The sequence below is a fragment of the Maribacter sp. ACAM166 genome (genome assembly GCF_005771495.1).
GTDB lineage: Bacteria > Bacteroidota > Bacteroidia > Flavobacteriales > Flavobacteriaceae > Maribacter.
On record NZ_VAUW01000009.1, the window covers coordinates 1 to 115,343 of the forward strand.

Genomic DNA, 115,343 nt, shown 5'->3' on the forward strand with positions numbered 1-115,343 from the left:
GAGTTCTGCTTTAGGATCAACAGGTCTCAAAACAAAGCTACCATCTTCAACAATCTAATAGTCAAAATGGTGCAAGGAGATAAAATTAGTCAAGCAAAATTAATAAGTAACTAACTACTGACCTCTATTATATTTTATTAATAATTGAGAACATATTAATCAACCTGTTTAACATCTATTTTTATCCTTAAAAAACAATCAGGTTCTTTTTAGACTTCAGAATCTGGTCATAATTAAGGCTAAGGTTTAGCTGTTTGTAGTGCAGTGGTAAGTAAACATTTCGTTTCCGTCTGAGAACGTAGCAAAATGTTTTTATTTTGTTTTATTTATTTCCCGTCTTAATCGAAATCCAAAAGATTTTACGACCTCATAAAAACACATAAACCTTTCGATTAGGCCCGAAGACTGCATTAAGCATGGGTTTTGTTAGCTACAATATGTATCAATTTGTCAATTCGTCTTTTATTCGCCTGTTGCAATAAAGATGGATATAAATTCATTAATGTATTCATTATCATGATAATAAATCCAAATAAGTAGTTGACATTAATAAATTTTGCTAAAGCAAAAATAGCCACGAAACCAAATCCAATTAAGTGACTTATTTCGGAAATTGTCATTTCTTTCCGCAATTCATTTAATTCGGTTATTTCAATTTTATTTTTCAGTTTAAGTTTTTGATTGAAATATTTAAAGGGTGTATTTTTCACAATCCATTTAAAATTCGCAAGGCCAATTTTTTTATTCAGAGTTTTACTCTTAATTATATTCAGACTTGATAAGTTTTTATAGTATTCTGTTTTCATTAAAATACTATTGAAAATCATTCCTATTACCCAAGATATAAATGATATTGAAATACTGAATGTTAAATATTTAATAATCATTATTTTCAAATTGTAGTTAACTACTGGGCAATTAACAGTGCGAAAGGTTAAGTTTTTTATTATTTTAAAAGCGAAATCCTAAAGATTTTTCGACCTCATAAAAATACATAAACTTTTAGATTTAACCCTTAGCCCGCATTACTAAATGGTTTCCTAAGTTAGAGCCATGTGGTAATGTTCTCTTCTATTTTACTCTAATCTATTTTGACTGTTTTGTGAATTAATGCAACTAGTTTTTCTTTTATTATCGGTTTTGTACTATATTCATTACACCCCGCTGCAATCGATTTTTCTCTATCGCCAGCAAGTCCAAAAGCTGTTTGAGCAATAATTATCACTTTTTTGTTGAATTGACGGATTTTCCTTGTTGCTTCGTATCCATTCATATCTGGCATTTGAATATCCATTAAAATTAAATCTATGTCTGAATTATTACGACATATCTCAACTGCTTCTCTACCTGTTCTCGCTTTTAATATTTCTTTGCCAAATTTTGCAACTATTATAGAAATCAAGGTTTCTGATATTTCATCATCATCTACAACGAGTATTTTCAGGTTTCTGATTTGTTTTTCTTCTTTATCAACCGAAACAAAGTTTTTAGCCATAAATTTTCCTTCAGATTGAATTTGGTAGGGTAATGTGAAATAAAATGTTGAGCCAACACCTTCTTCACTTTCAACCCAAATTCTTCCACCAAGCATTTCAACATATGCTTTTGAAATTGACAAACCCAACCCAGCTCCCTGAAGTGCCATTTTATCGAAAATATCAGCTTGTATAAAACGCTTAAATATTGCTTTCTGACGGTCTTTTGGAATACCAGAGCCCGTGTCTTTCACGTAAAACTCTACTTCGGCATTTTGTGCATTATTTTTTAATGTATAGCCAATTTCTATAGACCCTTTTTCTATATATTTAAGGGCGTTTTTAACAAGGTTTGTTAGTATAGCATAGACTTTCTCGCGGTCAGTTTTAATAATGGCCTCTTTTGAAGGTAGAGAATTTTTAAATGTAAAATGCAAGCCTTTTGCTTCAATCTCAGGGGTAAAGAAATCATATATGTATTCGATTTGATCGTTAATATTCGATTCCTTCAGATTTACTTCTAACAGCCCAGATTCTATTTTTGAAATACTAATTATATCATTGATAATATTTAGTAAACGTTTCCCGGCTTTTTCAATAATCTGGATAAACTCTTGCTGACTTTCACCGGAAAGTTCAGGGTTTTTCAATAAATCGGCAAAACCAAGAATACCATTCATGGGGGTTCTAATTTCGTGACTCATATTTGCTAAGAAAGCAGATTTTAGTCGGTCGCTTTCTTCTGCTTTCTCTTTGGCAAATTTTAAATCTGTATTCTGATTTAACAATAAAATCTCTTTTTTCTGAAGTAAGATTTCGGTGTTTTTAAGTTTCCATAATGAAAAGGTGATTCCTAGTATTAATAAACTTAATAACACTATCATGACAATGATTAATGGTGTAAACGGAGAGCTTATTTCACTTTTGACCTGTAATTTAAGTCCATTGTTTAAGGAGACTAGCGGTTTTTTTGTAGAAATGACATTTGCCTCAGAATTACTATTTGGTAATTCTGTTATAACCACATTATCCCCGTCGACTAAGTTAAAATAGGTATTTGAATATTTATCTATTTCAATCCATGTATTAATTACTTCATTGCTTGAGTAAACCGCAGTAAACAAACCCATGAATTTATTATTGTTAAAAGCTGGATTCCATGCCTCAAATGATGATTCACCTTGAATTGCTTCAAAAGGAACGGTATAGATGGTCTGTTTTTGTTCTTTTGCCAAACGAGATGCTCTTTTAGGCATCGGCAGCTCAATATTTAAGCCTATAATATGTGAGTTTCCCTTAAGCGGACAAACAGATTTAATTGTAAAACTTGAATCGACCCACGTAATATTAATCAACTCAGGATGATTTATTAAATAATTATTTACTACATCTTGAAAAGTTGACTCAGGAAGGTTACCTTCCATTAATTCAAATTCGAGTAGATTTAGGAAGTCAATATTCCCTTTTAAATTCGACTCAATTATTTTTGAATATCTATCAGCCAATACATCATTTGCTCGTTTTTGATTGTTGATAGAGTTGCTATGCATTATTCCTAATAATGTGCTTAAAATCAAGATAAAAGTTATTATAGTTATAACAGGAACCGTATAATTTGAGTTAGAAAAACTATTTAATTTAAACTTCATCTTGTATGTCTAATTAAAAATTATTGTATGCCATTGGCTCAAATATCTCTTTAAATAAGCTGTGGGGTGTATCGGCACGAACCACGCTAAAGAAAAACTAGCTTTTGAAAATCGGCAGGATTTTCCAAATAGGCACAAACCAAGCTATAGCTTATACACCGCTTAAGTTTGATTCTTAATAACTTGATAGTACAATCATTAAAAACAAAAACGAGCATTAAGGTTACTTTATACGGTGAAACTTATGACTTCGCAAGCATTGATAATTCGTTCTATTTTACTACGTAAACCACGTTCAGTTCTGTAAGACTATAAATCTCGTTTTCAAGCGATGCACTCAGCATCCCGAACTGTTGTTGTAAGTCAAGTAGCTGGCTCTTTCATAAATTAATACTAATGAATAAATATAATGAAACTTTCGGAGTCGATATCAGTAAAGATGTCTTTGGTCGTTTTGGTAGCTTGAAGGGCCATTTACATTTAAGAATACGGAAGTAGGATTTAAAGGGGTCTTAAAAGGGCTGCCTAGATGTTCTTGTAGTAATTGAAGCTACGGGATATTATCATTATAATCTTGAGCAGTTTCTTAACAAAAATGGAGTTCTAGTCTTAGTTGTAATTCCCTTTTCGGTAAATTTTTTTAGATAAATGAATTTGGCCAAGGTGAAGATGGACAAGAGCGTTGCCAAGGGCATTTGTGAATATGCTAAAATTAACGAAGTACCACTTTATACTACTATTACATAGGCTCAGAGTAAATGGTTGTAGCTATTTAGATTGTTGGATAGTTACTTTTAGAAACGAACCACTACCAAGAACAGGAAACATGGCCGACCAATATCCTGCTTTTTAAATTGATACCAGTGGCTTTTTAGACCAGTGGGTAATTGCTTACTTATGTAGGCTATCTATAACTCACTTCGATTTTAAAATACGGGTCTTTCCAAATCTATTCGTACTTGATTGGATGCGCGTATACGGAAAAGACAATATTTTAAAAATTAGTTAAAATAATATGGTCTTATTAATTCGTTAACGTGTATTTCGGAATGTCCTACACCCATTAATTCGGCATAATTATCCTCATAAAGTGTTGCAATTTATTCTTTAAAGGATTCATTATTAAATAATTGTATTCCGAATGTTTTTAAATCTTCGTAAAATGCTTTATTAAATTTTATATTCTTAATTCCATAGACTGGTCTAAATAACGAGTCAAGTTCTGGACTATATAAATAATTTATGTTTCCTAAAAGTTATTCTAACCCTTTGATAGAATGCTGGATTTCAAACAAACCATTAAGTTCTTTTTTCATCTTATCTCTGTCATCAGTTAAGCCTTCTTTTAGCTGTATAATATTATGGTTTCTCTATAGCCGTATTTTTGACTATCATTCCAATTATTTATTTGAATAGCAATTAAAATTCTAATAACCATAAGAATTATTTCAACTAGTGCATAAATAAAATATTTACCGAACTTATTTTAGGTTGGCAGTTTTTGACGAAATTTTCGAAAGAATTTTATAATTGGTTTATTAGTTGGTTTATTAGTTGGTTTATTAGTTGGTTTATTAGTTGGTCAAAATGAAGGTAAGTAGCCTAGAACTAGCAATAAATTGATAGGTTATTAGCCTTTCGTTCTTATATTTCTATCTTTATTAAATTCTGTATTTTTTCAATTGTAGCTATTCCACGAATAATTTGATTAATTCCGCCACCATAATTATCACGATTTAATTTCAAAATATTTTGCGCTTTAGAGGGTTTCAGTAGAATACTGTAATCTTTTAGTACTACAGATTTCTTAAATTCAAACTCCACCATTTCTTCCATTAAAACAGGTGCCCAATGGTTATTAAAAGCAAGTTCAATATCCCTAATTGACTTTATCATATGTGAAGCTTCATCATCGTAATATCTACCTAGTAAAAACCGTAGTTCTTTGTTTGAAACTTTATCTAACCCATTTGATTTTAAAACCTCGTAGGCATTGGTTAGAGGTTGAAATCTGTCAAATTGTATTATTGCTGCGAGCCATATTTTAATACTATCCTTGGTCTTTTCCGATACTTCTGACTTTAATATTTTGTCCGAGGATTTAATAGCGTTAGTATAATTCGTGAAAATTTTTTCTAGAGTTAGTTTGTCATTTTTAAGATTTGCTTGAATTTGAGTAAGTATTTCATCTTCAAAAACCTTATTTTTTCTATTCTCGTTCAGATTGTTAATCTGCACCGCAATTAAAATTCCAATAACTACAAGAACAATTTCTCCAATCGCATATTTTAAATACTTTCCTATTTTGTTTTTATCCATAAGGTCGTATCTTATTTTTCTAAATAATTTCATCATTGGCTATTAATTGGTCATATTGAACGCTAACGGTTTTCTATGCGAGGATTTTCCTTCGGAAAATCCGATGTAACAAAAATGCACTAATCTTTGTTTAAGCACTAACTCTGCAGTGTTTTTATACTGTGTTGCACTAAACACCTACCGGTGTAGCTTTTTTTTCAAATTACGTTTTTATAATAAACAAACAATTTATTATGAAGACAAAAACGGAGAATTGCCAAAGCACAAGCACGCCCCAGGTAGTCAAAACGGAATTAGAAGTACTGATTTCATCTATTGAAAAGCGAATGTCGATTGCTAACCGATCACCATCAAGTAGCAAGAGTTATGTTCGTGCCGTAGTTAGATTATATGATTTCCATACCACCCATCCTAAGGATTTAGAACTAGATCAAATATTAGATTTTTTACTTTTCATAAAGAATGAGAAGGGTTTACACTGGCGTACCATTAAGCTATATGTTGCCGGGCTGCGTTATTATTATAGTGAAATTGTTGGCGCTATTGAATTGGCCCAGCAAATACCTTATCCGAAAGAGAAACCGAGTTTGCCAGAGGTGATCAGCCGGGAAGAACTGCAGCAACTTTTTGAAGGCTGCCTTAATTACAAGCATAAAGTAATGTTCCGCCTGATGTACTCGGCTGGTTTAAGAAGGTCAGAACTGGCAAAATTAAAGCTTACCGATATTGAGACTCAAGATGGTAAAATGCGTATTAGAATCAATACTAGTAAAGGCGGAAAAGACAGGTATACGGTACTATCGTTCACCATTTTAGAAGAGTTACGAATTTACTATACCATGTGCAGACCAAAAACCTATTTGTTCAATGGTCGGGTAAAAGGAGAACCTATGAGTTTAGGAGGTATACGGCATGCCTTGCTGATGGCCATAAAAAAAAGCAAGTTAAAACGCCATGTGAATCTACATATTCTACGTCATTGTTTTGCCTCTCATGCGCTAGAAGACGGCCTTAATATCAAAACGCTACAACATCTTTTGGGGCATCAATCGGTACTCACTACCATGATTTATCTTCATGTGAGCGATGTACCACTATCTAAAGCCTTTAGTCCGCTAGATAACTGGCACTAGTTGTCTCCCCAAATAGGACTTACCGCTGTTATCGAAAAGTTTGGGCCAGCAGTAAGAGAACAATACAAGTTAAGTGCAGCGCAATTAAAAGTACTACAACTTGTTTCTAAATGTAGAACAGGCCAACTGGGAAGCCATAAAGAAAGATGCACTTCTTGCGGACATAAAAGGGTGCACTATAATTCTTGTGGAAACCGGCATTGCCCAAATTGTCAGGGCGTGAATAAGGAGCGTTGGCTGATAGATAGGTCATATGATCTGCTACCTGTAAGGTATTTTCATGGTGTATTTACTGTGCCCAGTGAACTACGGGTACTTTTTAGGTACAACAAAAAGTTACTTTATAGTTTACTGTTTCAATGTGTTTGGGAAACCATTTCAGCATTTGCTATGGATAAGCGCCAGCAGATGGAGGCTAAACCAGGTGTAATAGCAATTCTGCATACCTGGAACCAGAGAATGCAATACCACCCCCATATTCATTGCATAATTCCTTCAGGTGGCATTACTAAAAAAGGCGAATGGAAGACCACAAAAGGAAAAGATAATTTTTTGTTTCATGTAACTCCATTATCCACGAAGTTCAAAAAGAAATTCTTACATCATTTAGTGCTCCTTTACAAAGCAGGTCAACTCAGCATTCCCCAAAATGATAATTTATGGAAGAACGCTTCTTGTTTTTACAAAACCAAAAGCAAGCTTTATGATAAAGATTGGGTGGTGTATTCAAAAGAGGCTTTTGGAGGCCCTAGTCAAGTGATGGAGTATGTAGGCAGGTATACCCATAAGATAGCGATAAGCAATCACCGTATTTTAAAGATGACCGACACCCATGTGACCTTTAAATATTTAGATAGAAAAGCTGCCAAAACAAGAACAGAAACTCTTAAAGGGGAGCTGTTTATACTGCGTTTTTTACAACATATAATACCGAAAAGGTTTATAAAAATACGGCATTATGGTTTTTTGTCTACACGAAGTAAGAAGGCGGATCTCTCTAAAATAAGGCGCACCTTAAATGTAGCAGAAAAACCACCAAAACAGGTTTTGACCACACGAGAAGTGATGATTCAATCACAGGGTAAAGATCCGTATTTGTGTCCCAAATGTAGACAAGATAGCATGGTTGTTTTTGAAATAACGGCAGGTATCAGAGGGTCGCCACGACCATTTTTCTCCAAGGATAAAGTAATAAGAACTGCAATATATGAAAACTAGCTACATACGTGGACAGCCACAACTATGCCTTATACGTAAGAAATACGAAAAAGAAATGAAAAATACAGACAAACAAATTATATCAGCCTTAGAAAAGCCATTAAAACCACTAAATCATTATCTATTTCTCCCATCTAGCTACAGCAGCAGCAGCCCAAATTCCCATCTTCAAATTATTGGAATTACACATGAGGTAAGTGCTTGCTATGTAATGCGTTAAGCTCAACCGGTCTTTAGTGCAACAAAGCGATAAAATTAGTGGGGTCTCTTAGACCCACGTAATTTTGATCGCTAAGTGCTATGCGTAGTTATTTATCTTTTCAGTAACTTTCTTAAGTAGTTCAAGCCTTTTGTCAGAGAATGAATGGTCGGTTTTCATTAAAAGATATTCAACATTATCTAGTTGTTCTATCCATTCTTTATTCCTCTCATTTTCGTCAAAACCAATACGTTCTTTTTAGATAATTCTTTCTTATAGTTTAGAGCATTAAATGAAACTTTTTTGTCAATGAGTTTTTTGTAAAGTTTCTCTAGATTCACATTGAGCCTAAATAATCTTTTAGTGTAACCATATATCCTATCCAATAAATCTTGTGACGCAGTCCTGATGTGCGCATTGTTTATAACATCCATAAAAAAACAGTAAGTCGAGTATCTTTAAAATGAACTAAAAATTTCTGTATTATAGAAGTTATGTAGTGGTCTCGACATTCATAAGCGAAGCTGGGAAGTTCATTGTGCCACCGACCTCTTGTATGTAATTCTTTTAGTATGTTGTCCAATCCGGAGCAATTACGAAACTATGCTTCAAAACATTCTCCGTACTATGAAATTCCAACGACATATGAGGCAGGTTGTTGCGGTTATGATGGCTCCATTTTAGTTAATGCAATTATTTTTATAAAAATCAACTACTTGCGAAACTTTACTCAATTGTTTTTGTTTAATTTGTTCTTTGAGGTCTAGACAATTTGAAAAATATTTTACCAAAACCTTTCTTTTTAATCCTAGTATTCCCTGCGTTGCTCTTATAAAAAATTGGTCTTCCTCTTTTTTAAATAAATCCATCCGCCATACGGATGAATCTCCTTGTTGCCACCATTCTAATGCATAATGACTTAGCTTTCCTTTACTTAGAACCTTTAAAAAATATTTTTCTCCAGATTGAGGATTAATATCATATTTGGGGTTAAGAAATACAATTTTTTGTGACGATTGACTTAACCAAAAGCCTTCATAACTAGTATTATTCACTCGGAAGGCTGAAACATCTTTCCTTTTGTATTTTTTCTGCTTATTGTCACTATTCGTTAATCTAATTTTTTTATATAATTTAGGGTTTACACCCCTTTGATCAATATGTGTAACATTGCCGTATAAAGTGTCACCAAAATTTAGCACGATATAATCTGATGATTTACTAGTTTGTGCAACCAAGAATGTTTGTGCTGAGAGCAATAATATAGTAGTTATGGTGAATAACGTTTTAATAATTTTCATAATTACACTTAACTGTTAATGTAGGTTTTGGATTTTATTCTAGGCATTTCAACCTATTTATCTAGTAATATTTTATCCATTATATATTCTTAGAATCTGATTTTTAATATCCTTATTAATTTCAATATAAAAAAAGCATCATAAGTTCATACCGATAAGTGTATGAATTGTTTGCCTTATTCATAACCCTTCATTGAGCAATTGGATATAAAGTGTGTTGAACAACATTTTTTATTTGTTTTGTTTTGCTTTCTCAAGTCATAACACATTAAAAATTATTAATCCTCCAAATAAAAATGCCAACGGTGATATCAGTTGAAAACAAATTGGTTTTAGTATTTCAGCACTTTTCAAGGAAAAATTGTGGTGCTTTTTTCTCGGAAGAATATAGAGTATCAACGAGGTGCTAAGCATAATCCAACCAAAAATTTTAAACACCTCTGGGAATTTGCAAAAATCCGCGTATAAAATCAGTGCTACTGCTGGAATCAATCGGATTGTAATTTCCATATAGTTTATAAAATCTGTACTACCTGCTTTTCTTAAAGTCGCTCTTGCTTTTTTTGGCACAAAAAGCATTATAAATCCTACAAAAATTATAAATGCTCCAAACAATACTACTGTCCATTTCGATATTATTGTTATCATAATTTTGTCAATGTTGCTCAACAGTCTTATGTCTCTTAACTTTGATTTCCTTAAATGTGATTAATTTCAAGGAATAATGAGAAAGAACAATAGAGAGAATTAAGTTTGCTATATACGGTGATGCTTAAGACTTTGTCAATCCCGAACCTACGGGACTAACCCGCTCTCATTTACTACGTAAACCAGTTGCAGTTCTGTGAGACTTTAAATATCGATTTTAAGCGATGCACAGAGCATGCAGTAATTTTATTCTAAGTCAATTAGCAGGTTCTTTCATAAAATAGCACTTATGAATAAATGTACAAAAAAAATTGAATTGCAGTAAATATGCTGTGCAATGGTTTTTAGTCCATGTTGGCATGTGTTGTGCTGTCCAAGTCAAGGTAAAGTCCAACTGAGTTCTAATTATCCTTTTGGCTTTGTTTAATATTTTTTAAGGTCGATCTAGGGGTGTCATTACGTTCTGCTTTCAAACAGATTGAAAAGGTGATTTTAAAAAGGAGGTGAAGAACTTAAAATGGGAGCGGATAATGGCTATATAACAGCAATATTCTGTGTGTTAGGAGCCAACGTATTTAGTATACAACGACAGTTAGAACTATTTTAAAAAAAAGTAATGGTTGCCGATGGTTTTAAAAGCATCGCTTAAGATGCACCTATTTATAGTACTAATGAAACGGCAGTTGCACCTTTTGTTTTCAAACCCTCATTAAGTAATCTACCTTGGAGAACTTCTTATTATTTCTGTTGATGATGAAGTGTGAGATATGAACTTGTATCATAGAAACGATATAAAAAGCATTAGTTTGGGGAGTTTCGTTTTGTACCTTTATTAGAGGATAAAAATTAATTAGATTTTTATAGATTATACAAACCAATTATTATGACACGAAAAGCAATTGTATTAATTTTTATACTGCTCCCATTTACTTATTTATGCTCTCAAAATCTTGATGAGTTATCCCTTAAATATGCTAAAGCTTCCTTTACTGAATTACATGAATTTTTTAGCTTACCAAACGATGCTTACAATCCTGAAGAAATAGAACCTAATGTTAAATGGTGTGAAGTAGCTTTTGCAAAACGAGGTTTTAAAACACAACGTTTAGAAACTGAAACAGTTCCTTTATTATTAGCTACTCGAAATTTCCCGAATGCTAAAAAAACAGTTTTGGTATATCTCCAAGTCGATGGGCAACCCGTAGACACACTAAAATGGAATCAGCCAGATCCTTATATTCCAGCTTTAAAAAAGAAAAATGAAACTGGAAATTGGGAAATTATTGATTGGAATAATCTAGACGGTGATATAGATCCAGATTGGCGTATTTTTTCCCGTTCAGCATCTGATGCTCGAGGACCAAATATGATGTTTCTAAAAGCGATGGACATTATAAATGACCTTAACATTAAGCCAAATGTTAATTTAAAGGTAATCATGGATTTTGAAGAAGAATTAGGCTCACCAAGATTACCAAAAGCAGTTGTAGATTATAAAAATGACTTGGGTGCAGATATGTTAGTGATTTTTGATGGCCCAAGACACTTATCAAATGAGCCAACACTTTCTTATGGTGCACGGGGAATTGCTACCATTTCTCTTGAAGTTTTTGGACCAAGGACACCACTGCATAGCGGTAATTATGGAAATTATGCGCCAAATCCTGCAGTAAAATTATCTCAGTTATTAGCAACCATGTGGCACGAAGATGGACGTGTTGCTATTCCTGGGTGGTATGATGGTATTACGATAACAGATGAGGTAAAAGCAATTTTAAGACAAGTACCAGATGATGAAGATCAAATACAAAAAGACTTTGGTATTGCTTCAACCGATAATATTGGCACTAATTTTCAGGAAGCAATTCAATATCCTGCATTAGGCATTTTGGGTTTAGAGTCAGCTTGGGTTGGTAACAAAACAAGAACAATTATACCTGCAACTGCTATTGCCGAAATGAATATACGTTTGGTTAGAGAAACTAAGGGAGAGCGCATGGTTAAATTGTTGAAAGACCACATTATTAACCAAGATTATTATTTGGTAGATGAAAAACCAACAGAAGAAGAACGTATGACACACGAAAAGATTGCTCGATTTAATTCTGAAATATCGTATGGCGCTTTTCGTACCGATTTTGATACCGAAATAGGAGCATGGTTACGCAAAGGAATGAAAAGCGCTTTTAACAAAGACCCTATACAAATAAGAACCATGGGTGGCTCAATTCCTATTTCACCTTTTGTGATTACTTTAGGGCTACCAGCTGTAGCAGTACCAACAGTGAATCCAGATAACAATCAACACAGTCCAAACGAAAATATTCGTTTAGGGAATTATATTGAGGGCATTAAAACCATTACAGCAATTTTTATGCAGAAGATTTAGGGTGCTGCTTACAATTTTATATAGTTACAAGTTACTATATTTCAATTTTTAACTTACGTTCAAAATCTTGACAACATCAAGGGCATCCCAAATTACTCAACCTCCTTAATCAGCACTTCTATCGACTTTTCCAATTGTTCATCGGTACCTTTGGCAATCACCTCAGGCTGATTTTTAATAATGATTTCTGGATTGGTTTCGTTGTTTTCCATCCATTCCCCTGCTTTATTTTTAGCACTTACCGGTACTACACCCCAAACGCCACCGTTTGGCAAGCGCTCCCAACCGGCAAAACTACAGGTTCCGGGTACCGGCATTCCTACTGTTTTACCAATTTTTAAATCGACGTATCCACTGGCGAAACAAGATCCATCGCTGTACATCGATTCATTGAACATCGCTAAAGTTGGTTTTGTCCATCGCGATGTTGGTTCTCCCCCTACTACCCTAGCCTCCGTTTCATATGATAAAAATGATACACCAGTAAAGAACATCGCCAAATCTGCAACTAGGTCACCGCCGCCATTAAAACGGGTATCTACGATAACCCCTTTTTTATCATTGAACTTGCCAAGCATTTCTTCATAAATGGTTCGATACGGACCGTCACTCATTCCTGGGATATGCACATAGCCTAAGGTGCCATTACTCTTCGCTAAGACTTCTTTTTCATTGTTTTTCACCCAACGATTATACAACAACGTGCCTTCATCTTTTAACGAAATAGGTTTTACGGTGATTTCTTTTCGCTTACCTGTTTCATCTATTATTTCTAATAAGGTAAAATCGCCTTCAATGCGGTTTAGATAGAATGCAGCATCCATAGAACTACTAATGGTTTTTCCATTGATTTTTTCAATAATCATTTCCGGTTTCAAATTAAAATCCGCCTTATCCAATGGTCCGCCTTTAATAACCTCGGTGATTTTCAACCCGTCCCCTTTATGTCCATAATCAAAAAACACCCCTAAAGAGGCTGTCTTATCGCCATTATTAATATCATCGGAAAAACGCCCACCTGCATGGCTAACATTCAATTCGCCTAGCATTTCTGATATCAATTCGGCAAACTCATAATCATTTCCGATATGCGGTAAATACTTCTCATATTCGGCACGCATGACCTTCCAGTCTATACCATGAAATGTAGAGGTGTAGAAAATTGCGTTGGTACGTAACCATATATGATTGAACATATATTTACGCTCCGCATCAGCATCCAACACCATTTCAGAACTTAGCTTAACTGGTTCTGTTTTGCCAGCTGTTACGTCTACTTTTGCTATTTTACCATCGGCCAACAGAAAAAGATTTTCTTTTTTAGCATCCCATTGCAAGCTTCCAGATTTTGCATCTAGTGAAATGAGCATCTTGGTATTCTTTGTTCTAATTTCGGTTTCCCATAGGTTTAGGTCTTTCTCAAAACGGGTCAGGTAATATAATTTCTCACCATCTTTAGATAGAACAGCATCAGAAAGTAATGAAGAATGAATAGTCAACCGTGCTTTTCTTCGTTCTACATCTTCCAAATCAAATTTCAGTGTTTTTACCTCCTCAGCTTCATTTTTAGCCTCCTTCTTCTTTTTGTCCTCTGATTTTTTTTCATCCTTTTTCTCCTTCGCAGCTTCCTCAATCATCTTCATTAAATCATATTCTTCTTTTGAGGCATTGAATTTATCCCATGCTTTTTGATTTAAGAACATGGTATATACATCTATTTCTGACTGACCGCTAGTTGCATAGCTCTTTAAGCCATCGCGGTTCGTGACATATAGAATTTGATTGCCTTCATTCACCCATTTAGGAGAACCGTCATAATACCCACTTTGGGTTAAGTTTTTACGTTGCTTTCCATCCTTAGAAATCAATAGTACTTCTGAATTACTTAAAGAAACACCCCAATCTACCAATAGCCAATTACTATCTGGACTCCATTGAAAATACTGGTCACCATCACTCATATGAAAAAGCTCTTTTGGTGTCAACAACGTATTTATTTCATTGGTTTTAAGGTTCTTGACCTTTAATGTTCTTCTACCTTCAATATAAGCGACATAGGTACTATCTGGTGAAAACTCAGGTAGGTAAATATCGGTTTTTCCGGTTACTAACGTATCTTCTTTAAATAGCGTTGCTGCAAAGAAATAAGGTTCTTGGATACGTACTTTTGAAGATTTGAATAGTGTCCATTTTCCATTACGTTCACTTGCATAGGCTACTGACTTACCATCAGGCATGAATTTCACAAAACGTTCTTGTTCAGGGGTATTGGTAATGCGTTTGGTCAACGAACCATCTACCGAGGTAACAAAAACTTCTCCTCTGCTTATAAATACAATCTCTTTTCCATTAGGCGCAACATCCATTTCACGAACACCACCGTCTACAGAGATATATTCTATTGGGTTACTATCTTCCTGTGTTCTGATGATGATAGCTACTTTCTTTGCTGTTTCACCAGGCTTCAATGTGTAAATTTCTCCATCATAACCAAATGCCAAAGTACCGTTGCCAATACTCAACGAACGTACCGGATGGGTTTTAAAATCAGTAAGAGTCTGTATTTTTGACTCACCATTCAAAGCCATCGAAAAGACATTAAAAGATCCTTCGCGCTCACTTAGATAGTAGATTGTATTACCTTCTTTTGAGAAAACAGGGTTACGGTCTTCACCTTTAAAATCTGTTAGTTTAGTATGCTTTCCCGTTGCATAATCATACGTCCAAATATCTCTCGTAATAGCTGAAATGTGGTGCTTTCTAAACGTATCTTCATATCCTTTTTTATCATGATAAACTAATTTTGTCCCATCGCTATTTACCTGTACATTCTCTGCAGGAACGGTCAAATCTTGGTCAACCCTACCACCATGTACGGCCACGCTATACAACTCTGGTTGTGAGCTAGTCGGGTATTGTCTATGGGCAACAGCATCTATTCGCGTTGCTCCAAAAAGTACAGTAGCACCATCTGCTGAAAAACTATAGGGCGTCTCATCAGTACTATGATAGGTCAATCTCTTGGCTGGGCCACCTTGAGCATCCATCACATAAACATCGAAATTTCCATATCTATTTGATGCAAATGCCAATTGTTTACCATTCTTACTCCATATAGCTGAATAATCGTGGGCTGAATGAAACGTTAATTGTTTTGCAGCGCCACCATCTGCTAAAACAGAAAATAAGTTTCCTTTATAAGTAAATGCTATGGTTTCCCCGTCTGGAGATATGGATGGGTACCGTGCCCATTTCGGATTTGTTTGAGCGGTACAGATATAAGTTAGGAATACCGTTAAAGCGGTCAAAAACGAATATTTCATATGTTTATTTAGTTGGTGCTTAGCTGTTTCGAAAGATAAGGATTTGGTTTGTCTACCACAATTATGTTTAGATTTTACTCATTCTACCGAAGTCCTTAATTACAACTCACTAAATCTGGTTAAATTTGCTACAGGAAGAAAATCTAATTTATTTCAAGATTGAAAGAAAATCAACAGTACTGGACGAACCGTTATAAGGAGAACAAAACAGGTTGGGATATTGGCTATGTGGCTAGGCCAATAAAAGAATATGCCGACCAATTGACCAATAACGCTTTAAAAATCTTGATACCTGGTGCCGGAAATGGATATGAAGCGGAGTACTTATGGAAACAGGGATTTGATAATGTGCATATTCTTGATATTTCTGAAGTCCCTTTAAAACAATTCAAAGAACGAAACCCAGATTTCCCGAACACACATATACATCAGGCTAATTTTTTTGAATTTAAAGACCAGTTTGACCTCATTTTAGAACAGACTTTTTTCTGCTCTTTCGTTCCTACAGATGAAAATAGAAATAGGTATGCAAAACACATGTCCGAACTTTTAAAACCAACAGGAAAATTGGTTGGTGTATGGTTTGATTTTCCATTAACAGATAATATGGAAAAACGCCCTTTCGGTGGAGATAAAGAATTGTACGTATCCTACTTAAGTCCATATTTTAAAGCCATCACATTTGAACGGTGCCATAACTCCATTCCACCGAGACAGAATAATGAATTGTTTGGGATTTTTGAGAAGCAATGAGTATTGAGTATTGAGTATTGAGTATTGAGTATTGAAAAATGAGAAATGAGAAATGAGAAATGAGAAATCAATAATGCAATTTACACTTGGAAACAGGCGTTTTTAAATTAAATTTGAGTGTGCATGCTGGTTACTGAAAATTGTTTATTGGTAATTGCTAATTGAAAACTGGTATTTGTTAACATCCTTTTAAGAACCCCTCCTCTACATTTCTAGTATATTTAGTCACCTAACAAACGAACTAAAAAATGTTAAAAAAATTACTCTCCCTATCGATGCTATTGGCATCCTTTTTAATTTCAGCACAAGACTTTAAAATGGACCTGGTACAGGACCTAAAACCACGTAATATCGGTCCTGGCGGAATGAGCGGTCGAGTAACCGCTATTGATGTAGTGAACGACAATCCTGACGTTATGTTTGTCGGAACCGCTTCTGGCGGACTCTGGAAATCTACTTCTGGAGGCATTAAATGGGATCCCATTTTTGACAAGGAGGTTACCGCTTCTATAGGTGCAGTTGCTATTCAACAAAGCAACCCATCCGTTATTTGGGTTGGTACAGGAGAAGGTAATCCTAGAAATAGTTTAAATGGTGGCTACGGTGTTTTCAAATCGCTAGATGGTGGTAAAACCTGGAAATCAATGGGTCTAGAAAAGACTAGACACATTCATCGCATAAAAATTGACCCAATGAATCCTAACACAGTATATGTTGGTGCTATTGGTTCCCCTTGGGGCGAACATCCTGAACGTGGGGTTTTTAAAACTACCAATGGTGGTGAAACTTGGGAGAACGTACTTTTTGTAAATAACAAAACGGGGGTAGCCGATTTAATTATGGATCCTACAAACCCGAATAAATTAATTGCAGCCATGTGGGAGCATAAACGCGATCCTTGGTTCTTTAATTCTGGTGGATCTGGTAGTGGGTTATATATGACACATGACGGTGGAAAGAATTGGAAAATACTAACGGAAGAAGATGGTTTACCAAAAGGTGATTTAGGTAGGATTGGTGTTGCCATCGCCCCTGGAAAACCCAATATTGTCTATGCTTTAATTGAAGCGAAGAAAAATGCGCTTTACAAATCTGAAGACGGTGGTTTTAAATGGAAAAAAATTAATGAGAAAAGTGATATAGGAGATCGCCCTTTTTACTACTCAGAAATCTATGTAGATCCAGAAAATGAAAATAGGGTCTTCTCGGTTTTTACGTATGTAAACGTTTCACAAGATGGTGGCAAAAATTTTGATGAGCTAATGCCTGCTTACAATGTAGATAATGGGGTTCACCCAGATCATCATGCTTTTTGGATACACCCAGACAACGGCCAATTTATGATGGACGGTAATGATGGCGGACTCAATATTTCAAAAGATGGTGGAAAAACATGGCGATTTATTGGCAACCTCCCTGTAGCTCAATTTTATCATATCGCGACAGATAACGAATATCCTTATAATGTATATGGAGGTATGCAAGATAACGGGTCTTGGAGAGGTCCGGCTTATGTTTGGAAAGCACAAGGAATACGTAATAGCTACTGGCAAGAAATTAGTTTCGGTGACGGTTTTGATGTTGTTCCTGACCCAGTAGACTCGAGGTATGGTTACACCATGAGTCAGCAAGGGTACGTGCAACGTTTTGATTATGTTACAGGTGATAATTATATCGTGCGCCCTACCCCACCAGATGCAAAAACTGAACTCCGATTTAACTGGAATTCAGCCATTAGTCAAGATCCATTCGACAACAATACTATTTATTTTGGTAGTCAATTTGTTCATAAAAGTGCTGATAAAGGCTTGACATGGCGTGTTATCTCTCCTGATTTGACCACCAACGACCCAGAAAAGCAAAAACAAAGTGAGAGTGGCGGTTTATCCATGGATGCTACTGGTGCTGAAAATCATACTACTATCTTGGTCATAGAACCATCAGTTGTTGAAAAAGATATGCTTTGGACAGGTTCTGATGATGGTAGAGTACATTACACCCAAAACGCTGGACAAAATTGGACAGAAGTCACCGGTAATATTAAAGGTCTGCCAAAAGGAAGCTGGATTCCGCAGATAAAAGCCTCTACCCGTAATAAAGGGGAAGCGCTTTTAATAGCCAATGATTACAGAAGATTCAATTATACACCATATGCCTACCGCACGAAAGATTACGGCAAAACGTGGACTCGTATAGTAGATACTGAAGACGTAGAAAGTTATGCTTTATCGATTATTGAAGACCCAGAAAATCCCAATTTGATGTTTCTGGGAACGGATGACGGACTATACGTGTCCTTCAATGCCGGAGAGAAATGGCAGAAATGGACAGAAGGATTCCCAACCGTTTCTACAAAAGATTTGGTGATTCACCCAAGGGAGCATGATTTGGTTATCGGAACCTTTGGTAGAGCAGCATGGGTATTAGATGATATTCGACCATTACGTGCATTGGCTTCAGATAGGAGCATTTTGAATAAGGAAATAGATTTATTCACCCCTCCAACAGCCTATCAAGCCTCATACCAACAACCTACGGGAAGCAGGTTTGGTGGCGATGGCTTATACCAAGGAGAGAATAAAAAATCGGGTGCGATGATTACCTATTATTTAAAAGAAGGTAAAAAGGATGAGGAAAATGAAAATTCAGAGGATGACACGAAAGAGTCTGATGAAAAAACTACCGATAAAAAAGAGTTAACAGGGGTTCAAAAGAAAGATTCCGTTCAATTCGATTTTTATGATGGAGACCGTTTGATTCGTACCCTAAAATATAAGACGCCAGAAAAAGCTGGATTTCATAGAATATACTGGGCTATGAATGAAAAAGGTGTCGATAGGCCTACTAGAAAAGTTGAAACCAAAAAGAACGAATCTGGTGGCATTGATGTAAAACCAGGCACCTATACTATAAAAATGCGCTATGGTAATTTGATGGAGGAAAGTCAAATAACGGTTAAATCAGACCCCCGTTTAGAAGTCTCAACAACTGCAATCAATGAAGTATACAGCAACGGAAAGGTACTGGAATCGTACATGCAAAAAGCGGCCGATGCAGTAAAACAATTGTCTCAAAGTAAAGCAGTGGCAGCGCAATTTCAAAAAGATTTGAAAAAACTGGATGATAAAAAATATAAAGACCAAATTGATGCTTCAAAAGCTATTGTAAAAAAGATAGATACGGTTATTGCGCTTTATATTGGCAAAGTTGACAAAAGACAAGGTATTACCCGTAATAAAGAAATGACGGTAATGCAACGCATACAAACGGCTAGAGGTTATGTTGGTTCTCGAAAAGCAGGTATGACCGTTACCGAGAAACAATTATTGAAATTTGCAAAAGAGGAATTGGAATCATCATTGGGTAAAACCAATGCGTTTTTCTCAACAGAATGGAACGGATACAAAGCTAAAATGGAAAAACTAAAACTATCTCCATTTAAAAAAGTAGAATCAATTAGTTTAGACTAAACCAAATATGCACATTAATTAAAACATCAATGATGAAAAAACTGATCGCTTGTTTTGCCATTGCACTGATATGGAGTTGTGCAGAAAAAAAGGACGATAAAAGAGAAATCGATGTTGCTAAAATTCCTGACAGCTACACCATCAAACAAATGATGGATAACGAATCTATTGCAGGCGGCAGTTTTTATCATGATAATTCTAAATTATTAGTATCTAGTAATCGGTCTGGTATATATAATATGTATACCCTAGCATTAAATGGCGGAGAGCTGCAACCAGTAACACAGTCAGATAGTGCATCTGTATTTGCAATCTCCTATTTCCCTAAAGATGAGCGAATGCTTTTCAGAATGGATGATAATGGCGACGAAATATACCATATCTACCTTCGTAACTTAGATGGTAGCCATACAGACCTTACTCCTGCTGCAGGTGCTAGGGCTAGTTTTCATAGTTGGGCAGAAGATGACAAAAGTTTCTTCTTTACCTCCAATAAGCGAGATTCTAAATACATGGACCTCTATCAAATGGATTTTCTTAACTATTCCCCAAAATTGATTTACAAGAATAATGATGGGTATACTATTGGAAACCTTAGCAAAGACAAAAGGTACCTTTCCTTAGGTAAGTCATTAAATACGAACGATTCAGATTTATACCTGTATGACCTTTCTACAAAAAAGAAGGTGAAAATTAATACCGAACAAAGTGCAAATAGTAGTCAAGATTTTTCTCCGTCTGGTGATGAACTTTACTTTACCACCGATGTCGGAAATGAATTTTCCTATCTTATGAAATATACGATTGCTACAGGAACTAGTGATAAAGTGATGGAACGTGATTGGGATATTTTGAGAAGTTACTTTACCGAAAATGGTAGCTACCTAGTTACCTATATCAATGAAGATGCAAAAAACACCATTGAAGTGATGGACGTGGCTACAATGGAAAATATCGATTTACCTTCATTTGAAGCTATGGCGATCACCAATGTAGATTTCTCGAATGACGAAAAAGTAATGCGTTTTTATGCAGGAGGTTCTCAAACTCCAGGTAATTTATACGTCTATAATCTAGAAACAAAAGAACAAAAGCAATTGACAGATGTTTTGAATCCTGAAATTAAAGCTGATGATCTTGTTTCTGCAGAAGTGATTCGCTACACATCTTTTGAAGGAGTTGAAATTCCTGCTATTTATTACAAACCACATCAAGCGAGTGCTACTAATAAAGTCCCTGCATTGGTATGGGTTCACGGTGGACCAGGTGGGCAGAGCCGTCAGAATTTCAGTTCCCTTATTCAGTATTTAACCAACCATGGGTATGCTGTACTCGCAGTAAACAATAGAGGCAGTAGTGGTTATGGAAAAACATTCTATCAAATGGATGATTTAAACCATGGCGATAAGGATTTAAAAGATTGTGTAGAAGGAAAAAATTGGCTGGCCTCACAACCGGAAATCGCTGCGGATAAAATTGGAATTATTGGAGGATCCTATGGTGGCTATATGACCATGGCAGCGCTAACCTATACTCCCGAAGAATTTGCTGTAGGGGTCAATCTATTTGGTGTTACCAACTGGGTTCGAACTTTAAAGAGCATACCACCTTGGTGGGAATCGTTTAAAGATGCCTTATACCTAGAATTAGGTGACCCCTACAGCTCAGATTCTGTACGCTTAAAAGAAATTTCACCCTTATTCCACACCGATAAGGTGACCAAGCCTCTAATTGTTTTACAAGGGTCCCAAGACCCTAGAGTATTGCAAGTGGAATCTGATGAAATTGTAGCGGGTGTTAAAAAGAATGGGGTTCCTGTAGAATACGTTCTGTTTGAAGATGAAGGGCATGGATTTGTAAAAAAAGAAAATCAGATTGAAGCGTATAGCAGAGTACTAAAGTTTTTAGACGTATATCTAAAGAAAGATAAGGGTACCGTTATAGAAGATGGCAACTCGATTTAACCTAAATCATAATAATTAAATCAACTACTTCGAGGCATAGTCATCAAGTATGAATTCAGAAAATAATATTATATTTTCGAGGTAAGACTCGGAGAATTAAACCCTTAATAAGTAATTGAATTATAAATTAAAACGACGAATGAAGAAAATTAGTACCTTTTTAGTAGTAGTAACAGCTATTTTAAATTTAAATGCCCAAAATGGTGCAAATCAATTAAATGGAGAGAAGGAATTAGGCAGTTGGTTCATGTATTTCGGTACCAATAAAATAGCCGAAAAATGGAGTATACACACCGAAGCACAGTTTAGGTATTACGAAACAGCATCTAATTTTAATCAGATGCTGTTAAGAACCGGAGTTAATTATCATATTAATTCAGATGCCATTGCGACTTTAGGATATGGCTATATAGACACAGACCCAACCTTTGTAGGTAGCTTAAAGGAAGCAAATTTATCTGAGCATCGAATTTTTGAACAGTTCATTCTAAAAAATAAAGTTTGGGAATTTAATTTTGAGCACCGATATCGTTTGGAACAACGATTTATTTCCCAAACTAATATTCTAAGTGATCCAGAACAAGATTTGGGCAGAACCGAACATCGCGCACGGTATAGATTACAAGTTACTTTACCTTTAACAGATACCTTCTTTTTAAACTTTTACGATGAAATATTTTTAAACCTTCAAAATGAAGCGTTTGGACAAAACCGTTTATATGCAGCTGTTGGAGTTAATGTTACTAGTGAATTAAGTATGCAATTCGGATATTTGAAAAATCATTTTAGACAGGCTGATTTTGACCGTTTACAACTAGGCATAGTCTTCAATACAGATTTAAGGGGTGTTTTCAAAGAGAAAAGTGAATGATTTTAATTAGGCTTTATAGTGGCAATAAAATTCAGGATAATGAAAAAATAGCCTTCATCTTCCTAGTACTCTAGTAGTACTATTTTCTAGTTGTAAAGACACACAAAATCAGGGAATAAAGGACATTGAAGTAGCATCAAAATCATCTGAAATCTTCAGCTTAATTCCAGATTCCACTATGGTTAGTTTTACGGCCTTTAAAACAACTGAAAAACTTCCTGTTGGTAGAGAATTAAAATGATAAATATTACAAAGACCCATGGAGGCAATACTGTTTTAGAAGTTTTAAACGGCACAAAGTTCAGAATTCCGATTAGTAGTCTATTCACTAACGATTCTACCGGTACAAGAGATTAAAAAAATTTTGAATTTTTCTTTGGAGTTATGAATAACACAGAAATAATTTCTGGTATGTTTAATGTTGAAAATGAAAAATGTTCCATAAATGTAACTTTGAAAGGTGAAACCCAGAAAATTCCATTGAAATATATAACAATCGGTGATACTAAAATCAATTTTAATGGAGCAATGGGTTTAGAAAGTTGGGATGCAATGGAAGCTATAAAAGCCATAAATAAAGCCTATGAAGTTTTGTGCACTGGTAAGGATGGTATAAGTAAAACTTGGAGCAAAGTTGCCCTAAAGGCAGAGGTTATGCTTAAAAAACAAATTTAATACCTAAGTCGATGATATTGAAAAAAAGAATATTTTTGGCTTTAGGCCTTTTAATTAACGGGAATCAAATAAAGAATAACGTATATCATTAAAAGGTTTGACATTAGTCATTTAAATGATTAGTTTGGATTAAAATATAAAACATAATGAAAAATATTAAAATATTAGTCTTTGCCTTAACGGTTGTCAGTTTTTACAATTGTAAGGAGGTAAAAAAAGAATCTTCTGATGCTATGGATGAAGCCCAAGAAACAATGGAAGAAATGACCGTAGATAAAACGGTAGAAACCATAAAATTCATGATGGAGCCTAAAAGTGATAGTAATGTAAAAGGAGATGTTACGTTTACTGAAGAAGAGGGTGAAGTAAGTATGACAGCAATGTTATCAGGTCTCTCTGAAGGTGAGCATGCAATACATATTCACCAAACAGCAGATTGTTCAGCAGCGGATGGTTCTTCTACAGGCGGACATTGGAATCCTACCAATGAACCACACGGTAAATGGGATGCAACAGAAGGATACCACAAAGGCGATATCGGTAATTTTACTGCAGATGCAGAGGGTAATGCAACAGTAGAGTTCTCAACGGATGAGTGGTGTATTGGCTGTGACGATGAAAATAAAAATATTCTAGGTAAAGGGGTTATTGTACATCAAGGAGTTGATGATTATACTTCTCAACCTAGTGGTGCTGCCGGTGCACGTGTAAGTTGTGCAGGTATAATTGAATAAGATTAAAAATTTATTTGATAAAAGCTGTTCTACGAACAGCTTTTTCTATTTTTAGAAGATTCTAAAATTTAATTATGCAATTAGATCTATTGGTTGATCAATTTAAAAAGAAAGACCCTTCAGCTTTCGAGAAATTATATGGCATGTATGCCGATAATATCTGTGGCGTTATCAATACCATTGTAAAAAATGATGGTATTGCCCAAGAGATTTGTCAAGATGTATTTATAAAAATCTGGAATAACTCCGAAAGCTACAATTCATCCAAAGGCAGATTCTTTACATGGATACTAAATATTGCAAGAAATGCAGCTATCGATGAAATACGCAGTAGATCATATAAAAATGAAAAAAAGAACCTTTCCGCAGATTACTTCGTAGGTATTTTACAGCACAAGGAAGATGAAGTTTCAGCAGTAGACACTAACGGTTTAAGAAAACTTGTTAATAATTTAAAAGAGAAATGTGTTCAAATCATCGAGCTATTATACTTTAGAGGGTACACTCAAAAAGATGCCGCAGAAGAATTGGCTATTCCTATTGGAACAGTGAAAACACGAAATAGAAGTTGCATTTCCCAATTAAGGGAAAACATGGAAAGTAAATAGAATGGATGTACAAAAATACATAGCATCGGGAATATTGGAGCTTTATATAGCCGGTATACTTTCAGAAAAAGAGAATCTGGAAATAGCCAACTATGCAAAAGCATATCCAGAAATTCAGAATGAAATAGTAGCAATTGAGGCTTCTATATTGGAACTATCTAAAAAAGCATCACCAGGATTAAAGTATTCCTTTAAATCGATCATGGATAAAATCAATGATGAAATCAAAGTTATTTCACTTGATGATAAACGTAGTAGTTCACTGTTATCCTATGTTGGTTGGGCAGCGTCCCTATTGCTTGCCGTTGGTATGTTCTGGATGTATCAGCAAAATCAGGAGCTGAAATCTGATATACAGGTTGTTGAGCAACAGAATAATAGCCTAGAGCAACAAATAGCAGATACAGATTCTTCATTAGGAAAGACAAAGGAACTTTTAAATACCATACGGGATAAGAACATTCGTGTTATATCATTAGGTGGTCAAGAAATATCACCTACATCGTATGCCAAAGCATATTGGAATAAGGAAAATCAAAAGGTATATATAGATGCCAAGGGATTGCCAGAGCCTCCAGATGGTTTTGTATACCAAGTCTGGTCCTTAAAACTTTCTCCACTTACCCCAACAAGCATGGGTCTGCTTGAAGGTTTTATTTTGGATGAAAATAAGGTATTTGCACTTAACAACCCTAATGAATCTGAAGCATTTGGAATTACATTAGAGCCTGCAGGTGGTAGTGAATCACCAACTCTCGAGCAATTATACACACTTGGTGTAGTGTCAGCTTCATAGAGAAATAAAATGTATAGCTTAAATGGGCAGTTTTTAAATAGACTGTCCATTTTTTTTGTCCAGTATAGATTTAAAGAAACTTTTAGTCACCATTTTGACCCAACGTGATAAACTATCTGCCCTAATAGACATTAGATACCTCTTGAATAAGAACTAGACATTTAAATTCATGCTAAAAAATGTCTTAGTTAAAAGGTGTAGCTATAAAATTCATCAAATAATAAGTATCTTGATTATTTGAATTTAAAATGTGCATAAAATGGAAAGAAGTTTCAATTATTTGGTTGTTCTATATTTTTTATTCTCGAGTAGTGCTTTTTCACAAATTAATGAAGACACCTTAACACTTAAAAAATCCTTCAATTATGGGAAGTCTGTAGCCGTTTTTGGCGGCTCTGTTTCGGTTATACCTGCAAGTGAAAGTGCTAAAATGCTATGGGAAAAACACTTGGGAATGAACATTACCAATTATGGATTTTCAGGTGCAGGATTTTCTTCTTTACAAGGAAAATCAATGCAGCAACAAGTTGATGAAGCTGGTGTTTTTGATATTTATATTCTATGGGCATCAACAAATGACTATACCAATCAAAGAGCGGTTGGGTCTTATACCGATTATACTGAATTTGATGGTTATGATGAGAAAAAACTAATGACCCAAGCAGGAGGAATTAACTATTGTATTAAAAATATTTACGAGATGAACCCCTCTGCTGTCATATACTTCTTTACATCGAGCAAGGCATTTAATGATAGGGGCTCGTATGACCCATTCTATACACAAGGTATGGTTCAATATGTTGAAATGCAAAAAATGGTCTGTGAGCTCCATGGGATACCGGTTCTTGACCAGTTCCTTTTAGGTGGTTATAACATACACAATAAGGATTTGTATTATCATGACCCTATCCATATGAATATTTTAGGCTACAAAAAGTTAGGTGAGCTACAAGTTTCATTTCTGGCTTTTCCATAGTTAGAAACTACGTTTAATCGTGGATAAAAGCCAACACACAATAAAATAAAGAGCTAGATTAAAAATAAACAAACTCTTGCTTAATCTAAGAAACTATAATTTTAAGTTTAGAGGTTCAAGCATTTGATTCTTTGAGTTTTTTTATAGTAATTTTCAATACGTATTCAGGCAATGCAGAAATATTAGTTACACCACAAGTACTGCACGAGTTTACAATTGCAAAACACTGACTGAGCAGTTGTTATTAAACCGAAGTTTATACCTCCAAAAACACTTTAAAACAAACAAGCTGTTTAAATAGATTTTTTGTTCTAAACAACTAAATTTACACAGGTTTATTTTGGGAATTAAAAATAATGAATTTAACCATTGAAAACATACTGTTAGTTGGATCCCTACTGCTTTTTATAAGCATTATTGTTGGTAAGACATCCTATAAATTTGGCGTTCCTACCTTAATACTCTTTTTAGCTATCGGAATGCTGGCAGGTTCTGAAGGTATTGTTGGTATTCGGTTTAACGACCCTAAACTTGCACAGTTCATTGGTATCGTTTCACTTAACTTCATTTTGTTTTCTGGGGGACTTGATACAAATTGGAAAGCTGTAAAACCGATTCTTAGAGAGGGTATTGTTTTATCCACCTTAGGGGTTTTACTAACAACTGTTTCCCTAGGTACATTCGTTTGGTTCGTAACAGATTTTACTATTTATGAAAGTATGTTATTAGGCTCAATTGTATCTTCTACAGATGCAGCGGCGGTATTTTCTATATTGCGTTCAAAGAATCTTGCGTTGAGGAACAACCTAAGACAAACGTTAGAATTGGAAAGTGGTAGTAATGATCCTATGGCGTACGTACTAACTATTGCATTTTTGACTTTAGTAATTAACCAAGACCTTAGTATTCTTTCCATCATTCCATTATTTTTGAAACAAATGATTTTGGGTGGCATCGGAGGTTTCGCCTTCGGGAAATTGAGTGAAATTATTATCAACAGAATTAAACTTGGTTTTGAAGGACTATACCCTGTTTTGGTTATAGCGTTAATGTTTATTACGTTTTCGGCAACTGATGTGATAGGCGGTAACGGATTTCTTGCCATTTACATTTGTGCTGTTTATTTAGGCAATCAAGATTTAATACATAAATCGACAATTTTGAAAATGTTCGATGGTATTGCATGGTTAATGCAAATTGTTCTGTTCCTTACCCTGGGCTTACTCGTTTTTCCTTCTCAAATTATTCCTTACATGGGCATTGGCCTGCTCATTTCGATATTTCTCATCCTAGTAGCCCGACCAGTGAGTGTGTTTTTAAGTTTGATGTTTTTCAAAATGAAACTTAGAAGAAGATTTTATATTTCTTGGGTCGGGTTACGAGGTGCAGTCCCAATAGTATTTGCCACCTATCCGCTTTTAGCAGGAATTGATAAAGCAAATATGATTTTCAATATTGTATTTTTTATTTCAGTAACATCTGTTCTAATTCAAGGAACAACGTTGTCTATTTTCGCTAAATGGTTGAACGTTGCCTTACCTGAAGAAGTAAAACCCATTACAGAAAATGATAGGTACATTCTTAATTTACCAAAATCAGCAATGGAAGAAGTATCAATTCCTCCTGATAGTTATGCTGTTGACAAACGAATTATAGATTTACATTTTCCGCGATCAGCATTCATCGTAATGATCAAGCGAAATAGTAAATTTGTACGTCCAGGAGGATCTACGGTTATTGAAGCTAATGACACGTTAGTTCTTTTGTTAGATAATGAAGATAGCTTGAATGAAGTAAATGAAATACTTTATAAAAGTTAAATAGCTAAAGATGAAAAATTTGCATCAAGTACTGAAAGTATTACTACTCATTACAATTTATTGTATTGGTATTTCTAGTTCTGCAAAATCTTTATCGGATGCTAATGCTCAAACTATTGAACAAAACAATGAGCAGAAAAAATACTTTAGTTCAGCATACAAGATTCTTCAGCCCCATGCGCAAGAATCTCAAATTTGTAGCGTCAACCTAGCAGAATTTGTAGCACCTAATTATGAGTCCCATTCTAAAGGTTTTTGGGTAGTTCTAAAGTCAAGTGAATTACTGTTTAATGCAAGATTTAAACAATATATAATTTACTCTAAAACCTTATTGATTAGGCATCGAAAGTCTGACCTTATTTTTCCATTCCATAATTTTTGGTAAACCATTTTTCTGAAGACTATCCTTCAGGTGGTTATATAACGTATTGATATGGTGTGGATTTCCACATTATACAAAAATCAGTATATCAAAAAATATAAAAAATATAAAATGGAATTAGGAATAGCCGCTATCGGCATCACATGCGTTGCCCTATGTGCAATGCCTTTTGTATTAACGAACAGAAATACAAAGAATAAAGAAAAATTAGTATTGATGTCCCTCAAAGACGTGGCAAAACAGCATGATTGCGAAATAACTGAATACGAAATATTTGGACATTATGCCATTGGCATCGATAATGTAACCAAATCGGTATGTTTTATTTTAAACACTAGAAAAGTTATTAAACAGCAATTTGTTAACCTATCTACTGTCAATAATTGTGAAATAACCAATGTCAGCAGGTCATTGGCTCAAAAGGGGAAAATAATCGACCGGCTAAATTTAAACCTTAGTCCAATTGACAAAAATAAGCCTGACACGGTTCTTGAATTTTACGATGCAGATGTGAACTACCAACTTAGTGGAGAACTACAATCGATTGAGAAATGGAACAAGTTGATTAAGAATATGTTGAAAAGCAAAAAATAAGAATATTAGTAAACACTTTGTATAAATAATAGCGGATTGATTATTCGATAAAATAGGGTATGACATTTGCTATTGTTTATATACGTGTTCATTACAGTTTTCACTGGAAGCAACATGTTTAGAAATTAACATCTTAAAAAAGGTAGAGTATGAAAATATAGCATTGACCATAGCCCTTTACATGGCTACCAGATTTTGAATTAGTGAAAAGAAGAGCATACCAATTTTTCCTGAGAAAAAGCGATTTATGAAATATCTTATGTAACTAACGCATTTAAAAGATTGGCATCTTTGAATTTCAACTATTCAAAAGGCAACGTTAAATAGAATTTTAATCAAGTAAATAGTACCTTTTTTTTCAAAATAAAATCGTTAATGAAAATACACTGACACTCCATTGTGAAACCTACACATCAATATTAAATAATATTTCGAGACTCAAATCCTATTTGTAGCTATAGAATGGTTATCCTTGCCAAAAGCAGCCTTGCCTTCCCTACTCGCATTATCGAATACTTACAATGACTTTCAATTTTTTAAAGCTTGTGCTGATCTGGCCAAATCATGGCTTTTTAGATTGATTAGTTTAATATTCAAAATAAGCATTCGGCTCTATTTTAACCGGGCAGCAGGTAAACCTGAAAAAATTAGCGTCCCAATATAAGCTATGTTTCAAACACGAACGGTTATATGTAATTTGAACGATTGAATTAAATAAAAACAGCATGTTTAGACATCAAGGTAAAAGCAGAACATTAAAACATAATCTGCGTATTGCTACTATTCTTTCTTTTGTAGCTGGAATTGTTAATGTTACGGGTTTTTTGTCTTTCAAACAATTGACTACAAATGTAACAGGTCATTTTGCTCTTTTTATTAATGATGTTGCTAATTTTGAATTTTGGAAAGGCACAATATATTTCCTTTATATTTTCTCCTTTCTTTTTGGTTCCTTTTTGTCCAGTTTTCTAATTGAGAAGTTTAGAGAAAACAGACAACTTAATATCTTCATTTTACCAACCATAATTGAGGCTCTTATTTTAATATCAATCGGAATTATAAGTAATTTTATTGAAATAGAATCTTCTAATTTAGTTGTTTGTTCACTACTTTTTGCTATGGGATTACAAAACTCTTTTGTAACTAAAATATCAAATGCTGTAGTGCGTACGACGCACCTAACCGGCCTTTTTACAGATTTGGGCATTGACATTTCTCAATTGTTATTGCCGAGGCTATATCCACAAAAAGAAAAACTAAAAGCCAATATTAAGCTGCGGATTTATATTATTGCATTCTTCTTTGCAGGTGGATTATTCGGTGGATTTTTTTATTCCAAAGTTGATTTAAAATTAAACACATTAATTTTAGGTGCTGTGATTTTACTAATTAGCTTATTCTATGATGATTTTAGATATAAACTAATCAAGACTAAAAGAAAACATCACCAAAAAAATAAAACCTTCACACAACACCTGATAAAATAGAATACTTGCCAGGCTATGCTACAGCATTATTATGCAGTGTTAAGCAACCTTTGTATAATAATTTCATCTAACTGTATATGAAAACAAAAGTTTTAGTTTTGATAATCGGAGTCCTTTCGATATTAGGTTGTGATAATAATGATCTCAAGAGAAATATTGACGGACAGTATATTGGGACTTTTCAACGAGGCCTGAATAGCTCAAATGTAGAGTTGACATTGGATGAAAATATTTTTTTTTGGAGAAAGTGATAGCGTTAAGTTTCCAGCTATTTGTAAGGGTACTTACTCAATTTCAAATACGATAATTAAATTTAAAAATCAGTGTCCGTGGACTGCTGAATTCAATTGGAGCTTAATATTGAGTGACACGTTTGATTATAGTTTTGCAAACGATACACTGAGGTTAACAAATTTAATTGGAGATAGTTACATCTTGACAAAATCATAATGCATTACAACGCTTGCTGCTTTAAAAAACTCTACTCCATTTTCTTATTAGTCCCTTGTTTCCACTCCTTTAAATAACAAACTTTTTTTTTACAAAAAAAAGGAATACGAGGATTACCGAGGCAATCCCTTAATTTGATTTAATTTTGCAGCATGGTCAAAAATGTGCAGATACGGTTAACCTTAGAGGAAGAAGCTTTATCGGGAAGCTTAAAAAAACGAACTGCCAAGTATTTAGGTATCTCTGAAAATTCTTTTCAGTTAAAAGTGATTCGTAAATCTATTGATGCGCGTAAACCGCTAATCGTATTCAATTACAAACTGGCCGTTTATATTGATGAACCTGCTCCTAGCAACGCATTATCCTTTGAATACAAAAATGTATCTAACGCAAAATCGATTCATATAGTAGGATTTGGCCCTGCAGGAATGTGGGCTGCACTACGATGCCTAGAACTGGGCTACAAACCTATTGTACTAGAACGCGGAAAAGATGTAAAAGAACGAAGACGTGACCTAAAAGCGATCAATCAAGATCACTTGGTTAACGGTGAAAGTAATTACTGCTTTGGCGAAGGCGGTGCAGGCACCTATTCTGACGGTAAACTTTACACACGTAGCCTAAAACGTGGCGATGTACGTCGTATTTTTGAAAGTTTAGTATTTCATGGGGCTACAGACCAAATTTTGGTAGATGCACATCCACATATCGGCACCAACAAACTCCCAAAGATCGTTCAGAATATTCGAGAGACCATTCTTCAATGTGGCGGTGAAGTCCATTTTAACACCAAAGTGACCGATTTCAGTATTCAGAATAATACACTAAAAGCCATTATCCTGAATGAAAAGAATGAAATGGTAGTAGACCGACTCATATTAGCTACTGGACATTCAGCGCGTGATATTTTTGAGCTTCTTCATAAAAAGGATGTTGCTTTAACAGCGAAATCATTTGCAATGGGTGTTCGTGTAGAGCATCCACAGCATATCATAGACAGTATTCAATACCATTGCTCTGGAGAGCGTAACGAGTTGTTACCTGCCGCATCCTATAGTTTAGTTGAGCAGGTGAAAGAGAGAGGTGTATATTCTTTTTGTATGTGTCCCGGTGGATTTATTGTACCTGCTGCTACAGCACCAGGTGAAGTGGTGGTAAATGGAATGTCTCCATCCAAACGCAATAACCTGTATGCCAATTCTGGTATTGTAGTAGAGATTGATGTAAATAAAGACATTCCCAAATACGAAAAATTCGGAGCCCTTAAAGGGTTAGAATATCAAAAAGATTTAGAGCGCTTGGCCTTTACCTCAGGTGGACGCACACAAACAGCACCTGCACAACGATTAACAGATTTTGTAGACGGCAATTTATCGGCAGATTTAAATTCTACCTCCTATCAACCCGGATTAAACTCGGCACCTTTACATTCCCTTTTACCTAAATTATTAGGAAGCAGACTACGCCAAGGTTTTAAAGCCTTTGGGGATAAGATGCACGGTTATTATACTTCAGAGGCGAATATTGTAGGGGTAGAATCACGAACCTCATCACCTGTGACTATCCCAAGAGACGAACAATTGGAGCATCCGGTTATCAAAGGGTTATATCCTTGCGGTGAAGGTGGTGGTTACGCAGGCGGCATTGTTTCCGCAGCGATGGATGGAGAACGGTGTGCCGAAGCCGCTATGAACAGGTTATAAATTACTATCATCTAGCAACAAACAACTGTCAACCAATAAGCGTACCTTTGCCGCTTATTTAAAATACATGACATTTAAAGAACTCGGCATCGCCGAACCAATCCTAAAAGCCTTAGAAGCTGAAGGTTATACTCACCCTACTCCAATTCAAGAACAATCTATTCCTATTTTACTAAAAGGCAAAGACCTCTTAGGTGTTGCACAAACGGGTACAGGAAAAACAGCTGCCTTTGGTATTCCGATACTTCATCATTTATATGAAGGCATTAGTTTAAGCCAGTCAAAACGTAAGGTAAAAGCATTGGTGGTTACCCCTACTCGTGAGCTTGCCATACAAATCGGCGAAAGTTTTACCGCATATGGTAAACATACCGGACTTCGAAATACCGTAATTTTCGGTGGTGTTAAACAAGGGAAACAAGTTAGCGCCTTACGCAGTGGTGTTGATATTTTGATTGCTACGCCAGGGCGTTTGTTAGATTTAATGAATCAAGGTTTTATCTCGTTTAGGGATTTAGAACATGTGGTATTAGATGAAGCCGATCAAATGTTGGACATGGGCTTTATTCATGACATCAAAAAAATAATTGCTAAACTACCTTCAAAAAGACAGTCACTTTTCTTTTCGGCCACAATGCCAAAAGATATCGTAGTGCTTTCACGTAAGATGTTGGGTGATTTTGAACGCGTCACTATTAAGCCAGAGCAGGCTACTGCAGAGAAAGTGGAACAAGGTGTTTATTTTGTAAGCAAAGGAAATAAACCTAAGTTGTTGGTGCATTTATTAGAACAACAGCCAGAGGCTTCTGTATTGATATTTTCACGTACGAAACATGGTGCGAATAAGATTGTAAAGAAATTGGCACAAGCAGATATTAATTCTGCAGCTATTCACGGTAATAAATCACAAACTGCACGACAGAAAGCATTGGGTGATTTTAAAGACGGAAAATTAAAAGTATTGGTCGCTACCGATATTGCCGCTAGGGGTATCGATGTTGAGGAACTATCATTGGTGGTAAATTATGACCTACCAAATGTATCTGAAACTTATGTACACCGTATTGGAAGAACAGGTCGTGCCAGCGCAAGCGGAACTGCCTTATCGTTCTGTGATAAAGAAGAACGAGCATACCTACGTGATATTGAAAAACTCATTAAGCAAGAAGTGCCTCGTATGCCCGAACATCAGTTTATGGATGAGGATACTAAGGATGAAGATGATGATAGGCCAGCAAGAACTCCTAGAGGCCAGGGTAATTCGGCAAATAAAACTCGAAATAGACCAGGCGGCAACAACTTCCGAGGAAAAAATAATAGAAATACGAGTAGACCTAAAAAAAGAAACGACTCTAGTAGTAGAGACTAGTTTTAATTAAAAAAAACCAAATAAACAAAACCCTAATGACTATAATCATGGGGGTTTTTTAGTTATAAAAAGTATAAACACCTACTATCGATTCCCTCTAATTAACGTGCCATTGTAATCCGTTGGGCCATACAAACATAGTTCATATTCCTTGCCATAATACCTTCTCGCATCAGCTTGATCTTTGCAGATGCTGCAGCCTCGAAGTAATTCATATTTTGATTTAAGGCCTACTTATATTTCTTAAATAAACTGTCTAGAAACTTTTACCAGAGAACATAACCTATTAAATTGTACGTATCCGATTCAATAACAGTTCCTTATGCGATTTTCCTATAGGAATTACCTTTCTTCCGATTTCTAAATGACCATCGGCCAAAACATCCAATTTAGAGATATTGATTATAAAAGAGCGGTGCACACGAACAAAACTAGATTTCGGAAGCTTATCTTCCATAACCTTCAGCGTACATGTAAGTATGTGATTTATTTTTTTGGTAATCAAGCTACAATAATTGCGATTGGCCTCAATATAGAGTATGTCTTCTAATAGTAATTTCTCCATTCTTCCATTATGTCGTACGAAAATCCGGTCTTCGAGTACTTCTATTTCCTGAGTATTATGACTCAATTCTTTGCCTTCTTTCAGTTGCTCAACGACCAAAGCGATAGTACGTTGTAAACTTAATTTATTAAAAGGTTTTGTAATAAATGCCTTAGGTTGGGTTTCCTTTGCCTTCTCAAAGGTAGCATCGTCACTATTCGCAGTAAGGTATATTATGGGAATATCATTACTTTTCTGAATGGCTTTGGCGGTATCTATACCGCTAATTGTACCTTTTAGGTTGATATCCATAAGCACTATGTGCGGAGAATGCTCTCTAACGTGCATAATGGCTTCTTCTCCCCTAGGTAAAATGCCAGCAACTTCATAGCCAAGACTTGTTAACTGAATAGACAGGTTCGCTGCAATGATCATATCATCCTCAACTATCAATATATTGACCTTATCATTCTTCATTTAAGCTGCCTTTGTATTTAGAAATTTTATGTATACGGATGTACCTTGATCAGTTACCAAAATCATTTTTCCATCCAATTGCTTAACCAACAAGTTTACTAAATGGGTGCCAAAACCAGTACCGTCTGCACGATTTTCCGATAGCAATCCTATACCATTATCCCTCACCTCTAAGATAAGTAAATCTCCTTTCTCCTTTAAAGCTAAATGTATATTGCCCTTTCTATTAGCTGGAAAGGCATACTTTAGAGAATTTGTAATCAACTCATTAACAATAAGACCTATAGGTATCGCAATATCTACATCAAGTTCAAGTTCATCCATTTCTAAATCTACTATCACCTGTTCATTTTGTCCATAAGAATGGATAATGTAGTCAGATAGATTATTAAAATAATCTTTCATTTCTACGGTGGCTAGTTTTTCGCCCAAATATAATTTCTGATGAATCATGCCCATACTATGCACACGGTGCTGACACTGCTCCATAGCGTCCAAAACATTGGGATCTACAATTGATGCGGCCTGAAGGGATAATAAGCTGGAAACAATTTCCAAATTATTCTTTACCCGATGGTGTATTTCCTTCAGTAAGAATTCTTTTTCAGAATTTTTCTTTTGCAACAGTTTGTTCTTTTTGATATTGTTGGAAATGGCCTTATAAGCCAATAAGAGCAACAATAATAACAATACAGTTATGATGGTGATAAATTGTTGTAATGTCTGCTGCTTTTTGATCTGGGCCTGCTGCAATACTATGGTTCCCTCCTTTTGTGCAACATCAAATTCTGTTCTTAATTGTGAAATACGGTGATCGGCCTCGGCGGTAAAAACTTCGTTTTTTAGGGAATCATATTCGGAAAATGCATTATACGCATTTTTATAATCGTTGTTACTAGCGTATGCCCTTCCCAATTCTTTGTGCGCGTCGCTCAAATAATAGGCATCACCAAAATCTTCAGTGGCCGTTGTTATCGATTTTTTGAGCCCCTTAATTGCTTCTTCATAGTTTCCACACTTATTTTGCATTTTTCCAATGGCTAACCAAGAACGCATAAGCATAAAGTTATTTTCCAGAAGCTCGGCATATTTAACAGCGTTTCGACCGGCTTCTCTAGCATTCTCAAATTCGCCCAAATAGGAATAGAGATCTACCAAAGAAATATAGACATCGCTCAAATTATTGTAAAACCCATAGCGTTCACCAATGATGATGGAATGTTCATAGTATCTACGTGCTTCTTCATAGTCTTCTAGTGCTAGATAATTATTACCAGTGACATATAACGTAAAGCCATAGTCCAAATCGGTAATACCCCAATCTTCAAAGAGTTTTAAGGAACGAAGACCATATTCCAAACCAGTTTCAAATTTTGCCTGTTTCCAAAAAAGGTTGCTCAAATCACTATAGGCCATAGCCATGGCCTTATTATTGTTCAGCTTTTCACCTAAATCTAGCGCTTTTAGTGCATAATCAGCCGCTTTGTCTAATTGGCCCCTGCGTTCATATACATAGCCCAACTGGGTGTTCAAAAATGCTAAATCGGATTGCTCGACCTTAGCCTTGGCCAATTCTAGAACTATTTTGGCACTGTCTAATTTTTCCATTCGTAAAAGAATTGCCCCCTGAGTGATTTGGAACCTACCATTCCAGGTAAGTTCATTGTTCAAAGAGGTAAGCTGTAGACCCTTTTTCGTAAAGGCCATTGCCGTATTTAAGTTTCTGGTATGCCAATAATAAGCCAAATCATTGAGCATGGAGAATTGAACAGAATCGATTTTAACCTGATTATAACAATGCTCTAAAGTATCCAGATAGGAGGCTCCGAAATTATCAGTTTCAACAAACACCTTTTTATAAGGATGTACGCTGCTCAAATCAACTATTTGACCAAAGCTAAAGCTAAGTCCAAAAAAAGACAATAAAACAACGTATCTGAATTTTTGATAAAAGGCACCCATTTTGCAAGTTGATTCTCACCGAGGAAAATGAGCTTTCAATAAATGTACAACATTCTACCCAGTAATCTCCCGATCAATAATTTCTATGCTTCGGACAATATAAACATCATCCCATCCCAAATTCTAATGTGATTAGTTGAATTATACTTTCTTTTAATATGATACAGCTTACATAGGGCGGCGATTTTAACTCATCAAATTAGTAGAAAATAAATTAGCCGTTTATTATGATACACAGTGATTTTCGGAAGTGATAATCTAGATGCAATGCCTATTACAGCGTTTAGGGGTAAAACCTATGGGTTTTGGTAGCAGCTAACCAAAATATCGAAAAAAAATTCATCATGAGAAAACAATACTTTTACCTCTTCGTCATTTTGATACTACTTACGTTTGGATGCAAAGACGGAAAACCAATACAGCCTCAAACAGACTTAACGATTGCCAGCCCCACCGCATCAACCTTAAAAAAAGCCACAAAGAACTATTTAAGTGCCTGGAGTGACAATGATACAATTTTGCATCAATTAGTGACTATTAAGAACCTAGTACGTAACGTTAATGGCGAGATTATTTCGGTAAATCAGAACGAACTTTTCAAGACCATGCAGTTTTGGCATCGGGCTATGCCAGATTTTAAAATGGTAGAAAAAGAAATCAATGTGGTCGGAAATAGAACGTATGTTAATTGGACCGGCACAGGAACCAATACAGGAATGTTCGGAAAAGTTCCCCCTTCCGGAAAAAAAGGCCATACGGAGGGCATAAGTATACTAACCTTCGATGACACAGGCCACATTGTACATGAGGCTGTTTGTTTTGACCTTTTAGGCCTTATGGAGGAATGGGGATATACCATATCGCCACCTGTAATGAAATAAGAAAGAGGAAAATGACAAATGAAGTGCAACGCAATTTTTAATCATAAAAAGTAGATATCCAAATATACATCATACAACTAAGTTGCTCGCCGTTCTCTACATAAAAGAGGTATTAGAATCCAACTACCCGAACCCTATTAGAAAGGAAAAACAAGCTTATAAATTGATGGAAGATTAGAAACGAACGCCTGGTGTAACAGAGGTTACTATAGAAAAATCAAATCATATTCCCGCCGAGGTTATAGAACGATAAAAAAGCGTTTACCTGTGGGTATTTATAAAATAGTCTATTATACACAATGAACTTTAAAGGAAGACAAGTAAGGCTTAGAATGAATTTTTCGGTCTATTTTATTATTCATGAAAAATAGCTGATTATACGACCTATTATGAAAATAATGTAATTAGCAAGGCAGTCTAAATCCAAGTTTAAAATACGGCAACCTGAGGGGAGATGAAATAATTTAATTCGAAAACATCAAAAAATATGAGCTTTAAAGTGCCCGTATATTTTTAGAATGGATTAATTTGTCTTCATGAATAAACAACTTTTGATTTATGGTAGTGGAAGACATACCGTGCCCTTTTTAAAATATATGGCAGAAGCTACAGGTAAAATGAAGCCTAACCTTTGCTTTATACCTACTGCAAGTGGAGAAGACCAAAATTACATAGATTCGTTTTATGAGGTATGCTCGCAAATTAATGTGGTTCCACACGTAATGAGCGTTTGGATCAATTCATACGACCAAAAAGAATCGTTCGAAGAGATCATCAAAAGAATGGATGCTATTGTCATAGGTGGTGGAAACACCCTGAACATGTTAGCTATTTGGAGAGCACAAGGCATTGACGTTGCCCTTAAAAAAGCCTACGAGAATGGTGTAGTTATGGGTGGCGGAAGTGCTGGTTCATTATGCTGGTTCAATGGTGGCACTACAGATTCTAGACCTAAAGAGCTAAGCATCGTCGAAGGAATGAGTTTTATTGATAAGAGTCATTGTCCACATTACAACTCCGAGAAATCTAGAAGACCCTTGTACCATAAAAATATTCTTTCAAAAAAGCTTACTGATGGTTATGCCTGCGATGACCGTTCCGCCATCCATTTTATGAATGGAGAAGTTCATACCTCAATCTCGCTAGACCGTGAGAATCATTCTTACGAAGTGTATTTAAACAGCGATGGTACAATCCAAGAAGTACAACTGCCAACCACTACCCTATCCTAAAATCATAAATCCCCAACTAAGCCCCGAGACATTTTCAGGATTAATTATTTGATATCAAACGTGTCACCATAGTTAAATTAATTTAACGTATTTGAAATACCCTCTAATTTCAGCGCTGATGAAATTATCGTAGAATTGTTTCAAAAGAAAAAGAATAGCTTTTGGTGATGACCCTAAAAGACATGAACGAAAAGCTGCCAAACCAATAATTTTCACGTATCCATAGTTCACTTTTAGAAAGAGTGGTGAAAAAGTAATTCTTAATAGTAAAGAATTGTGAGAATTGATTAATCGCTTACCAACGAATTTACCCCTCTAATTATCCTATAAATTTTGGGTAATTCCATTCCACCTAAAAGCTTCGATAAATAAATGTAGGTATTCGGACAGTTTAAAATCTCATCCGTCCAAAACAGATTGTATTTCATTTAGATTATCAATTTCTTTAAAACAAAACTCAAAGTTGCCTATCAATAATTACTGCTAATCAATAAAACCGAGAAGTTTTGAAAAGATTAAAAATGACCATTCTTTTTGTCGTATTGGTATTTGCTGTTACAGTTAGTAAGGCTCAAGAAAACCCCGTGACTTTAGATTTCAACAATGCTAAGAACGCTTCCGAAACCCTTAAAAAATATGTAAAGGTGCTACAAAATGCCGGCAAGGCTCAAGTAACCACCGCGACTTTAGTTTTCAACAATGCTAAGACTGCTTCCGAAACCCTTAAAAAATATGTAAAAGCACTACAAAATGGCAATGCCGATGGTGTAGCCGCCCTGATGTCCAAAGACGCAATGGTTTATGGGCTTGGTGGTGGTTTAGATTCGTTAAATGCAACGCAACACAAAGCATATTGGACGAATAGCTTTGCCAACTACAATCATAATATTTCGAATGATCTGTATTTGCCTATAAAAGTTGAAAATAATTGGAACGAAGGGGAATGGTTGCTTACTTGGGGCGTAAACACCCTAACAAATATCAAAACTGGAAAAGTAACACCTGTACCTTACCATATTGCATCATTAGTAGTTGACGATAAAATTACGGCCATGCATTATTATTTAGACTATATCAGCTTATTAACGAAACAAGGGTATAAACTAACACCACCAGCTGAGTAATTTAAACCTACTATACCAGATATGAATAAATAATTTATACCATACAAAAATTAAATTTTATGCTAGCAGCATTGTATTTGTTACACGTTAGTCTTCTGCTACTATAAAATGATGAATGACAGCCCAATACTAGATAAAATATGATGTATAGCATTCTATGATAAGGCCAATCTTTATGGGCTATTTAAACGCCCTAACAAAATAGTATTTATTTGATTTTGAATATATAAACAACAGGCAGGCAGGTTTCGGATGAAGCCATTTTAACACTATATAAGTTTCAATTTTAGTGTTGTTGAAAAAAACCACTTATGTAATGTAAAATTTAAGTCTGCTTGTTTTTTTATCCAATGTAATAACCAATTTAATTAACTAAACAGAATACCATGAAAAAAACAATTTTAATGCTCGTTATGATGACATCGCTCATCACATTTGCTCAAAAGAAAAACGGAACAGTTTATATGGAACATCCGGCCATTGACGTAGCAGCAAATTTCACAACTGCTCTTGTAAGTGGAGATACCACCAAATTAGCCAGTTTATTATCTGATGATTTTAAAGCATATAATGGGGTTTCTACAAATCCTGATGTCAAAGGCACAGAAAAAGGACGGTTTATTAAAAACTCCTACCGTTGGTTTGATGAGCTGGATTATTTCTCCATATCTGATTCTCCGGGAGCATACCCCGATGCTATTGAGTACAAAAAAGATAATGAAAACGAGGAAGTATGGGTACAAACGTGGGAAATGCTAAAAGGAGTTCATAAAACTACGGGAGTAAAGCTTTCATCTCCTATACATCGTCTTATTGTAGTAACCAAAGACAATAAAATTAAGATGATTATTAACTATTTTAACGATAGTATATTTGATGAATTAGGTCAAAGTTTTTCTAACCGTACCAACGGAACCCTCTACAACCATCATGATAATATTAATACTGTACGAAAGGCTATGTATGCATTTGAAAACTCAGATTTAGACAAAGCTATAAGTTACTATAGTGAAGATGCAAGGTTTTATAATATAAATGACGATTTAAAGGTATCCGATTCTAAAGCTAATGTAAAAGCAATACGGCAAAAATTCTTAGACGCTTTTCAAATTAAATCTATAGAAATGATTGGCTATCCTGACTATTTAGAATATGAGATGGGTAATGGCAGATCAGTATTGTCTTGGTGGGATTTACATTTAATCAGAAAGGCTGACAAAAAAGAAATAGTACTATCAATGCACATGAATGACGATTTTGATGAAGATGGAAAAATTATTTCAGAGATGATTTATTTCAACAGAGCATTATTAGAAAAATAATACCAATGCCGTGAAGTATGTTATACTTCACGGCATTTTTCATAATATGTAGTCAACGGTAGAATTTAGTCTGACTATTTTTTAAACTAATTGAAAAGCCAAAGAAATTTTAAAAAAAAATGAAAACACTTAGTAATGTGACTACTGTAAACAATGTATACAACGCATTTGAAAAAGGTGATATCCCTACCGTTCTTGGATTATTAAATAAAAAGGTGATTTGGAATGAAGCAGAGGGTAATGCTCTAGCGGATGGCAATCCATACATAGGACCAGAAGCTGTATTAAATGGCGTCTTTGCACGGCTTGGGGAAGAACACGAATTCTTTAATCTCAAGGACATTGAACTTCATAATATGCACAACGACAAAGTGCTAGCAACCTTACGGTATGATGGCAAAAGAAAGAACAATGGTGCTCTATTCAATGCACAGGCAGCACACCTTTGGACATTGCAAGATGGAAAAGTAGTCGCCTTTCAGCAATATGTAGATACCAAGCAATTAGCAGATGCAGCGAATAAATAATCATGACCCTTTTCAATAGTAAAATAAATGAAAATAACAACTTTTTTAAAACTTGGAATTATTTTAGTTCTAATATCAATCATTGCCTTTGGATGTAACCAACAACAAAAAGCAAAAGAGACCGAAGCAATAGAAGTTAAATCCGAAATTCCCGAATATTTTCACCTGCGACCAGAAGTAGAGAAAGCTTATGGCTATTCACATGCCGTTAAAATAGGGAATGACATAAAAATATCAGGTGCAGTAAGTATGGACGATGAAGGGAATCCAACAGCGGTAGGTGATTTTGAACAACAGATGAAAAACTGCTATGCCGATTTGGAGAAAATCTTAAAACATTACGGATGCACCTTTGATGACGTTATTGTAGAAAATGTGTTTACCACCACTATGCCCAAGTTTTTGGAATTTGCTTCTTATAGAAATGAAATTTATACGAAACAATTTCCGACAGGGTCTTGGCTTGGTGTAAAAGAATTGGCATTGCCAGAATTTATGATTGAAATAGAATTGGATGTGTATAAAGCAGAATAAAAACAGGAACAAGTAATAGTTTTTAGTTGGGGCCATGATGCACAACCTTTTTTGAATTTGCACGCAACAATTACAAATGAAGAATAGCTGCATTGAAAGCCTGCCAATAATGGCGACTGGAACCACGAGGTAACACAAACGAAAATTAAAGATATTTCCAGATATTCATGAAATTTTCAATAATGATTATCCGCTTTTAACAGTAATTGCATTAAAAACTAAAAAATTATAAATCATGGAAGCAATTGTTAAAACACAAATTAATCCATCAAAAATTATGCAGATTGGTACGGGATTTATGGCTACGAAAACCTTACTGACCGCAGTCAACATGGAACTTTTTACCATCCTTTCAAAAAGAGAACTATCCGGAAAGGAAGTTCAAAACAGACTCGGACTCCATAATCGTAATCTCTATGACTTTTTAGATGCATTGGTCGCTTTGGGGTTTCTAAAAAGAAAGGGGCTGAAGGAATCGAGTAGCTATAGGAATGCAGAGGATACCGATTTGTTTCTTGATAAAAACAAACCAAGTTATATGGGCGGAATGTTAGAAATGTGTAATAACCGATTGTATTCCTTTTGGAACGATTTGGAAGTGGGCCTAAAAACCGGTCTACCACAAAATGAAGCTAAAAATGGAGGCAAACCTGTTTTTGAAGCAATATATGCTGATTCAAAAAAACTAAGGGAATTTGTCAGTGCAATGGGTGGAATTCAATTGGGGAATTTTATGGCATTTGCCAATCAATTCGACTTTTCAAATTACAAAACATTATGTGACATTGGTGGTGCTGGAGGTTTTCTTGCAGCACATGTGAGCCTTACTAACCAGCATATGAAATGCACTTCTTTTGATTTGCCCCCAGTTGAACCCATAGCAAAGGAAAACATTCGAAATATGGGTTTAACGGAAAAAGTGAACATCAGATCAGGTGATTTTTTTACCGATGATTTTCCGAAAGCAGATGTAATCACCATGGGCAATATATTACACGATTGGGGTAAAGAGGATAAAACAATGCTCATCAAAAAAGCATATGATGCTCTACCTAAAGGAGGGGCATTGGTCATCATTGAAAATATAATCGATGATGATAGAAGTGAAAATACTTTCGGACTGCTCATGTCTTTAAATATGCTTATTGAAACATCGGAAGGGTACGACTTCACCGCTTCAGATTTTAACGAATTGGCCAAAGAAGCTGGTTTTCAAGAAGTCTCTATCATCCCACTTTCGGGGCCAACAAGTGCTGCAATTGCCATTAAATAATGACAACACATAAATTATAAAATAGTACCAAGTCGATTTCAGTATTTTTTTTGTATTAGCTATTTACCAAACTGACCAACACTTGTAAGACCCGAAAGCTACTTTCGGGTCTTCTTTAATAAGAAATTCATAATCAGAAAGTGCAAGAAAAGAACGAACAGTTAAAAAGGAAAATTGGGGTTTTAGGCCTAAGCAGTAACCTAATTAATATTATGATTGGGGCCGGTATATTTGCGTTGCCCGCCATCGTTGCAGCCGGACTTGGAGCCGCCAGTATTTTTGCCTATTTATTTTGTGGACTTCTTATCGGCTTGGTAATGCTATGTTTTGCTGAGGTCGGAAGTAAGATAACTACTTCAGGTGGCGCATACACCTACATAACATCTTCCTTTGGACCGTATTTTGGCTTTCTAACAGCAGTCCTTTTTATTCTTTCTACATCTACTGGGGATGCGGCGATAGCAAATATCATGATAGATATCATTGGATCTATATTCCCATTTTTTAAATCTCAAACTGTAAAAATTTTAATTTTCTTTATCCTATTTGGAGTGTTGGGTTATATCAATGTCAAAGGGGTTAAAGAAGGAATGGCTTTGGTGAAAATCATAACCATTACCAAATTGGTTCCGCTCTTATTACTTGTGTTCTTTAGTTGGGGTGAAGTATCTTTTGACAATCTTGAAATACACGCCACCCCCTCCCTAACAGAATTTGGGAAAACATCACTTCTACTTTTCTTTGCGTTTGTGGGCGCAGAATCAGGTTTATCAATAAGCGGCGAAGTCAAAAATCCTAAAAAGAATATTCCAAAGGCGATATTCATAAGTATTGTAGGTGTTTTGATGCTTTACATGCTCCTACAAACAGTGTCTCAAGGGGTTCTTGGAGGTTTATTACCCACTTTAAAAGAAAACCCTTTGAGTGAAGTCGCAAAACAAGTTTTCGGCCCTATCGGGTTTACAATAATCGTTGTTGGGGCAGCTATTTCAATTTTCGGCACGTTGACCAGTGCGGTATTGAGTATGCCGAGAGTATTATTTCAAGCCTCAAAAGACAACGTGCTTCCGTTCAAATCCTTAGGTAAAATCCACAACAAATTTTCCACACCGTATATTGCAGTTATGGTCTATGCGGTAATGGGATTTCTTTTCGCATCATTTGGCGGGTTTCAACAATTGGCCGTTATTTCTAGTGCTACCATTTTACTAGTTTATTTAGGTGTCTCTCTTGCTGTAATTAAGCTCAGAAGAAACACCGGTGACCTAAACATTAAAACGGATGGATTCAAACTACCAGGGGGTTATTTAATTCCGATTTTATCGACCCTGACCATTCTTTGGTTATTATCACACCTTACCCAAAATGAAGTTTTCGGCTTCGGTATTTTTATTTTAGTATTAACAGTACTCTATTTCTTAAAAGATAAGTTTCGTGAAAAAATCAAACACAAGTGACGATGATAAACTCCAGAGACAGTCCCAAAAATAAACATCAATCTACAAAAAGTAGTTGGGTGTATTTTGAAAAATTTGTAGTACACCGTTTTATAAAACACCTAGACTACCCTAAAACTATTTCGTATAATTTAATTGTAAATCAGATGAGGTATTAAAGGTGAAATCTAGTAGTGATTTAGACCAAAGTTTCCCCAGCGGCCTTAAAGAATTATCGTATATTTTAAAATATTCATTATCAGCATAAAACTTCCCCTAAGATGCATCCTTACCATTTAAAAATTGCGTGTACGCTTAGTTCATATTGGACATTATTTCAATTTAGTAAAAGAATATAACCATCAAATTAAACCCATCTTCATGAGTAACTCAAGTAAAAATTGGTCCAAGCATGAACTGAAAATTTATCTATTATTACTTTGTGCACAAGCAGATTCTGTGCAGACAGAAGATGAGCTAGAAATAATAAAACACAAAACCAACAGCGACACCTTTGCCTCTATTTATCAAGAATTTAAAATGGATGATGAGGATACCAGCATAGAAAAAATAGAGACATCTATTGGTAGACTCGAATTTAGCCAGATGGAATTGGCCGATTTAAAGAAAGAATTCAATGAATTGTTCCATTCGGATAAGAAATTCTCTGCTGCCGAACACTATTTGGTTAAGATACTTGACAACATCTTGTACTAACCAAACCCTATGAACCTTGATTAAACTAACTATGTTATCAAGTATTTTTCACTTTAAACGAGTTTACCACTCAAATAATGAAACCATCAAAAAAAACTAAAAGACAGGTAATAGAGGTTTATAACAAATGGCTGCACAGCTACTTAAACGCTGATGTCACCACCTATGATTCCTATTTTGATGATGCGTATCACTTTATAGGCTCTACCCTAAACGAAGAGTTTTTAAATAGAGCTTCAACCACACAATTCTTTGCCGAAACGGCTGATCAACTTGCAGGTAAGTGTGATTTAAGGAATGAAACATTGACTATAGAGCAGTTTGGTGAACTCATATTCATCACCCACGTTTTTGATGCCTGGTTCAAAATTGAAAAGGACTGGAATTTTTATGGTAGGTTTAGGTTCTCTAGCACCCTTCAAGAAAAAACAGCAGGTTGGCGTTTTATCTACCAACATTTCTCGACACCCGATACAAGAGCTGAAGAAGGTGAAACCATAGCTTTCGAAAAAATTAATACCGAAAATCAAGAATTAAGGCATGCCGTTAAACGCCGTACTTTAGAACTCGAAGATAAAAACCGTGAGCTGGAAGTTGAAGGTGCCTTAGGACGTATACGTACGCAAGCTATTGCAATGAAACAGTCCAGCGACTTGCTAAATATTGTAGTGACCATGCGTAATGAATTCATAAAACTCGGTCACGAAGCTCATTATTTCTGGCACATGATGTGGTTGCCAAAAACCTATGAAAAGGCCATGACATCTGGCGATGGTTCCAAAATAGGTTTTGTAATGGAGTTACCAAGACATATTCATGGGGATATTCCACTATTGGCAAAATGGGAAAAAAGTAAGGAATCTACAGTGGTTTATGCGATGGATGCCGAAGAAGCCATTGACTATGTAGATAAAATGGTGAGTCTTGGAGATTTTAAAAACATAGACCCACAAGCCCCTACTAATGATGATATTAAACATATTGGCGGACTCACATTCATTATGGCACGTACTAGTCATGGCGAAATAGGCTATAGCTTACCCGGTGTTGTCAATAATTCACCAAAAGAGGATATTGAAATACTAATACAGTTTGCAAAAGCTTTTGACCTTGCACATCAACGTTTCTTAGATCTTCAAAAATCTGAAAAGCAAGCCAGAGAAGTTCAAATTGAACTATCTCTAGAAAAAGTAAGAAGCCGCACTATGGCTATGCAACATAGCGATGAACTTGCACAAACTTCATTTTTATTAGATAGTCAAGTACGAGGTTTAGGAATTAAAACTAGAGGATGTGCCTTTAATATTTATAATGTAAATGATTCTACAGAATGGTTTAGTTCAGAACAGGGTACTATGCCAACGTACCAAACACCTAGAGAAAATATTTTCCTAGACTATTATGAAATAGGCCAAAGTGGGCAAGTAATGCACATTCAGAATTTTGAAGGTGAAGACTGCGCCAAACATTATGAATATATGTGTAAACTCCCTGTAATGGGAGAGGCACTTAGAAAACTTGAAGATAGTAGCAGTTCTTTTCCTGCTAATCAAATAGATCATGTTATTTATTTTAAATACGGGTATTTACTTTTTATCACCTTAGAACCCGTCCCAGAAGCCCATGATATTTTTAAACGCTTTGCCAAAGTTTTCGAGCAAACTTACACACGTTTCTTAGATCTTCAAAAAGCAGAATCGCAAGCTAGAGAAGCTCAGATTGAAACTGCCTTAGAAAAAGTAAGAAGCCGAACAATGGCTATGCAAAAAGGGGAAGAACTCCAAGATGTTGTGGTTCTTCTGTATAAAGAACTTATTGCTCTTGGTGTTACCAACTTTGCTAGTTGTGGTTATGTAGAAATAAATGAAAAAACCAAAAGACAAGCAACTTGGGTTACCAATCCTGGTGGAGATTCTTTAGGTTTATTTCATCTACCGTTAACTGGAGATGTCCATTTTGATGCACGTTACGACGCATGGAAAAAACAACAACCGGTTTTCCACCAAACAGTAGCGGGAAAAGAGAGAAGAAAACATTTAGAATATGCCATTACCACATTTAATTCTAAGGAGGCTGAAGAAATGGTTAGAAACCAGTTTCCTGACCCTACTGTATTTTATTGTTTTAATTTTTCTCATGGCTATTTGCATCTAGTTTCTAGTTCTCAACTTACTCAAGACGAAGAGAACTTACTAGCTAGATTTACAAGAGTTTTTGAACAGACTTATGCCCGTTTCCTTGACCTACAAAAAGCAGAAGCACAAGCACGAGAAGCTCAAATAGAAAATGCTCTGGAAAAAGTACGCTCCCGTACCATGGCTATGCAACACAGTAATGAATTGCCAGAAGCTGCAAACGATCTCTTTTTACAAGTTCAAGCTTTAGGTATACCTGCATGGAGCGCTGGTTATTGTATTTGGGATAAAGACAAAAAGAATGCAACTGCCAACATGAGTAGCGAAGGTGTTGTTCAAAAGCCATTTGTTTTACCTATTGTTGGTGTGGGTTACGATTTTCAAAAACCGTTGCAAAATGGAGAGTCTTTTCATATTGATGAACTAGGCGGAGATGCTATCGTAAAGCATTACGAGTTTATGCGTACCCTTCCCATTTTTGGTGAAGTAATTGATGGTATTCTTGAAGCCGGTTTTCCTTTGCCTACATTCCAAATATTCCATATTGTATATTTTGATTACGGATATGTCATGTTTATAACCTATGAAACTGTACCAAAAGCGCATGATATTTTTAAGCGTTTCGGAAAAGTATTCGAACAAACCTACACGCGTTTTCTAGACCTGCAAAAAGCAGAAGCTCAAACAAAAGAAGCCCAAATTGAAGCAGCATTAGAAACTGTACGGTCGCGTTCCCTTTCCATGCAAAAACCAGATGAATTACAAGAAGTAGTTGCAGTAGTTTCTGAAAAGTTAAAGGACCTAGGTATTGTAATGGATGCTGGCGGAGTAATTATCTGTACTTATTTCAAAGATTCTAAAGATGTAATACACTGGATTGCATCACCAGATTATTCTCATTCAGGGAAATACCTTGTACCTTATTTTGATCATCAAATTTTTAGGGATACTTGGGAGTCAAAAAACAATGGGGACGAATGGTTTTCAAAATCCTATTCGGTTGAGGAAAAAAACAGCTTTTTTACACATTGTTTTGAGCATAGTGATTACAAACATTTTCCTGAGGAAATAAAAGAACTCGTTCTTAAAAAGAACCACCATACCCTTTCTTTTGCTTGGAACGAACATTCTGCAATTTTGGTGCCTTCTCATACCAAAGATTTGGTTCCTTCTCAAATGGAAAAGGAAATTCTTATTCGTTTCGCCAAAGTTTTTGAACAGGCATACATCCGCTTTATGGATTTGCAGGTGAAAGAAGAGCAATCAACAGCACTTCTTGAAGAAAAGCAACGACTAGAAAAAACTTTAAAAAATCTCCAAGAAACGCAAAAACAATTGATACAAGCCGAGAAAATGGCAAGCCTAGGAGAACTTACAGCTGGCATCGCCCATGAGATTCAAAACCCATTAAACTTTGTCAATAATTTCTCTGAAGTAAGTAATGAACTTATTGATGAAATGAATGAGGAACTAGATAAAGGGGATCTTGAAGAAGTGAAGGCTATTTCATTGGATATCAAACAAAACCTAGAAAAAATTAATCATCACGGTAAACGTGCTGAGGGTATTGTAAAAGGTATGTTGCAACATAGTAGAACAAGCACAGCAGAAAAAGAACCTACGGATATTAATAAGTTGGCAGATGAATATTTACGACTAGCATACCATGGATTACGGGCAAAAGATAAAAGTTTCAATGCCGAATTAATAACCGATTTTGATGAAAACATTGGGAAAGTAAACGTAATACCCCAGGATATGGGTCGGGTAATTCTCAATTTAATTACCAATGCTTTTTATGCGGTAAATGAGAAATCTAAATCTGGAATGGTAGGTTACCAGCCAACTGTGACGGTTTCTACCAAACGAACTCCCTTCCTAGGAGAGGTTGAGGGTGGTTCTCAACTTGTACAAATTTCTATTTCCGATAACGGTAACGGTATTCCTAAAGCAATCGTCGATAAAATATTCCAACCCTTTTTTACCACCAAACCAACAGGGCAAGGAACCGGATTAGGACTAAGCATGAGTTATGATATTGTGACCAAGGGGCATGGTGGGGAGCTTAAAGTAGAGACTAACCAGGGAGCAGGTACTACCTTTATAATAGACCTACCCATACAGAACAAAGTTCACGCTGACGCTATAAAAAAATCTCAAATATGAAATCATTAAATGTAGTAACAACCAAAGAAGTAAAAATGGCTTTGAATACTAGTTCCCAAGTGAACTTAAACGTATTAGGGATGTTTATTTCCGTACTTTCAATGCTATATTATAGTACGCCCGCGTACGCCCAAATCAACGCTAGTAAAGGCGTTCCTAGCTTTACGAACTATGTAATAGGTGATGACACCCCAGCAGGCCAGCAGGTTTGGAATGTAGGCCAGGACAAGGAGGGATTTATTTACACAGGAACTTCGACCGGTTTACAAAAATTTGACGGGGTAAACTGGAAAATACTAAGTTCTCCTTTACAAGACTATAATACTAATGTAAGAACAACCTACCTATCTTATGATGGTACGTATTATTATGGATCAATTAGCGATTTTGGAATCGTTTCCACAGATTCCTTCGGTACTTCTTTGCTTACATCCTTGATTGACTTGTTGCCCGAGGAAATTCCATTTAATGATATCTGGACGATTAGGGAGGTTAAGGGAAAAATCTACTTCCAATCCCGCGAAGCCATCTTTATTTATTCCCCGGACGCGGAAGACCAAGACCAATCAATTCGTATTTGGAAACCAGATACCGATTTTATGTATGCCTTCTCCCTAGATGATACCTACTATACCCATCAAATGGAACTTGGTTTATTTAGGGAGAATAATGGAAAATTAGACTTGATTCCAGGTAGTGAATTTTTTGGTCAAGATCGGGTACAAGTACTTCTTCCGTATAAAACTCCAGGGGAGTTTCTAGTGGGGGCCTTTGCAGGTGGTCTTTATCATTTTGACGGAGAAAATTTTAATCCATTTAAAACCGAAATTGACTCACTTCTACAAGCAAGAAGTTTATACAAAGCGTTGGCCTTACCAAATAAAACGTATGCAATCAGTGTTTTAGGAAGTGGTTTTTTTATCATTGATCAAGAGGGTAATGCGCTATCCCAGTATACTACCAAAAACTCTATCACAGACCAAAGCGTTTATGCCTTTTTCCTGGATAATACTCAAAATCTGTGGGTAGGCACAAATGCCGGACTTTCTAAAATAGAGCTTTTTTCGCCGGTTACTAGATTTGATTCTGACCAATATGAAGTTGGGAACGTGCTTTCTTTAAATGCCTACGGAGATGATTTATACATCGGTGGATCAACTTCGATACTTTATATTGATCAAGCGGATGGTGTAATCAAAAAAGTTAAAAATATCACCAATACCCAGGTTTTTGATTTACAACAAGATGAAAATCAGCTCATATCTTCAGGGCCAGGACTCTATGAGATACAAAAAGATCAAGCTAGATTGATCCCAGGGACAGAATCGTTTCAAACGGTTGAACTTTTAATCTCTAAAAAGTATCCGGGCTATGTTTTTATTGGCGGAGCCTTTGGCGCACACATGTTTAAGCGAACTGCAAATTCGTCTGGGGTCTATGAGTACGAATCTATCGGCCCTATACCTGGAGTTACTAAGTCAATCTATACCATTGTTGAAAACAATTTGGGCGAAATCTGGATGGGTACACAGGCCGGCGCTATGTACAGAGTTCAAATTCCAAAAACGGCTTCAGGAAACCTAGATATTTCAAATACTTTAGTTAAAGAGTACAACGATAAAGATGGCATAAAAGGACTCTCTGGAACTGCGGTAGTAATTGGAGGAAAAGTGTATACCTCTGGCATCGAAGGCTTTTTTTACTTTGATATTTCGTCCGAATCCTTTAAAAAGGATACCATATTCAGTTTTTCCGACGAAATCGCTGATATCAATCTGGACACTTACGGGCTGGGTGGCAATCAATTTGGAGATGTTACGCTTGACTTTAAAGGAGAAAAAAGATTGGCCAAACTGCAACCTGATGGTAGCTATATCTTGCAAGAGTATCCCTTCAATTTAATTACCGCCAGCTTTTCAAATTCAGGTTATACAGAACCTAGCGGTGTTTTTTGGTTTGGCACAGATGAGGGATTATTGCGATTAGACCCGAACATGGCCTACAAAACCGACTACCCTACACCCTTGTATTTCAACGCCGTTAATTCCGGAGATGAGCTCATGACCTTACCAGAATTCCATGGAGATACTGTTCCTGAGCTATTGTATAAAAACAATAACATCAGCTTTACCTATGTATCCCCATTTTTCGTCAAGGAAAATAGGATGCAATACCAAACCTTTTTAGAAGGTCTTGATGAAGATTGGGGTGATTGGGAGAGTAAGACTTCTCGCGAATTCACTAGTCTCCCTTTTGGCACGTATACCTTTATAGTCAAGGCAAAAAACACTTTTGGTACCATCTCTGAAGAAATCGCTTACGCTTTTGAGGTACTACCTCCATGGTATGCCACATGGTGGGCCTATATTTTATATTTGTTAGGTTTAGGCCTCATAATTTATGGATTGGTTAAAATACAGACTAAAAGCATACTTGCCAGGGAGAAAGCGAAGAATCAAGATAAGGAACTGGCTCAGGCCAAAGAAATTGAAAAGGCTTATACCTCGCTTAAAGAAACCCAAAGCCAATTGATTCAATCTGAAAAGATGGCAAGTCTTGGGGAACTTACAGCTGGTATAGCGCACGAGATTCAAAACCCATTAAACTTCGTTAATAATTTTGCTGAAGTAAACTCTGAGCTTATTGAAGAAATGAAGGAAGAACTAAACAACGGGAATTTACAAGAAGTACAAAGTCTCGCTGATGATATTAATGAAAACGAGAAAAAAATAATATTTCATGGCAAGCGTGCCGATTCTATTGTAAAAGGGATGCTCCAACACAGCCAAAACAGCAATGGAAAAAAAGAACCAACCAACATCAATTTGCTAGCTGACGAATATTTAAGATTGGCTTATCATGGCTTACGTGCCAAGGACAAAGAATTTAATGCGGATATGGAAACTGATTTTGATGACAGCATTAAAACGATCACTATCATCCCTCAGGATATCGGTCGTGTAGTTTTAAACTTGGTAACCAATGCTTTTTATGCCGTCAATGAGAAAGCTATCGCTGCCAAAGCTTCAGGAGATACAACCTACAAACCCATAGTATCGTTAGCGACAAAAAAGAAAAAGAACAGCGTCGAAATTACGGTCTCAGATAATGGAAACGGAATTCCAAATAAAATTGCAGATAAAATATTCCAACCCTTTTTTACGACCAAACCTACCGGACAAGGAACCGGATTAGGACTAAGCATGAGTTATGATATTGTGAAAGCGCATGGCGGAGAATTGGAGGTAGAAAGTAAAAAAGGAATCGGTACAAAATTTTTGATCCTAATACCCGCATAGAAATTTGGAATTATAATAGTTAGCTTAACTTTTTATCTTTTTTTTTAAAAAAATAATACTATGTTGAATTCGATTTATTCCCTTTTGAAAAGTGGCCATCTCATTTTTTGTGTTTGCATTTGCTTTCTTTTTTTTAGCGAAAAATCTTATTCTCAAGCTAGTGAGGAAATTGGAATTCCACTAATTACGAATTATCCAACTTCTGAATATGGAGGGAACGGGCAGGTTTGGGCTATCATTCAAAGCAATGACCAATTGATGTACTTTGGAACTTCTACAGAGATTATGGAATTTGATGGCATCAATTGGAGGCAGATTCGTATTCCTGATTATCCCACTGGGGTATCAACAAGAGGGCTCGTGATGGATGATGAGGGTGTTATTTTTTATGCATCCGGCGGAAGTTTTGGGTATCTGAAAAGAAATGAATTTGGTAATCGAGAAGCAGAATCTTTGAAATACTTAATCCCAGAAGATAAGCGAGATTTTGAAGAAATTTGGTCAGCACATTATGACGGAGAGTTTTTGTATTTCCAATCTCGAGAATACCTTTTTAGGCTATCGTATGATTTGTCTGCGGGTGAATTTGAACTGAAAACTTATCCTGCCTACAGTACGTTTTCCCTTGGCTATATAATCCATGGGGAATATATCATACATGACATTAAAACCGGTCTGCACAAAATGGTCGATGGAGAACTTGAGCTAATAGAAGGAAGTGAAGTTCTTGCTGGAGATAGGATGTTCACTGTGGTTCCGCATTCGGATAACCCTGTAACGGGTAAAAAGCAATTTTTAGCGGGTAGGTTTTATCAAGATTTTTATAAGTACGACGGAGAGAAATTTGAAATTTTTGAAAGTGAGCTTAATCAGTATACGAAGACCAATCTTCTTTATAAAAGCGCCCTTCTTTCCAATGGGAATCTAGTGGCATCAATCATTGGAATGGGGCTCGTCGTGGCAAGCCCTGAGGGCAAATTGTTAAACATTTTATCCGCTGATCAAGGACTTCAAGACCCTTCGGTCTATTCTGTCTTTGTGGATCAAGACCAGACCGTTTGGGTTGGGTTGGACAATGGTATTTCAAAGCTACAGCTAAATTCTCCGATCAGTACTTTTACTAAGAATCAAGGGGTTAATTCAACCATTTACGCCATTACTCGAGCTGGCGGACAATTGTACATTAGCTCTTCCATTGGTCTTTATAATTATGACGCTGCCACGAAAAAATTTATTCCAATTCCAGAATTAGGTAACATTCAGATTTGGAACTTGGTGGTCGATGGCGATGATTTGCTTGTACCTGGAGAAGTCTTTTCGATGATCCGAGATGGAAGAATTCTTCCCATTGACCCCAATACTAGTGGAGGTCAAGACTTGATGATATCGCCTTCCAATCCAAACCTTTTATACATATCCATTCCTGGTGGACTGAGGATTTTCACTAGAAAAGGAGATTTTTGGGAAAAATTTGTTGACTTAGAAGGAATGCCTAATACGATTTGGACCATAGCTGAAAGCGTGGATGGAACAATTTGGGGAGGTACCCAAACGAATATGGCATACAGGATTACCCCCGCTTATGATGAAAACGGCCTTCCAAAAGTCATCGATTATAAAATCAAAATATTTGGTGTTGAGGAAGGTTTGGTCAATTCTCCTGGATATTTAGGTGCGATTGATGGTGAAATCTTTTTCCCTTCCTTTGGGGCTAGCTTGCGCTACGATCCTAAAACCGAAACAATCGTTCCTGATGACAGATTTGGAATGATACCAGACAATCTGGGGCTTACTGACGGTTTTTTTATGAAAGAGGACTCCCAAGGCCAAGTTTGGATTCCCATTGGCAATAAGCTAAGACTAGCGACCCCTGATCCAGACAAAACCTACATCATCGAGGAAAATCTCTTTAATGACTACCCTTATCAAAGTGTGAATGGACTATATTCCGAAGAGGATGGTATTGTTTGGATTGGAAGTGGGCAAGGTTTGCTTCGCTATGATCGTTCCGTTTCTTCTATACCTAAGACTAATTTTCCAGTGATGATGCGAGGTGTTTTTGCTGGATCTGATACACTCAATCATCTCACACAGGGAATTGATGATGATTTGGTAGATTTGCCCTATTCCCAAAACTCACTTCGCTTTACCTATGCTGCCCAGTTTTTTCAGCAGGAACAGCGAACTACCTATCAAACTTTTTTAGAAGGATTTGAATCTGATTGGACAGATTGGAACAGGAGCTCATATAAAGAATACACTAACCTTTCTTGGGGCACTTATACCTTCCGAGTACGAGCTAAAAACGTCTTCAATGAAATAGGAGAGGAAGTAATGTATACCTTCGTAATTTCTCCTCCTTGGTATGCAACTTGGTGGGCTTATCTATCCTATTTACTATTATTTGGGTTACTTGTAGCACTAATAAGTCGTACCCAACAAGCAAAAGTAATCAACAAAGAAAGACAGCATGCCGCCCTGCGCGAAGCGACGTTAAAGGCAGAAGCTGAAAATGATAGACGAAAAAATATTGAATTGATTAGTGAGATTGGCAAGGATATTACCAGTTCGCTTTCTATCGAAAACATAATTGATACTGTATATCTGCACGTTAATAAACTCATGGACGCCTCGGTATTTGGAATTGGAATTTACAACAGATCAGATAAAACGCTACTGTTTCCTGCTACAAAAGAAAAAGGAAGCGTTTTGCCTCCATATAGCTATAGTTTAGAGGATAAAAATAGACTGGCAAATTGGTGCTTTAAAAATCAAAAAGAGATACTGTCTAATGACTTCGAGAATGATTACCAGCTATATGTCGAGTATATTCAAGCTACAGCAGCAGGAGAAGATACCCAGTCCATCGTCTACCTACCGCTAATTAATAAAGGTAAAATAATAGGTGTTCTCACCGCTCAAAGTTTTTCTAAGAACGCATATACAGATTTCCATCAAGATATACTGAGGAGTATCGCTAATTATGCTGCTTTGGCGCTTGATAATGCTGAAGCTTATAGAAATCTAAAGATTACCCAATCCCAATTAATCCAATCCGAAAAAATGGCCAGCCTTGGAGAACTCACAGCAGGCATAGCCCATGAAATACAGAACCCATTGAACTTCGTTAATAACTTTAGTGAAGTGAGCAACGAACTCATTGACGAAATGAATGAAGAAATCACCAAAGGAGATTTTAAAGAAGTAAAGTTTATTGCTGCGGATATCAAGCAGAACCTTGAAAAAATAAACCACCATGGCAAACGTGCCGATGCTATTGTAAAAGGCATGCTGCAGCACAGCCGAAGCAGTGCAGGTAAAAAAGAACCTACCAATATCAATGCTTTAGCAGACGAATATTTACGATTGGCATATCACGGTTTAAGAGCAAAAGATAAAACATTCAACGCTACACTTGAAACTGATTTTGATAAAAATATCGAACCTGTAAATACTATACCGCAAGATTTGGGCCGAGTAATTCTGAATTTGATTACCAATGCGTTTTATGCTGTCAATGAGAAGAAACAAAACGATGCGAAGTTCAAACCTATCGTTTCGGTCAGTACTAAAAAGACTGGAGGCCATTTAGAAATTACAGTCTCAGATAATGGAAACGGAATTCCAAATAAAGTCATAGATAAAATATTCCAACCCTTTTTCACGACCAAACCTACCGGCCAAGGAACCGGATTAGGTCTAAGCTTGAGTTATGATATTGTGAAGGCGCATGGCGGAATATTAAATGTTGAATCTAAAGAAGGAAAAGGGTGCGTTTTTAAAATTTCATTACCCATTGAATCTAATTAAAATGAACACAACCAAAGAACAAGAATTACTGCGAACCTATCAACTATTTGTGGCATCTTTCATGGAAAATTCGTCAGTAGATGAATTGAATGATATCCTCTCCCCTGATATTATGGGTTTTGGTACTACAAGCGATGAAAAAGTTTTTGGAATAGAGGCCGTTAGAAACTTAAATGACATTGGAAAGCAACAAAAACAATCACTTGAAGATTACCACTATACTTCTAAAATTATAAAAAAGCAAATTTCTAAAAAAGGGGATGCTGCAATCATTATCACAGAAATAAATTTAGGCTATTCCATACATGAAATTAAAACGGTAATGCCGCTTAGAATTACGACCGTTCTATTTTTTGATGAAACATGGAAAGTGATTCATTGGCATGGATCATTGGGTGTTGAATCTGAAGGAGATACGTGGCATCAAAATGAATGGCAAAGAGATAATGACCGCCTACAGAAAAAGGTAGATGAACAAACTGCCGAATTAAAAAAATCATTAGTAGATTTAAAAGCCACCCAATCACAACTCATTCAATCAGAAAAAATGGCAAGCCTAGGAGAGCTTACTGCTGGCATTGCCCACGAGATTCAGAATCCCTTAAACTTCGTCAATAATTTCTCTGAAGTCAGCAATGAGCTTGTTGACGAAATGAACGAAGAACTGGATAAAGGGGATCTTGAAGAAGCCAAGGCTATCTCCTTGGATATCAAGCAAAACCTAGAAAAAATAAACCACCATGGCAAACGAGCCGATGCCATCGTAAAAGGAATGCTGCAGCACAGCCGAAGCAATACTGGGAAAAAAGAACCTACCGATATCAATGCCTTGGCAGACGAGTATTTACGATTAGCCTATCATGGTTTACGGGCAAAAGACAAATCTTTTAATGCCCAGTTGGTAACCGATTTTGATGATACCATCGGAAACATAAATATCATTTCTCAAGATATGGGGCGCGTCATCCTCAATCTAATTACCAATGCCTTTTATGCCGTTAATGAGAAAAAGAAAGAACAGGTAGCAGGGTATGAACCTACTGTTTCCATAAGTACCAAAAAAAATACAGATACCATAGAACTAAAAGTAACAGACAATGGTAAGGGGATACCAGAATCTGTTAAAGAAAAGGTATTCCAGCCTTTCTTTACGACCAAGCCTACGGGCGAAGGTACTGGTCTTGGTCTTTCTTTAAGTTATGATATTATAACCAAAGGTCATGGTGGGGAATTAAAAGTAAACACCAAGCAAAATATAGGAACCGAATTTAGTATTAACCTGCCATTATAGACAGGCAGTTTTAAGCAATAGTGTAATTTAAGACCCAACCAATTAGAACAACATGAGAATACATAACCCATTCATAATTACTTTTATCTGTTTCATTTCCTCATTTTGTTTTGCTCAAGTACAGGAGCAACAGATTAATCCCACCTATTTAACGATTGGCGATGGCCTTGCTTCCCCAACTGTGACAGATGTTATGCAAGATAGTTATGGGCTGCTTTGGCTTGCAACTAGCAATGGCCTGCAAAAATATGACGGATATCGGTTTGAGACCTATAAACATATTCCCACGAAACCCACTAGTTTGCTTAACAATAAAGTATGGAGCCTTGCGGAAGATAACAGCCATGATATTTGGGTAGCGACAGACGATGGCGTATCTAGGTTTGACCGTGGTAACAATGAATTTATCAATTATCCGCTCGCCGAAATACTTAATTTACCATTAGGTAGTATTGTCGCTTTGAAACTCTTTATCGATTCTCAGCAACGTATTTGGGCTGCAACTACAACAATGGAGTTGGTACGCTATAATCCTGAGACGGACCAATGGAGCCTTGCAGATTACGAAATACTTAATGAAACTAACCCAATTCATACGGGTTTTGGTATTGCAATAACCGAAGATGCCCAAGGTGGAATTTGGTTTGGGTCATCAGTACATGGCTTAATGCACATGGGCAAAGATGAAAAAACGTTTAAGCCGGTACATTCAGATACCTGGGGAGAATTTGACTTCTCAAATCCTGATAATATTATTACCTCATTATACTCAGACACCAATAATATACTTTGGTTAACAACCCACAAAGGAGTGTACAAATTTAATCCTAAAACTGGTTTTTTAAAAACACTTATTGAATATAAAGAAGATACGAATATCATTTGGAAGAGTATGAACAGTATTTCACCTGATCAAGACGGAAATATATGGGTTGCCAATAATTTTAGGGGAATATTAAAATTTAATGGAACCACAGATACATATACCAAGGTTACCCTTGACGGAAAAATGAAAATGCAAGAATTTATGTGGGATATTACCATGACACGTTTCATTATAGATCGCAGCGGTATTTTTTGGTTTGGGTCTATTGAAGGTGGCTTATTAAAATACGACCCCGTGAACAAGCCCTTTTCCTATTTTTCACATCGTGAAGGGGATGCACTGAGTATAAGCCCCAACGGGGTCTTTGGACTTCTTGCTTCAAAAGTAAGACCTGGAACAATGTATGTAGGATCAAGAGGTGGAGGATTGAATGTTTTTGACCCAAAAAAAAGAACGTTTGAAAAAATCACCTTTGATGTGGTAGATGATTTCTTTGGCGGATCTGTACGAAGTATTGCAGAAGATACTGATGGCACCCTTTGGTTAGGTACTTGGGGCGATGGGCTTATTGAACTGGATAAAAATTACCAAGAGCTCAACCGGTACAACTATGAAGCAAAAAATAGTAATTCCATTTCTAACAATCAAGTACGTCTCATTAAAAAAGACCACCAAGGTAAATTTTGGGTCGGCACCAATAATGGATTGAACATTTTTGACCCATCAACGGGCAACTTCCAACGGTTAGCGAGTAAAGGCAATATGCAATATCCGCAAAATTTAGTGGAAGAGTTGGAAAAATTGTCCTCCTCCAACCAAAGTATAGGGCTTATAGATAACGTTAGAGATTTAGAAGACCGGTCTCAGCCTATAACAATAGAAACAAAAGGCACCTATTGGGTACTATCAGTTGGTGAAGGTGATACGAGAAGTATGGTAGATTATGGTTGGATCGAGAATGCCCAAAAAGATACCATCTGGAGTTTTGGTAGGAATGAGGATACCTTTTATGCCGGAGGCGGTGCCAAGAATAGGATTGTAATAGCACCCTTAACCCTTATACCAGGCTCCTATGTTTTACGTTACAAGGCCGATGATAGCCATGCCTATGAAAAGTGGAATGAAAATCCACCGAATCAAACTTCCCTATATGGTATTACGCTTATAAAACCCAAAGATGATGCCCAGACCAGCTCTTTTGAAAAACAAATTGCCGTTAACCAAAATGGTATTATCATGGGTGGAAACAATATATCTGATATTGAAATTGGTGAAAAATATATTTGGGTCGGTGCAAGTGGTCAGGGGCTAACTAGAATTGATCCCGTAACTAATAAGGCAACCTATTATGATTATGACCCTGAAAATGAGAATTCAATAAGCAGCAATGTTATTTCAGACATCTTAGAAGATAGCAAAGGAATACTTTGGTTAACGACAACAGAGGGAATTAATCGGCTAGACCCCGATTCTGGAAAAATTACTGTATTTACAGAAGCTGATGGCCTTGCGACCAACCTTACAGAGGCAATTTTAGAAGGTGATAACGGCGAAATGTGGATTGCCTCACAAAACGGAATTTCACAAATGGTAACCAATGAAACCTTAGGTAAAGTAACCTTTATAAACTATAATTCTTCTGATGGTATAGGCGGAGATATTTTTATACCCTTGGGCGCAGCACGAAGTTCTGACGGCACCTTTTATTTTGGTGGCAATCACGGTCTTACCACCTTTAATAGCATTACCGCAAATAATATCTCCCCAACATTACTAATTTCGAATGTGTTAATTTCAAATAAATCGGTGCTCGATATGGGAGCGGAAAGTCCGTTGACTGAAAGTCTTCTTAACACCGATTTGCTTAATTTATCCCATCAACAGAACAACTTAAGTTTTGAATTTTCGGCCTTACACTTTGCAAATGCAGAAAAAAATCAATATGCCCACAAACTCATTGGCTACGATAAAGACTGGATCTATGACAACCGCAACTTTGCCTCGTATACCAATCTAGATCCAGGCAAGTATAAATTTGCCATAAGAGCCTCTAATGCCTATGGTATATGGAACGAAGATGGCAAAACCTTATCGATAACCATTTCAGCTGCTTGGTGGCAAACCTGGTGGGCCTATGTGTTATTTGGAGTAGTTACGGCAAGTATTTTGAGGGCTTATATCGCTTTTAGGGCTAAAAAATTGAAGAATGAAAATAAGGCCTTAGAAGAACGTGTTGAACAAAGAACAATCGAACTAAAAAATAATATAGACCAATTAAAAGCGACCCAATCACAACTAATCCAATCTGAAAAAATGGCAAGTCTCGGTGAGTTAACCGCTGGTATTGCTCACGAGATTCAAAATCCTTTAAATTTCGTCAATAATTTCTCAGAAGTCAGCAATGAGCTTATCGATGAAATGAACGAAGAACTAGATAAAGGAGATCTTGAAGAAGCCAAGGCTATATCATTGGATATCAAACAAAACCTAGAGAGAATTAACCACCATGGCAGACGCGCCGATTCTATTGTAAAAGGAATGCTACAACACAGCCGTGCCAGTGGTAACAAAAAAGAGCCTACGGATATCAATGCCCTGACAGATGAATACTTACGATTGGCATATCACGGTCTTCGGGCAAAGGATAAAAGCTTCAATGCTGATTTCAAGACAAATTTTGATGACAGTATTGTTTCAATACAAATAATTCCTCAGGATATAGGCCGCGTAATATTAAACTTAATTACCAACGCATTTTATGCCGTAAACGAAAAGAAGCAACAACTGGGTGCGAACTATAAACCTACAGTACTAGTAAGTACTAAAAACGTTGGGGACATTGTGGAAATAAGAATTACCGATAATGGAAACGGAATATCTAAAACAGTTATAGATAAAATTTTTCAACCTTTTTTCACCACTAAACCAACGGGTAAAGGTACTGGTTTAGGTCTAAGTATGAGTTATGACATCGCAAAGGCGCATCGTGGCGAATTAAAGGTAGAAACTAGGGAAGCTGAAGGAACAACTTTTATCATAGAATTGCCTAAATTCATAACCACCAACTAGGGTAAGAATGAAAAGAACACGATTATTGATACATCATATATTTTTTACAGGCTTCTTCTGTAGTTTAATGCTACTTTCTTGTAACAAAGCAAGTAAGTCTGAAACTGAAACGACCATTGGTGACTATAAAACACCAGAAACCATTCCCTTAGAATTTACGGAGCCAGAGCCTTTTGAATGGGAAACCATAACCTCAGATACGCTGACAACGCCCGTAACATTTTCTTTGAATGTTGATGCGTTACCTAGCAAACCGTTTGAATTGAATACATTCAAGCCACTGAAGACCCCCATGAAAGAATATGATTTGGATTGGGACAATTTCCCTACCGAGAAATTGAAATTTGATTCCATTCCTTTTACGGTTACAAAATCTACCATAAAAAAGCCCACGATTACCAAAATGAGACCTCCTGGGATTTTGAAGGGCACCCATGTAAATCTGATGCAACTTTCCATAAACGAAGGGCTAAAGTCAAATTTAATCACAGCATTTTTAGAGCGTGAAGATGGCACTACATGGATTTCTACTCCCCTTTCCTTAAATCTCTATGATGGGGAAAACACATATACCTATGAGTATAGCCTAGTAAACGATATGACCTTAGATAGTAAAGGTAGGCTTTGGTTAGCCACGAACGGCAATGGGATGTACGTATTGGATTTCAAAAATAACATAGAATACACCATCAGTACTCCTGCTATTGCGCTTAACCTGGTTGATATACTCTACGACCATACCGGTGCCATTTATCTGGCTGCATTTAACAATGGTATCTATACTATGGATGAAGCATTGGGTAGTTTGGAAAAACTCACCAATGAAGGTGCCAATTTACCTATCACACTTCTTGAGGATAGTGATAAAAATATTTGGGTGGCCTTTGAAGATGGTATAGCTATAATTAATAAAGAAAGGCTAGATATTAAAACCCTTCCAGAAGATACGAGTTTTACGTTAAACTTTAGTACGGATATTAAAGAAGATAAGTCTGGGATGATTTGGTTCTGTAGTTTTCAGACAGAAGAAGTGGTTAGCCTATCCTTAAAACAGAAAAAAGCTAAACTCCTTACCAAAGAAAATGGTTATACCATATCAGGGAGTACCAGAATAGAGGAAGATTCCAAGGGTAATATTTGGATTGTGGGTAATGATGAGGTCTATATATTAAGTGAAGATAACCAAAGGTCTAAAACCATAAGTATAAACAGTACCATGTTAAACAATCGAAGGGGCAGCATCCTAAAAAGAAACGATGGTACATTATGGTTTGGCACTTTGGATAAGGGAGTGGTTATGACCAATTACTTTACTATGAACACGGAATATTTTGATACCTCCAAAGGCTTAATAGATGACCAAGTTTGGGATATTGAGGAAGACTCTAGAGGAGAGTTATGGCTAGGAACTACAAAAGGTATTAATATTATTGATCCTAAGAAGAATACCATAAAAGCCCTAAGTCATGAAAAACTGCGTAGTACGGTTAATAATACAATTCTTTTTGTAAAAGAGATTTCAAAAGATATTTACTTTATCGACGCAACATCTGGCTTTTCTATTTTTGATCGTAAAAAAAATAGGGTTACCCAATACGCCAGTACTATCAAATCACCTTTTGTAATAAGAGGTATTGCAGCTATTAACGAATATACTTTTTTCTTATACACCCGAGATGGTTTGTTCCTGTATGATATTAAAAGTAATACCTTAAAAAAAGTGGTAGCGAAGAATGATCCTGATATTTTAAAAGCTGCTTCTCAATCATTACTGGTTTATGACAAGGAAATACTGTGGGTACCTTCACAAAATGGTTTGGCAAAAGTAAATTTAAAGACGAATACCGTTAGTTATCTTAGTGAAGAACAAGGCCTTTGTGAAAACAATGTACACGTAGCCGCCTTTTCAAAAGAAGAGGAACTATGGTTGGCTACCCTAAACGGTATTGCTATTCTAAACCTAGAGGAAAACACGCTTACCAATTTAAAGGAGGAAAACGGTCTGCTGCCTGCAGAGATGTATGATCTTATTGAACGAGGAGATACCATGTATGCCGCCAGTGTAAATGGCCTTATCCCGATAGACAAAGCATCTGCAAAAACCACAAACAAAGGGTTCTATAATTTTAATCAAGGTCTAGGTTTTAAGTCAACCGACTATCTCGAAGGTTCCGCTAAATTTCTTAAAAATGGACAACTTTGGGCGGGTGTTGGCGACCTAACGAATGAATTCAAACTTATGGTCATAGATGGAGCGCCTAAACTCGATACAATCGTTAGTAGTATTCGTATTACCGGCATGTTCGTTATGGATGAGAATCCTGGTTTTAAGGAAAATAGTAGCATTGACTCCCTAAATAATAAAGTATCCTCTTATGCGGTTAAAAACCAAATGACCTGGGATTCGGTTAATTTCCCCTATACTATTCCAGAAGGTCTTATACTGCCCTTTGACCAGAACAGTCTAAGTTTTAGCTATGGCAGTGAAGATATTTTTAATAGGGATAAATTATCCTATCGTTTTATCCTAGACGGCGCTGATGAAAATTGGACGTACGCAGCAACCGCTACCGCTACCGTAACCAAAAACTATTATAATTTAAAACCAGGTAATTATACATTTAAAGTATCTGCCAGAAATGGAAATAGCAGTTGGTCAATTCCTGATACACTTTCATTTAAAATAAATCCTCCATGGTGGCAAACGTGGTGGGCTTACTTACTGTTTGGCATTATCGCCGCAAGCATTCTAAGAGTCTACATCGTTTTTAGAGCACGGAAATTGACCAAGGAGAATAAGTTGTTGGAAGAGCGCGTCTCGCAAAGAACTTCTCAGCTTAAAAACAAAATTGAAGAATTAAAGGCAACCCAGTCTAAACTTATTCAATCTGAAAAAATGGCTAGTTTAGGTGAACTTACCGCCGGTATTGCCCATGAAATACAGAATCCTTTAAATTTTGTAAATAACTTCTCTGAAGTGAACAAAGAACTTCTAGAGGAATTAGAGGAAGAAATTGAAAAGGGGAATTTTGACGAAGTAAAAGCCCTTGCAAAAGATGTTTCGGCCAATGAAGACAAAATCATCTTTCATGGCAAGCGTGCCGATGGTATTGTAAAAGGAATGCTACAGCATAGCCGGAGCAGTAATGGTATAAAAGAACGTACTGACATCAACACCTTGGCAGATGAGTACTTACGACTCGCCTACCATGGGCTGCGAGCAAAGGATAAAACATTCAATGCTACCCTAAACACAGACTTTGGCGATAACATTGGTGAAATAACTATTGTTCCCCAAGATATTGGTAGGGTTATTTTAAATCTAATTACCAATGCCTTCTATGTTGTTAAAAAGAAGAAGGAGCAAAACCTTAAAGGCTTTGAGCCTACAGTATCGGTAAGTACAAAAAGACAAGGGAGTATGGTATTGGTTTCTGTTTCAGATAATGGCAATGGCGTACCCAAAGATGTGCTGGATAAAATATTTCAGCCCTTTTTCACCACAAAGCCTTCAGGCGAAGGTACAGGCCTAGGCTTATCGTTAAGCTATGATATTGTAAAAGTACATGGAGGAGAATTAAATGTGGAAACGGAACAAGGACAAGGAACCACCTTTATTATCTCATTACCAATGAAGTAAAATAATTAATTATTCCCTTAATATACTAATTAACAAAATATTAAATAGACCCATTATGAAAATATTAGTTGTAGATGATGAACAAGATGTAAAAGTGCTATTTCAGCAACGATTTAGAAAAGAAATTCGAAAAGAGGAATTGGAGTTCGTATTTGCCTTCTCTGGTGAGGATGCACTAAACGTAATGAAAGCTATGGAACATGAAGCTGTTTTGATATTATCTGATATTAATATGCCAGGAATGAGCGGACTTGAATTATTGGATACTATCAAAAAGAATTATGTAAAACCACCTCCAATGGTTATGATGATTACCGCTTATGGGGATGAGGAAAATAGAACTATGGCAAAAAATTTAGGAGCTGATGATTTTCTAACCAAGCCTTTAGACTTTTCGCTATTAAAAGATAAGCTTATAAAATTAACTTAAGATTATGGCAAAAATAATGGTGGTAGATGATGAGACGGATTTAGAAATTCTCATCAAACAAAAATTTCGCAAACAAATTAGGCAAAATGAATATGAGTTCGTTTTTGCCATAAATGGTAGGGATGCTTTGGATAAAATCATTTTGAATCCTGATGTGGATATTGTTTTAAGTGATATCAATATGCCCGAAATGGACGGTCTAACCTTGCTATCAGAACTTCATGAATCTAGTCCACTTATTAAATCAGTGATTGTATCGGCCTATGGCGATATGGAAAATATACGCGTAGCGATGAATAGAGGCGCTTTTGATTTTATTACCAAGCCCATCAATTTTGAGGACCTTACCTTGACCATGGAGAAAACCTTAAAACATGCTAGAGAAATTAAAAAAACTCTGCAGGCGATAAAGGAAAATAATATTCTTAGAATGTATGTGGACGAGAACGTTTTAAACTTTATGGGCGGACAGGAGTACGAGTCCAAAATTATGGTTAACGAAAGTATTGAAGGCACCGTAATATTCGTAGATGTTTGCGGTTTTACAAAGATTAGTGAAACTACTAGCCCAGATGTAGTTGTTACCATGTTGAACACCTATTTTGATACCATGGTGAAAGAAATTATGGAACAAGACGGGCATATCGATAAGTTTATAGGAGACGCTATTATGGCTGTATTTAGAGGAGAATTTCATTTAGATCGTGCTATCGATGCTGCCCTAGCCATTAGAAACCATGTGAACAACTTTCCTAATGTATCGGGTGAGGAAAATTTTAAACCTAAAGTTTCAATAGGCATAAAAAGTGGTGAAATGATTTCGGGGAATATTGGATCGGTAACCCTTAAGCGATTAGATTATACGGTTATAGGCGATACCGTAAATACGGCAGCGCGATTGCAGGATGCAGCAAAAGAAAATCAGATAATTATATGTGAAGGCTGCTACGAAAAGGTGAAAGAAGCTTTTAAATGTGAGAATTTAGGCAGTATCACTATGAAAAACAAAGCGCAACCCCTAACGGTATATAATGTTTTAGAGTAACTGTTTGGAGTCTTAAAATTTAAACTGTGACCAAATCATTAAAAACTGCAAACCCTTTGATATTCAATTTATTGTGTAGGTATTTTTATTTAAATTCTTACCATAAAATCGATTTTTTATATAATTCTATACAATTTTGCCATAACTTTATTCAAAGTTCCCCTACAAGCAAGTGAACAAAAAAACTCCAAAATGAAAAAATATGTACTTTACATTACCGTATCCTTTGCAAGTATATTATCAGCACAAACCGATGCCGAAAAAGCTGCCGAGACTGTAGATAAAAACAATATTGAAGGCCATATCTATTTTCTGGCAGATGATTTATTAAAAGGCCGAGGTACGGGTACTCCTGAGAATAAAATAGCGGCAAGTTATTTGGCGAATACTTTACGTAGTTATGGCGTAAAACCAGATCCGGTAACCAGTTCTTATTATCAAACATTCAACCTTATTAAATCAGCACCGCCGAGCCTCCTTAAGGTAATTATAAATGGAGAGAACTATCCACACATTGTTGCAGTGAAAGCGAAATCAACGATGCTTTCTGCAGATGCCATTTATCTTGATTATGGAAGCGAAGAGGATTACGAAGGAAAAGATGTAAAAGGGAAATTAATCGTAGTTAGAGGAGGGACTCCTGAGTCCTCTGAAGCCAAAGCGGTTTATGGAGCCTACAAAGACAAGCAGGCTTTAGCTATTAAAAATGGGGCTATAGGTCTGTTGGAAATGACATTACTGGAAGAAGATTGGTGGTCACGTATTTCACACTACATGGAAGAAGGTGTTCAGATTCCTGATGCTAACGACACAAAAAACTCAACTACTAACTTTATCCACCTTTGGGTGAATACAACGTCAGAGCTATTAAATACGTTGAATAATTCTAAGGTATCCTGTAAAATAGAAACTGATGGGAGAAAAGAAGAAACTCTTGTGACTCAAAACGTAGTTGGCGTTATGGAAGGTACAGACCCAAAACTAAAAGATGAATACATTATGTATTCCGCACACTATGACCACATTGGTATAGGCGTACCAAACGCACAAGGAGATAGTATTTATAACGGTGCTCGTGACAATGCTATAGGAACTACTGCTGTTTTAAGCATGGCCGAAAATATTGGAAAGTACCCTACAAAACGGTCCGCATTGTTCATCCTATTTACTGGAGAAGAAAAGGGTTTATTAGGTAGTCAATACTATGTGGAGCACCCTATACTTCCGTTAAAGCAAATCGTATATGGATTCAATACCGATGGTGCCGGATACAATAATACAAGCTTGGCAACCGTAATAGGATTAAGTAGAACCACGGCCCAAAAACATATTAAAACAGGAGCTGCTGCTTTTGGACTAAAAGCGATTGACGATCCAGTACCAGAGCAGGGACTTTTTGATCGTAGTGATAATGTTAGTTTTGCGAGTGTAGGTATTCCCGCTCCTACATACTCAACTGGATTTGATGCTTTTGATGATGAAATTACTAAATATTATCACCAAGCGGAGGATGAGGCAGATAGTCTTGATTATGACTATCTATTAAAATTTTATCAAGGTTATGTACTCTCTGGTAGGTTAATAGCCAACGATTATGAAAAACCCTTTTGGGTTAAAGGGGATAAGTATGAGGCTGCAGGTAATGTTCTGTACGGCAATACACCTGTTGTTCCTATAAAAAAATAATATCCTCGCCATTTTAGACAAAAAAAATACCCTTACCCCCCTCTCATACTTTGGCTGCGCTCAGTACAGGTGGGAGGGATAAGAGTAAATATGCTAAAACTCTGTAGAAAAATTCGTAGAAAATTACGCAATGAACATGGTTTAGTGACTAAATTCTCTTGTTAAAAAACACATCTAGCTTTAGATATTTTTAATATATTAAAATCAACTAAGAGATTTATAAGCCTTCAACACATTTTCAATTTTATCTTCCGTCTCAATATCAATATTCTGACGTTCCGGTTTTTCTTGCAGCCATTTTATTGTTCTTTTTATTCCTTCGGAAAAAGGTATAGTTGCCTTAAATCCCGGTACAAAGGTTTTTATTTTAGCATTATCGAATAAGACACTTTCTGCCTTGTCTGCTAATAATGTTCCCGTAAACGAAGGCTCAATTTTACAGATAAAGTCCGATGCAATATGAACGACCTTGGCCTCTTTACCTAGAGCATCAGCCAAAATCTTATAAATCATATTCCAGCTTAAAACCTCATCTGAAGTAATATGAAAAGCATGACCAATTGCTGTTGTCAATCCTAATAAGCCAACAAAGCCTTTTGCGAAATCATCGGAGTGGGTCACTGTCCAAAGTGAAGTGCCATCACCATGAACAATAATTTCTTTTCCTTTTAAAATTCGATCCGCCGTATTGTATTTATTAAACCCACCAATAGCAATCGGTATTACGGTATCATAAGTCAACGAAGGACGCACAATAGTGATAGGAAAACCTTCTTCGCTATAGGCCTTTTGCAAACGATCCTCACATGCTATTTTACCTTGAGAATAGTCCCAAAGATTATTACATAACGGCGTAGATTCAGTTATCACCGGATAACTCAATGGAGTCTGGTAACAGGACGCTGAACTAATGAAAATATATTGTTTGGTCTTCCCCTTAAATAATTGAATATCACGCTCAATATCTTCAGCAGTAAAAGCAATCCAGTTTACTACGACATCCCACTCGTGCTTTTTAAGTTCCGTAAGCTCTTCAGGTTTATTGATGTCTCCAATAATAGAGTGTGCACCTTCAATTTCGACCTTCGCTTTTCCTCTATTCAGCACGTATAAATCCATTCCCTTTTCTATGGCCAATCTACTACTTGGGGTGCTAATATTTCCGGTTCCACCTATAAACAATACCTTCATCCTATAACTTTTAATTACTGATTATCAACTAAATATATTATTCTTACTTAAACATCACTACAAAACGTCAATCCATTTAAAAAGGGGGCAAAAAAAACAAAATCCTCCGTACCCTGTGCCGTTTCCCCTAATTGGGGTATGCGGATTAAAAATATCCTTTTCCCATACTCTTAAAATATAGAATCTATATTCTTGCGAACAATACGCAACATAAATCGGTCGATTTCTATTTCCCATTCTTTGGCGTCGTGCCATTGCAAATGTATTTCAATAGCATCATTTATAACACCTACATAGTTCTGGTTTTTGAAATCATCAGCAAAAGCTATCTTGAAACCCAATCGGCTCACATAAAAACCTAGTGCTACCTCATCATTCCAAACCGGAAGTACCGGATAAATGTAATGTAGGTGACCATTCTGTGAAAATACAAAAACCTATAAAAATAGGCGTTAAGAATTGATTTATCCTTCCTAGATTACTTCGCCAATAAAATAGAAAATTTAGGTATTATCATTATCTTCATGCCATCATTTTAAACCAAAAATTACACTATGAAAATTTTTATCAAAACGCTCTTTTTCCTATTGTGTTCTGTGTCTGCTGTGGGACAAGTATCTTCCAATCTTGAGCTTACGGACATTTTTAATATGGAGTATATCTCTGAGCCACAAATATCACCAGATGGCACTAAAATTATTTATACACGAAATTTTAAGGATATCATGACAGATAAAAATTTATCAAACCTATGGATTGTTAATTATGACGGTTCTCAAAACCGTCCTTTAACTACGGGTAATCAAAATGATTATTATCCAAGATGGTCTCATGACGGAAAGAAAATCATCTTTAAATCGAATATGGCTGATGATAAAATGAAGTTGTATATGATGTGGTTAGACACTAAAGAAACAACGCCTTTAACCAATACGCCAAAAGCACCCGGCGCTGTTAGTTGGTCTAATGATGATCAGTATTTAGCATTTACTATGTTTGTTCCAGAGAAAGAGGAATCAATTATAAAACTACCTTCGAAACCAGAGGGCGCCAATTGGAACATGCCTCCTATCTATATTGATAAACTAAATTATAGAGGTGATGGCGAAGGCTATATTAAGGGAGGGCATGACCAACTATTCATACTCTCTGTGGATGGAGGTACACCGAAGCAGCTAACCAATACCAAATTTGACCATGGCGCTCCTATTTGGTCTAAAAATGACCAAACATTGTATTTCTCAGCGAATTTTAATCCAGATGAAGCTTTCGAACCGGCAAATAGCGAAGTTTATTCCTTAAAAATTTCTACAGCAGTGGTAACCCCTTTAACAACACGTTATGGACCTGATGCTTCTCCAACCCTTTCACCAGATGGTGAAATGTTAGCCTATTCCGGTAACGATGATAAGTTGTTAGGGTATCAAATAACAAATTTGTATGTAATGAATACAGATGGTTCCAATTCTAAAATACTATCTGAAAATTTTGATAGAGATATTGCCAATTCACAATGGGCAGCTGATGGTAAAGGGCTTTATTTTCAATATGATGAAGAAGGAGATACAAAAATCGGACATATTACTTTGGATGGAAAAGTGACTACCTTAAAAGAAGGTCTTGGTGGACTCTCTTTAGGAAGACCCTATAACGCTGCCGATTTTACGGTTTCTAACAACTCTAAATTTGCCTATACCCTTGGTGGCACAGAGCATCCATCTGATTTAGCCGTTGCGGATAAAAAAGGTTCTAAACGTTTGACCTTTGTAAATGATGATTTATTTTCTTTTAGAAACTTAGGGAAGGTTGAAGAAATTTGGTGGAATTCTTCGTTCGATCAAAGAAATATACAAGGCTGGATTGTAACCCCGCCTAATTTTGACCCTACTAAAAAATATCCGTTTATCCTCGAGATTCATGGAGGACCATTTACTAGTTATGGTTCTGTTTACAGTGCTGAAATTCAAGCGTATGCAGCAGCAGGTTATGTAGTTTTATATAGTAACCCTAGAGGAAGTACCAGTTACGGGGCGGAATTCGGTAACCTGATTCACCACGACTATCCGAATCATGATTATGATGATTTAATGAGCGGTGTAGATGCGGTAATAGAAAAAGGATATGTAGACTCCGATAATCTATTTGTTACCGGTGGTAGTGGCGGCGGTGTTCTTACAGCATGGATTGTTGGCAAAACCGACCGATTTAAAGCTGCTGTAGTAGCCAAACCAGTAATCAACTGGACAAGTTTTGTTTTGTACGCAGATGGCGCAGCCTTCTTCTCTAAATATTGGTTCGGCAAGAAACCTTGGGAAGATCCAGAAAACTATTTTAGGCGTTCGCCTCTATCTTACGTAGGTAATGTTACCACACCAACCATGTTATTGACCGGAGACGAGGACTATAGAACTCCAATTGCAGAATCTGAACAATTCTATACCGCTTTAAAATTAGAAGGCGTAGAGACTGCTATGGTGCGTATACCCGGAGCGGGTCATGGTATTGCCAATAGACCAAGTAATCTGGTTGCAAAAATTGCAAGTGTTTTGGCTTGGTTCGATAAATATAAAAATGCAAAGTAAATTTATGAAAGCACCCAAAATAGTATTTGTTTTAAGTTTATGTATTTCATTATCGAATAGTTATAGCCAAGAAACCACGGTCATGACCTATAATATAAAGTATGACAATGTTAATGACACGGTAAACAATTGGAACGATAGAAAAGATGCAATGGTCGAATTACTGCAGCACTATCAGCCTGGTATTATTGGTATGCAAGAAGTATTGCATGGTCAATTAAGGTATGTGGTAGAGCATCTTCCCCATTTTACGTTTACTGGGGTTGGACGTGAAGATGGAAAAGAGAAGGGTGAGTACTCCCCTATTCTATTTGATACCACCAACTACAAATTAGTAGAAAGCGAAACCTTCTGGCTTTCAGAAACACCTGATAAAATTTCTGTTGGTTGGGATGCCGCTTTAGAACGTATTTGCACCTATGCCCTATTTGAAGATACTTATACACAAAAACAATTTTGGGTTTTCAATACCCATTTTGACCACATGGGAAGGCGAGCACGTGAAAAATCAGCTGAACTTATTGTTTCAAAAATTAAAAAATTAAATACGGATAAACTCCCTGTTGTTCTAATGGGTGATTTGAATTTACGACCAGAAGAAACTCCGATTCAATTTTTAAAGAAAGCATTGAATGATGCGCAAATGGTAACCCAACAAGCTTTTTATGGCCCAACTGGAACATTTAATGGTTTTGAGCATGACCGGGTTTTATCTGATCGGATAGACTATATATTTGTCGAGAATTTTGAAGTACAAGCGTATATACATATTGATGACCGAATGGAAAACAATAAACATATCTCGGATCATCTACCTGTTTTAACTAAGCTCTACATTGAAAACTAGTATTCAAATAAGTTTTCAACAAAATAAGTGAAGCATAAAAAAATCCCGATACGCTCTGAACTATCGGGATTGTTAATTTTATAAAGGGTAAGTCTATTTCTTCAAAAAAGGAATCAAAATTTTGTTCAATTCATCTGCATGGGTAATATTGAGTCCGTGCGGTGCACCTTTAATAATTTCAAAGGTGTTATCCGTTATTCCTGCGGCAGCTTGTTTGGCTGAAGTTTCAATAGGAACAGTTCCGTCTGCGTCACCATGTACTATTAATGTAGGTACATCGACATTTTTCAACTCAGACCTAAAATCCGTATGCATCCATGCTAATGCGGTTTGAATGGTTGCTCTTGGCGATGCAAAAGAAGCAATAGTGAAATCATAATCTAATTGAGCCTCACTCACCCTGTCCCCTTTGTTCTCATCGTAATTATAAAATCCTTTACTGAATTCTTTTAAAAATCCTACTCTATCATTCTGCAAAGCATCTATAATGCCATTTAAAGCTTTCTCCGGCACACCATCAGGATTATCGGATTTATGCTTCACTAATGGAATAATCGAACTTATAAGTACAGCTTTTGCAATCTTATCAGAGCCGTAATCCGTTAAGTAACGCACCACTTCTCCACCTCCCATCGAAAATCCAACAATAATGGTATCTTCTAGTTTAAGTTCTTCAATTATGACATTTAAATCACTTGCTAGTGAAGAGTAATCATAGGCGTTCCATGGCGATGATGACGTTCCAAAACCTCTTCTATCATATGAAATACAACGAAAACCTTCTTCTACTATTTTCCACACCTGCTGTTCCCAAGATTTTCTACTTAAGGGCCAACCATGTATTAAAATCACGGGCTGTCCACTACCATAATCTTCATAAAAAATATCTACTTGTTCTTTTGCTATTTTATTTGTTATAAATGGCATTTTATTGATTTTTAAGTTCTTTTACAATGTATCATACCCTAGGCTATTTGCTTAGCGCAAAGCATTAAAAAGTTTGCTCATAAACAGGTTGTGAAAATCTATTATATTTACCTCTTAAATAGCATTACATGTTTATACCGGAGCACTACAAAAACAATGACCTGAACGAAATTCATAACTTCCTAAAAAACAATAGTTTTGGCATACTAATTAATACTATTGATGGAAAACCCTGGGGTACCCATATACCATTAGAAATTGGAAAGAATAGAAATGGTAAAGACGTATTAGTCGGCCATATTGCAAAGGCCAACCCTCAGAGCAAAAATTTGATTGACGGCGATGAAGTACTTTGCATCTTTAATGGTCCACATAGTTATGTTTCCTCTTCTTGGTATCAACAAGAAGAAGTTCCCACTTGGAACTATGTTGCCGTTCATGTTTATGGTAGCGTAAAAATTCAAACTCCGGAGGAATTAACAAATGCACTGTATGAATTAGTCGATAAACATGAAAAATCTTCAGAACATCCCATTTCAATAAATGATATGTCGAAAAAGACCATGCGTCAAGTTACCGGTATCATTGGTTTTGAGATAATCATTAACGATATACAAGCCGTAAACAAATTATCGCAAAGTAGAACTCAAGACCATCCTAAAATAATCGAAGAATTAGAAAAACAGGGTGCTGCAGAAAAAGCGGTCGCTAAGGAGATGAGAAGACTTAATAGTTAAGTTTAGACGAGCTTGTTTTTAAGCTCCTATATTTCATAGATAATCGGTGAAGACTATAGACTCAAGCATTTAGTTATTTCAGATTTAATTGGCCTGCCTATGTTAAAATAATAGTAAGCAAATGGTAAAACCGACACCTAATTCTATCGTAAATTAAAGTAATCTTAAAATATAACGAAGATGAATTCTCTACTATTCACTTTGTGCATGACCTTTATTACGTTACGATATCTTATCTCAATAGTGTAGATTTACAAGATGATTTGAAATGGAAAAACTCAAAATTATAGGCAAGCAATTACGGTTTCTCTTTTAAACATAGATTAATCTTACTTCCCTACCACGAATACAGATTGAAAAATTGTAATGAACCACCTCTGCACCGTCCTTTTAAAATTAAAACGATATCCTTAATTTTATTCTTCTCACCTATTACATAACAGTCAAAATTAATACTTAAAAGATATTTGCATTTCGTTAAGTTCGTCTAATTTTAACCCATCTAAAAGATTCAATTCGAACAAATTTATTATGAGCGAAGTTTTAACCATTTTTGATTTTTCTAAAAAGTGTAATCTTAAGCACTGGCACATTGTTAACGATGAAGTGATGGGTGGTATATCTATGGGCCTCATACAAATTAATCAGAATGGAAATGGAGTATTTAGCGGACACGTTTCACTTGAGAATAATGGTGGTTTTTCTTTGTTAAGGCACGATTTAGAGCGCATTGAAGTTGAGGAGTATTCCTCATTCGAAATTCGATTGAAGGGAGATGGTAAAAAATATCAGTTCCGTTGTAAATCAAGTGACCATCAAAGGCATTCTTATATCTATACTTTTAATTCAGGAAAAAATTGGAAAACAATTACAATTCCGTTTGAGAAGATGCAGCCTGTTTTTAGAGGGGGTTCTTTGGAACTACCGAATTTTAAAGGTGATTTTATTTCTCAAATAGCGCTATTGATTGGAAATAATATTGAGGAAGATTTTAGTCTTGATATAGACTATATTAAACTTAAATAAAAAGAGCCATTTAAAATGGCTCTTTTTCAAAACTAATTTTTAATTAGCTATCTTTTAAAGACTTCATATCAATAACAAATCTGTACTTAACATCAGATTTCTGCAACCTTTTATAAGCCTCATTAATATTCTGAATATCAATCATTTCTATATCGGAAACTATATTGTGATCTCCACAGAAATCCAACATTTCTTGTGTTTCTTTCATTCCACCAATTAATGATCCGGCGATACTTTTTCTTCCCATAATTAAACTCCCACCATGTAATGGATCTAAAGGTTCAACAGCACCAACTATGACCATCGTTGAATCTCTTTTTAATAGACTAGTATAAGGATTCATATCATGACCAACTGGAATCGTATTCAATAAAAAATCAAAAGAACCAGCATGCTTTTTCATCTGCTCTTCATCTTTTGAAATTAAAACCTCATCCGCACCCAATTTTTTTGCATCTTCACTTTTAGAAGGTGATGTTGTAATCATTACCGTATGGGCTCCCATAGCATGTGCAAATTTAATTCCCATATGCCCTAATCCACCTAAGCCGATTACACCTACTTTATCTCCTTTTTTAACGCCCCAATGGGCTAAAGGTGAATAAGTAGTAATACCTGCACATAATAATGGTGCGGCCGCTTTAGCATCTAAGTTTTCAGGAACCCTCAAGACAAATTTATGGTCAACAACTACACTTTCGGAGTAACCACCATAGGTATGTCCACCAGAATGTTTGTCCTTACTGTTATACGTAAACGTAGCACCTTTTTCACAAAACTGTTCCAAATCATCTTTACAAGCACTACAGGTTTGGCAAGAATCTACCATACACCCTACCCCTACCAAGTCTCCTTTTTTAAAGTTAGAAACACCTTTTCCAACCTCTACTACTTTTCCTATGATTTCGTGGCCAGGTACTACAGGATAAACAGAGTTTTTCCAATCATTATGTATTTGGTGCAAATCACTATGGCAGACACCACAATACAGTATATCGATTTTAACATCATCATCTAATGTATCTCTGCGCTCTAGTTCAAATGGTTTTAAATCCGCCTCCTTAGAATCTGAAGCGTATGCTTTAATCTTTGTCATATTATTTTTTTTAGCTCCCATAAGCTATTAAAAAAGTCCAAATATATACTACTATCAAACTGCTTTAACCCAATTTTAACTCTAGCATATTACTAGTCCAATAATGCATCAAAAACAATTAGCGTTGGTGTATGTATTAAAAGCCCTATGGTATAAAGATTTTGTATCACTAAATTATTGACCAATGAAAACCTAATTCTAGTTTTTTCTTAGACCAGTTTCTTTTTAAAATTTTATAATTTTGACATTATAAGGTTATAAGTAATAGTACGTTTAGCTAATTTGAATGAATTTTCAATTGCATCAATCAGAACAAACTAACCTGAACAATATTTCATTTAGTTTATTGTTTTACTTTTAAGACATTATGAATTACTATATTCCAATCTGTACATGACTCTGCATAACCGAAAAGCATATCCTGAATTATGCCTGCAGCTTTTAGACACGTTGGATCGATGTTTACCACCACATTTATCATATCATTGCGTATCACACACTATTGATGTGGCTAATGTCTGTAATAAATATATAACCTATTACGATATAGATAGTGCTCATTCAAAACTCATACGTATAGCGGCCATTGGTCATGATTTAGGGTATATCATATCTCCTGTTAATCATGAAGAAAGAGGTATAAAAACACTCTCTCAATTGCTTCCTTCAATTTTAGAACCTAAAGAAATAAGTATCATAAATGGTCTGATAAGAGCAACAAAAATAACTCAGCAACCCAAAACTTTTTACGAGAAAATTATTAAAGATGCTGATTTAGATTACTTAGGCAGGGATGATTACGACACCTTAAGTCAAAATCTTTTCAAAGAGTTTCAATATTATAATATCGAGAATAATCAAGAAAAATGGTTAGACCTACAGATAAATTTTCTTGAGAATCATAAATTCTATACTTCTTTTGCTCAAGAGTTTCGAGAACCTTTAAAACATCAAAAATTAGAATTTCTGAAGGAAAAGCGAAATATTTATTTATAAGAAAACAAAAAATATTTTCATAAAATTCCTTTATTGTTATTACCAAAAATCAGAAATTTGCTTAATGTTTTACCATTTCAGTATGACCTCCTTCCATATTTAGGTACCGGTCATAACTAGAGAATATGCGCTATTTTCATTCATTTTGATGTACTCGTTAGGGGACATGTCCCCCCAACGAGCTGTGTGGTCTAAAGCTGTTGTAATCGACCATCCCAAGCTTTCTCGACGGTCTTAGAACTTTATTTTCAGTACGTCCTGTAATATCTGTTTCTCAAGGCTAAGGTCCGCAACAAGTTTCATTAGCTTTGAACTCTCTTCTTCGGGGTTCTTTAGCCTGCGCAGTTCAGATACTCCCAGACCTCCGTACTTTTTCTTACAATTGATAAAATGTAGCCTCACTGACACCCCTATTGCGGCACACCTCTTGGATACGGGTGCCGGTCTCTACCTGTTTAATCGCAAATTTAATCTGCTATCCCCAATACTTTGATCGGTTCATAAGCCAATACTTGTTTAAAGTTAAACATTTATTCGCCCTGAATTCTTCAGTTTTAAACTGTCCAGTTTAACGGGAGGAGGTCAAGTAAAATGTTTAAATTGGTTCTATTCTTTATACTATCTTTTGATGCTTAGCTAAAACTTGTTACCTTGACCTACAGATTTATAATTTCTTTTTTAATAATCAATCCAATAACCTTTATTGATTTTCAGTATTCCTATAAAATATTTGATGTATGGCAAAAAAGGAAGTTGTAGATGAAGTGAAACAATATAAAGATACTTCTACAAAAAAAGATTACTCAACTTTTAAGTTGGTTAAGGGTAAGAGTACACATACTGAAGAACTTGTTGACCATTATTGGGGAAGTATCAATTACGTTTTTGGCCTTATAAAGGCTTCTGAGATAAAGGCGGGTCTTATACTTTCATTCTATGGTATTTTACTGAATATAATCTATAGTAATGTGGTATCGGTTTTGCAGAAAGACGATAACAATTGGTTGTTATATGCCCTACTTATTTCCTGGGTTATATGCACCATAATTTCTGTGTACTATAGTATCCGTTGTTTTATCCCCAAAATCGAGGAAAAATACGACCGAAATATTTTATTTTTTGGTGATATTATTTCAAAGTTTGGCACCATAAGGGAGTTTTCACAGACTTTTTATAATATAAGTTTAACCGAAGAAGAACTTTTTGACCATTTAGGCCAACAGATTTTCATCAACTCTAAAATATCCGCTTATAAATTTAAATGTGTCAACCACGCAATTCGCTTTTTGGCTATAGGGTTGGCAATACTTCTTTTAGCGATAATTTGTTATTTGATTACCGAGTTTATATTGAAATAAGTCAGAAGTTTACGTTATAAATTGAACAGTATTATAATTTATTACAGTGAGAAATAAATGTAGCTCATCAAGTAAACGATATCAATACTATAGGTTTTCAGAATCGGTTTTAGTAGCTTTATAGCTTTAAACTATACACATGACTATTACTCAATTACAGTATGTACTTGCCGTTGCAGAATATAAGAATTTTACCCTTGCGGCCGAGAAAAGTTTTGTAACTCAACCTACACTTAGTATGCAGGTTCAAAAGTTAGAAGATGAACTCGACATTCTACTATTTGACCGAAGTAAAAAGCCTATTACCATTACCGAAGTTGGTAAAAAAATAGTAGCTCAGGCTAAAAATATTGTAAATGAAGCCGCTCGCATAAAGGATATTGTAGAGCAAGAAAAAGGGTTCATAGGAGGTGATTATGTATTGGGAATTATACCCACAATCATGCCGACACTCTTACCCATGTTTCTTAAGACTTTTATACAGAAATACCCAAAAGTAAATCTTATCATAAAAGAGCAGAACACGGAAAGCCTTATTCAGAATATACATGACGGACATTTAGATGCCGCTATCGCTGCAACGCCACTAGAAGTCGATTTTATAAAGGAGAGACCTCTATATTATGAGCCATTTGTAGGCTATGTTCCAAAAGAACATCGATTGGGCGATAGTTCTCAACTCGTGCCTGAAGACTTGGATATTTCAGATATATTACTGTTACAAGATGGCCACTGTTTTAGAGAGGGTGTTTTAAATTTATGCAAAGCTCCTAAAATGAGTGGTGAGCATTTTAGTCTTCAAAGCGGAAGTTTCGAGACGCTGATTAATCTTTCGAATGAAGGATTAGGAATGACACTTCTGCCCTATTTGAATACAATCGAACTTGATACGGAGAAGAAAAAAAACCTTAAATATTTTAAGGATCCTTCACCGGCAAGAGAAGTGAGTCTTATCTACCACAAAAAAGAACTTAAAGTTCAGATTACCGATGCTTTAAAAGATGTTATAACAAGTGTCGTTCGAGGTGCAATAGCATTTCAAGATGTGAAAATTATAAGTCCGCTGAATAAATAAGATTCTATTCTTTCTCAAAACAATATAGTCATCCTTCAATACGTATACTAGGATAAGATGATGATAAGAGTAAATGTATCTTTATTGAGTTCAATTCTATAACACAAGGTAACTTGTAAACCTTCATTTTTGAAGTACAAAAAAATTCATTTTCCTTTACTTGAAATGTTACTTTTTGTGGCAGTGTATACTCTTAATCCCGTTTGTGAAACAATCCATTATTGTCAAAAATATATCGACATCCTTTATATTTTGCCATTCGGCAGCACCACCCGGACTAATGTAGCTTTCAGTCAACAACCATTCGCCAACTAATTTAGTGTTCCCAATTGGTACATCTTAATCTAAATTATCATCATTATAAGAAAAAAAGTGGCTAAAGAAAATCATTTTACATAAGATTCCCTTTTAAACACTTGGTTGCTTGGTATAAAAAAGAGCCACTTTGAGTGGCTCTTTTTTATACTTTTAAATAAAGTAAACTTTGTTGTAATTCTGGCTTGTCCGTTATAAAATTTTTCAACCAGATTTTTAATTCCTCCACCTCTTCAGGTAGTAACGTCACGAGGGCTTTTTTTAATTCCTTGCAGAAAAGCAATGTATCAAAACTCACCTTTTTAAGTACTGTTTTACTATACTCAAGCATTGAATTTGCCATGATTTAATAATTGTTATTGGTTTGCTGTTGTATAAAGATAACCAGAAATACACATTGAATATTGCTTACAAAAAGTTAAAGTAAAAGCGGTCATGTTAAATTTTTCGGTACTATAAAGACTATAGTTTTGTACTTTAGAAGTTATGAGAAATATTCTTTTTAAAGTAGTCATTTTCATCATTATTTCTGCCTGTAGTTCCAAGAAAGCCATTATTAGCAAACAGTTAGATAGTAACCTTTCATCAGCCTTCTATAAAAATCAATTTACCGGAGTTTTAATTATTGATGCTCAAACTAAGGATACCGTTTATAATCAAGACAGTGACAAGTATTTCATTCCTGCCAGTAACACTAAGATTTTTACGTTATTTGCTGCCATAAAAAGCTTGCCTAAGCAAATACCTACTTTACGGTATATAAAAGTAAAGGATACGCTTTATTTCGAAGGAACGGGAGACCCTTCGTTCTTGCACCCTTATCTAAAAGATTCAACTGCACTTAAATTTCTTAAAAGTCAAACCAATTTGGTATATGCTTTAGGGAATTTTAAAGATGAAAAGTACGGCCCAGGTTGGGCTTGGGACGATTACCAGTGGTATTATTCCCCAGAACGAAGTGGGTTACCTGTTTATGGCAATGTTGTAATGTCTTATAAAAATCCTGAATTGATAGTTTCTCCACCTTATTTTAAGGACAGTGTATTTCAACTTACCCACAAGAACAATAGAAATGAAGCAACGAATATTTTCTATTATCCTCCTCAGTCAACAGACACCTTAGAAATTCCGTTTATTACAAGCATTCAGGCAACTAAGTCAATTTTGGAAAAAGTGCTAAAAAAACCAGTAGGTATAAGGTTATTAATACCCGAAGGAGATAAAAAAACGCTTTATGGTATAGATGCAGATTCGCTCTACATAAGAATGATGCATGAGAGCGATAACTTCATTGCAGAACAACTCTTACTTTTAGCAGCTTCTGAATTAAAAGACACCTTGAATGGTAACATAGCAAGAACTCATATTTTAGAAAATGAGTTAATCGATTTGGCCCAGCAACCTAGATGGGTAGACGGGTCGGGCCTATCACGCTACAATCTTTTTACACCACAAAATATGGTGTCGGTATTAGATAAATTATATACGATGATACCCCAAGAACGTTTGTATGCTATATTTCCTGCTGGTGGAATTTCCGGAACTTTAAAGGAGCGTTTTATTGGAGAGGGTAAGCCGTACGTCTATGCCAAATCTGGGAGTCTAAGCAATAACTATTGTTTAAGTGGATATTTACTAACAAACTCTGGTAAAACCTTGATTTTTAGCTTTATGAACAATCACTTTAAACAATCTTTAGCGGAGGAACGTTTACAACTAGAAGGTATGCTCGAAACTCTTCGCAATACCTATTAAGTATTGTAATCTTATACCTTAGGAGCAACATGCGCTGCAAACTTCTCTTTAAGTAGTGTTATTTTGGGTGAAATGTGAGTCTTGCAAAAGGGCTTGTTTGTATCGCTGAAATAATAATTATGAAACTGCTCATCAGATAATTTAAACTTCCCAAATGGAAGCACCTTAGTTATTAATGGGATACAATATTCCTTTTGTACTTCATTCATTATCGTTTTTAAAGAACCTTTTTTATCTACTTCAAAATAATATATCGCAGACCTATATTTATGGCGCATAGAATGGTTTTGTGTGCTTTGGTGAGTTGATAGATGAATTTCTACCAAGTCCTTGAAACCAATCTGCTTTTCGTCAAAATAAACAATGACAGCCTCTGAAAAGTCATCTAAATTATCCTTTGATGCTATACATCCTTGCTCCACTTTCTTCACACCTTTCAATGCCATAAAAACTGCCTCGGTACACCAGTGGCAACCGCCACCAAATCCTATTTTAGGCAAATCTTTCATACCATTTGGTCGGACGAAATAACTTAAACTAACGCATTTATTTTAGCGTATTGAAGCAGCATAATAGTTTTAGCATCATTAATGTCTCCCGTATCAACCATGTCCATCGCTTTGTTAAAGTCCAGTTCCAATACCTCAATATTCTCAGTTTCGTTTTCGGCTCCGCCCCCTTCACTTACTTTCATGCTTTCATCATATTCTCCAACAAATAGATAAAGAATTTCGGTCACCGAGCCAGGTGACATATAAGGTTGCATCACTTTTTTAACATTACTGATTTTATAGCCCGTTTCTTCTTCAGTTTCCTTTCGCACACAATCCGCAGGATTGTCACCATCTAATAATCCGGCACAAACCTCTATCATCATACCATCATCGTTACCATTTACATATGTGGGCATTCTAAATTGTTTGGTAAGTACAACGCTACTCTTTTTTGAGTTATACAATAGAATTGCTGCGCCATTACCACGGTCATATGCCTCTCGCTTTTGGGTTTCCCAACTACCATCTGGCTTCTGGTATTTAAAAGTATATTTATTAAGTGTGTACCAGTTATCTGAAAGTATTTCCCTTTGAATATCTTTTATTCTGTCGTTCTTCAATTTGATACGTTTTTTTAGATTGATAATAAATATACCCTAGAAATTTAAGCATATAAAAAACCACATTAAAGATTATTCCCTAATGTGGTTTTTCGAAATGCCTTTATCTAGTAAAAAACCTTACTACATCTTACTCAGAAATAGGAATCAGAGTACTATAAACTCCAACGATTTCCTACTTCAGACAATGGTTTACATGGCTCATAGGCGCCTGGTATTGGATCATAATTAAGCACATTCTCACCCATTTCCTCAGAGGTGAAATAAGCCCAAATAGCCATTGATTTCATGGATCTATAAAAACCGATGGGTTCTTGAGGCCCAACCCCAGCTCCCCATACACCTTTACCGAATTTTCCAGAACTCTTTTCAGCTTCATTCAATATCGCAATTCTATCGTCTTCGTTTAAATTATAGAAAACAGCTCCGTATTTCGATTTACAATTTTCATTAAAAGCGGTAATATTCGCTCTCATATCATCCTGTCCTTCTTTATCATAGCTTTTGGCAATAACCGTGTCTATAAATATATCTGATTTTACATCTAATGCTCCTGGTGTATCTGTTCTTGGTAATATCATATCTACCAAAGCAGCAATAGTTTTAGCTTCCTCACCAGTGAAAAATAAAGGTTGCCAATCTAGTCTAGTTTCAGACTTACAAGATTCAAATAAAGAAAGCATGGAGGGCATTAAAATGGTCGCTCCTGCAAAAAGGCCTGTTTTTCGTAACGCTTTTCTTCTGTCCATAGCTTAGATATTTAATTTTTTTAATTCGGATACCGCATAGTCAGCCGCTCTAGCCGTTAGTGCCATATACGTCAATGAAGGGTTTACACATGATGAAGAAGTCATACATGCACCATCAGTTACAAATACATTTTTAGCGGCATGGACTTGATTGAATTCATTTAAAACAGATGTTTTTGGGTCTCGACCCATACGTGCTGTTCCCATTTCGTGAACACCATACCCTGGTGGGTGCTCATTATCAAAGCCCATTACATCTTTTACACCTGCTTTTGTTAGCATTTCTACAGCGTCTTCTTGAATCTGTTTGTTCAGTGCCTTTTCATTTGCTTTAAACTCCGCATCAATCGTTAATGTAGGTTGTCCCCATTTATCTAAAACATCCGTATTCAGTGAAATTTTATTATCATGATACGGTAAACACTCTGCAAATCCTGTAATGAACATTTCCCATGGACCAGGCTTTAAAATACGATCCTTGTAGTCAGCTCCAAAGGATTCAATATTTGCGGGATTACCACCTCGATAAGCGCCACCTTGATATCCAAAACCACGAACGAACTTATCAGATTTACTTTTCTCATCGATATTCACATATCTAGGAATATAAATACCATTGGGTCTTCTTCCTTTATAATACTTATCCTCAAATCCTTCAACTTTACCTAACGCTCCCACCCTATAGGTGTGATCCATAAGGTTATGACCTAGCTCACCACTATCATTTCCTAATCCATTTTCAAAACGATTAGAGGTAGAGTTCATTAATATTTGAGTGGTACTTAAGGTAGATGCATTTACAAAAATGATTTTGGCTGAGTACGCTATAGCTTCATTTGTTTCTGAGTCTATAATTCGAACCCCTGTAGCTTTTCCTTTTGCTTCATCATATATTAATGATTGTACAATAGAGTAAGGTCTAATGGTCAAATTACCCGTTGCATTTGCTGGTGGTAAGGTTACCGCATTACTACTAAAATAAGCACCATAAGGGCACCCTCTACTACATCTATTCCTATTTTGGCATTGTCCTCGTCCATTATGTGGTTGGGTAAGATGAGCTACCCTACCAATAATCATATTTCTACCAGCAAATTGCTTTTCAATTCTATCCCTTACATGTTTTTCGACACAATTCAACTCCATTGGCGGAAGAAAATGACTATCCGGTAATTGCGGTAATCCTAACGCTTCTCCACTAATACCAGCAAATTTCTCTACATAGGTATACCAAGGCTCAATATCCTTATAACGAATTGGCCAATCAACACCATGACCATCTTTCGCATTTGCTTTAAAATCTAAATCACTCCAACGGTAGGTTTGCTTACCCCATAGTAGCGATTTACCACCCATTTGATGACCACGTAGCCATAAGAACGGTTTTTCTTCTGTATACGGATTTGCAGCATCATCTGCCCAAAAATGTTCGGTATCCGTACCAATCCATCCAGAACGAATTGCTTTGTAGTGCTTTTCTTTTTGATCTGGGGTTAATCCACCTCTCAGTTCTGTATCCCAAGGGTCTAAATTCATGGTAGGATAATCTACAACATGCTCTACAATTGGTCCACGTTCTAACACCAATACTTTCAATCCCTTCTCACAAAGCTCCTTTGCTGCCCATCCTCCACTAATTCCGGATCCAATCACGATGGCATCGTAGGTCATCTCCTTTTTAGCATCAATATTAAAATTTGCCATTATAAATGTTGAGTTAATTCACTACCTAATGTAGTTCTTTATATAGACATGTCAACTATTACGTTTAATACTTATCGATTATATGACAAGTTAAATCATGTACTGATTTTATGACAAATCCATCAAATTTTTAGGGTATAGATACATAACCAATGCCCTACGAGATTTTTTTTAAAGAAAAAAAAGTATCCTTTTTATTTCGAAAACGTTTTCGTTAAAAGTAATATTCAAATTTAATTAACATACATTTGAAGATGTAACTATTATCATTTTTTTTAACTCAATTACGAACTTTAAACCAACTACCAATTTGAAATTACTATACGTTAAAGCCATTTTACTTTTAGTTCTATCAGCATCATGTAAACAAGGCACTACTTCTGCGGAAGAAAAGAAATTACCTAAAATTGCTATTGCTGGTTTAGGAATTGAAAGTAGTACTTTTTCGCCTGCTCTTTCTACAGAGGAAGCTTTTCATGCAAAAATAGGAGATTCGGTATATACTAGATATCCATTTTTACAAATCGATTCATTACAACGACAACGAGCCGAATGGATACCGACCTTAGTTGGAAAATCACTTCCCGGTGGTACGGTAACTAGAGAAGCCTATGAATCTTTGGTCACTAAAACCTTGAAATTATTAAAGAAAAATGGACCATATGACGGACTTTTCTTTGATATTCATGGCGCTATGAGTGTGGTTGGACTCGATGACCCAGAAGGTGATTTGATAGAACGTATACGGACTGTTATCGGAAATGATGTACTTATATCCACTTCAATGGATTTACATGGTAATGTTTCTGAAAAATTAGCTAAACATACCGATTTAATAACCTGTTATAGAATGGCGCCCCATGAAGATGCTATACAGTCTAAGAAAAGAGCGGTTACCAATCTTTTGGATCGCCTTGAAAATGGTAAAGGTAAACCTGCGTACAAAGCATGGGTGCCTGTACCAATTCTTTTACCTGGTGAAAAAACAAGTACCCGTATAGAACCTGGTAAAAGTCTTTATGCCAAAATACCGGACATAACAAAACAAGATGGTGTTATCGATGCTGCAATTTGGATAGGATATGCTTGGGCAGATGAACCACGTAATCATGCAGTTGTTATGGTCACGGGAGATGATAAGGAAAAGGTAGAAAAAGGTGCCGAGAAATTGGCACAAAGCTTTTGGGATGTTCGAAATGAGTTTGAATTCGTTGCCCCTACCACAACATTGGAAGAGAGTTTAAAATTGGCATTGGCCAGTGAAAAACATCCCTATATGATTAGTGATTTGGGTGATAACCCAACAGCGGGTGGTGCAGGCGATGTTACTTGGACCTTAAAGGAATTACTTGCAAGGCCAGAATTTAAATCAGCAACTGGACCTTCATTAATTTATGCCTCAATCCCAGGACCTGAATTTGTAAAAGAGGCTTTAGAAATTGGCGTAGGCGGAAAAATAAATGCAACGGCAGGTGCTGCAGTAGATAATCGTTTCGCCGGACCGTTAGCATTAGAAGGTACAATCACTGCAATCAAAGAAGGTGACAGGAATGCCGAAGTAGAAGTCGTTGTTAAAGTAGGAAGCATTCATATAATCGTAACTAAAAAACGAAAACCATATCATCGCCTGAGTGATTTTACTAACCTAGGTTTGAATCCTAAAGAAACGGATATCGTCGTAATAAAAATAGGGTATTTAGTCCCTGAGTTATATGAAATGCGTGGTGATTGGATTATGGCGTTGACACCAGGTGGCGTTGACCAAGACCTAAACCGCTTGGGCTACAAACGTATTAAAAGACCAATGTTTCCTTTAGATAGTACCATGGCTCAACCAGATTTGAAAGCTCGTTTGATACCTGCATCAGATACAACAGAATAACTATACGGTAATCGCCTTATTTAAATAACGCCTAAACGGCAACATTTCGGTATATACTTCAACTAATTTTTCGTTGAAATTTTCATTGAAAGTTAATTTCGTTGGGAATTCCTGTGCTACAGCAAAAGTTTTATTACGTAGTAGTTCTATGTATTTGTGATCACTAGAAAAACCCTTTGGCGAATTGGTTAATTTCACATCCTCATAAAGTCCTCCAAAATGTTTTTTGAAGGACTTTTTATTTAGAATATTATCGAGGTCTTCACCATCGTAGTCAATAGCCTCCCTGACACTTCTTAAGGTTTTTGAATCTGGTCTCCACAATCCTCCTGCAAAAACGCATCGTTCTATACCTAACTCAAAATAGAAGTCTGCTGTGTGGGGATTTTTATCAAATCCTGCTCCAAAATGATCCTTATAAACAGGTTTATTAGGATGAAACATGAGATTGTTATTGATACGGTTAATTCCCTTTTTACCGGGCGTATCATAATATTCATCATCAATAGCAGATAGTCTAGTATTCATACTATTTAACCAAACAATAAAATCATCACGGACTTCTTTGTACCATTTCCGGTTTACATCCATCCATTCTTTTGAATTGTTCTGCTGGAGTTCTTTTAAGAAGTTGATTTGGTTGTTGAAATCCATTATTTATTTGATGTTATGTAATTGATGCTCAATTTATGGCTATAATTTCTAATGATTGATTAATTCCAACTAAGGGTTCATGAGCCTAATTTAGCAAATACAAACCGAATGGAGCCCTAAATTGTCTATGTACTTTCTCGTAATTAGAAGCACCATTCATAGCATCTGTTTGCTCGGTATTTTCATTTCTTGAATTCACTAATCTGTGAATCGCTTGATCAATCACTACGTTATCAATTACTTAAATGGTTTTAATTGCAGCCTAGCAACCAACTTTTCGATACTTCTAATATTTATCTCCTAATACTTTTCGAAGGCCCTTTTCTTTCAATAATTTAACAGCAATTACCATATATACTGTTGAAATAGTAACAAAGAAAAGACGACCTGTAGCCATTGTAGTTGCAACACAACAAGTGATAATGAAGCTATACATTAGTGGATTTCTTACCAGTTTATAAATCCAATTGACCTGATAATTTGGGTAGGTCAAGATTTGATAAACCTGTCTAAGGCCAAAATGACTAATCATGAAAGAAGAATTAGGAAATGCTTTTGCCATACTTATAGTAGAAGATGCATGTCCGCAACCAACGTCAGCTACTTTAGCTAATTTCTCAATGAGAACTTACATAACTGGAAGTCAACTGGTAATTAAGTTTCCTTCGTAGGAGGGACTGAAGAATTTCTTCGTTCCACAAAATAAGCAGTTGTTATGGTCTCACCAAGAAACACCTTCACCCGTTTAAAAAGCCTTCTCTATTTTTGGCTCATCATAATATACTGATGCAATGGCATAAAAAGCTCCTTTCATAAAAATAGGACTCTTTCTGTTTCCAAAAACCATGGTTTGTTCTAGTGTCATTGAAAATTTATGTATGACGGCATGATATTGCACATAGCCGGATGCTACTTATGTCGATAACCATTCTCTCACATACCTTTCAGCGATATCGGTTTTGCGGCTAATTCGCTAAACGATAAAAGTTCTGATTCTGATTGGGTAGTGTAGAGGCTCAATTTATCTCCAATAGTAATTAATGGGCCGTTTGCAGCTACTCCCATTTCAGTTACGACTTAACCCAGTAAGTCGTGTAATTTTTCTTCATTTAATTCCGTAAGATACTTATTTAAATGGTTTATTAATGTTGACCTCATTGGTCGCCTTTTGTAATTCGAACTGGGGGAATCGGCTGCTAAACATGAGGAGAGAATAGAATGTTAGCCTTCTTCAGTACAATTTAAAATACGTTCAAAACAGTCAACTGTTACTATCCATTTACTAATAGTATTTGTGTATTGGTTTATTTAATCACAGCCTTCTCCCGGATCTGTGAGTAGGGTGAGTACGCCGCCATTAGATGTTTGCAAATCGCACACTTCTGTTGGGATACTTGTAATTGGGTTTGAGGTTAAACTTAAAAGCACCAAATTGGTAAGTTGCCCTAATTCTGAAGGAACCGTATTTAGATTATTGCTCGCCGCTGTGACGACAGTCAAGGAGTTTAAGTTGCCGAGTGTTGTTGGTAGGCTTGTTAAGTTATTACTATTTACAGCTAAGTTTCCTAATTCAACAAGTTGATCTATAGTATCGGGTATTCTAGAAAGGTTTTTATTGTTCGCAGTAATAGCAATGGGCTTGCCATTGGCATTGAAACTAACTCCTTGGTAATTATCTACACTCCACTCTAAAGTATTACCAGGGTTGGCACTATAGATACTTATAAGTACATCTTTTTGAGTAGGTATGGCACAGTTAACTTGGTTGTCTTTACTTAGATTCAAATCATTGAAATCTTCTAAGTAACAGATAGATCTTGGTATTGAAGTAAGGTTGTTATTTCTAATACTTAACTCATTCAATTTTATTAAAAAACCTATTTCAGGGGGTAGGCTAGTAATTTTATTATTTCTTAGACTTAATTTTTTCAAGTTTATTAATTTGCCAATTTCTCGGGGCACACTATTTAGTTCATTATCGCTGATAAAAAGGGATTCTAGATTGCTTAAATTGGAAATTGCTACGTCTATCGTAGTGATATTATTCGCACTAATGCTTAAAAATGTCAGATTTTCTAGTGTTGTTATTTCTATTGGAAATTCTTGAAATTGATTCTCAGCAATATTTAATAATGTCAAATTAGGTAGTTCGCCAATTTCTTTTGGTAAAACAGATAGTGAGTTACCATTTAGGTTTAGGCTTGTTAAGTTGTTCAAATCTCCAACTTCTGGAATAATTGATTCAAATTGGTTATTTGCGAGCGAAAGGATTTTTAAGCTAGTCAAACCTCTAATTTCTGCTGGTAGCATAGTTAAACTATTAGACCTTGCAACCAAATTGGTCAACTGGTTTAGATTGCCTATTTCAGCAGGCAATGAACCTATTTGATTATCAGTTAAAATCAAAATCTTCAAATTAGTTAATTCACCTATTTCAGAAGGTAAAACTTGTATAAGGTTGCTTGATAAGCTTAAAAACACTAAATTTTTTAATTCACCGATCTCATTGGGTACTTCTGTTATTTTATTATTAAAAATATTAAGTTTTTCTAACATCGTTAATTGACCAATTTCTGGTGGTAATACTGATAAATTGTCTACTGCCATTATTAATTCAACAATAGTACCTTCGGTATTTGTTGTAACCCCATCAAGAATATTTAAGTCAATTGTATTTTGTAGATCCCAGTCCAAGGTAGTACCAGGGTTGGCATCTAAAACAGCTTGTAAAATTTGACGTTGGTTTAATATTGTGGTTATAGTTACTGTATAAATTTCTTCACTACCATCTTCAGCAGTTACGGTATATTCTATGGGTTCCGTAAAATCTTGAACGGTATTAAGGTCAACCGTTGCCAGTTCAGATAGTTGTACTTCCGGTTGCAACTCTGTAACATTTGTACCTAGAGGCATTGTAGCGGTAATAGTTTTATCTTCTTCATTTATAGTAGCTACCACATTGCTGGTTATAGCATTGTTTGTAGCAAGAAAAACAAAACTGGCAATCTGTTTGGCACTAGTCTTACTACTTGCAGATACGCTATAACTTTTTGTAGAGCCATCTTCTGCGGTAACCGTGTAGGTTACTGGGTTGGTGAAGTCATGTTCGCCTTGAGGGTTAATACTTGCCTTTGCGGATATTGCGATTGTTGGTATTAAAGCTGTAAGTGGCGTATCGCTAGGTAAATTAGCAGTAATAGTTTTTGCTGTAGTATTTATGTTTGCTATTACATCTGTAGCCAATGCCCCATTATTGGCTGATAAAAAGCTGAAACTGCTCAGTTCTTTTTCAGTATTTTTTACAACTTCAACAGCTGCTGACCCATCGCCTTTGCTGCAGCTCATAGAAATTATAAAGAGTAGGGCTAAAATCTTTGTTAGAAATATGTTTTTGTATAAAATTTCAAGTGTTTTCATAACCATATTTTTGTGGATGATTTTTTAATTTAAAAAAGAATATGTAGTAGTTTCAGTATGTTTAGAAAAATATATAGAGGTACTAAATATTACTCTGGAAGGTTTTTGACCACCCAGAGCAATAGACAATTTTTAAAAAAATAGCTGTAGTTTTTCAGGAATTTAAATTCCATAGAAATTCAGGGCGCTATGCTATATCAATGACTTATTCCGTAATATTGAAATAGTTACGCACCGCATTATAATCGTTGATATCTACACCAGCATGTAACAATTTTGCAAGAATGATTTTTCGAAAGTTTGAAGGTGTGCTTGCATTTTTTCCATTCCCGCTTTGTAAGATAACGTTGCTCGGTTCTATAATAATTACTTTGGCTTCTGGAATAGTTGGTCGGGTTTGATCAATAACATCATTAAAATCATAAGCTCTTATAAAGTATCTTCCTATATCATAGTAACCCTTATAATAACCTCCTACTGCCTGGTTTCCGTTTGCTGAATACCAAATACTTCCTTCTTTTACAAAGCCTAGTATTAAATAATAATCAAATGCATCTTGAGTAATGCCAGGAACTTGTAAAGTCATTAAACCAGAAGTTGACCATGTTGGGTTCAAAAACACTGTAGTTTCAACATTTGCATTACCATTAGCACCGTCCTCTCCATTCGCCCCATCAACACCATCTGTTCCATTTGTGCCGTCTACGCCATCAGTTCCATTCGTTCCGTCTACCCCTGCAATACCTGCTGTGCCAGTTGATCCGGCATCCCCATCTTTAGAACAAGACGTTAATACTAAGGCGATAATTAGTAATCCATAGATAAAAAATTTCATTGTAGTTTTCATAATTATGTTTTTTTATATTAATTATGATACAATGATATTGTGCTTTTTAAAAAACGGCGTTTACCATTTTTTCAATCGCTAGGAGTATTTGTGAAGTGAAAATAAAAACCTTGTACTATTATTGCATGAAAATGAAAGATGTGATTTTAAATCACTAGTAATTAGCTATTTAAGTATATCGCTAGGTGAAATATTAAACTCTTTCTTAAAGGCACGACTAAACCATGAAGGATCGTTAAAACCTACTTGATAGGCAATTTCTGAAATGGTTTTATCTGTAGTTTTAATTAACTCTTTGGCCTTTTGCAAGCGAACAGAGCGAATAAAAATAGCTGTTGATTTATCAGTAATGGATTTTAGTTTGCGGTAGATTTGAGATTCACTCAAACTCATTTCTTTGGCCAATTGCGTTGGACCAAAATTAGTATCGTCTAAATGGGAATGAATACTTTCCAGCACTTGTTTTAAAAATTTGGTCTGCGGGTTTTCTACTTTCTCTTTTAACAAAAAAGAGAGTCCGTTCTTCTCTAATTTACCAATGAGTTTTTTTCGAATTAAAATCAGTTGATCTAAGCGTGTAAATAGTTCTTCTTTATTAAAAGGCTTTGCCAGATAGGCATCTGCCCCATGGGAAAGTCCGGTTAGCCTATCTTCGGTAGTTACTTTCGCCGTTAAAAGTATAATGGGAATATGATCCGTACGTTCATCAACTTTTAGCGTGGCGCAAACTTCAAAACCGTCTTTGCCAGGCATCATAACATCGGAAATAATGATATCGGGAATATTTTCATAGGCCATCTGCAAGCCTAGATTCCCATCTATGGCATGCACGGTTTGATACTTCCCCTTTAAGCAGGTTTTTAAATAATGGGCGACATCAACATTGTCTTCAATAATCAGAACCAGCGGTAATTCTGAAGAATCAGTTTCTAGCGTAGGTTCTTTTTTGAATACGGGCATAGTTGCCTTAATAGGCGGTTCTACCGTTATTTTGGCGTCTACGATTTTAACTGCCTTATTGGTTACCGGTATTTGCACGGTAAAGGTGCTCCCTTTACCTAAGGTACTATCTACACTAATAGTACCATTCATTAGTTCCACAAATTCCTTGGCTAAAGAAAGTCCGATTCCTGTACCTTCCTGTCTATTGGACGATTCGTTATCGACCTGATAAAAGCGGTCAAATAAATGTGCGATGTCATCTTCTGCGAGACCTAGACCATTGTCTTGTACTTTTATTGTCAAAAAATCGCTATCCTTTGTTTTGATTTTGTTAAGGTGTACTATTATTTTGCCGTTGGCTCCTGTAAATTTTATTGCATTAGAAAGTAAATTAGAAATAATCGATGCCATCTTATTTACATCAATATCCATTTCCAAGGCTACAATTTCCGAATACACAGTAAGGTTGATTTTCTTGGTTTCGGCCAAAGAATGAAAACTTTCACTCAAATACTTTACGAACGGAATGGCATCGGTCTGTACCAAATTTAACTCCATAGAACCGCTTTCTACCTTTGCCAAATCGAGCATTTCATTGACCAATTGCAATAGATTTTTACCATTGCGGCGAATCATTTCCAACGATTTTTCAGCTCCTTCAAAACGGTTGTTCATGACATTTGTTTTTAAGGTTTCCGCCATTCCAAGGATTACGGTCAGCGGGGTGCGGAATTCGTGGGTGATGTTCGAATACAAGCGCGTTTTTGATTCGTTCAACTGCTCTAGTTGCTCTGTTTGGTGGTTTAAAAGTTGGTTTTTATGACGTACCTCGGTGGTACGTTCAGAAACCAACTTTTCTAGATTTTCATTTTTTCTTCGTAATTCTTTTGATCGCCATTGAAGTAGTAGCGATATCAATGCAATTGCCCCAAGAATATAGAATAAATACGCCCACCAAGTGCCGTACCATGGGGGTGAAATTGAAAACGAATAATTATCCTCATTACTTACTTCGTTGAAAATATTCTTTGAACGTACCTTAAAGGTATAGTCACCACTGGGAATGTTCGTATAATCTTTTTTGGTTTCAAAAGACCATGTAGACCAGTCTTCATCAAAACCTTCTAAGATGTATTGGAACTGATTTTTTGATTCATCATAAAAACTTGGGCTGGCATATTGAAAGCGTAATTGATTATTTTTAAAGGGAAGTTGAGTGGCAACTGTGGCATTATAACCACCAAAGAGTAGCGAATCATTTTGCCATACTATTCCTGTTATTATAGCTTTTGAATTTAGGGTGCTTTTGTCAAATTTCTGCTTTAGATCATGCCTTATAATAGTCCCTTTCTTGCCTCTATACCATATAATACTATCACTCAGCTCGGCGAACATGTCATTTTTTCTCAGGTCCATTATCCTTTCTTCATCAAGCTCTTTTACTATATACGATCCATTTTTTTGCGCCAGGGCGACCAACTGCTCCAATCTATTCTCTCCATTATATTCAATTAACCATATATTTCCACTTTCATCAGTTGAATGAACTTTAACTATTTTATTTTCAAGACCTATTCTTCGAAGTAAGTCTTTATCATTAATGAATTTTTCTGTACTAGAATCGAACAGATACACTTCATTAGCAGATTCAATATAAAGCTGATCTTCAATATAATAATGCCTTCCAATGTTATCAGGAACACCATCTTCCACTTTAAAGGTCCTGACTTTTGAGTTCGTTACTTTATTGTTTACCAGTATATTATCAAATAAAATTCGAATGGCTTCGTTTTTATTTACATTTAGCCATAAATCGCCTTTTACATCTTCTATAATTGTACTTACTTGAATGTTTATTCCCTTAAAAACATGTTCTATTGCCCATTTATTGTTTTTTAGGTATATGGAGGTTAACCCTGAACCTGTACCAATATAAACTCTATTAGAATCAATTTTAGAAGCACGCAAAGATGAAACAGTAGGCTGTTCTAATAGCTCTTTGGATTTGCCCTCCTGGTTAATTTCAAAAAGCCCAGCTCTAGATCCTACTAACATTTTGTCTTTGTGAAGAAGGGTTTCAAAAACAATTCCCATGTCACCTATAGGTTCCAAAAGATTAATTCCTGAACTATTCTTATTATCTAAATAATACAATCCATCTCCGGTACCAACATAAAGTTTTTCTTGAAATCTTTGAAAACCCATTACTAAACTAGGGGTATTATTGAGCTTATTGTAAAAGGAAAATGGAGACGGATATTCAATTTTCGCTATTCCAGAATTTAAAGAGGCCCAAAGTAGGCCAGTTCTGTCTTGGAAAAGATCCAACACCATATTCGATTGAAATATTCCTTTATTAGAAAGCATTACTTTTCTTTGTCCTTTATCGTCGAGGATCAATACTCCCTTTTTAAAAGATCCAAAAGCAAAAGTATTTGAGTTTAAAGCTATTCCACAACTAATGCCATTATCAGCAAAGAAGTCTGGAACATTGGTTTCAAGTCTCTTAAAATAGGTTCCATCAAAAATATAAAGTTGGTCATCCGTTGCTATTAAATATGAATCCTTATTAAAAGGAAGAACTGCTCTTATTTTTTTATCAGCAAAAATTTCACCTTGTGTAACTAATTCAAATTGGTCTTTTTTAAAAGATGTTAACCCTTCGCCCTGTATCCTTTTAAAAATGGTATTGCGAGCTAAAAACAGAAAAGGGTCTCCAGAATTCTCCCAGGTTTTAAATTTTATTCCATCCCATTTAAAAATGTATTTATTTGAACTAAAAAATACACCATCTTTTATACTATGCACTGATCTAATTCTAGTGAAGTGACGAAATTTTTCTGGCAATTTGGATAATAAAGAAATATAGACAAGTTGACCTTTATCATTTGAATCCAAATAACCTAGTTCATCAACTCCCCCTACATATATCTCTCCTTTGTTTGTAGATGCTATTGCATTAACACTTACTAATCCTGGCATTTCTAATAAATTCCAACTTGCCCCATTATAGGTTAAAATACCATCGCCATTTGCAAAATAAATTATATCTAAACTATCTTGAACAGCTCCCCAATTCTGTATAAAAGCACCATATTCATCTGGACTGTAATTCTGAATATAGGGCAACCCGATTTCTGAAGTCTGTTGAGCCTGTGCACTATGAAAAATTAGATTAAAAACAAGCGTCAGTAGAAATAATAGCCTAAAGCGATTTTTAGGGTAAAATGAATTTAAAATTTGAGTCTCCTCCATTTTTTACTTGGTTTTTAGAGAAATTGGCCCAATTGCACTTCATAGGGAACAATAATTAACAAAAACAGGTTTAAATTTGGTTTATCGCTATCCTAACGAATTTAGTAAAGCAGCTCCACGATACTTGAAGTAACTGTACCAAAAGTGATAAACCAAGTTTTGTTAGCTAATTATTCTGTGTAGACGGTAACTAAACCACCCTGCACTTTCAGTACAGGGTGGTTTAGTTTAATTTTGAAAGTCTCAATACTCTATTTTCCAAAGGTTAAAAATTTGCCAGATTGCTTCGTCGTAACTTCTCGTAAAGTTGTGTTCTTAAAACCGCTTATCACCACCAACGATATCCCCTAAAGTTCCAAGAATACTACCTTCACCTTTATCCTTTCCTCCTCTTGGTATCGAAGCTATCACTCGACCCGCCAAACGACTGAAAGGCAACGATTGAATATAAACCGCACCAGGGCCACGTAAGGTTGCGAAAAACAAGCCTTCTCCGCCAAACACCGTATTTTTTATGCCTCCAACAAATTCAATATCATAATCAACATCTTTGGTGAAACCCACTATACAACCGGTGTCAACTTTAAGAACTTCGCCAGGTCCCAACGTCTTTTTGGCTAACGTACCTCCTGCATGTATGAAGGTCATTCCATCACCCTCTAATTTTTGCATGATAAAACCTTCTCCTCCAAAAAGTCCGCGCCCCAGTTTTTTGGAAAACTCAATACCTACCGACACCCCTTTTGCTGCACACAAAAAAGCATCTTTTTGACAAATAAACCGTCCTCCCATTTGTGATAAATCAATGGGTAGAATCTTACCTGGATAGGGAGATGCAAAACTTACCTTTTTCTTACCCTGACCAATGTTTAAAAAAGCCGTCATAAAAAGGCTCTCACCGGTCAACAATCGTTTACCCGCTGAAAATATTTTACCTAAAACACTAGTATCTTGATTACTACCATCACCAAAAATGGTGTTCATTTTAATACCGGTGTCCATCATCATAAAGCTACCCGCTTCGGCAACGACAGCCTCTTGAGGGTCTAGCTCTATTTCTACGTATTGCATTTCTTCCCCAAAAATCTCGTAGTCTATTTCGTGTGCATTCATCGAATATGGTTTTAGATTTATATCAATAAGTTGTCATTGATTATAAATTGTTACAATCGAAAAGATATTTATTTATCTTACTACTTAAATTAATCTAGAATAAGATAATCTAACTATCTAAAAAATAATACTCAAATCTAAAGAGAGAACGACTTACAACTTAGCTTAATTTATAGATACAAGATTAATATCAAAAATTAAAACCGCGCCGCCAGGTATGCCTGATCTACCAGCATTACCATACGCCAATCGAGATGGAATCAATAATACACCACTACCGCCTTCATTAAAATAGGTAATGCCTTCGGTCCACCCAGCAATTACCTGATTTAAATTAAAAGAAATACCATCTTCATTACTTTGGTCGAAAACCGAACCGTCGGCAAAATATCCTTTATAAGCAACAGTTACATTAGAACTAGCGGTAGGTTTGTCACCTGTTCCTATTTCATTAATTACATAATATAATCCGGAGGCACTTTTTTGGGCTTCTAAATTTTGATTACTAATATAATCAAGTATTTCTTTTTCGTTTGACTCCGTATACTCTGTTGATGAAGCCTCTGATTTTGAATCTTCTGATCCGCAACTAACAAAAAGCAATACTATAAAGGGAACTAAAATCTTTCTCATACGTTTATTTTAATTTATTATAATTCTATTGGGTTTATTCTACCCTATTGTACTAATAGCTTCAGTATCGTATTAGGGTTATATTTACGCCCTAAAACTAGTGTCTAACCACTATTTTTTAAATCGTACTGTCCATTCAAAAACAAACGTACTTACTATTATTCCATCTTCATTTACACCGACAGATTTCATCCAGATGGTCTGCCCATCACCTGTTGCTATGGTTTTCTCTAATACTTCTTTTATCAAATGCCCATCTTTACACGTAAATGTAACTTTACCTGTAGCCTTTTTTGAGAAATTGGCCTTGTTATTGGCAACTAACATTGATATTTTTTTACCTGTTGCCTCTATTTGGTCAATCATCATTGCCCCAGTTGACAATTCGGCAGCCATACCCTGTACTGCCCAAAACATAGAATTAAATGGATTCTGATTGATCCATCTATGCGTTACCGTTACTATTGCCTTGTTTTTATCTATAGTTATCAAACGCACTCCACACCACCACGCAGCAGGTAGTTTAAAAAAGGAAAACATATTGAATTTACTAGCGGTTAAGGCCATAGTATCTGATAATTTTGATAAAAATAGCTATTATTTACACCATTGTAAAATGTTAAATTTATATTAAAATATAGTACTATGTGTTACCTAGTACCTTTTTTTAACCATATATTTGCATAGAAAGTTAATAGGTTATCAACATAATTGGTTTTAGCCTAGTAATAAAAACATCAATCACCAATACCAAATCAATCATGACAGAAACAGTAACCAAACACGAAAGAAACCTCTCTGCTCTTATACATGCGAGCACGTTTTCTAAGTATTTTATTCCTTTCGGTAATTTTATTATTCCACTGGTATTATGGACAGCAAATAAGAAAGAATATGACTTTGTAGACCATAATGGAAAACAGGCATTGAACTTTCAAATTAGTCTCTTGCTCTACTCTATCCTTATAGGTATGGTCAGTATCCCATTTTTCTTAGGAGGTATTCTCCCTAATATTTTCGACTTTGATAATTTTGGTCTATCAAACCTTCATGATTTTAATTCTATCAATTTTCATTTTGATAGTGATAATTTCTTTGGACCATGGATGATTCCTGCAGGACTGTTAGTCTTCGCTCAATCAGCATTGTTTATTATCAATATAGTGTACACCATTTTAGCTACCATAAGAACAAATGAAGGAGAACATTTTGAATATCCACTAACTATTAAATTTATCAAATAATGAAGAGTTTAAAACTATTACTCGTCCTACTAATTACTGTATCAAGCACAATGGTGAAAGGGCAAGAAGCCCTAGATTCAGCGCTGTACAAGACGATAATGGAATTAGACAAAACCTATTTCAAGGCATATAATGAATGTGACATGAAAACACAAGCTGAATTCTACACTGAGGATATAGAGTTTTATCATGATAAGGGTGGTTTGGCAACAGACAAAGCCGAACTTTTAAAAAGTATCGAAAAAAATATATGTGGTAAGGTTACTAGAACACTTATCGAAGAAAGTGTAGAGGTACATCCAATCAAAGATTTTGGAGCGGTACAAATTGGAAGACACAAATTTTACAATAATCAAGAGCCAGATGCCGTATCAAAACCCACAAAATTTATTGTTACCTGGAAAAAAACCGATACCAATTGGCTTATAAGCAGGGTCATAAGTTTACATTGAAAGAATAGGGTATTCATCACACCCTTAAGAGTTTATTAATCAAAATCAATCAGGATGTTTATTCATCAAACAAAAAACGAACAGTTAATCTATGCAGACAACAGACACCATGGAGCAAACCCCTCCACGAAGGGGACTGCATAAAAAGCAAAAAGACATTATGAATGTAGAAAACACAAAAGCGCAAATGCGAAAAGGGGTTTTGGAGTATTGCATCCTGTCCATCTTAAACGGACACGATAAATATGCTTCTGAAATCTTAGCAACGCTAAAAGATGCCAAAATGCTGGTAGTAGAAGGGACTATATATCCACTTCTGACCCGGTTAAAGAACGCAGGGCTTCTAAACTATCGTTGGGAAGAATCCACTTCCGGACCACCACGAAAATACTATACCCTAACCGAGACCGGTAAACTTTTCCTTAAAGAATTAGATACCACTTGGGATGAATTAAGAAAAGCTACGAACCTGGTAACCAACACAAAAAACAGCTAAACATGAACAAGACAGTAAATATAAATCTAGCAAACATGCTCTTCCATATCGATGAAGAGGCATATAACAAAATGCGAAGGTATTTGGAATCGGTGAAACGTTCCTTTGCCAATACGCCAGGAAGCGATGAAATCATTGCCGATATAGAAGCCCGTATTGCCGAACTTTTCCATGAGAAATTAGAAAATGAACGGCAGGTAATCACACAAAAAGAAGTAGATGATGTAATCGCCATCATGGGACAACCAGAAGATTATATGGTTGATGAGGAAATTTTTGATGATGAGCCAAAAGTGAAAAATACTTCTACAAAAGATAGGGTCAAAAAATTATATAGAGATACTGAGAAAAAATACGTTGCAGGAGTCTCTTCTGGTCTAGCCCATTATTTCGGTATTGACCCATTGTGGATACGATTACTTTGGATCTTCTTGACCATTTTTACCTGGGGTGGTTTCATCTTTATATATGGCCTTTTATGGATTCTTATTCCTGAGGCAACAACCACTGCCCAGAAATTGGATATGCGTGGAGAAACTGTGAATATCAGTAATATCGAACGTAAGGTCAAAGAGGGTTTTGATGACGTTGCAGATCGTGTAAAAAGTGTTGATTATGAAAAGGTAGGCAACACCGTCAAAAAAGGAGGTAAAACTATCTTTGACACTTTTGGGGATATCGTAATGTTCTTTTTTAGGATCATTGGTAAATTCATAGGTATACTATTGGTTATTATAGGGGCCTCTACCTTAATCGGCCTTTTTGTAGGTCTTTTTACAGTGGGTATTTTAGATGTAATTCACGTACCTGGTATTGATTTCTATGATGTTGTGAACTCTACCAATCTACCTATTTGGATAGTATCTTTACTAGCCTTTTTTGCTATCGGCATACCATTTTTTTTCTTAATGTATTTAGGATTAAAAATACTGGTGAACAACTTAAAATCCATAGGTAACATTGCAAAGTTCTCTTTATTGGGACTTTGGTTGATAACGATTATTCTTTTGATTGTATTTGGTATTCGAGAGGCGGCATCACATGCATATACTGGGAGTATTTCCGTAAAAAATGAAATAATAGGCGTTATTCCTTCAGATACTTTAGCTATCAAATTGGTTACGACCGACGAGTTTGACTATGAAAAAGACATGCATATGGGTGATACCTTTATTTCATATGATGAAGACGGCAACAAGATTTTAGTTTCTGACGATGTTAGGTTCCGTATAAGAAAATCTCAAGACAGTCTAGTTCGTATTCAGGTACGCAAAGAAGCTGACGGGCCTTCTAATCGAGAGGCAAAAGTAATAGCAGAACAAATTAATTATGAATTTGAAGTTAAGGGTAATACCATTTCTTTGAACGATTATCTAACTACTCAAGGTCCGAAGTTTAAAGACCAAGAAGTACGGGTTAACATTTTTCTACCTGTGGGCACTGTACTAACATACGAGCAGGCAAGTAATAGAAACTGGATTACAACTATGACAACAGATAAGGATGTTGATAATCTTGAAGGGTATGTTTGGATAATGGCAGATAACGGTGAACTTCAGTGTCAAAATTGTCCGGAATTCATGGATTCAGATGACGAAGATGAAAACCGAATTAGCATCAATGGAAAAGGAATTGACATCAATATCAATGGTAATGGTGAAAAAGGTAAAATATTAATTAATGAAAACGGTATTGACATTGACGTGAATGATAACGGTGAATCCTTTAAGATGAAACTTGATGAGAATGGCGTAAAAATCAATGCCAACGATAGTATCTATTGATTACAGTTCATATACTATAATCTACAATTGGGTACTAATTAATCGTAAAACATTCATAAAACGTTCAATTTTACATCAATCTAAAAACAATCAATCATGACAACATTAGTAAGAATTATAGTAGCACTTGTTCTGGCCCTATTACTTTCCTCTTGCGGCTTTGATATTAATTTCGGAGATTTTGGCTCAGGGGAAAAAGGCAACGGAGTAGTCGTTGAAGAAACAAGGGAAATCACTGAAGAGTTTACCGTGGTATCAGCATCTGAAGGTATCGATGTCTATGTTACCCAAGGTACTGATTTTGACATTTTAGTTGAGGCAGATGAAAACATCATGGATTTAATCGGTACTGATATTAAAAGTGGAAAATTAAAAATCCATACGATAGAAAACATAGGTAGCGCTACTAAAAAGGTCTATGTAACCTTACCGACAGTAACTGGTTTACATGCTTCAAGTGGGGCTCATTTAACTGCCGAAAATATGATACAAACTGAAAAATTGGTAGTGGACGCTAGCAGTGGAGCTAGGTTAAATGCAAATGTCAATGTAACAACGGACATGGAAATAGATGCCAGCAGTGGTGCCAATATTAAACTATCCGGTACTGCTAAAGAAGTGTATGTAGATGCTAGCAGTGGTGCAAATATTAAAGCAAATGACCTTTTGACCTTAGCGTGTAATGCCGATGCTAGTAGTGGTGCCTATGTTAGTATTCATGTACAGAATAATCTAACCGCAGAAGCTTCTAGTGGTGGTAATATTTCTTATAAAGGTAAACCCTCTGTGCAGAAGAACAAATCGGTTTCTGGTAGCGTACACAAGTATTAAAAATCATCAATCAACTTCATCTGAAAACCTGCTGAATTATCAGTGGGTTTTCATTTTTTAGTTACTACCTATTCTGTATATTAGTAGCATGCAAATACAGTTAAAAAAATTCACGTTACCACTAAAGCATACCTTTAGCATCTCTAGAGAATCTCATGATTTTCAAGATACTATGATTGCTTCACTAACATTAAATGGCAAAACGGGGTTTGGGGAAGCAACTTCAAATCCGTATTACAAAATCACTATAGAAACTATGATGACCGAAATTATGGCCATCAAAAGTGAACTTGAAAACTTTAAATTTACAACACCTGAAATTTTCCATGCTTTTTTGATAAACAAAGGGTTATCTAACTTCGCAATTTGCGCTTTAGATTTAGCTGCTCATGACCTTTATGGAAAAATGTTAGGTAAGTCATTACATGAAATTTGGTCTACTAGCACCGATTATTACCCGGTTACAAACTATACAATAGGCATTGCTCCTATTGACGTAATGTTGACCAAAATGAAAGAGATGCCTTGGCCTATCTATAAAATTAAATTAGGGACTGCGGATGATGTAGCTATAGTAAGAGAACTTAGAAATCATACAGATGCGATATTTAGAATTGATGCCAATTGTGCATGGACCGCTAGAGAAACCATCTATAATGCTCCGCTGTTAAAAGAACTAGGAGTAGAATTTTTAGAGCAACCGCTAAAAGCAGATGATTGGTCTGGTATGGAAGAAGTTATGCACCATAGTGTTCTACCCGTTATTGCAGATGAAAGTTGTATCGTAGAAAGTGATGTCGAAAAATGCGCTCTTCATTATAGTGGTATCAATATTAAATTGACCAAATGTGGCGGACTCACCCCTGCCCTACGTATGATACATAAGGCTAAAGATTTAGGTATAAAAGTTATGGTTGGTTGCATGACGGAATCTACTGTTGGTATCTCTGCCATTGCGCAGTTGTTACCACAATTAGATTATGTGGATATGGATGGTGCACTGTTACTTAAAAGTGATATTGCTACAGGAGTTAAAATTGAATCAGACGGGAAAGTGATTTTTCCAGAACTTGCCGGAAGCGGTATACAGCTTTTAGATTAATGTTTACCATCGATGAATTTCCTGGAAGAGAACTAAAAATAAACGGTAAAGATTATCTATACTTTGGTGGAACTTCTTACTTAGGCTTACAAACAGACACTAAATTTCAATCGCTATTCATTGAGAATATCAAAAAATATGGTACTACCTACAGTGCATCACGAAAATCTAATATTCGTATTTCAATATTCGATGAATCTGAACTTTACCTATCAAAACTAGTAGGCTCAGAAGCTTGTATTACAATGTCATCAGGTTATTTAGCAGGACAATTGGTCTGCGATTTTTTCAATCATACCGACTATCAATTATATTATGCTCCGAATACCCACTCCGCTTTATTTAGAGGGCAACAAAAGGTCTATACCAATTGGAAGGAACTCAAAAATGATATTAAAAAAAACCAAGGAAAAAACCATATTGTTTTCTTAGACAGCATTGATTTTAATGGAAACAATTATCCCAATTTCAAACCGCTGCAAGATTTACCTTTAAAGGATATTATTCTTATTATCGATGATTCACATGGCATCGGCATAACAGGTGATAACGGTGGTGGCAGCTACAGCTTTATAAAATCTTTAAAACCAAAAGAATTGTTAGTTTCCTCTTCATTAGGTAAAGGATTTGGAATACAGGCAGGTGCAATTTTCGGTGCTAAGCACAGAATAGAGAAATTTAAAGAAACCCAATTTTATGGTGGTTCAAGTCCGGCTACGCCAGCTTCCCTAGCTACTATACTAGACGCACAATATCTAACTGCCGACAAGAGAGCCTTATTGAACCGAAACACTGCGTTATTCTTAACTAATTTATCCGATCCATCGCTGTTCTTAACTACCAAAAGTCATCCAACTTTTAGTTTTCAAAACGAGACATTGACAATGCAGCTTGAGGAAAAAGGTATCTTAGTTACAAATTTTAGATACCCTACCAAAGATGATACATTGATGAGTCGCATCGTTATTAGCGCTTCACATACAACTGAAGATATCATAACCTTATGTAACATTCTAAATTCACTTTCCTTTTAAACTTAAGACATACTTAGTAATTGTCAGTAATTATTAGAGTAATCGTAAATTTAAGTTGTTTTTATTAACAAATCTTGTATATATTTTCGTATCTTTTTAATACATATACAATTCTTTAACTAACCAAAACATTATCACTATGAAAAAAATTATAGGATTAGTTTTATTGATGCTCATCTTGATTTCCGCAGCCTCGACCAACGCTATTAACGAGAACTACATGCATTCTATTGAAGGTACTTGGGAATTGGAAAGCTTTTATAATTATGACGGACAACAAGTAATCGATACCGTGCCCACCACTGATGGTTATAGACAGGTTAAAATGTACTACAATGGAAAAATAATGTGGAGTCGTTATGTGCCTGTTGACAAAATTGGAAGATTTGGTTATGGCACGTATAGCATCACAGACAATCAACTCATAGAAACTATTGAGTATGGAGATAATGAAATGATGATGGCAATGGATACCTTAAGTATTTTCACTTTCGAACTACAACTTAGCGATGATAAATTCAGTCAAATAAGCTTAGATGAAGAAGGAAATAGAACCTTCTCTGAAAACTACAAGAGAATAGACTAACAAGGATTAAAATATAAAAGCGTCGCTTCTTTCGAAACGGCGCTTTTATATATACTACTACAGTTTCAGCTACAACTTATACTGACCTGCCACAGACTCTTCTACAGAACCTATTGTAGCCAAATATCGCTCGGCATCTAAAGCTGCCATGCAACCTGTACCAGCAGCTGTTACAGCTTGTCTGTATTCCTTATCTTGAGCATCTCCACTAGCAAAAACACCTGGTAGGTTAGTCTTTGTAGATTTTCCTTTAGTTATTAGATAGCCCGTTTCGTCCATATCTAACTGGTCTTTGAAAATATCGGTATTAGGTTTATGCCCAATGGCGATAAACAAACCTGTAATAGTAATATCTTCTTTTTTTCCGGTTTGGTTATTTACCATTCGTAAACCTTCAACGACCTGCTCTCCAAGAACCTCATCAACTTCTGTGTTATACCGTATCTCGATATTCTTAAGGCTATTCACTCTATGTTGCATTGCTTTCGAAGCTCGCATTTGGTCTTTACGCACCAACATGGTTACTTTATTGCAAATATTGGCAAGGTATGAAGCTTCTTCTGCAGCTGTGTCTCCTGCCCCAACAATAGCGACATCTTGACCTTTATAGAAAAATCCATCACAAACCGCACAGGCAGAAACACCACCTCCACGTAAACGTTGCTCACTTGGAATATTTAAATATTTAGCAGTAGCCCCTGTTGAAATTATAACAGTTTCTGCCTCTATTTGTTTTTCTCCATCGGCAGTTATTTTATGAATACCTCCTTTTTCTTTTGAAAATTCAACCGCGGTGATCATTCCTATTCTTACCTCCGTACCAAAACGTTCTGCTTGTTGTTGCAATTCCAACATCATGGTAGGTCCGTCGACACCCTCTGCATATCCTGGGAAATTATCTACTTCTGTGGTAGTGGTCAATTGCCCACCTGGCTCCATTCCTGTATACATAACAGGTTTTAAATCGGCACGGGCCGCATAAATTGCCGCAGTATAACCCGCTGGGCCAGATCCTATAATTAATGTTTTAACACGTTCTATTTTATCAGACATAATATCAATTAGTTCAGTTATCCTTCTCTTGTACAAAAGTAGCTTTTTGAGCAAAAACCTTACAATTAAATTATCAAAAGTTTTATTTCTACTTTGAGGATCAATATAACAAATTGATTGTTGATAGCTGCTCACCATCTCCTAACAAAATCTTAAAATTTAGTGAAAAAATAAATCTTTACTATAATCAAACTGTTTGTGATTTTAAGAATCTATATTTAAAACTGGATGAGAGTATTACAATGTGCCACAAGAGAAGATTTTAATAGTCACCGTATTCTGTTTGATGCAATAAATAAGATTATTGATAAAGCAAAACCACCGTATAGAATAAAAATAAACAAGGTATTAAACATACTCTAAAATAGGTCCAGCCCAATATCAAACTATTTAATAGTTCGAGACTGTAGGCGATTATATTAAAGACATTATACCAGAACGTAATTATGTAAGCCTACTTTACCACGAGCGCTTCTTATGAAATACTAAAGAATGAAAAATTTCTAACAATTCATACTTCTTTCATTATTAACCTTAACCTGGTCGAAAGATATACTTACAAGTTTATAGTAATAGAGGACATAAAAACACCAAACGGTCTCACTAAAAACACTGAACGGGACCATCTCTTAAATTGTATAGAGCCGTAGCTCCTAATTTACTTTTCCCCTATCATTTCAGCAGAAGCTACCGTTCTAAAACCTGTATGTTCCAATGCAGAATCCATACTAGAACCCATACGGGCAGAAACGCGATAACTAGCGCAGTACGAAACACTACACAAAAAAGAGCCCCCCTTAATAACTTTCTCCTGCGCTAATGGATTGTTCGGTGTAAAGGGACGGGTTGCACCTGTAGGATTAACCAACGTAGCATGTTGACCTTTTATTTCTTTATAGTATTTACCATTATACCAATCACTTGTCCATTCCCAAACATTTCCGGCCATATCGTATACCCCGTATGCATTTGGTGGATATGATTTTACAGGAGCCCTAAGTTCAAAACCATCTGCTTTCGTATTATCTACCGGAAAATCACCTTCCCACGTATTCGCTTTGTGGTTTAATGAATCTTCTTCATTACCCCAGGTATAAACTGTACCGTAAGCACCAGCCCTTGAAGCTAATTCCCATTCAGCTTCCGTTGGTAAACGTCTTTCTGACCATTCGCAATACGCTAACGCATCTTCGTAAGCGACTTGTACCACAGGATAATTTCCCTTTCCTTCTATTGAACTTTTAGGCCCGTTTGGATGCTGCCAACTAGCACCTATAGTCCAATCCCACCATTGAGAAAAATCATAAAGATTGGCAACTGGTGATTTTGATTTCTTAAAGGTCAATGATCCCGGTTGTAAAATAGAATCATGCGGTTTGGGAGTGTTAGGAGGCACTTGTTTTTTAAGTTCCTCCCAGTCAATACCGCGTTCAGCTACAGTAACGTAGCTGGTTACTTCTACAAACGTTGCAAATTCTTTATTGGTCACCTCGGTGGCATCCATAAAAAAGCCGTCTACCATTACCTCAATTGCAGGTTTTTCATGGTCCATTGCCATTTTATCTTCGGTAACGGCGCCTTGCTTAAAAGTCGCTCCAGGAATCCACACCATCCCTTTAGGTGTGTTCAATCCCTCTGGTTGTATCACCAGAAGTTTGTGATCCTCAACTTTAGAAGCAGCAATATCCTCTTCAATTGTAGCTTCTTGTTTTTTTTTATCCTCCGATTCTGACTTACAATTCGTCAGTGTTACCAAAAGAATACCTAATACTAGAATTTTAATACTATTCTTCATACGCTAAATATAACTCTTCCCATTTTTTTAGCATCATATCTATCTTAAAAGAACTTAATTTATCGGACTTATTACATACTGAAACGAAAGATTTTTCGGTTTTATTTGGTATTCTTCATGTGGTAATAATCCCCAACTATTATCTCCACCAACACCCATTTGGCTATGATCTATATTAATATTAATCAGGTCTCTTTTAGGAATATCAAACGTATGCTGTTGCCTTTTCTGCTCGCCTTCATCAAAATCTGAATTCAATTGGTGATGTGCGCTAAAACCAAACAACTGTGGAGCACTGATCTTAATACCATTCCCAGCTGAATTAGCGAAAGTTACTGTCCTAATATCGGTTCTGTTTCCATTTTCTTGTGGACGGATATATTCGAAATACAAGTCAGAAACTTTTGCATCATATAAACCGACCAAAGCAGATGTTTTACGATCTTGATAATTTTCATGTTCTCCTCTACCGTACCAAGTAACATTGTCATAGCTGTTATCAATGATAAGATTATTACCAAATCTTGGCAGAATAGGTAAACTATCTTGAATACCCATTAGCTGTGTACTCACCAACACTTCACCCTTATTGTTAATGGTGTAGGTAACATTAACTTGACCATTTACAGCAGGCAATTCATAATTAGCTATAAGCTTTAGATCCTTTCGTATTTTGAATGGATTGCCTGTCAACGTTACGGCATCTATTATTTTTTTACCCTCATTAGAGTTCACCTCTACACTAATGATATTTTGAGTTTCTGTCGCTTCTTTCCACTTTTTCAAACGCTTTGGCATATTGTAGCCATAATCATTATCTATTGGAGCGCGCCAGAAATTTACGCTAGGTCCTTTTTGTAAAATATTCCCTTGTCCATAATCTATAGATGACAACGTACCGTCAGCACTATTAAAGCCTATTTCAAAACTAGCGCCTTTCACCATAATGGTATTAGCTGCCTTGGTCACTATAATTCCATTAATATTTTCTTCAAAGACCTTTGGTGTATACTCTGTTAACTGAAACTGCTCATATGCCAACAAAAAATGCTCTGGAATAAGTGCATCTTCCTTTTTTGCAGTCATATAAATATTCAAATGATACTCTGAAGTTGTATTTGCAAGTTCAGGTAAATCTAACTGAATCTCTTTGGTCATATATGGAGCTACATCAATAGCGGCTATAGTTCCTTTAGATACTTGAACTCCGTTTTCCAATAAACCCCAAGAAAAATCATATTCAGATAAGTTGGTGAAGTCATACCTATTTTTCAACGTAATCTTACCAGACTTAGCATCGCTTGAACTGAACTTTACATATTGATATACCTTTTTCACTTCATACAAAGATGGGTGTGCAGAACGATCCGGGTTTACCAAGCCGTTCAAACAAAAATTGTTATCATTTTGTAAATCCTGTCCTCCTAAATCACCTCCAAAGGCGTAGAACTCTACACCGTTTTCATTCTTCGTTTTTAGGCCTTGGTCTACCCAATCCCAAATAAAACCACCTTGAAGCACATCATACTTTTCGATAACATCCCAATAGTCTTGTAGATTACCTACACTATTACCCATAGCATGTGCATATTCGCACTGAATCAATGGCCTTTTAGGGTCATTTTCAGCATATTCAATGGTTTTCTCAATCGTGGCATACATCGGTGCCTGTATATCTGTATTTGCGTAATTTGTCGCCCCTTCATATTGCACAGGTCGAGTAGCATCATGGGCCTTTAACCAGGCATAGGTCGCCGCAAGATTTTGACCGTTACCAGCTTCGTTCCCTAAAGACCATGTTACTATTGAAGTGTAATTCTTATCACGCTCGAACATGCGTATAGTTCTATCCAAATGCATGGCTTTCCATTCTGGGCGATACGCTGGGTGAATTTTAATTGCTGCTTCATTACCATCTAAACCTTGGTTGGTAGTTCCCATACCATGAGTTTCAATATTTGCTTCATCAACAACATAAAAGCCGTATTTATCTGCCATTCTATAGAAGAATTCATTCTTAGGGTAATGACTGCAGCGAATAGCATTCACATTATTACGTTTCATTACCTCCATATCTTTCAATGTTATTTCCTCACTTATTACGTGACCAGTTACTTCATCATGATCATGTAGGTTTACACCTTTTATAAGTACAGGTTGGCCATTGACTAAAAATTGATTGTTCTTAATCTCGATTTTTCTGAAACCAATTTTAGAACTTACGGCTTCGGTAGTATTGCCCTTTTTATCCTTAAGGATAAACAATAGTGTATATAAATTCGGTTTCTCGGCATTCCATGTTTTTACATTAGGAATCTCTTTTTCAAATTTCACCTCTGTATTACCCTTAGTCAAATCTACTTTTTGATTCATTGAAAAAACTTCTGTTGTACCATCTAACATACTAACATCTACTTGATACCCTTTTAAACTTTTACCCGTATTGGCAAACTTTAAATCTAAGCTGAATTTACCGTTGGTATACGTATTATCTAGGTCGGCAACTACTCGATAATCTTTAATCGTTGCCGTATTGGTAGCGTATAAATATACTTCACGATCAATACCGCTTAAACGCCAGAAATCTTGATCTTCCATATAGCTGGCATCCGACCAGCGTAAAACTTGAACAGCCAAAGAATTCTTACCTTCTTGAAGGTATTGGGTAATGTTAAATTCGGCCGGCGTTTTACTGCCTTCGCTATAGCCAACCATTTGACCATTCACATATACGTACATAGCACCACTCACGCCCCCAAAATGTAGATACACATCTTTAGCATCCCAATTTTCGGGCGTTTCAAAATCACGTTTATAACTTCCTACCGGGTTTTCCTCATGTGGGATAAATGGCGGGTTTTTAGGAAATGCATACACAATATTCGTGTAAATTGGAATACCATGGCCTTCTAACTCCCAATTAGAAGGTACTGGGATTTTATCCCAGTTTGATGTATCAAAATTAGTATTAAAAAAAGTAGTTGGCCGTGCAGATACCCTAGCTACATAATTAAAATCCCATTCACCGTTCAAAGATTGATAAAAATGCGAATTCTCCCAACTATCATTTTCTAAGGCTACTTTTGCGTCAGCATAGCGATAAAAAGATGCCGTAGGATCCTCACGATTAATTTGAAACACTTCTGGATTCTCCCATTCCGGATTTTCCCATTTTGGTGCTTGTGCCCTACTCATCATTCCTGTAAACATTAATACGCTTAGAATACTTATTTGAATACCATTTTTCATTTCCTCTAGTTACTTATTTAGGTTTTAAACTATTTCAATCGTCTTCTAAAACATATTTTAAGCGTAGTCTTTTCATGTAAAAGATGCGCTAGCTGTCTATTATCGCTAATATTTGAAACTTCAAAAATTTGAGTGTCAATACTAATTTCATCTTTGCAAATTACAATTAAACTTACTAATGAAAAAAGGAGAACTAAAATGTAATTGGATATTTACTTAGTTAACGATTAAGGACTTTCTAAAGCTGGCTGGTACAGTCTATAATTTAAGGGTATAAATACCAGAAGGTAATATTTTCTATGTAGATATAAAACACTGAATACCAGTTGAACATTAAGGAATACAGCAACATCATTGCCCCAGTTGTACCAAATATTTACAAATACACACTAGTCGCTTCTTCCATCTGAAAATATAGTATACAGGAGAATGGATTAGGGTGCGTACCCACTCCAAAACATTCTTCTAATAGTTCTTCTGTATCTCCACCAATAATATACTCAATGTATACTTCTTTTGTATGTTGGACTATTGGTTCACCGTAATTTAAAAATCGGTGATGGTGACAATAGAATATCCAACAATTGTTTGAACATCCCTACCAGTGAATGCTAATTATATCTCCCTAGTTCTTATTTTGTTACATGTAACATTGATCTAACGTAAAATCAACCAATAACCGCTTGACCTTTACCTAATTGTCTGCTTTTTTTGTGCCAGCACACACCTGTTCGGTACCATTGTAACGCTTCAAAAACAGGAATCGCACATCTGTCCTTACATCAAAACTACCCCGAAAAAAGTTTTATATTAACTATTTATCTTGAATATTAGTGGCTTGTGCAACGGTTACTTTTCTTGTGCTGTATTATTTAAAAAGGACGTTCGGTTTAGTACCAAACGTCCTTTTCTTTTACAAAGTAATTTTTTATTTTTAATCCATCATGTAGTTTAAAAAACATCTAATTTCTAGGTGTTTTTCTCCTAAATAACTGAAATAATGCATTCTCTGAAAAAGAAAATACTTCTGTCAGTCTTATTCAACGTGCGGATTTGTCGTTTTTGTATTAATTCGCCTTAATTATAGTCAAAATTCTATTTTTAGCTGACAAGGTTCCAGCGTCAATATTCCATCTTACATCAATCGTTTCTCCTTGAGCAATTGTAGCCATTGCTTGCAAAGCAACATCTGCCCTATTAGTTGTTGTTGTTCTAATTCTGCTAGAATTGGGAATTAGTACTCCATTTTGATACAGGCTAAAAGTAGCAATACCATCAGTCTCCTCAACTACGGTTGTTTCTCCTGCAGGATAAACTGTTCCGTTAACAGTCGCATCATCAAAGCCAGTTAAAGCACCAGAACCTGTTGCTAAATCTCCATTATAAGTGGATGCTCCAGTATTTCCTAATCCTCCTGTAGCTGTAAACATTACAAAAGTGTTTATTGTTCTAAAGTTAATAGAAGAAGTACCAGACGGAAGTGAAGCTGTACCTGGACCAAAAGAAATTGCCCCTCCGGTACTTAACATGCGTCCTTCAAGTTCTGATCCAGCTCCTGCAGACACAGCGGCTCCGTGAGAAATAAGATTTCCAAACATTATTGTATTGGCACCTAGCCCAATAGCTCCTTCTGCTACCCAGTGTATATTACTTGCTGAAGCATTATTTTGTAAAACAACTTCTACACTAGCAGCCGTATTAAATGCCCCTGGTGTTTTAAAAACAAAAATAGCATCAGAATCACCTTCTGCGTCTAAATAAATTGTTCCT

The 115,343-nt window shown here is 35.8% G+C and carries 84 protein-coding genes and 2 pseudogenes (1 of these 86 running past the window's edge); 54 read left to right on the forward strand and 32 right to left on the reverse strand.

Translation table 11 applies throughout. The annotated features are described in order from the left end of the window. Window positions 1–114 (forward strand): annotated as a pseudogene (locus tag ES765_RS08465) (IS1595 family transposase); the annotation flags it as partial. A 296-nt stretch (window positions 115–410) separates the two neighbouring features. On the opposite strand, the gene ES765_RS08470 reads toward ES765_RS08465, so the two are convergent. The 4 genes from ES765_RS08470 to ES765_RS08480 form a co-directional block, all read right to left on the reverse strand. Then, the gene (locus ES765_RS08470) at window positions 411–806 is read right to left on the reverse strand and encodes a hypothetical protein (protein WP_249356284.1); all 396 of its coding nucleotides are present in this window, start codon (window positions 804–806) and stop codon (window positions 411–413) included. Between the two features lie 275 nt (window positions 807–1,081). Beyond that, complete coding sequence (locus ES765_RS08475) at window positions 1,082–3,124, reverse strand: ATP-binding protein (protein WP_249356285.1); 2,043 nt, start codon at window positions 3,122–3,124, stop codon at window positions 1,082–1,084. 1,345 nt (window positions 3,125–4,469) lie between these two features. Continuing rightward, complete coding sequence (locus ES765_RS22265; RefSeq protein ID WP_249356287.1) at window positions 4,470–4,562, reverse strand: hypothetical protein; 93 nt, start codon at window positions 4,560–4,562, stop codon at window positions 4,470–4,472. A gap of 206 nt (window positions 4,563–4,768) precedes the next feature. Further along, window positions 4,769–5,443 (reverse strand): DUF6090 family protein, encoded by a 675-nt coding sequence (locus ES765_RS08480; protein ID WP_171017263.1) that lies wholly within the window; start codon window positions 5,441–5,443, stop codon window positions 4,769–4,771. A gap of 233 nt (window positions 5,444–5,676) precedes the next feature. On the opposite strand from ES765_RS08480, the gene ES765_RS08485 reads away from it, so the two are divergent. Continuing rightward, the gene (locus ES765_RS08485) at window positions 5,677–6,576 is read left to right on the forward strand and encodes a tyrosine-type recombinase/integrase (RefSeq protein WP_212744220.1); all 900 of its coding nucleotides are present in this window, start codon (window positions 5,677–5,679) and stop codon (window positions 6,574–6,576) included. After that, entirely contained in the window at window positions 6,577–7,794 is a 1,218-nt protein-coding gene (locus ES765_RS08490) for an IS91 family transposase (protein ID WP_138113196.1), read from the forward strand. Window positions 7,795–8,673: 879 nt separating this feature from the next. Here ES765_RS08490 and ES765_RS08500 read toward each other — a convergent pair. Both ES765_RS08500 and ES765_RS08505 read right to left on the reverse strand, forming a co-directional pair. Continuing rightward, a complete protein-coding gene (locus ES765_RS08500) occupies window positions 8,674–9,294 on the reverse strand; it encodes a hypothetical protein (RefSeq protein ID WP_138113200.1) in 621 nt (206 codons plus the stop codon). Between the two features lie 258 nt (window positions 9,295–9,552). Next, window positions 9,553–9,942 (reverse strand): hypothetical protein, encoded by a 390-nt coding sequence (locus tag ES765_RS08505; protein ID WP_138113202.1) that lies wholly within the window; start codon window positions 9,940–9,942, stop codon window positions 9,553–9,555. An 883-nt stretch (window positions 9,943–10,825) separates the two neighbouring features. Between ES765_RS08505 and ES765_RS08510 the strand changes: the two genes are divergently transcribed. Then, the gene (locus ES765_RS08510; RefSeq protein WP_138113204.1) at window positions 10,826–12,331 is read left to right on the forward strand and encodes a M20/M25/M40 family metallo-hydrolase; all 1,506 of its coding nucleotides are present in this window, start codon (window positions 10,826–10,828) and stop codon (window positions 12,329–12,331) included. A gap of 92 nt (window positions 12,332–12,423) precedes the next feature. Here the strand turns inward: ES765_RS08510 and ES765_RS08515 are convergent, their stop codons facing one another. Further along, window positions 12,424–15,654: a S41 family peptidase gene (locus ES765_RS08515; RefSeq protein ID WP_138113206.1), complete on the reverse strand. Its 3,231-nt coding sequence runs from the start codon at window positions 15,652–15,654 to the stop codon at window positions 12,424–12,426. A gap of 159 nt (window positions 15,655–15,813) precedes the next feature. On the opposite strand from ES765_RS08515, the gene ES765_RS08520 reads away from it, so the two are divergent. The 15 genes from ES765_RS08520 to ES765_RS08595 all read left to right on the forward strand — a co-directional run bounded on the left by ES765_RS08520 (window position 15,814) and on the right by ES765_RS08595 (window position 34,306). Then, window positions 15,814–16,407 carry a methyltransferase domain-containing protein gene (locus tag ES765_RS08520; RefSeq protein WP_138113208.1) on the forward strand — a complete coding sequence of 198 codons (594 nt, stop codon included), beginning with the start codon at window positions 15,814–15,816 and terminating at the stop codon, window positions 16,405–16,407. Window positions 16,408–16,655: 248 nt separating this feature from the next. After that, window positions 16,656–19,877: a WD40/YVTN/BNR-like repeat-containing protein gene (locus ES765_RS08525; RefSeq protein WP_249356289.1), complete on the forward strand. Its 3,222-nt coding sequence runs from the start codon at window positions 16,656–16,658 to the stop codon at window positions 19,875–19,877. A 29-nt stretch (window positions 19,878–19,906) separates the two neighbouring features. Then, window positions 19,907–21,841 carry a S9 family peptidase gene (locus ES765_RS08530; protein ID WP_249356291.1) on the forward strand — a complete coding sequence of 645 codons (1,935 nt, stop codon included), beginning with the start codon at window positions 19,907–19,909 and terminating at the stop codon, window positions 21,839–21,841. 139 nt (window positions 21,842–21,980) lie between these two features. Further along, window positions 21,981–22,712, forward strand: a complete 732-nt coding sequence (locus ES765_RS08535) for a DUF2490 domain-containing protein (RefSeq protein ID WP_138113210.1) — start codon at window positions 21,981–21,983, stop codon at window positions 22,710–22,712. Between the two features lie 384 nt (window positions 22,713–23,096). Next, window positions 23,097–23,387: a hypothetical protein gene (locus ES765_RS22040; protein WP_212744221.1), complete on the forward strand. Its 291-nt coding sequence runs from the start codon at window positions 23,097–23,099 to the stop codon at window positions 23,385–23,387. A gap of 146 nt (window positions 23,388–23,533) precedes the next feature. Next, window positions 23,534–24,121, forward strand: coding sequence for a superoxide dismutase family protein (locus ES765_RS08545; RefSeq protein WP_138113212.1), 588 nt, complete (start codon window positions 23,534–23,536; stop codon window positions 24,119–24,121). A gap of 74 nt (window positions 24,122–24,195) precedes the next feature. After that, complete coding sequence (locus ES765_RS08550) at window positions 24,196–24,729, forward strand: RNA polymerase sigma factor (RefSeq protein WP_138113214.1); 534 nt, start codon at window positions 24,196–24,198, stop codon at window positions 24,727–24,729. Window position 24,730: 1 nt separating this feature from the next. Beyond that, window positions 24,731–25,525 carry an anti-sigma factor domain-containing protein gene (locus ES765_RS08555; protein WP_138113216.1) on the forward strand — a complete coding sequence of 265 codons (795 nt, stop codon included), beginning with the start codon at window positions 24,731–24,733 and terminating at the stop codon, window positions 25,523–25,525. A 259-nt stretch (window positions 25,526–25,784) separates the two neighbouring features. Then, entirely contained in the window at window positions 25,785–26,501 is a 717-nt protein-coding gene (locus ES765_RS08560; RefSeq protein WP_138113218.1) for an SGNH/GDSL hydrolase family protein, read from the forward strand. A gap of 356 nt (window positions 26,502–26,857) precedes the next feature. Further along, on the forward strand, window positions 26,858–28,321 hold the full coding sequence (locus ES765_RS08565; protein ID WP_138113220.1) for a potassium/proton antiporter: 1,464 nt from the start codon (window positions 26,858–26,860) through the stop codon (window positions 28,319–28,321). 10 nt (window positions 28,322–28,331) lie between these two features. After that, window positions 28,332–28,706, forward strand: a complete 375-nt coding sequence (locus tag ES765_RS08570; RefSeq protein WP_138113222.1) for a hypothetical protein — start codon at window positions 28,332–28,334, stop codon at window positions 28,704–28,706. A gap of 108 nt (window positions 28,707–28,814) precedes the next feature. Continuing rightward, complete coding sequence (locus tag ES765_RS08575; protein WP_138113224.1) at window positions 28,815–29,297, forward strand: hypothetical protein; 483 nt, start codon at window positions 28,815–28,817, stop codon at window positions 29,295–29,297. A gap of 725 nt (window positions 29,298–30,022) precedes the next feature. Continuing rightward, window positions 30,023–30,784, forward strand: coding sequence for a YoaK family protein (locus ES765_RS08580; RefSeq protein ID WP_138113226.1), 762 nt, complete (start codon window positions 30,023–30,025; stop codon window positions 30,782–30,784). Between the two features lie 602 nt (window positions 30,785–31,386). After that, complete coding sequence (locus ES765_RS08590; protein ID WP_138113228.1) at window positions 31,387–32,937, forward strand: NAD(P)/FAD-dependent oxidoreductase; 1,551 nt, start codon at window positions 31,387–31,389, stop codon at window positions 32,935–32,937. 67 nt (window positions 32,938–33,004) lie between these two features. Beyond that, window positions 33,005–34,306, forward strand: coding sequence for a DEAD/DEAH box helicase (locus tag ES765_RS08595; protein WP_138113230.1), 1,302 nt, complete (start codon window positions 33,005–33,007; stop codon window positions 34,304–34,306). A 286-nt stretch (window positions 34,307–34,592) separates the two neighbouring features. Here ES765_RS08595 and ES765_RS08600 read toward each other — a convergent pair whose 3' ends face one another. Both ES765_RS08600 and ES765_RS08605 read right to left on the reverse strand, forming a co-directional pair. Beyond that, window positions 34,593–35,327 carry a LytR/AlgR family response regulator transcription factor gene (locus tag ES765_RS08600; RefSeq protein WP_138113232.1) on the reverse strand — a complete coding sequence of 245 codons (735 nt, stop codon included), beginning with the start codon at window positions 35,325–35,327 and terminating at the stop codon, window positions 34,593–34,595. Then, entirely contained in the window at window positions 35,328–37,205 is a 1,878-nt protein-coding gene (locus ES765_RS08605; protein ID WP_249356293.1) for a histidine kinase dimerization/phosphoacceptor domain -containing protein, read from the reverse strand. 428 nt (window positions 37,206–37,633) lie between these two features. Here ES765_RS08605 and ES765_RS08610 point away from each other — a divergent pair, with 428 nt between their 5' ends. The 18 genes from ES765_RS08610 to ES765_RS08695 all read left to right on the forward strand — a co-directional run bounded on the left by ES765_RS08610 (window position 37,634) and on the right by ES765_RS08695 (window position 69,732). Then, the gene (locus ES765_RS08610) at window positions 37,634–38,170 is read left to right on the forward strand and encodes an ester cyclase (protein WP_138113236.1); all 537 of its coding nucleotides are present in this window, start codon (window positions 37,634–37,636) and stop codon (window positions 38,168–38,170) included. 536 nt (window positions 38,171–38,706) lie between these two features. Then, the gene (locus ES765_RS08615; RefSeq protein WP_138113238.1) at window positions 38,707–39,402 is read left to right on the forward strand and encodes a peptidase E; all 696 of its coding nucleotides are present in this window, start codon (window positions 38,707–38,709) and stop codon (window positions 39,400–39,402) included. Between the two features lie 506 nt (window positions 39,403–39,908). Beyond that, the gene (locus tag ES765_RS08620; RefSeq protein WP_212744222.1) at window positions 39,909–40,526 is read left to right on the forward strand and encodes a nuclear transport factor 2 family protein; all 618 of its coding nucleotides are present in this window, start codon (window positions 39,909–39,911) and stop codon (window positions 40,524–40,526) included. Between the two features lie 386 nt (window positions 40,527–40,912). Continuing rightward, complete coding sequence (locus tag ES765_RS08625) at window positions 40,913–41,848, forward strand: nuclear transport factor 2 family protein (protein ID WP_138113240.1); 936 nt, start codon at window positions 40,913–40,915, stop codon at window positions 41,846–41,848. A gap of 119 nt (window positions 41,849–41,967) precedes the next feature. Beyond that, on the forward strand, window positions 41,968–42,375 hold the full coding sequence (locus ES765_RS08630; protein ID WP_138113242.1) for a nuclear transport factor 2 family protein: 408 nt from the start codon (window positions 41,968–41,970) through the stop codon (window positions 42,373–42,375). A gap of 27 nt (window positions 42,376–42,402) precedes the next feature. Further along, on the forward strand, window positions 42,403–42,909 hold the full coding sequence (locus tag ES765_RS08635; RefSeq protein WP_138113244.1) for a RidA family protein: 507 nt from the start codon (window positions 42,403–42,405) through the stop codon (window positions 42,907–42,909). Window positions 42,910–43,144: 235 nt separating this feature from the next. Beyond that, entirely contained in the window at window positions 43,145–44,182 is a 1,038-nt protein-coding gene (locus ES765_RS08640) for a methyltransferase (protein ID WP_138113246.1), read from the forward strand. Between the two features lie 140 nt (window positions 44,183–44,322). After that, window positions 44,323–45,639: an APC family permease gene (locus ES765_RS08645; RefSeq protein WP_138113248.1), complete on the forward strand. Its 1,317-nt coding sequence runs from the start codon at window positions 44,323–44,325 to the stop codon at window positions 45,637–45,639. A 360-nt stretch (window positions 45,640–45,999) separates the two neighbouring features. Then, complete coding sequence (locus ES765_RS08650; RefSeq protein ID WP_138113250.1) at window positions 46,000–46,335, forward strand: hypothetical protein; 336 nt, start codon at window positions 46,000–46,002, stop codon at window positions 46,333–46,335. A gap of 77 nt (window positions 46,336–46,412) precedes the next feature. Continuing rightward, window positions 46,413–50,636, forward strand: a complete 4,224-nt coding sequence (locus ES765_RS08655) for an ATP-binding protein (RefSeq protein ID WP_138113252.1) — start codon at window positions 46,413–46,415, stop codon at window positions 50,634–50,636. Then, window positions 50,633–53,935, forward strand: a complete 3,303-nt coding sequence (locus tag ES765_RS08660; RefSeq protein ID WP_138113254.1) for an ATP-binding protein — start codon at window positions 50,633–50,635, stop codon at window positions 53,933–53,935. Before ES765_RS08655 ends, ES765_RS08660 begins: the two co-directional genes overlap by 4 nt. Window positions 53,936–53,995: 60 nt before the next feature. Further along, complete coding sequence (locus ES765_RS08665; protein WP_138113256.1) at window positions 53,996–57,745, forward strand: ATP-binding protein; 3,750 nt, start codon at window positions 53,996–53,998, stop codon at window positions 57,743–57,745. 1 nt (window position 57,746) lies between these two features. Continuing rightward, on the forward strand, window positions 57,747–59,036 hold the full coding sequence (locus ES765_RS08670; protein ID WP_249356294.1) for a sensor histidine kinase: 1,290 nt from the start codon (window positions 57,747–57,749) through the stop codon (window positions 59,034–59,036). A gap of 52 nt (window positions 59,037–59,088) precedes the next feature. Continuing rightward, window positions 59,089–62,931, forward strand: a complete 3,843-nt coding sequence (locus ES765_RS08675) for a sensor histidine kinase (RefSeq protein ID WP_138113260.1) — start codon at window positions 59,089–59,091, stop codon at window positions 62,929–62,931. 7 nt (window positions 62,932–62,938) lie between these two features. Next, a complete protein-coding gene (locus ES765_RS08680) occupies window positions 62,939–66,571 on the forward strand; it encodes a sensor histidine kinase (protein WP_138113262.1) in 3,633 nt (1,210 codons plus the stop codon). A 55-nt stretch (window positions 66,572–66,626) separates the two neighbouring features. Next, a complete protein-coding gene (locus ES765_RS08685) occupies window positions 66,627–67,001 on the forward strand; it encodes a response regulator (RefSeq protein ID WP_138113264.1) in 375 nt (124 codons plus the stop codon). 4 nt (window positions 67,002–67,005) lie between these two features. Then, on the forward strand, window positions 67,006–68,046 hold the full coding sequence (locus ES765_RS08690; RefSeq protein WP_171017265.1) for an adenylate/guanylate cyclase domain-containing protein: 1,041 nt from the start codon (window positions 67,006–67,008) through the stop codon (window positions 68,044–68,046). 192 nt (window positions 68,047–68,238) lie between these two features. Continuing rightward, window positions 68,239–69,732 (forward strand): M28 family peptidase, encoded by a 1,494-nt coding sequence (locus tag ES765_RS08695; protein WP_138113268.1) that lies wholly within the window; start codon window positions 68,239–68,241, stop codon window positions 69,730–69,732. A 204-nt stretch (window positions 69,733–69,936) separates the two neighbouring features. Here ES765_RS08695 and ES765_RS08700 read toward each other — a convergent pair whose 3' ends face one another. After that, window positions 69,937–70,923, reverse strand: coding sequence for an SDR family oxidoreductase (locus ES765_RS08700; protein ID WP_138113270.1), 987 nt, complete (start codon window positions 70,921–70,923; stop codon window positions 69,937–69,939). A gap of 170 nt (window positions 70,924–71,093) precedes the next feature. Continuing rightward, entirely contained in the window at window positions 71,094–71,264 is a 171-nt protein-coding gene (locus tag ES765_RS21715) for a hypothetical protein (protein ID WP_171017266.1), read from the reverse strand. Window positions 71,265–71,477: 213 nt separating this feature from the next. On the opposite strand from ES765_RS21715, the gene ES765_RS08705 reads away from it, so the two are divergent. Further along, a complete protein-coding gene (locus ES765_RS08705) occupies window positions 71,478–73,505 on the forward strand; it encodes a S9 family peptidase (RefSeq protein WP_138113272.1) in 2,028 nt (675 codons plus the stop codon). A gap of 4 nt (window positions 73,506–73,509) precedes the next feature. Then, a complete protein-coding gene (locus ES765_RS08710) occupies window positions 73,510–74,352 on the forward strand; it encodes an endonuclease/exonuclease/phosphatase family protein (RefSeq protein ID WP_249356296.1) in 843 nt (280 codons plus the stop codon). Between the two features lie 93 nt (window positions 74,353–74,445). On the opposite strand, the gene ES765_RS08715 is transcribed toward ES765_RS08710, so the two are convergent. After that, window positions 74,446–75,279: an alpha/beta fold hydrolase gene (locus ES765_RS08715; protein WP_138113274.1), complete on the reverse strand. Its 834-nt coding sequence runs from the start codon at window positions 75,277–75,279 to the stop codon at window positions 74,446–74,448. 128 nt (window positions 75,280–75,407) lie between these two features. Between ES765_RS08715 and ES765_RS08720 the strand changes: the two genes are divergently transcribed. Then, a complete protein-coding gene (locus ES765_RS08720) occupies window positions 75,408–76,016 on the forward strand; it encodes an FMN-binding negative transcriptional regulator (RefSeq protein ID WP_138113276.1) in 609 nt (202 codons plus the stop codon). 531 nt (window positions 76,017–76,547) lie between these two features. Then, complete coding sequence (locus ES765_RS08725; RefSeq protein WP_138113278.1) at window positions 76,548–77,042, forward strand: CIA30 family protein; 495 nt, start codon at window positions 76,548–76,550, stop codon at window positions 77,040–77,042. 43 nt (window positions 77,043–77,085) lie between these two features. Here the strand turns inward: ES765_RS08725 and ES765_RS08730 are convergent, their stop codons facing one another. Further along, the gene (locus ES765_RS08730; RefSeq protein WP_138113280.1) at window positions 77,086–78,138 is read right to left on the reverse strand and encodes an NAD(P)-dependent alcohol dehydrogenase; all 1,053 of its coding nucleotides are present in this window, start codon (window positions 78,136–78,138) and stop codon (window positions 77,086–77,088) included. A gap of 393 nt (window positions 78,139–78,531) precedes the next feature. On the opposite strand from ES765_RS08730, the gene ES765_RS08735 reads away from it, so the two are divergent. After that, on the forward strand, window positions 78,532–79,134 hold the full coding sequence (locus tag ES765_RS08735; protein WP_138113282.1) for an HD domain-containing protein: 603 nt from the start codon (window positions 78,532–78,534) through the stop codon (window positions 79,132–79,134). A 208-nt stretch (window positions 79,135–79,342) separates the two neighbouring features. Here the strand turns inward: ES765_RS08735 and ES765_RS22270 are convergent. Beyond that, window positions 79,343–79,606, reverse strand: a pseudogene (locus ES765_RS22270) (transposase); the annotation flags it as partial. Window positions 79,607–79,871: 265 nt separating this feature from the next. Between ES765_RS22270 and ES765_RS08745 the strand changes: the two are divergent. Then, window positions 79,872–80,492: a Pycsar system effector family protein gene (locus ES765_RS08745; protein WP_249356298.1), complete on the forward strand. Its 621-nt coding sequence runs from the start codon at window positions 79,872–79,874 to the stop codon at window positions 80,490–80,492. Between the two features lie 139 nt (window positions 80,493–80,631). Next, the gene (locus ES765_RS08750; RefSeq protein WP_138113284.1) at window positions 80,632–81,567 is read left to right on the forward strand and encodes a LysR substrate-binding domain-containing protein; all 936 of its coding nucleotides are present in this window, start codon (window positions 80,632–80,634) and stop codon (window positions 81,565–81,567) included. A 460-nt stretch (window positions 81,568–82,027) separates the two neighbouring features. Here ES765_RS08750 and ES765_RS08755 read toward each other — a convergent pair whose 3' ends face one another. Then, window positions 82,028–82,225: a hypothetical protein gene (locus ES765_RS08755; protein WP_138113286.1), complete on the reverse strand. Its 198-nt coding sequence runs from the start codon at window positions 82,223–82,225 to the stop codon at window positions 82,028–82,030. Between the two features lie 143 nt (window positions 82,226–82,368). On the opposite strand from ES765_RS08755, the gene ES765_RS08760 reads away from it, so the two are divergent. Next, window positions 82,369–83,637 carry a D-alanyl-D-alanine carboxypeptidase/D-alanyl-D-alanine-endopeptidase gene (locus tag ES765_RS08760; protein ID WP_138113288.1) on the forward strand — a complete coding sequence of 423 codons (1,269 nt, stop codon included), beginning with the start codon at window positions 82,369–82,371 and terminating at the stop codon, window positions 83,635–83,637. Between the two features lie 11 nt (window positions 83,638–83,648). Here the strand turns inward: ES765_RS08760 and ES765_RS08765 are convergent, their stop codons facing one another. The 4 genes from ES765_RS08765 to ES765_RS08780 form a co-directional block, all read right to left on the reverse strand. Beyond that, window positions 83,649–84,146, reverse strand: coding sequence for a peptide-methionine (S)-S-oxide reductase (locus tag ES765_RS08765; RefSeq protein ID WP_138113290.1), 498 nt, complete (start codon window positions 84,144–84,146; stop codon window positions 83,649–83,651). A gap of 23 nt (window positions 84,147–84,169) precedes the next feature. Continuing rightward, on the reverse strand, window positions 84,170–84,751 hold the full coding sequence (gene nudK / locus ES765_RS08770; RefSeq protein WP_138113292.1) for a GDP-mannose pyrophosphatase NudK: 582 nt from the start codon (window positions 84,749–84,751) through the stop codon (window positions 84,170–84,172). A 155-nt stretch (window positions 84,752–84,906) separates the two neighbouring features. Further along, complete coding sequence (locus ES765_RS08775) at window positions 84,907–85,500, reverse strand: gluconate 2-dehydrogenase subunit 3 family protein (protein WP_138113294.1); 594 nt, start codon at window positions 85,498–85,500, stop codon at window positions 84,907–84,909. Window positions 85,501–85,503: 3 nt separating this feature from the next. After that, the gene (locus ES765_RS08780; protein WP_138113296.1) at window positions 85,504–87,204 is read right to left on the reverse strand and encodes a GMC oxidoreductase; all 1,701 of its coding nucleotides are present in this window, start codon (window positions 87,202–87,204) and stop codon (window positions 85,504–85,506) included. A gap of 334 nt (window positions 87,205–87,538) precedes the next feature. Between ES765_RS08780 and ES765_RS08785 the strand changes: the two genes are divergently transcribed. Beyond that, window positions 87,539–89,086 carry a M81 family metallopeptidase gene (locus tag ES765_RS08785; protein WP_212744224.1) on the forward strand — a complete coding sequence of 516 codons (1,548 nt, stop codon included), beginning with the start codon at window positions 87,539–87,541 and terminating at the stop codon, window positions 89,084–89,086. Here the strand turns inward: ES765_RS08785 and ES765_RS08790 are convergent, their stop codons facing one another. The 9 genes from ES765_RS08790 to ES765_RS08825 all read right to left on the reverse strand — a co-directional run bounded on the left by ES765_RS08790 (window position 89,087) and on the right by ES765_RS08825 (window position 100,514). Continuing rightward, on the reverse strand, window positions 89,087–89,740 hold the full coding sequence (locus ES765_RS08790; RefSeq protein ID WP_138113300.1) for a DUF2461 domain-containing protein: 654 nt from the start codon (window positions 89,738–89,740) through the stop codon (window positions 89,087–89,089). A gap of 286 nt (window positions 89,741–90,026) precedes the next feature. After that, the gene (locus ES765_RS22045; RefSeq protein ID WP_212744223.1) at window positions 90,027–90,302 is read right to left on the reverse strand and encodes an isoprenylcysteine carboxylmethyltransferase family protein; all 276 of its coding nucleotides are present in this window, start codon (window positions 90,300–90,302) and stop codon (window positions 90,027–90,029) included. 371 nt (window positions 90,303–90,673) lie between these two features. Continuing rightward, complete coding sequence (locus ES765_RS22575) at window positions 90,674–90,805, reverse strand: hypothetical protein (RefSeq protein ID WP_262710677.1); 132 nt, start codon at window positions 90,803–90,805, stop codon at window positions 90,674–90,676. A 243-nt stretch (window positions 90,806–91,048) separates the two neighbouring features. After that, window positions 91,049–93,157, reverse strand: coding sequence for a leucine-rich repeat domain-containing protein (locus tag ES765_RS08800; protein WP_171017267.1), 2,109 nt, complete (start codon window positions 93,155–93,157; stop codon window positions 91,049–91,051). Between the two features lie 205 nt (window positions 93,158–93,362). Further along, window positions 93,363–94,004: a collagen-like protein gene (locus tag ES765_RS08805; protein ID WP_138113304.1), complete on the reverse strand. Its 642-nt coding sequence runs from the start codon at window positions 94,002–94,004 to the stop codon at window positions 93,363–93,365. A gap of 165 nt (window positions 94,005–94,169) precedes the next feature. Further along, window positions 94,170–98,201 (reverse strand): hybrid sensor histidine kinase/response regulator transcription factor, encoded by a 4,032-nt coding sequence (locus ES765_RS08810; RefSeq protein WP_138113306.1) that lies wholly within the window; start codon window positions 98,199–98,201, stop codon window positions 94,170–94,172. Window positions 98,202–98,516: 315 nt separating this feature from the next. Next, window positions 98,517–99,314, reverse strand: a complete 798-nt coding sequence (locus tag ES765_RS08815) for a TIGR00266 family protein (RefSeq protein ID WP_138113308.1) — start codon at window positions 99,312–99,314, stop codon at window positions 98,517–98,519. A 165-nt stretch (window positions 99,315–99,479) separates the two neighbouring features. After that, a complete protein-coding gene (locus ES765_RS08820; protein WP_138113310.1) occupies window positions 99,480–99,947 on the reverse strand; it encodes an FKBP-type peptidyl-prolyl cis-trans isomerase in 468 nt (155 codons plus the stop codon). Window positions 99,948–100,058: 111 nt separating this feature from the next. After that, entirely contained in the window at window positions 100,059–100,514 is a 456-nt protein-coding gene (locus ES765_RS08825) for a DUF4442 domain-containing protein (protein ID WP_138113312.1), read from the reverse strand. A gap of 194 nt (window positions 100,515–100,708) precedes the next feature. On the opposite strand from ES765_RS08825, the gene ES765_RS08830 reads away from it, so the two are divergent. From ES765_RS08830 to ES765_RS08865, 8 genes are all read left to right on the forward strand, one after another. Continuing rightward, window positions 100,709–101,191, forward strand: coding sequence for a DUF4870 domain-containing protein (locus ES765_RS08830; protein WP_138113314.1), 483 nt, complete (start codon window positions 100,709–100,711; stop codon window positions 101,189–101,191). Continuing rightward, complete coding sequence (locus ES765_RS08835; protein WP_138113316.1) at window positions 101,191–101,643, forward strand: nuclear transport factor 2 family protein; 453 nt, start codon at window positions 101,191–101,193, stop codon at window positions 101,641–101,643. Before ES765_RS08830 ends, ES765_RS08835 begins: the two co-directional genes overlap by 1 nt. 160 nt (window positions 101,644–101,803) lie before the next feature. Next, window positions 101,804–102,139 carry a PadR family transcriptional regulator gene (locus ES765_RS08840; protein ID WP_138113400.1) on the forward strand — a complete coding sequence of 112 codons (336 nt, stop codon included), beginning with the start codon at window positions 101,804–101,806 and terminating at the stop codon, window positions 102,137–102,139. A gap of 2 nt (window positions 102,140–102,141) precedes the next feature. Beyond that, on the forward strand, window positions 102,142–103,923 hold the full coding sequence (locus tag ES765_RS08845) for a PspC domain-containing protein (RefSeq protein ID WP_138113318.1): 1,782 nt from the start codon (window positions 102,142–102,144) through the stop codon (window positions 103,921–103,923). Between the two features lie 96 nt (window positions 103,924–104,019). After that, the gene (locus tag ES765_RS08850; protein WP_138113320.1) at window positions 104,020–104,754 is read left to right on the forward strand and encodes a head GIN domain-containing protein; all 735 of its coding nucleotides are present in this window, start codon (window positions 104,020–104,022) and stop codon (window positions 104,752–104,754) included. A gap of 88 nt (window positions 104,755–104,842) precedes the next feature. Then, window positions 104,843–105,856, forward strand: a complete 1,014-nt coding sequence (locus tag ES765_RS08855; protein ID WP_138113322.1) for a dipeptide epimerase — start codon at window positions 104,843–104,845, stop codon at window positions 105,854–105,856. Continuing rightward, window positions 105,856–106,890, forward strand: a complete 1,035-nt coding sequence (locus ES765_RS08860; protein WP_138113324.1) for a pyridoxal phosphate-dependent aminotransferase family protein — start codon at window positions 105,856–105,858, stop codon at window positions 106,888–106,890. Before ES765_RS08855 ends, ES765_RS08860 begins: the two co-directional genes overlap by 1 nt. Window positions 106,891–107,029: 139 nt before the next feature. Further along, window positions 107,030–107,476 carry a hypothetical protein gene (locus tag ES765_RS08865; protein WP_138113326.1) on the forward strand — a complete coding sequence of 149 codons (447 nt, stop codon included), beginning with the start codon at window positions 107,030–107,032 and terminating at the stop codon, window positions 107,474–107,476. Between the two features lie 69 nt (window positions 107,477–107,545). Here ES765_RS08865 and trxB read toward each other — a convergent pair whose 3' ends face one another. From trxB to ES765_RS08885, 4 genes are all read right to left on the reverse strand, one after another. Next, window positions 107,546–108,529: a thioredoxin-disulfide reductase gene (gene trxB / locus ES765_RS08870; protein ID WP_138113328.1), complete on the reverse strand. Its 984-nt coding sequence runs from the start codon at window positions 108,527–108,529 to the stop codon at window positions 107,546–107,548. Window positions 108,530–109,187: 658 nt separating this feature from the next. Then, entirely contained in the window at window positions 109,188–110,324 is a 1,137-nt protein-coding gene (locus tag ES765_RS08875; RefSeq protein WP_138113330.1) for a formylglycine-generating enzyme family protein, read from the reverse strand. 54 nt (window positions 110,325–110,378) lie between these two features. After that, window positions 110,379–113,573, reverse strand: a complete 3,195-nt coding sequence (locus ES765_RS08880; RefSeq protein ID WP_138113332.1) for a glycoside hydrolase family 2 TIM barrel-domain containing protein — start codon at window positions 113,571–113,573, stop codon at window positions 110,379–110,381. 1,067 nt (window positions 113,574–114,640) lie between these two features. Continuing rightward, a protein-coding gene (locus tag ES765_RS08885; RefSeq protein ID WP_138113334.1) for an ice-binding family protein crosses the window boundary here: on the reverse strand, window positions 114,641–115,343 show its end. 1,589 nt of this gene lie beyond the right edge of the window; the window shows 703 of its 2,292 coding nt (coding positions 1,590–2,292); its start codon lies off the right edge, out of view; its stop codon occupies window positions 114,641–114,643.

What these genes read in the sequence shown, in the direction of transcription:
- ES765_RS08725 (WP_138113278.1), top strand. Translation starts at nt 76,548, where the DNA reads ATGAGCGAAGTTTTAACCATTTTTGATTTTTCTAAAAAGTGTAATCTT.
- ES765_RS08530 (WP_249356291.1), top strand. Translation starts at nt 19,907, where the DNA reads ATGATGAAAAAACTGATCGCTTGTTTTGCCATTGCACTGATATGGAGT.
- ES765_RS08715 (WP_138113274.1), bottom strand. Translation starts at nt 75,279, where the DNA reads ATGCCATTTATAACAAATAAAATAGCAAAAGAACAAGTAGATATTTTT.
- ES765_RS08470 (WP_249356284.1), bottom strand. Translation starts at nt 806, where the DNA reads ATGAAAACAGAATACTATAAAAACTTATCAAGTCTGAATATAATTAAG.
- ES765_RS08560 (WP_138113218.1), top strand. Translation starts at nt 25,785, where the DNA reads ATGGAAAGAAGTTTCAATTATTTGGTTGTTCTATATTTTTTATTCTCG.
- ES765_RS08615 (WP_138113238.1), top strand. Translation starts at nt 38,707, where the DNA reads ATGAATAAACAACTTTTGATTTATGGTAGTGGAAGACATACCGTGCCC.
- ES765_RS08705 (WP_138113272.1), top strand. Translation starts at nt 71,478, where the DNA reads ATGAAAATTTTTATCAAAACGCTCTTTTTCCTATTGTGTTCTGTGTCT.
- ES765_RS08680 (WP_138113262.1), top strand. Translation starts at nt 62,939, where the DNA reads ATGAAAAGAACACGATTATTGATACATCATATATTTTTTACAGGCTTC.
- ES765_RS08535 (WP_138113210.1), top strand. Translation starts at nt 21,981, where the DNA reads ATGAAGAAAATTAGTACCTTTTTAGTAGTAGTAACAGCTATTTTAAAT.
- ES765_RS08510 (WP_138113204.1), top strand. Translation starts at nt 10,826, where the DNA reads ATGACACGAAAAGCAATTGTATTAATTTTTATACTGCTCCCATTTACT.
- ES765_RS22040 (WP_212744221.1), top strand. Translation starts at nt 23,097, where the DNA reads ATGAATAACACAGAAATAATTTCTGGTATGTTTAATGTTGAAAATGAA.
- ES765_RS08600 (WP_138113232.1), bottom strand. Translation starts at nt 35,327, where the DNA reads ATGAAGAATGATAAGGTCAATATATTGATAGTTGAGGATGATATGATC.
- ES765_RS08690 (WP_171017265.1), top strand. Translation starts at nt 67,006, where the DNA reads ATGGCAAAAATAATGGTGGTAGATGATGAGACGGATTTAGAAATTCTC.
- ES765_RS08570 (WP_138113222.1), top strand. Translation starts at nt 28,332, where the DNA reads ATGAAAAATTTGCATCAAGTACTGAAAGTATTACTACTCATTACAATT.
- ES765_RS08730 (WP_138113280.1), bottom strand. Translation starts at nt 78,138, where the DNA reads ATGACAAAGATTAAAGCATACGCTTCAGATTCTAAGGAGGCGGATTTA.
- ES765_RS08640 (WP_138113246.1), top strand. Translation starts at nt 43,145, where the DNA reads ATGGAAGCAATTGTTAAAACACAAATTAATCCATCAAAAATTATGCAG.
- ES765_RS08775 (WP_138113294.1), bottom strand. Translation starts at nt 85,500, where the DNA reads ATGGACAGAAGAAAAGCGTTACGAAAAACAGGCCTTTTTGCAGGAGCG.
- ES765_RS22045 (WP_212744223.1), bottom strand. Translation starts at nt 90,302, where the DNA reads ATGGCAAAAGCATTTCCTAATTCTTCTTTCATGATTAGTCATTTTGGC.
- ES765_RS08855 (WP_138113322.1), top strand. Translation starts at nt 104,843, where the DNA reads ATGCAAATACAGTTAAAAAAATTCACGTTACCACTAAAGCATACCTTT.
- ES765_RS08875 (WP_138113330.1), bottom strand. Translation starts at nt 110,324, where the DNA reads ATGAAGAATAGTATTAAAATTCTAGTATTAGGTATTCTTTTGGTAACA.
- ES765_RS08550 (WP_138113214.1), top strand. Translation starts at nt 24,196, where the DNA reads ATGCAATTAGATCTATTGGTTGATCAATTTAAAAAGAAAGACCCTTCA.
- trxB (WP_138113328.1), bottom strand. Translation starts at nt 108,529, where the DNA reads ATGTCTGATAAAATAGAACGTGTTAAAACATTAATTATAGGATCTGGC.
- ES765_RS08685 (WP_138113264.1), top strand. Translation starts at nt 66,627, where the DNA reads ATGAAAATATTAGTTGTAGATGATGAACAAGATGTAAAAGTGCTATTT.
- ES765_RS08500 (WP_138113200.1), bottom strand. Translation starts at nt 9,294, where the DNA reads ATGAAAATTATTAAAACGTTATTCACCATAACTACTATATTATTGCTC.
- ES765_RS08525 (WP_249356289.1), top strand. Translation starts at nt 16,656, where the DNA reads ATGTTAAAAAAATTACTCTCCCTATCGATGCTATTGGCATCCTTTTTA.
- ES765_RS08790 (WP_138113300.1), bottom strand. Translation starts at nt 89,740, where the DNA reads ATGGATTTCAACAACCAAATCAACTTCTTAAAAGAACTCCAGCAGAAC.
- ES765_RS08840 (WP_138113400.1), top strand. Translation starts at nt 101,804, where the DNA reads ATGAATGTAGAAAACACAAAAGCGCAAATGCGAAAAGGGGTTTTGGAG.
- ES765_RS08800 (WP_171017267.1), bottom strand. Translation starts at nt 93,157, where the DNA reads ATGAAAACACTTGAAATTTTATACAAAAACATATTTCTAACAAAGATT.
- ES765_RS08695 (WP_138113268.1), top strand. Translation starts at nt 68,239, where the DNA reads ATGAAAAAATATGTACTTTACATTACCGTATCCTTTGCAAGTATATTA.
- ES765_RS08815 (WP_138113308.1), bottom strand. Translation starts at nt 99,314, where the DNA reads ATGAATGCACACGAAATAGACTACGAGATTTTTGGGGAAGAAATGCAA.
- ES765_RS08575 (WP_138113224.1), top strand. Translation starts at nt 28,815, where the DNA reads ATGGAATTAGGAATAGCCGCTATCGGCATCACATGCGTTGCCCTATGT.
- ES765_RS08555 (WP_138113216.1), top strand. Translation starts at nt 24,731, where the DNA reads ATGGATGTACAAAAATACATAGCATCGGGAATATTGGAGCTTTATATA.
- ES765_RS08660 (WP_138113254.1), top strand. Translation starts at nt 50,633, where the DNA reads ATGAAATCATTAAATGTAGTAACAACCAAAGAAGTAAAAATGGCTTTG.
- ES765_RS22575 (WP_262710677.1), bottom strand. Translation starts at nt 90,805, where the DNA reads ATGGGAGTAGCTGCAAACGGCCCATTAATTACTATTGGAGATAAATTG.
- ES765_RS08590 (WP_138113228.1), top strand. Translation starts at nt 31,387, where the DNA reads ATGGTCAAAAATGTGCAGATACGGTTAACCTTAGAGGAAGAAGCTTTA.
- ES765_RS08735 (WP_138113282.1), top strand. Translation starts at nt 78,532, where the DNA reads ATGACTCTGCATAACCGAAAAGCATATCCTGAATTATGCCTGCAGCTT.
- ES765_RS08805 (WP_138113304.1), bottom strand. Translation starts at nt 94,004, where the DNA reads ATGAAAACTACAATGAAATTTTTTATCTATGGATTACTAATTATCGCC.
- ES765_RS08670 (WP_249356294.1), top strand. Translation starts at nt 57,747, where the DNA reads ATGAACACAACCAAAGAACAAGAATTACTGCGAACCTATCAACTATTT.
- ES765_RS22265 (WP_249356287.1), bottom strand. Translation starts at nt 4,562, where the DNA reads ATGGTTATTAGAATTTTAATTGCTATTCAAATAAATAATTGGAATGAT.
- ES765_RS08675 (WP_138113260.1), top strand. Translation starts at nt 59,089, where the DNA reads ATGAGAATACATAACCCATTCATAATTACTTTTATCTGTTTCATTTCC.
- ES765_RS08710 (WP_249356296.1), top strand. Translation starts at nt 73,510, where the DNA reads ATGAAAGCACCCAAAATAGTATTTGTTTTAAGTTTATGTATTTCATTA.
- ES765_RS08755 (WP_138113286.1), bottom strand. Translation starts at nt 82,225, where the DNA reads ATGGCAAATTCAATGCTTGAGTATAGTAAAACAGTACTTAAAAAGGTG.
- ES765_RS08635 (WP_138113244.1), top strand. Translation starts at nt 42,403, where the DNA reads ATGAAAATAACAACTTTTTTAAAACTTGGAATTATTTTAGTTCTAATA.
- ES765_RS08480 (WP_171017263.1), bottom strand. Translation starts at nt 5,443, where the DNA reads ATGGATAAAAACAAAATAGGAAAGTATTTAAAATATGCGATTGGAGAA.
- ES765_RS08565 (WP_138113220.1), top strand. Translation starts at nt 26,858, where the DNA reads ATGAATTTAACCATTGAAAACATACTGTTAGTTGGATCCCTACTGCTT.
- ES765_RS08700 (WP_138113270.1), bottom strand. Translation starts at nt 70,923, where the DNA reads ATGAAGGTATTGTTTATAGGTGGAACCGGAAATATTAGCACCCCAAGT.
- ES765_RS08835 (WP_138113316.1), top strand. Translation starts at nt 101,191, where the DNA reads ATGAAGAGTTTAAAACTATTACTCGTCCTACTAATTACTGTATCAAGC.
- ES765_RS08750 (WP_138113284.1), top strand. Translation starts at nt 80,632, where the DNA reads ATGACTATTACTCAATTACAGTATGTACTTGCCGTTGCAGAATATAAG.
- ES765_RS08610 (WP_138113236.1), top strand. Translation starts at nt 37,634, where the DNA reads ATGAGAAAACAATACTTTTACCTCTTCGTCATTTTGATACTACTTACG.
- ES765_RS08665 (WP_138113256.1), top strand. Translation starts at nt 53,996, where the DNA reads ATGTTGAATTCGATTTATTCCCTTTTGAAAAGTGGCCATCTCATTTTT.
- ES765_RS08630 (WP_138113242.1), top strand. Translation starts at nt 41,968, where the DNA reads ATGAAAACACTTAGTAATGTGACTACTGTAAACAATGTATACAACGCA.
- ES765_RS08625 (WP_138113240.1), top strand. Translation starts at nt 40,913, where the DNA reads ATGAAAAAAACAATTTTAATGCTCGTTATGATGACATCGCTCATCACA.
- ES765_RS08485 (WP_212744220.1), top strand. Translation starts at nt 5,677, where the DNA reads ATGAAGACAAAAACGGAGAATTGCCAAAGCACAAGCACGCCCCAGGTA.
- ES765_RS08845 (WP_138113318.1), top strand. Translation starts at nt 102,142, where the DNA reads ATGAACAAGACAGTAAATATAAATCTAGCAAACATGCTCTTCCATATC.
- ES765_RS08475 (WP_249356285.1), bottom strand. Translation starts at nt 3,124, where the DNA reads ATGAAGTTTAAATTAAATAGTTTTTCTAACTCAAATTATACGGTTCCT.
- ES765_RS08825 (WP_138113312.1), bottom strand. Translation starts at nt 100,514, where the DNA reads ATGGCCTTAACCGCTAGTAAATTCAATATGTTTTCCTTTTTTAAACTA.
- ES765_RS08515 (WP_138113206.1), bottom strand. Translation starts at nt 15,654, where the DNA reads ATGAAATATTCGTTTTTGACCGCTTTAACGGTATTCCTAACTTATATC.
- ES765_RS08650 (WP_138113250.1), top strand. Translation starts at nt 46,000, where the DNA reads ATGAGTAACTCAAGTAAAAATTGGTCCAAGCATGAACTGAAAATTTAT.
- ES765_RS08505 (WP_138113202.1), bottom strand. Translation starts at nt 9,942, where the DNA reads ATGATAACAATAATATCGAAATGGACAGTAGTATTGTTTGGAGCATTT.
- ES765_RS08580 (WP_138113226.1), top strand. Translation starts at nt 30,023, where the DNA reads ATGTTTAGACATCAAGGTAAAAGCAGAACATTAAAACATAATCTGCGT.
- ES765_RS08820 (WP_138113310.1), bottom strand. Translation starts at nt 99,947, where the DNA reads ATGAGAAAGATTTTAGTTCCCTTTATAGTATTGCTTTTTGTTAGTTGC.
- ES765_RS08865 (WP_138113326.1), top strand. Translation starts at nt 107,030, where the DNA reads ATGAAAAAAATTATAGGATTAGTTTTATTGATGCTCATCTTGATTTCC.
- ES765_RS08720 (WP_138113276.1), top strand. Translation starts at nt 75,408, where the DNA reads ATGTTTATACCGGAGCACTACAAAAACAATGACCTGAACGAAATTCAT.
- ES765_RS08850 (WP_138113320.1), top strand. Translation starts at nt 104,020, where the DNA reads ATGACAACATTAGTAAGAATTATAGTAGCACTTGTTCTGGCCCTATTA.
- ES765_RS08745 (WP_249356298.1), top strand. Translation starts at nt 79,872, where the DNA reads ATGGCAAAAAAGGAAGTTGTAGATGAAGTGAAACAATATAAAGATACT.
- ES765_RS08595 (WP_138113230.1), top strand. Translation starts at nt 33,005, where the DNA reads ATGACATTTAAAGAACTCGGCATCGCCGAACCAATCCTAAAAGCCTTA.
- ES765_RS08780 (WP_138113296.1), bottom strand. Translation starts at nt 87,204, where the DNA reads ATGGCAAATTTTAATATTGATGCTAAAAAGGAGATGACCTACGATGCC.
- ES765_RS08830 (WP_138113314.1), top strand. Translation starts at nt 100,709, where the DNA reads ATGACAGAAACAGTAACCAAACACGAAAGAAACCTCTCTGCTCTTATA.
- ES765_RS08810 (WP_138113306.1), bottom strand. Translation starts at nt 98,201, where the DNA reads ATGGAGGAGACTCAAATTTTAAATTCATTTTACCCTAAAAATCGCTTT.
- ES765_RS08760 (WP_138113288.1), top strand. Translation starts at nt 82,369, where the DNA reads ATGAGAAATATTCTTTTTAAAGTAGTCATTTTCATCATTATTTCTGCC.
- ES765_RS08860 (WP_138113324.1), top strand. Translation starts at nt 105,856, where the DNA reads ATGTTTACCATCGATGAATTTCCTGGAAGAGAACTAAAAATAAACGGT.
- ES765_RS08765 (WP_138113290.1), bottom strand. Translation starts at nt 84,146, where the DNA reads ATGAAAGATTTGCCTAAAATAGGATTTGGTGGCGGTTGCCACTGGTGT.
- ES765_RS08545 (WP_138113212.1), top strand. Translation starts at nt 23,534, where the DNA reads ATGAAAAATATTAAAATATTAGTCTTTGCCTTAACGGTTGTCAGTTTT.
- ES765_RS08880 (WP_138113332.1), bottom strand. Translation starts at nt 113,573, where the DNA reads ATGAAAAATGGTATTCAAATAAGTATTCTAAGCGTATTAATGTTTACA.
- ES765_RS08655 (WP_138113252.1), top strand. Translation starts at nt 46,413, where the DNA reads ATGAAACCATCAAAAAAAACTAAAAGACAGGTAATAGAGGTTTATAAC.